Origin of the sequence: Rhodoligotrophos defluvii, assembly GCF_005281615.1 — a bacterium.
Lineage (GTDB): Bacteria > Pseudomonadota > Alphaproteobacteria > Rhizobiales > Im1 > Rhodoligotrophos > Rhodoligotrophos defluvii.
The window spans coordinates 57,210-172,552 of the sequence record NZ_SZZM01000008.1 but is presented as its reverse complement, the minus strand read 5'-3'; the positions used below and the strand labels follow the sequence as shown (position 1 = coordinate 172,552).

Below are 115,343 nucleotides of genomic sequence, written 5' to 3'. Positions count from 1 at the left end.
GAGCGGCTGAAACCCTGGATCGAGTGCGAGAGCCCGACTTTCGATGCCACGTCCGTCAATCGCATGATGGACCTGGCCACGGCGGATCTGCAGGCGTTGGGCGCAGAGGTTGAGCGCATCCCGGGAAAAGCCGGCTTCGGCGATTGCGTGCTGGCCCATCTGCCCCACGGCCGGCGCGGACAAGTGCCCGGCGTGCTCGTCATGGGCCACCTCGACACGGTGCACCCGGTAGGTACCCTGGCCAAGCTGCCGTTCCGCATCGAGGGGCCCCGCTGCTATGGGCCCGGCATTCTCGACATGAAGGGCGGCTGCCGGATCACCCTGGAGGCGATTGCCGCATTGCAGGCGCAGGGCGTGGAGACGCCGCTGCCGGTCTCAATTCTGTTCACCTCCGACGAGGAGGTCGGCAGCCCCAGCACCCGGCCCCTGATCGAGGCCACGGCCCAGCAGTTTCGTTTCGTTCTGGTGCCGGAGCCGGCCATGAAGGACGGCGGCGTGACCAGCGGGCGCTATGCCATCGCCCGCTTCAATCTGCGGGCCCATGGCCGGCCCAGCCATGCGGGCGCCGCCTTGAAGGAAGGGCGCTCGGCGATCCGCCTCATGACCGATCATGTGGCTGTGATCGAGGATATGACGACCGACGACTGCACATTCAGCGTCGGCGTGATTCGGGGCGGACAGTGGGTGAACTGCGTCTCCACGTCGTGCGAGGCAGAAGTGTTGAGCATGGCCAAGCGGCAGGCCGACCTCGACACGGGCATATCGCGCATGCTGGCGCTGAACGGGAACCATGGCGAGGCCCGGTTGGAGGTGGAGCTTGGGGTGGTACGCCCGGTCTGGGAGCCGGATGCCGGCACCATGGCCTTGTACGAGGCGGCACGGGAAATTGCCGAAAGCCTTGGCGTCGCCCTTTCCCACGGCAGCGTGGGCGGTGGGTCGGATGGCAACTTCACCGGGGCGATCGGCATACCGACCTTGGATGGCCTTGGTTTGTGCGGTGCCGGGTACCACACCCTGGAAGAGCATATCGAGATCCCGAGCCTTGCCCTGCGCACCCGGCTGATGGCGGGGCTGCTGCACAGGCTTTCGTGAGCGCCGCCGGCCTGGCTCCGACCGGCACGCCACACGCTAATTTCCCAACGCGCCTCGCGGCTGGAGCGGCTTGATCTTGATGCCGATCCCTTCCTCTTCGTCTGGCGAGTTCACGACCATGTCGATGGGGCGATCTCCCAAATCGAGCTGTTTCGTTGCGTCAGAAAGCGCATGGCTCAGCGTTTCGCCGTCAGCGTCTGACCGAACGTCGAGATACCACGACCAGGCGCAAGTTGCTGGCCAATGAGCAAGCGCCAGCCAGGCCTCGTTGATTCTGGGGTCGTCATCGAGCCAGCGCGCAAGGTGAGCGATCAGCGCCTCCGGCCATTCTCCGGGAATCCCCAGCAGAAACTTGGTCCCCCTTTCGACGACGTGCTGCACCGGACGGCCTAGCACGGCAGCCAGATCTGCCGCCGTCCAATGGACAGTGTGCCTCAGCCCAGGGTTGATCATGACGCCACCGCCGCTCAGCAGGCTCAGCAGGACGTCGCCCTTCATCTTCACGAACCCGGCGCCGCAGCCGAAGACTTCGGCCAAACCCGCTTCTGAAGTGAAAGCGGCCGGAACGGGGCTGCCGCCCGGGCCAGGCACGGTCAGGATCCGGAGTTCCTCTTCACACTGGACAGTGCGCGATCCCGTACGCTTTGGCGCCTCGGGAAGCGCCACGTAAAGGTCGGATTTCGCCAGCTCCCGGCCGAGGCGGCTCTGTTGCGACGGATCCGCGCGCGCTTGCACAAGCAAACGTTCAAGCTCGCTTGGGGCAGCACCATGGGTCAACGTCTTCGGCCTCGTCCTGGAGTGGTAAATTTGTGCGGCCTGCCCGCGCAGCCCGACCGCGGTTGCAAGCAGCCTGAAGCCAACGTGGATAGTCCGCGTGACGGGAATTGGCCGCCTGCATGGAAAATCCGCGGCGACAATGTCTCCGATCACCTGCGCCGAGCCGGCGGCGAGACACCCCGGTTGTCTATGCCTCTCCCGGCCCTTCCACCACCTCGCGCCCGCTGGCATAGACATAGACGCGCCGGCACCAGCGGCAGCCTATGATTTGCGCCAACAGAACTTCGTGGCTGGCAAGCGTGCAGCGGGGATAGCCCTGGCAAAGACACTTGCGGTCCACGAGCGGGCCTGAAGAAGAGTCGTCTCCGGTGTGGTGATGGTCGTGCGAGGCTGACATTGAGAAGCGCTGGGCAATTGGCGATGGTTTGACCGACCGCTGCGCGGCGGATCGGAATGCGCCGGCGTCGGTACGCAGAAATTCTTGCAAAATTCGGGCCGGCCCGAATGCAGCAGGTTGGCTCACACTGAGCAACGCGCCGCCGAAGGTCTCTACGCGGGCGCCCCCAGCGATCGCTCGCCCCGTGTGATGGGCGGTCTTGGAACCAGCAGAGCAGGCCGCAGTTAAAAGGCGCGATGGGATTGCGATCGCGGGCGTCTTGTTTGGACACACCTCCGCCGAGCCGGCTACGCCCCGTTGCATCCCACGCACGGGATGAGCATTCCAACAGGCAGACTTCCTGGCGGGGTACGAATGCTGCGCACGCAATTTCAAGTCGGTCAGATTGTGAGACTGGCCTCCGGAGACCTGGTTCGGCTGAGCGGGCCTAAGGATCGGTTCGAAATCCGGGCGATCATATGTGATCCCGGAAAACCGGGCCATTTCTACCAGCTCAAGAGCCTGAAGGATGGCCATCTCCGGCTTCTCTCGGATGAGGAGATCGAAGCCACCGATTGATGATGGGCGCCCCCTCCCCCTCGATCGGAGAGCCAGCAATCCTCGCCCGCCGGGCGGCTCTTGCCGGCGGATTATGTCCGCCGATTAAGAGACTAAGAAAACTTGCCTCAATTTGAACGCATTGCCCGCAAAAATACCCGGACGCGGGCATGGAAAATCAGTGACTTAGGCGGGGATCTGCAAACCAAATCCTGGGATCACGCGTAAAGCTGCGGGAGCTTGACGAGAGCGTCGGCGCCATTCCAGCTTTGCAGCGGGTCGGTGCATCGGCAAAAATGCCGGTATCGGCCGGAGCTGATCTCATGTATGAATTTTTGCAGTTGCGAAGAGCCGTCTGGGTCTGTCTTGTGTGATGAGGCCAGTGGAGCGCTGATGAACGTCGCAAGCTCTCTCATCGTTCCGGTCGTTCTGGCCGGCGGCACCGGTACCCGCCTGTGGCCCGTTTCCCGCGACAGCCTACCCAAGCAGTTCCAGGCGCTGAGCAGCGAGAGAACGCTCTACCAGGAGACATTGCTGAGGGTCTCCGACCCGCAGCTCTTTACCCGCCCCGTGGTCCTCACCCAGGACGATTTCCGCTTCTTTGCCCGCCGGCAGGCGAATGAGGTAGCCGTCGAGCCAACCGTGGTGCTCGAGCCGGTGCGGCGCGATTCCGCCCCTGCCCTGCTCGCCGCCGCCCTCATTGCCCAACGCCTTCATGGCGAGGACTGCCTCGTCCTCGCCGTTGCCGCCGACCATGTGATGCTGGAGCGCGAAAAGTTCCTGGCCACCTGCCGCATAGCAGGGGCCGCGGCCGCCGAGGGGCGGATCGTGACCTTCGGCATCGAGCCTAAGGGGCCGGAGACGGGCTATGGCTATATCCGCCCCGGCGCGCCACTCGCAACCGACGGGGCCTTCGCTGTCCAGGCCTTTGTGGAAAAGCCGGATGAGGCGACCGCCCGCCGTTATGTGGAGGAAGGCTATTTCTGGAATTCCGGCAACTTTCTGTTCCCTGCAGCGCTGCTGATTGCCGAAGCCCGCCGGTTCGAGCCTGAAATGGTCGAAGCCGTGCAGGCAGCCGTGGAGCTTGCTGCCGATGATCTCGGCTTCATCAGGCTCGATGACAAGGCCTTCCGCGAAGCGAAACCGAAGTCCATCGACTATGCGGTTATGGAGCGTACCGATAAGGCGGCCGTTGTCGCCGGCCGGTTCCAGTGGTCGGACATCGGCGCCTGGGACGCGCTGTACGAGCTTGCGCCCGCCGACGAGGATGGCAATGTCAGCCGTGGGCCGGTCGCCCTGCTCGACAGCCGCAACAGCTTCATCCATTCAGACGGCCCGCTGGTCTCGGCCATTGGCCTGGACGGCTACTCGATCGTCGCCACCGAGGACGCGGTGCTGGTCATGCCCACCGATCGGGCCCAGGACGTCAAGGCGCTGGTCGCCGATCTGAAGGCAAAGCAGCATAACGCCGCCAGCGAGCACATCAAGGCGCACCGCCCGTGGGGAACCTACCAGACCATCTGCCGCGGCGATCGCTTCCATGTTAAGAAGATCGTCGTCGAGCCGGGGGCCCGCCTCTCCCTGCAGAAGCACTTTCATCGCGCCGAGCACTGGGTGGTGGTGAAAGGAACGGCCGAGGTGACCATCGACGACCGCGTCTTCGAGGTGCACGAGAACCAGTCGACCTACATTCCCTTGAGCGGGGTGCATCGCCTGGCCAATCCCGGCAAGATCCCGCTTGAGCTGATCGAGGTGCAGACCGGCTCCTATCTCGGCGAGGATGATATCGTTCGGCTGGAGGATGTATTCGGCCGGATCTAACCTGTAGACAATTCTAGCTAATTAGCTCACCACTATTTTCCCGTTGGACATCGCTCTCATCAGCTCCAGATAGATTTCAGCGGTGCGTACCCAAGTAAATTCGGCTGCACGCTTTGCCGCTGCGCCTTGACGTGAATGTGCTAGCTCAGGATGAGCAGCAATCTGAATGATTGCTTCGGCCCATATATCCGACTCGGTGGGCGGCAGCAACCATGCTGCTTCCCTCCCCAAGACCTCCGGAAGGCTACCAGCCTCTGCTGCTATTACAGGACATCCAAAACGAAAAGCTTCCAATGGAGGAATTCCGAAACCTTCTGTAGTCGAGGGAAACGCAAAACACAGAGCGTGCGAGAATAAAAAGGCTATATCGTTATCAGTCACATATCCCAAGTAACGAATGTTGCTTGGAAGGCCGCCGCGCGTACCTGCAATGGAAAGTAAGTCCCGGTTCCCCCCCGCTACAACGATATCGATCCCGTGCTTCGCCAGCGGGGCCGCTATGTCAAGCAAAAGCGCAACATTCTTATGGCCACCTCGAGTTACCAAGCAGAAAACGTAAGGCTTTCGAAAGTCCGCGGGATTGAGCGAGGATTGGCTTGGACTCCATCGGTTCACATGATCGCTTCCGCAAGGAGCCAAGTGAATTTTGTGCTCGGAAGCCACGCCGAATTCGTTCAGCTGTCGCTTGGAGAACTCCGAAACCGTGGTGATCAAAGCTGCGCGACGCGCCACTAGGTTTCGCACGGGTTCGTACGCTAATCGGAAGCTCAAACTGTAGCCTCCAGGAGCAATTGCAGTATTCATCCCATGAATACAAACTATTTGATCCCGGCGTCTAACTGGCCCCACGTTACACAAGCTGAGAATTGGCCCCTTCGTGCTGGCGGGTAAATTCCACTGCTCCCAAATGTATGTAGGTGGTCCAGGAACCACGCGAGCAGGAATGTTTTCCAACTGCAGAGCAATAGCCGGCTCCGAAGGAAAAACAATCTCGAGCTGCAAACCACTTCTGTCGAGGCCAGTAGCACCAACCAACTGATCCAGGCCGAGGACGACCTCCCGAGCGTATCGCGTGACACCAACGATAGGCTTAACGGCGAACCGTCCATTGATGGTCCACTTCATTATCAAACATCCCTGTAATCATCGCTGCGCTCAATTCTCGCCTGCTGTAAGCTAGCGACCAGCGACAGCCCAGCACACACTTCATAGCCCATAGGCGATACGGTCAAATTGGGGCCCCTCTGGTGTTCTACTCTCTTGAAATTACCGCCCAATCAACCCCGAGTTGATGCGCTTCGCCCGTTGTAAGCCGAAGCCACCCCAGCACGCGCCTGGAACCCTCACCGCGATTTATGCTCCGAATCATCTGCCCCTCAACAAAATATCCTCGTTGAGGCATCTGATTTGCGCCAAGAACAAATCCGCTGTCGTCAAAGCTACTATACGAGAGCTGATCGCCACCTACGATCGGCATCGCCGCAAAGAAATGGCGGCCGCTCAAGAGATTCGGCTGCTCACCCAGGCCCTTGAATCCGTCAGACCAATCATAAATGTACCGCGCATCAACGACCGAAGCGCGCCCACCTGATCGAATTACTGTCTTGCAGTTCTGAAACGAATCCCCTTGCGAGAAAAAGCCGTCAAACCCTCTGATTAGTATAGCAACGCCTTCCTTATCGCCAAGCTCACTCCAGCTTCCATCTTGGACTCGCGATGCCAAAACTCGAAATGGATCAATATTGTAATTATTCCCGCTCGAAAATACCGTTCCACCTAGTCTCCTTGATTGAGGATCGATAACTACTCCGTTCTCGCATTGCACTATACTGTTACCGCAAATCGCGAAGTCCTGCAATCTGGCGGAAGGAGACAGACTCACCCCCTTAGTGAATCCTGTGGCTATATTACTTGACAAATTGACACAGATTGTATCTGCTGTTATGTGTACCCCACTCGTCTCTCCCCCTCGTCTTGGAATGTGCGGATTCACATATCCCTTATTGGTGAAAAGTAAGCCAAATCCGTATTCGGAAAATTGGCCGCCGTCTCCCCAGTTCTGAAGCATTGTGTTTCCAATTATCATAATACCTACACTAGGAGGAACACCTGCCTCAGCCCCAACCCGGTTGATATATTTGAAGAATGAGTCATCCTCATATTCCGAGATCGTATCTTCGCCGCGCCCAAGGCCCTGACTCCCACTAATAAAAATCGCCGCCCCTCTATCAACGTTCCCCACAAGGAGCGAATTTATCCCATCAATTATAGAATTTCCTGATATAGTAACGCCAAATTTGGGTGCCAGGCCTTCTTCAAAATTTGCATCACTCCCGATATGAATCGCATATCCATACCACAACCGCAGGGTATTACCGACTATCGCCGCGTTTCTAGCCCCCAACACCTTAATACCAAAACTTTTTCGAATGTGATTGTTTGCAATGCGAACCTCACTGTCATAGACGCCAATTGTGCCACGAGGGATATGACAGGCGATGGCGTCGTCGCCACATTCCTCAATCACGTTTCCCTCCGCATGAAATCGTGAGCTGCCCGTGAAATTTATGGCATCACGCAAGTTCCGAAAGAACAGACTGTTCGATACGGTCCCATACCTAGCCACGCACGCCAATGCCATGTTTCTTGAAGATGACACCTCGATCCGGTCAAAAATGGCGCTATCGAACGGGCCTACATCTACCAACTTGGTGTCGCCCAACTCGGGGTTGCGGTCCGCATAACCGCTGATGCTGAGATCGCACATAGAAATAGACCCCGTCCGGCGAGATCCGTGCCGACCAAAAAGTCCGGTGTCCGCACCAAGACGAAGTATGCTGACGTTTATGCCTTGGCCTCGAAGGTGAACGTTCGGCGGGTACACTAGCTTCCTGCCGAAGAGGTAGTTCCGCGCTCCTAGATGCAAACACCCTCCTCCTCCTCGAACCAAATATTCAAATGCCGCGGCGAAGGCCGGCGCGTCATCTGAAACTCCATCTCCGATCGCACCGAATTGCTCCGGGGCAACAACGTTGTCGACGAGTTCAAACCAGCGCCCATCGAGAGAAATCGCTCTATATCGCTTTACCTCCCCTCCACTCACCTCAACGTAGACGCCTCCACCCCGCCCTACTACAGACCAACCCGCAGTGCAAACTACTGAATAGTTTGGGGGAATGCGTGTTCCCGCGATCTCACTGAACGTGCTTACCCGGAAACACTGAGTATTCAGACGATTATACTCAGACTGGGACGCTGCCGCTGACGAAGGGCGAGAAAAAAAGCTCGAGGCAAGCCCAATCCCGAAACCGCCAACTATATCTCGCCGCGATCTGATGTCGTCGCTCATGAACGGTTACTCATCTCGATTAGCGCTAGTCTGCTAACCTTCTCTTGCGGGGCTCTATTTAGAATCGAGTCTACTACATCCGACCACCCCGGCACCGAAGACACGTCGATTGCGCCGCGGTCCATCGACAATGCGCGGGAAACCGCTAACGAATACGTACCCAAATCAGAAGGACTGTAACTACAGATATGCTTCTCCTGCCAGCCAATCGTGTCCGGAGCAATTATCGGCAACCTGCAAAATGTGTACTGCTTTATCTTTAGACTCGACTGAACCAAATATTCTTGCCCCTTGCCTATTTTGTAGGGAGCCAATCCTGCGTCCGCAAACTTAAGATAGGGGACGATCTCTTTGAATGAACGCTCGCCATACAGGATTACATTCGGAGGCACCTTTCCCTTCCACGGCGCTCCAAACACGTGAACTGTTGTGTGCGAAGCCGCATTGGCAACGGCACGAACCGCATCACTATCGAAAAGCATACTGCCGATCGAGACGATGTGGGGACCATGTCCCCGATACGGATTTGGGACAGGACGCGCAAAAAGTTCCTTGTCTATGCCGTGTGGCGCGAAAACTAGATTTCCACAAGAAGGGATGGTCGCCGCCATTTGGGCACTTGCCAATCTAACCACATCCGCATTGTCAAAGACCTTTTTCTCCAACCTGAGAAGTGACGGATGCACTCCGACAGCTCCCAACAAGTCGGCCGCATTGTACACGACCAACGCCGCATTGTTCACGCTCCGCACGTAATCAAAAAAGCAAACAGCTGACCCGCTGTCGATCAGCACCACCGTAGCACGAGCGAGGTGCTGATTCACGTCTTCTAGCAAACTTGCTCCAAATCGAACAAAAAGAGGCTCTGTCAGCCAATTAAGGATCCCGCTTCGCATGTTGACTGGCCCAAGGCCAGAATAGTGGAGGTAGCTGTATAAACAATCCGACTGACTCAGCCATTTATTAGACGGCGTACTGCGCAGCGTCTCATAGCGGCCGAAGCGCTTTAACCGAGTAACCCAGCTTGCACCCACAGTCACAAATCGTACCTCAAAGCCACGGCGAAGAAACTCATCAGCTATGAAATGGACGCTCGCCTTCCGACCGGCTGCGGAATAGACGTGATTGGATAGTACCAGCAATGTCGGCCGGCCAATCATTGTGGTTTCGTGCTGCATGCTGTAAGTTCACCGCCCAGCATTCTTTAATACCGCTATTAGAGAAACTACGTCATTGAACGCTTTATCTATGACTCTTCGGCGGTCGAGCGGACTAACTCCTTCATCGACAGCTCCTTTGAGAAGGTTCACCACGTAATCAGGCGACTGTGCGCCACGGGGAACAAGGTACCTCTCGCGGCCAACTAGCGAAAAAAATGATTCCACCTTTTGATCCCAAGCTAATCCTATGCTTGGGACACCATAGGAATAAGCGATGATATTGGCATGCAATCTATGGGAAATCAGCGCCCTCAGACCTGCAATTCTCTGCATAAGCTCAAGTGGCCGCTCGGGTCGCGGTGCCCGATGAACCTGAGAATGGCTAAACAGGCTCGGGTCATGCAATGTTAAGGCATCAAGCTCGCGCTCATCCTCCTCCGCGCCGTTGGTAAAATAGACGATACGAAACCCCACATTTATCAGACCTCTGCCTAGCCTCGAATAGAACAAGGCACCCAAGCTCTTAGCCCACCGAGGGGAATTTGCGTCTAAGACTAACGCCTCCGTGCCTATCACATTGATCCCAACGGGCGCCAGACCACCGCCCCTCGTCTCGACGGGAAAAAATTGGCTGCAAAGAATGCCAGGGTCTAAGGTAATGCGCGGCGTCGCGAGCTTTGTTTGGCCGCTGAATGCCTTTGCGGATACCTCATCTCTAACAGAGATGTGGACAGGCTTTAGGTCTTGGAGCGCTTTGATAAAGAGACATTTACCCATTTTGCTCCACCCCTCCGAAACGCCGACTGAATAGACGGCCACCGGCCTCCTTGCCGGTCTAAGAACCCTCCCGAGTATTGAAATCTTTACTGGAAAATTCAAATTGGCATCAGAGAAAAGATGTCCACCGCCCAGAATCGCGAGATCTCCCTGCACCGCCAGTTGTGATAGATGACGCTCAAGACCTCGGCGCCTTATTAATCCGAATACGATTAGGGGTAGCAACGGCCGAAACTTGCTAGGCAGCTTTGCAAGAGCCGCTCGGGCAAAAGCAATCGACTCACGCTTCTTCGACGGAAACCGTTGTCGCCCACTAATGTCAGCTGGAATGACAACGGCACTGCTGTCTATTTGGGAAATTGCCTTCCGAAGGCATTCAAAAATGACGCCGTCCCCCAAGTTCTCACTGAACGGCACTGCGAAAACAACGTACGTGGTTTTCCCACCAGTCCACACGCGAGGGATCTCTCTAGAGGCGGCAGGCAAAGTCAAAAGTGGGCTCGTGCAACAGAAGTCTCCGCCCCACTCACATCTGGTAGCGACCCTTTGGATCGTCGCAATTTTCCTAACGACGCCCTGATCCAAAACACAGCAACTAGCGATCCGGCAACAATTGGGAAAACCCGAGTTTCACTCCAATACAGCACGCGAAACAGATCGCTTACGCCAGCGAGCCAAGACGGAAACAGGATGACCCCCAGCAAGGTAGCACGCCGAAATCTCTTGAACAGATTGCCCGCTATGACCCCGCATACAATCATGCCTAAACAACCAAAGAACATACCAAAGTCCACGAGCAAAACAAACATCCCACCCGGATTGTTAAATTCGGGATTAGCATACTGCTCAAGAAAGAATTCGATGGGCGCGCCTGTTGGCAGCTTAATACCCAACTGCGACCACAGAGGAAACTTATAGAACCAAGCACCACTGAGAGCGGGATACCCAAGTGGGGCAAAGAATTCCATCATACCGGCGCCATTGTTTATAGACGTCGTGAAGTAGGCCAGAAACCGATATATCATGTAAGCGGCCAGCCCGTAATCGCCTCGATCCTTATAGAATTGCCAGCTCCTGAAATATTCAAAGACTGAAAACATCAGAAACAGGAAAATAAGGCCAATAAACGGCGCCAGCCATCTGAAAACTGACGACTTATGCCTAAACGACACAAACGGTATTGCCAAAGCAAACAGCACTTCGATTAAAGCTAGACGCTCGGAATTCAGAAACGCCCTCAAAAAGACGCACAGAAGCATGAAAATGATCAAAACATGTATCCCTATCGGGATCCGCTTAGTATAAAAGATCATTCTAGCTGCATACAATGCTACACATAGGTTACCAAGGCCAACAAAGGATGTTATACCTGGTAGCTGATTGAAGATATAACGAAATCTTATGGACGACGATCCGCGGAGAAATTCAGCTAATAACTCCATATTCCAAAGTATTGGCGCAAAGAACACCAGGTACGCCGCTATCGTTATTCCGCCAAATCCGACTATTACCTGATCAAGCAAAAAGGCAGGAATACGTTGAAGTCCTACTCCATTGGCCGGCAAGCGCGATCCGCCCCACGCGCCCACCGCGAAACAAAGCAGCGAAAGCCCACCTATGCAGATTATACCTAATGTTATATAGTCTTTTACCCCTTGCAGGAATAACGTCTGCTGTCCAAGCAGGCCACACAACAAATATATTGGAAGGACGAAGAAGAGGACGAGCCTTGAAGGATTTATCCACCAGGGCGTACGCGCAATCGCCGCACTAGACTGATCCGGTGACTGGGTCCATTCCATCACTATCGCGGCTTCATGAAGTGAACCATTGCGGGGGGGCGATTTGAGGTAAGCACCCCCGAACCCCTGCCGTCAAGAACCCATCGGCTTCCGAGCAGAGTTCCGCTCCGCTCTCTGGGTGATTTGCTCATCCGGCGGGATTCCCATAAGTCCGCATCCCTGCGCAATTTGTTGATTAGTCCTGAATCTTTGCCTAGGGTGTGTCATTCAAAAGCGGCAAAAATTCGACCGAGTGCCTATCACAGGCAGCTCCATCCGGGTTAGCCCTCAGGTTCTGTTCATACCTGGGCTGTCGATCAAGGAGAATGCCCTATCGATGCTGGCCTTTATATTTTCCCGAAAGGAGGCACGACTGAAGCGCTCAACGTGCTGCCTGAACTCTTCGGTTGAGGCTGAAACCCCCTTGTGTTCGAATTCTTCGACCGCTCTCCTTATTTCCTCTACGCTCTGATTCGGAAACAGGATGCCTGTTTTTCCAGCCACGACGGTTTCCAAAGCGCCACCCCTCCCGTAAGCGATAACGGGCGTCGCACATGCCTGCGCCTCCAGCGGCATTATTCCGAAATCTTCTTCAGCTGCGAACACAAAAGCCTTCGCTTTTCGCATGAAGTCTCGGAGAACGTCGTCAGGTTGGTAGCCTAGTACGCGAACATTCCCCTGGGACTTGGCCCGAACCGCATCCATATCTGGGCCGTCACCAATGATCACAAGCTGCCGATCCGGCATTGACGAGAATGCCTCTGCAATGAGAGGTATTCTTTTATAGGGAACCAGACGAGAGGCCGCGAGATAGAACTTCTCCTTTTGGCCGAGCGGCGTGAACTTCGCTAGATCAACTGGAGGATGTATAACTTCCGCAGATACACCGTAGGTCTTCTTCAAACGCCGAGCGACAAACTTCGAATTCGCGATGTAATGGTCCACACCATGGGCAGTCCTCACATCCCAAATACGAAATTTGTGCAACATCCAACGGGCAAGGGCGCTCCGAATTCCCCTTTCCAGATTTGCCTCGCGCAAATAACTACTTTGTAGGTCCCATGCATATCGCGCTGAGCTGTGGACATATGAAACATGCAGCTGATTAGGCCCAGTAATTACCCCTTTTGCAACTGCATAGGACGAGCTTATCACGAGATCGTAGCCAGACATGTCTAGCTGTTCGATGGCAATCGGCATTAGCGCAATGTAATTCCTATAGCCCCTCCGCGCATTTGGAAGTCGCTGTATGAATGTTGTTCGCGGGGTGATCCCTTTGAGAAAACCTCGATCTTTCTCATCGAGAAAGAACACTGTGGAGAAAAGGTCTGCGGAGGGGTATATTTCGATGAGCTCTGATAAAACTTTCTCCGCTCCCCCATTTACAACTAGCCAATCATGCACAATAGCGACTTTCATGCGATCTCCCAAACCCAGTGAGTCGAGGCAGCCCACCACCATCTCGCGACATTTTGCTGCACAAGCGAATTCATGGGTAAAAGGCGCACCATATCTAAAGTTGCCCCGACAGCTGGACAAACTTAACGGATAACCGGCCCTCTAGCCGCGAGGCCAATCCCAAGCTTCTCCAAATGTGCCATATAGACACCTCACTGCCGCCCGCGTGTCGTACCAACTGAGGTGAGCTAAGTCCAGATCTCCACTGAGAGCCGAGGCTCGAGACTCAGTCAGTTAAAGGGTAGAATATGGTTCTGGCGGGGACGCAAGTTGTCGGGAAGAAGGTGGACGCACTGGGGTCGCAGCAGGTTGGCAGTCGGCAACATGTTGAACACGACTTGGAGTCTGTGGTCTGCTACAGCTAATTGCCCTCGAATCGGATTGAAGTTTCCGCGCGATTCTTGGCTTGGAGAGAGAGTGGAAGCGATAAAGGCATTGCAGTTCACGGACGCGCAGGAGGCGTTCATCATCAAGCAGGGTGAGGACGGGACCCCGGTGGCGGAGATCTGCCCGAAGGCAGGAATCAGCCAACCAACTTACTTCAATTGGAAGACGTATTCCAGCATTGATGCGTTCGGAGATGAAGCGGCTGCGCCAGCTGGAGCAGGAAGAATGCTCGACTGAAGAAGATCGTGGCGGACCGGACGCTCGACGGGGAGATGCTGTAGGCCGTATTCAAGCGAAAGGTCTGAGGCCTGGCCGGAAGAGAGCGCTGCAACGCGCTGCGCCCGAGTGGGCCATCTCCATCCGCCGTGCCTGTGCGCGATCCGGTTTGACCCGAAGACGTATCGGCACAAGTCGCGCTGGCCCGGTCAGGCCGCTCTGGAACAGGGGATCAAGGAGATTTGCCAGCCGCGCGCGCTTCGGTACTGGCGCGTGCACGTCCTGCTGCAGCGGGAGGGACGGGCGATCAATCAGAAGAAGACCTACAGGATTTACAAGGAATTGGGGATGCAGCTTAGGAACAAGAGGCCGCAGCGGGTGAAGGCGAAGCTGCGCGATAACCGGGCCAAGACTGTCGGTCCGAACGATGTCTGGACCATGGACTTCGTCGACGACCAGCTCGCGTCGGGCCGCAAGATACGGGTCCTGACGGTAGTCGACATGTTCTCGCGCTACGCGACGGCGCTAGACGCCAGGTTCAGCCACCGCGGCTCTTGAGCCTAGCGGACGCGGCCGCGAAAAGTTGGAGGTCTAGCAGAGGCTATAATGAACAACGGCTAACACGGCGCGATCGGGAACCACGTCCCGGCAGCGCTCATGTATTCAGCACACACGGCCAGCTGTGTTGCTGATCGAGGCCGGAAAACTCTAGCGCCAGCCGAGGGCGCATCGGGGAGCGGGCAACCACTGGCCAGGGGCTCTAATCGCCACCGGATGAAACTTCAGGGGCAGGTCAGCCACAAAACTGACGTCAAACCAAATTAATGGGCTCTACGGCTAGCCTGAGGCACAATGCTCATCCACTGGTGTGGCGCTATTCGGTATAACGACATTTCGCCAGATCAACCGGAGTGACTTTCGACCGTGATGTTTCTAAGTAAGCTGACATCACTCACCAAAAAGCCGTTCGTTCGCAATGTCGGCGTGATCGCAACTGGCACGGCCGCAGCACAGCTGATCGCGATTGGCTTCTCGCCAATGATAACCCGTCTATACGGGCCAGAGGCATTCGGCGTTCTCGGTACTTTCACAACCCTTGTTTCCAATCTTTCGAGCCTATCCGCGCTAACTTATCCAATAGCCATTGTCCTAGCTAGCGATAACAATGAAGCAAGACAACTATTTCGCCTTTCCCTGATCACTTCTTTGCTCATAAGCGCGGCTTTTTTTCTACCGGTCTTTTACGCAAAGGCTGAAATATCCTCATACTTTAACATTAATGAAATTGCTGATTTTTTGATCTTACTGCCAGTCACGATATTTTTTTCCGGCTGGCTTCAAGCTTCCACGCAATACTCAATTAGAAGTAAAACATTCAAGTTGAACGCGCATGTCGCGGTTGCCTCTTCCCTTATCATCAATATCACCCGCGCGGGTGTAGGGCTGATTTTTCCTCGCGCGTCCGCTCTTATTGTGATCGCGTCCTTTGGGATCGCCTTTCAAGCTGCACTTTTGACTATCGGACATAAGGCCGGCAGGCGAACGAATGCCTTCGACTCCAGCCCAACATCTTTGAAAGAACTAGCAATCAAATTTCGCGACTTTCCACTCTTTAGAGCTCCACAAGAGTTCATCAACTCCGTCTCCCGAAACCTGCCGATATTAGTCTTGGCGGCTTCATTCGGGACAGCGGCCGCTGGATTTTACACGTTGTGCCGGACTGTTCTCGACGGCCCGACCCAATTGATCACAAAGTCGGTGAGTGATGCCTTCTATCCTCGCTTCCATCAAGGAATGCAGCGGGGCGAAGACGGCTTTAGGCTTGTCGCCCTAGCCACCCTAGCTCTAGCCGTTATTGGACTTGCCCCATTCGGCCTAGTGGCACTATTTGGACCTACCCTATTCTCTCTCGTTTTTGGAGGTGAATGGGCAGAGGCCGGTGAATATGCTCGTTGGATGGCCATTATGGCCTTCTTCTCCTTCGTAAATGGACCAGCCGTAAAGGCCATGCCAGTACTGGGACTTCAGCGCTTTCTGCTTCTGTATGAGATTGGGATTGTCGCCGGGCGGCTCTTTTCGCTTGCACTGGGTGTGTTTGCACTCGGGAGTGATGTATACACAGTAGCTGTATTCAGCATCGTAAGCGCATTAGGCAATTGCGTCCTCATCTCTTCAGTTTTGATAAAAGCGCGCAGGTCGAGACCTATCAGGCACACCTAATCAAGTCTACTGCTGCAATTCGCAGCTCAGTAGCGACAGCTCTCCCCAGCACTTAATAAAACGCGACAGACGACATCCGACCAGATGCGATAACGATTTGCTTTTTTGAAGAATACACGTGTCGCACGTGGAATTTTACGCCCCTTGAGGAAAGATGATCGCACACCCTTCTTGCCAAAATTGCTTCTCCCATCCGTTCGGCATCGTCTATAACAATTGCGAATCCTTCAGAATCCAAGCGATCAATTATTTCCATCGCTCCATGCCTCGAAAACTTCAATTCAGAAGGCCCAGAGATCGGGCCATCAATTAAGAGAAAGTCGATCTGGTCAGGAAAGTCTATTGAAGAAAAATCATATCCTGTGTAGGTGCCGATCTTGTCTGAAAATCTCTTCAAAGGAGCGCAATACACCTTGTGCCTTACGAGAGTTCTCATTTTCTCCGCCCAGCTCCGATCATGCTCTATAGTTATTATGTTGGCCTCGTACAGTGCGTTAGATAAAGCGTCCAGGAGGAGGGTTGACTGACCAGCCCCCAGCTCAACCACTCGCTTGACTGCGTTCTCTCGGTAAATTCTCAATATCAAATACATAAGACTATAATTGGCTGCATACCCCACGGGATAAAATTCATCCCTTATCCCAATATTTTCAAGATCTCTCATAAACAAATTTTGATAAATCACCTCTTGAGCCGGCCTAGTTCCTATGAGCCCAAGCCCCGGGATCGCTCTGACCAGTTGCTTTATGACGTCTGTTGCTTTGAGCATATTATCTCAACCTACGTATCTACATGAGTTGCGATAGCTTAACGCAGTTGCAGTTTGCAGGGAAGATGAAAATCGACGCCCCGCCCCAGAGCACGAAGGAAAGAGGGAGGCCTAACCGAGGCGCCAACTCTAAAGCTCAGCGGGAACTGCTCGACGAGGCGGCACCATTTTACTGTTGGAGAATGTGGCTATGGAGCCACTCCGCTGGGTTTCAGGGTGTGGTCCATGCAAATCTATCGCGCAATCGAGCAGCTAGTTCCCCACCCACCTTCCCGCGCCTATTTCTTCTACTCTCGCTAAAATACACCGGATTCATCCTTTCCGTCGGGCGCAAGAGCACGTTCCTGCGACTACCGACCCTGTTCTGGGTGGCCAGCTTCAATATCGGCTTTCTGCTTTCCGCTTGTGCCTTCGCGCTGCGTACCGTCCACCCCGTTCCGAGAAGCGAGCCATGACAGGCATTGCCGCGGCGCTCGCGGCCGCTCTGTTGGTGGTGCTGATCCTCATCGGGTTTCCGATCGCGTTCTCGTTTGCCGGCGCGAGCATCGCGTTCGCTCTGCTGTCGGGCAGGAACCTGGAGCTGATCCTGCCGACCGCCCTTTGGGAAACCGGCAGCTTTGCGCTGCTCGCGCTGCCGCTGTTCATCATCGCCGGCACCGTCATGCGCTATGCCGGAGATCTCCGACCATCTCGTCGCCTTTGTCGAGCGCGTGGTCGGGCGTGTGCGCGGCAGCCTCGGCGCCGTGGCTGTGGTATCGTGCATGCTGTTTGGAGCGATCTCGGGAAGCGGTGCGGCGGCCATTGCCGCGATCGGCAGCGTGATGATGCCGAGAATGAAGCAGGCTGGCTACGAGCCGGGTTACGTGACGGCGCTGGTCGCCTGCTCGTCCGTGCTCGCCTTGCTCATTCCGCCCAGCATCCCCATGATCGTGTTCGCCCTAAAGGCGGGTCTGCCGGTGCCGACCTGTTTCCTCGCGACCGTGGGTCCCGGTCTGGTCATCGGCCTGATCTATGTCTTAATGAACCATCGCTTCGCGATCCGCCACAAGGTCGATTTGCCAAGGGCAGCGACAACCCAGAGCCGGTCCTTGGGCCACCGTCCTCGTCAGCGGTCCCGCGCTGTTCATGCCGGTTCTCATGCTCGGCGGCATCTATTCCGGCGCTTTTACGCCCACGGAAGCGGCGGCCGTCTGGCTGACCTACGGACTGCTCGTCGGCTTTTTCGTCTATCGCACGCTCACCTTCGCTTGCATGAGCAGGGCCTTCATCGAGGGCGGGGCAATCTGCGCGAGCGTCATCGCCATCCTTATCTTTCTGCTGGCGTTCGGCAAGCTTCTGTCCATGGAAAAGTTCCGGGGACGATTGCCTCCGGTCTGTTGTCCATCTCCGAGAACTATTACGTCCTCCTGTTCATGATCACCATCGTGCTCCTGATCATGGGCATGTTCATCGACGATGTCTCGGGAAGCATCCTGGCGGCGGTCATTCTGCTCACGGTAGCCACGAACATCGGTGTCGATCCGGTCCACTTCGCCGGCATTGTCGACACCAATCTGGCCTTGGCAATGTCATCCCGCCCTGCGCGCCGCTCTTATTCGTGGCCAAACAGGGTGAGCGGCCTGGAGCTCAGGCAGTTCGTCGCCCCTTGCCCTCCGCCTGATGCTGTTGCCGGTGGTGCTGCTGGTGACCTATCTTCACGAGCTGAGCCTCGCCATCCCGCGACTGCTGGCCTAGCACCGCAACTCTCGTCAAGCCATCGGGCTCGACGCGACTGCCGCGGAGGCCCAGCAAGACATCTGGGAAGGGCGAGCGGTCCGTTCGACAGATCGTGTTACGGGGACCTAACAGACCCCCCAATTCGGCGGTGTCCAACATTCGACCTATCACTTACGTCACCGATCCTTCTGGATAGCACCACCAGGCCAAGCGAAAGGTCCAGGTGCACGTCCCACTCACCGCCCAAACCGTTTCCGAGTGTGAACGCGAACGCCTTTGCGCTTTCCCGGACCGCCTCCTCAGGTGTTTGCGCACGAGCAGCTTCTCCCGCACCGATCACATCCCCGGCCAGCGTCAGGCCAAGCGTCCGGCCGAGAAATTCGCGCCGCGTGGCCGCCGGCGCAGATCGAATCTCACGCATTTCGGCTCTCCCACCCCCGACACCCCGTACAACCATTCTGATTCGAGGTGGAAAATGCGGAGGAAACCCGCCTTCGGCCCCTGCCCCGCAGGAGCCCTCTCCGTGTTCTCGACGCGATCATAATCGCACCCCACTTCCCGAACTGTGAGAGATCAAGCACAACCGCTTCTCCTTCAGCTGGACAAAAGAACGGCGAATTCCCGCGGATAGGGTCTGACCAGCCACTCGCCGGCGAGACAGCCTCAAACCTCACCCGCTGGCAAAAGAGATTGACATTGTTATTGCAACCGTAGTGGCAATTGAATTTGTGTCAAGGACATGTCAATCGTAATCACCACTCTAATGGTGATAGAGATGGCACCATCCAAGGAACAGACACAAAGGCGGGTCTACGTGCTGCCGACCGAGCTGGTCGACCGCATCGTCGCTTTCCAAGCCGAAAAAGGCTTTCCGTCAGAGGTGGAGGCGGTCCGCAAGCTGCTGGATGAGGCGCTCAAGAGCCGTGATACAGACAAGACGATCATCAGGCGTTTTCTATACCGCCTGGAAAAATTGCGCCTGCCGACTGAGGTCGCCAAGGATGTTTTGGTTGGCCACCCTCTCGTGACGGATCTGTCCTTCGGGCGAGACCATATCAAATTCACGATTAGCGGCTACGGTGTCTATCGGATCTCAGAGCTAGGTCAGGTGGATTACTATTCTTCATCTCACAAGCGATGGGATCCCTGGACGCCAGATCGCGAAGCGCATTCCGAGGCCTGAAGCTCAAACGCTCGCCGGACTAGAAAGCCTCTGGCCCTTCCCGCCCAGCAGCTGGCCACCAGCCGCTCGGTGCCGCTGCCGGCCATCGCTCGGGCGTTCAAAAAAATAAATCCGCGGAATTTCGCGGCGAAAAATCCGCTGCTGCCCCGCCGGTCCCGGCGCGAAAGGCTCCAGCGATTTGCATGGCCCCTCCCTTGTGCCGGCCATTCTTGTGTTCGCTACCCGGAGCCGCAAGCGTGTTAATAGCTGGCTATCCGGGATGCATGGAGACAACGCTTCGCCGAGCGTGATCCCAGCTGGCTTGCTGGATCCGGATCTCGGTTTGCGCTTGGCTGCAGGGACCGAGGTCGCCCTCAATACGCGATTAACTCATGTGCAGTTGGTCGTCAACGCCCTACGTCAGAGCACTCGCCCGAAATGCCACTCCTATTCACAACCTATTAGTGGTGTCCCACGCTGTCCCACGTCCGTTGCTTGTGTGGGACAGTAATTTTCTTTTAAAATCAAACAGGTGTCCCACATGTCCTACATGTCCCACATGATGTTACGTGTGTATGCGCGCGTGCACGCGCCTGTACGCGATCCCAGTGGGACATCTGGGACAGTGGGACACCGCGTTGATATTGCTGCATCTTTGCTGTCCCACATGCGATTCTTACTGGGACACCATCTGGGACACTTCTCTGCCTCATAACTCCAGCTTCCACAAGATCTTGTGTCCGGCCGCCGCCGAGAAGGCAAACACGCCTCAGACACCCGCGCCACACCAGCGCGCGCCCCGCGTGCCGGCTCGCCGGCATCGTCCACCATCCGCGCTTGCGCACCATCCCCGGCACCAAACGTTTGAGCCGCTTCAGTCTGCCACTTGTCGACATTACCAGCAAGGAGGCGCCTTATGTCTTGGCAAATCCCCTTAGCCGAGTACTCGCCGGGTGAGGCATATGGGGCCATCTCAACGAGGCCCCGGTTGGCATCTCACCCTGAAAACACGAAGCCCCTCGCGGATCTCTCCCGAGGGGCTGTCACGCGCGCATCACGCGCATTCTTCGCAGCAATGTCAAATTTTTTCCGCAGCGTGTCAAGAACAGAGTGTGACCCTCGATCGGCCGCTATGTGTCCAGTCCAATCGCTCGGTCCGAGCAACCCAATCAGGCACAACGAATGCACTTCGGCGTCGCCGGATCGACCGCCAGCCGCCTCATCCCGATGAATTCGCCGCACCCGGTGCAGTAACCGTATTCGCCGTCATCCATTCGGCGCAGAGCCCGCTCCAGCAGAACGAGCCGCGCCCTGCGCCGCTGATCCACGGCGTTCGCCATCGCTTGCACCTGCAGCGCGTCCATGCGCGACAGGCGGCCCACTGACTGCTGGTCGAGCTCTACCGGACGGCGATCCCCGCTGGTGTCTTCCGACCGGCGCGCAAGTTCGAGTTGCTCCTGCTCGATCTGCGGGCGAAACTGGGCTTCCAGCTTTTTCGGTTCCGGTTCCATGAACCTCAGCTACGGCTATAATGCGCCTGGGTAAAGCTTCCGGGCGGCCTGCCGAAAAACAAAACCCCTCGCGGGAAGGACCGGAGGGGCTCGCTGCAGTCGCACTAATCTAAGCATGAATTTCTGACGTATTTGGCCTCCTGCGTCAAGCCCGAAGGGGCCGCGGTCAGCAGCAAGTCCGCGTGGCCCACCATCACCTCGCAGCACTTGCAGACCGATTGCATCCTGGTCACGGGTTATCCTGCACGGCACGGGACGGTCTTCCGTTCGGCTCCCTCACCAGCACCCAGCCAGCTCCTCCGGCCCATGTGCGCGCCATCATGCCTTGCTCCAACTCGCAACCTCTTCCTGGTATCCGGCCCGGTCCACTCTATCCGAGTGCCATCTGGCTATGCGAGGCTTTGCGAGCCTTTGCGAGGGTTTGACCAAACCCTCGCAAAGCAGATTTCTTTTGTATTTCAATATCTTACTCTTCTCTTGCGAGGGTTGCGAGGGTTTAGCCCTATACACGTATGAAAAAATTCAAATGAGCTTACACCGATACGCATATATGCGATTCATATGCGTACGCGCGGGAAAACCCTCGCAACCCTCGCAACGCGCCCGCAACGCGTTGATTTCAAAGTCGGATTAGCCCCGCGAGGGTTTAGTCAAACCCTCGCAAACCCTCGCAACCCTCGCAGATCCCACCCGCCGATGCTCCACCGATCGGGCAACCGCCGGAGGCCACCAGTGCTTGCGATACATCGCGTGCAGCTTCAGCGTCAAGATCTAGCTGGGCCAGCCGCCGCGCGGCTCGAACTCCCCCTTTCGCGACGCCTCACTACTAGCATACTTGTTGGCATTTCCACAACTTTCCTGATACGACCAACGGCATGGGAGTGGTTGGCGAAAACATCAAGCGCTTGCGCAGAGCGGCTAACATGAGCCAGATGGAACTCGCTCAGAAGTCCGGCCTGACGCAGCAGATGATCTCTCATCTGGAAACGGGCAGGAACGAGACCACCAAGGAATTGCCTGCATTGGCGAGCGCCTTGGGAGTACGGGTCCACGAAATCGATCCGAATTACAGCCCGCCCACCCAGCTGCTCGATGAACAGCTTGCTGAGGTTTTCCAGCGCCTCAGCACCGCACCGGAGGAAATCAAGCGCAGGCTCATTAGCTATGCGAATTTTGAGCTATCGCAGATTCGCATGGCGCCTGAGGACGAGACGGAGCCCGGCAGAGAATCAGGATCAAGGGGCTGACGCAGCAACCATTTCAGCTGCACCTACGGCCGAATGTCTCCCGTCCTTCTACCCAGCCATTGTTGCCAGACTGAACGCTGGGACGAGCGCTTGGTCTCGCAAACCGCATCCCCTCACAAGCTTCCTCGTTGACGTGACAACTAGAAAAGTTGTACAACAACACGAGTTCAGGATCTACCTACGACCTTATGGCAGGGACACCCACGCCAATGCTGCGCCGGAACGACGTGCCGCTCATCCATCGCCGTGGGCTCACCCGGGAAGAGGCCGCAGCCTATGTCGGCCTGTCGCCCCAGGGCTTCGACAAGGCCCGCAACCAAGGCCTCTATCCCGAGCCAACCCTGGCCGGCCGCCGCTGGGATCGCCGCCTGCTCGACCGCGCGCTCGACCGGCTCTCGGGCCTGTCCGCCATCACCAGCGATGATCCCTATACCGATTGGAAGAACAGCCACCATGCGTCTCCGTCTTAGCGGCATCAACACCATTCGCCGCAAGCTTGCCGATGGTACCGTCAGGACCTACTACTACCATCGCCTCAGCGGCACCCGCCTCTATGCCAGCCCCGGCAGCCCGGAATTCCTGGCGGAAATCGCCGAGGCGGAGCGCCGGCGCAAGCAGCCGCGCGCCGGCAGCATGAAGGCTCTGCTCGCGGACTACATGGCCAGCAGCAGCTTCACCGAGAAAGCCCCCAAAACCCAGGCCAGCTACCGCCAGATGATTCGGCTCATCGAAGACGAGTTCGGCGACGCTCCCTTGGAGGTGATCAGCGACCACCGCATCCGCGGCGATTTCCTCGCCTGGCGCGACCGCATCGCCCAACGCTCCAAGCGCACGGCCGATTATGCGCTCACCGTGCTCGGCCTCATTCTGCAGTGGGGATACGACCGGGGCCGGATTGCCGCCAATCATGCCCGCAACGGCAAGCGCCTCTACAAGGCCGACCGGTCCGATCGCATCTGGCTGCCCGAACATGTCGCGAGCTTCCTCAAGGTGGCCCCGGCCGAAGTGCAACTCGCCCTGTGGCTTGCCCTCTATACCGGCCAGCGTCAGGGCGATCTCCTGAAGCTCAAGTGGATTGATTATGACGGTTCGCTCATCCGCCTTCGCCAGGGCAAAAGCGGCCGCCGGGTCGAAATCCCGGTCAGCGAGGCGCTCGCCCGCATCCTGAGCACGACGCCACGGCGTGGAGCGCACATCCTCACCACAAAACGCGGCAATCCCTGGAGAGCCGATCACTTCCGCCACAGCTGGCGCGCCGCAAGCCGCCGCGCCGGCATAACCGACCTTCATTTTCACGACCTGCGCGGCACCACCGTCACATTGCTCAGCGAGCAAGGGGCATCCCCGCAGGAGATCGCCACCATCACCGGCCACAGCCTCAACACGGTGCAACATATCCTCGACACCTACTCCGCCCGCACCCGGCCCATTGCCATGGTGGCCGCGGCCAAGCTGGAGAAAGCCCTGGCAGCGAGCTATGAAGCCCCTGCGGCGCCTGAGCTTCCCTGCCAAATGGCAGCGGCCCCAATCTCACCCGGCCAGTAGACCTGGGAAGTCGTTAAGCCTACCCGCGTGACTGGTTTAAACAGACGACCCCGCAACGGATTGGCTTCGCGGGCAGACTTCACAGATCCGTTACTGGTTTTGCTGGAAACCGCAGCGAAGTGCACTGGTTTAATTTGCATGGGCAGTCATCTCTCCACAGGAAATCAGTGAGGAAATTGACGATGAAACGTGCTCTATTGGCTTTGGCGGTCAGCGGATCGCTCATGGCGCTCGGCGGTAGCGCGTCGGCTGCTGCGATCGCGGCCGGCCCGGCAGCCGTCTCCGCTCACCAGCAAGCCCTGGTGCAGCCGGTCGCGCAGAAGAAGGTCGTGGTCAAGAAGCGGTACAAGAACGGCAAGGTGGTCACCAAGCGCAAGGTCGTTTACAGCCGCGAGCGCTTCGGCCCGCGCTATCGCTACAAAAGGCCAGGCTATACCCACTACTATGGCGGCTACTGGTACCGCACCCCGTGGTGGACAATCGGCATTCCCGGCGGGCCGACCATTGCTGTGAGGCCGTACTGACGCGATCAGAATGAGGGCGAGCTGACCAGAGCTCGCCCTTGCACCTCATTCATTGCCGTCTCGTTGAGATCGCAGCGCCGCATCGCGATCCGCCAGGCACCTCAAATCCCGCCGCAAGCGTTCCGCGTGGCGCTCCACCGCTCCTCCCGGCTGAAAAAGGCACGCTTCGTGCATGCGCAAGGACGTCAGCGCATCACCAGGAGGAGACATGCTGTATGACTTTCTCGCATTCTGCTTTGGCATCGCCCTTTATCTCGTCGCGGAGTGGCTCGTGAAACAGGCCCGAAACCGGAAGAACGACGCCCGCTGAGCCGACCATCGGCTCTCGCCTTCTTGTTCGATGGCGGCCCTTTGCGTGCCTCGCACCACTGGCAGCGCACGCCGCCCGCAGCCGGGAACCTGTCACGGGGCGGCGGGGTTATCGTCGTGCGCTCTCGGGCGCACCGGTGCCGCTGGAGCGCGGCCAACGCACCGGCAGGCAGTGGTGAAAGGAGGCGTTAGGACGTGTTGCCGTTTGGGGGCGGTGGCCGCCGAGACAACGAGATGAAGCTCAGTCAACACTTCGCGGCGATCGCCAATACCGTCGCGACGGCAGCGGGAAAGCCGCTCACCTTCATCATCTGCTGCCTCGCCATCATTGCTTGGGCCCTGACGGGGCCGCTCATGGGCTTTTCCGATACCTGGCAGCTCATCATCAACACCAGCACGACCATCGTGACCTTCCTGATGGTCTTCCTCATTCAGAACACGCAGAACCGCGACGGCGCGGCCATTCAGGCCAAGCTGGACGAGATCATTCGCTCAGGCGCGGGCGACAACATGTTCATCGGCATCGAGCATCTGAGCGAGGAGGAGGTGGAGGAATTCCGCAAGCGATGCGAGCGCGCTGCCCAGGCTCATGCGGCCCGAAGGGTCGATGAGGTGCAGCACGTCTGACGCTCACCGGGCGCTGGCCGAAAACCCGCGCCCTTGGGACTTGGCCGCGCCCTCGGGCGCGTTTTCTTCGGCAAGCCGCGCAGCGCGGCGCCACAGGGTGGGGTCGCCTTCCTTCAACACCTCGAGCAAGGCTTGCTTCTCACGGCGATACACCGTCCAGAACCCCGGATCGTGCTTTGCAATGGTGCGGGTATTGTCGATCAGATCCGCAAGCTTGATGGTCTTGGCCTCGGGCGGCGCCTTTGCCGTATGCAGCAGGTCGAGGTGCTTCCTTGTCCTGCGGTTGCCGTGCTGCGGCCGGGAAACGTCGGTCAGCCAGTCCACCAGCGCCGCCACCTCCGGCCCGAAGGCCCGCTCGATCTCCTCGATGGTCACCGGCGTGTCCTCGACCACGTCGTGCAGCAGCGCCGCCGCGATCATCGCTTCCGTGTGCGGCACGCTGCGCACGATCTCCGCCACGGCGATAGGATGCACGATGTAAGGCTCGCCCGTATATTTCCGCGTCTGGTTTATGGAGCCGTGCGCGGCAGCTGCAAACTCTAGAGCGCGCTCTTCCAGGCTGCTCATGGCTCCTCCGTCATTGAAGACTAGCTGACCGCGCGTCCAGCGGCACGTTTCACATCCTCGGTTCTCGGCGCGTTCACTTCGCGATAGCGGGCCTCGATGAAGCTATAGGCGCCGAACGCGACCAAGCCCAAGGCAGCCAAGCCGTATAGCCAGATGCCGAACGGCAGCTGATGCACCCAGTCGAGCGCGTCGGTCACGCCTCCGGCCTGCTCGGCATCCACGGCGAAAGCCGCATACACAAAGAAGCCGCCTGCGACTGCGATCAGGACGCCCCGGGCGGCCAGCCCGAAACTGCAGACCGCGCTCAGCAACGCTTCGTGCTGAGCCGGTAGCCTGACCCGCTTTCGATATTGGCCAGAGATGCCGCGCCAGACCTGGACGATGCCGGCAATGATGATGACGACGCCCACGAGTCCCACGAGCCATGGTCCGAAAGGCTGCTGCATCAGCCAGGCCGCGATGCTGTCCTCGCCTTGTGACCCGCCGCCGCTTCCACCGCCGGCGCCCAGCGCGAGGCGACCTGCGAGAAAGGCGAGGAAAGCGTTGATCACTCCGCCCGCCAGGTTGCCTGCACGCGCGAGATAGCCCTTGGCATCGCCATCGTGGCGGTCGGCATTCAACAGCGCCACAGCCAGACGCCACAGCACATGGCCCACAAGGCCGATAGCGACAGCCGCCAGCAGAATGCGGCCGAATGGCTGTCCGAGCAGCGTGGTAAAGGCACCCTCGGAACTCGGCTTTTGCCCACCACCCCAAAACACCGATGAAAGGGCCAGCGCGCCCAGGAGCAAATAAACGACCCCGCGGGCGGCATAACCCCAACGTGCCAGTGCTTCGAATCTGTTGCTCATATCCAGATCTCCGCTACCGGATGAACAACAACCCGGACAGGCGCGGCGTTCCGGCGATGCATGCAGATCGGCACGGGCTGCGCGCGCCCCGGACCACAGCCGATCCGAATTTTTCACACGCCCGGAATAAACCCGGCTGGGTTGCGTTTGAGGGGCCTCGCGGCTGGGCCGCACCTTTTGGAACAGGAGGATGCCTCGATGAAGACGCTTATTGCTGGATTTGCCGTGCTGTTCGCCGGAACCATGCTGTCGCCCCTGCCGGCGTCTGCCGAAGGGCGCATCTCTGCCCCGTCGCCCTATCTCATCCTCGTCGATGATGACGATGACGACGACGATGGCCGCCGGGCCCGGCGCTATTACAAGCGCCAGTATGGTGACGACGACGACCATCGCGAGCGCGGCCGCTACGGCTATCGCTACGGGGACGATGATGACGATGACCGCAGAAAGCGCAGGTGGTACCGGGTCGGCCGCGACGGCGATGATGACGATGACGATTGATCATGGCCGTTGCACCTCAGCATGATCGCGCGCCAGGCCCTCCCCTTCGGGAGGGCTTTTTCTTCAGCCTCCCGAGGCAGCCGGGCTTATCGGGTCGCCAGTCGTTCCATCGCAAGGGGGTAGCTGCACGAGGCCCCATCCGAAAGTGTCGTCACGTCCTTCGGGCCCCAGGTCGCGAGCGCGCGCGGCAAGGCGCTTCTCGAGCTCTGCCGGCGCCAAGCCTGGATTTCCCCTGCGCTCCAACACCAACGCCGCCGTCACGAACGGCACGGCATAGGACGTGCCGGACCGCAGCCGACCGCCGGAGATGGACGCCGCCGTCCATAGCCTCACGCCAGGCGCGGCGAAGTCCACGTAACTGCCCCTGTTGGCCTGCCGGTAGACGGCGCCGCGCCGATCCACCGCCGTGACCGCGATGGCGTCGTCATAAGCGGCGGGATAGAGCGGCTTGGCGAACCGCCCGCCATTCCCGGCCGCGGCAGCCACCGGGATGCCCCGCTGCACAAGCGCGGCGAGAGCCCGCTCCATTAGCCGGTTTTCGGGGCCGGACAGGCTCATATTCACCACCGCAACCCGTCGCTCGGCCAACAGGTTCATCGCCCGCACCAGATCGAAGGCATCCGCCACGTCTTGGCCTTGGCTGTTGCGATGGAACGCTTCGGCGGCAATCAGGCGTACGCCCGGTAGCAGCCCCGGCGTGCGGCTGTCGGCAGCGCCGGCAAACATGAGCGCAATCGCCGTGCCGTGCATGGCCGATGCCGGCTTCCGGCCCGCGCCGATCACCCCAGCCGTTTCGACCGATCCAGCTGCCAGTGAAGGGTGATCGGGGTTCACCGTGGTGTCGATCATGCCGATGAGCGGCGCTTCCCCAGAGCCGTCGAACGCACATGATTGGCCCTTTGGCCAGCCCGCCATTTCGAATGCGGCGCAGGTGCCTGCCTCGCACAGGAAGTCGTTGGGCCGGTAAAGGCTGTTCAGGTCCAGCAGCGCCTCGGGACTGAGCGCGGCGATCTCGGCCCGCGCCGCCGCGAGGCTGGTCCCAGCCGGCGGCTGCAGCCGTGCCACATCCGCCGCGAGCAGCTCGAGCCGCTCGCTCTGGACCACCGTATAGCCCAAGGCCGCGATTTGCCCGAGAAGCGCAGCATCCGGCACCGCGATCACGAACTCCGGTGCCGGCGTGGGCGCATCGTCGTCATCATCATCGTCATCTGCACCACGACCGATCGCCCGAGGGGAACGCCGGGGCCGGCGCTCGTCGTCATCATCATCATCATCATCCTCGTAGCGATCGTCATCATCGTCGTCGTCATCGTCCGCCAAGGCTTGCGGAAAGCCAAACCCGCCGGGCTCCAGGGATGGCAAGTGGGCCAGGGCGAGGACGGTCACCAGAAACAGAAGCCCGATGCGGCGGTTCATGTGCTGCTCCCATGAATTTCGCCGCCGCAACGGCCGTGGTGCCCCGTTATTCCATCCCCCGGCAAAAAATGTATCGTGCCCGGGAATAAGCCAGAAGCTTTTCCGTTATGGCCCGGGCCGAGCCGGCGGAGAATGAGGGAAAGACGTGGGTGTCGAGGCAAGATACCGGATGGTGGCGCTGCTGCCGCGCCTGCGGGCGTTCGCGCTGGCACTCTCCCGCTCGCGCACTGATGCCGACGATCTCGTTCAGGCGGCGTGCGAGCGCGCGCTTTCCTCCCTGTCCACCTATCGCGAGGGCACCAATTTCGATGCCTGGATGATGCGTATCCTGCGCAATTTGTGGATCGATGGCTATCGCCGGCGCAAGGGCGAAGTGCTGATTGATATCACCGACCCGGTTCATGACCCGGTGGGCCAGGATGGCCGTGTGGCGACCGAGGCGCGCATGGCGCTGAATTCCGTCCGGCAGGCGATCGAGACCCTGCCTGAGGAGCAGCGCGCCGTGCTGGTGCTCGTCTGCGTCGATGGCCTGAGCTATCGCGACGCCGCCCATGTGCTGGATGCGCCGATCGGCACGGTGATGAGCCGGCTCGCCCGCGCCCGCGCATCCCTCGCCAACGCGCTGGAGGGAAATGCCGGCTTGCCCCTAAGGCCAGCCGGGAGGGAGGCTGCCCGATGACCGACAGGAAAGTGACCGACGAGATGCTGATGGCCTTCGTCGATGGCGAGATCGACGCCAGCACCGGGGCCGAGGTGGCAGAGGCCATCCGTAGGGATGCCGAACTCGCCCGCAAGGCCGAAATGTTCGGTCGAACCCGGCAGCTGAGCGCTGGTGCCTATGCCGACGTGCTGTCAGAGCCGGTACCGAACAGGCTTCTCGAGACGGTGCTCGGCGAACAGCCAGCGCCGCAGAACACGCCGAGGTCGCCAGCCCCGCTGCAAGCGGCCCGGTACCAGCGCCGATCCGCACCCGCTTGGAGCCTGCCGCTTGCCGCCTGCATCGCACTCGCCCTCGGGCTGGGCGGCGGCTATGTCCTGCGCGATGACGGTTCGCCAGCATCGCCGCCCGGCTCGACAGCCCTCATCGAGGAGGCGCCCGAGCTTCTCGCAGCCTTGGCAACCCAGCCGAGCGGCGAGGCCCGCCCTATTTCCACGGATGGAGGAGCACAGCGCCTGGTCTCGATCGTCGGCACCTACCGGACCGAAACCGGCCTTTGCCGCTCATTCCTGATCACGACCGGCGGCGGATCGAATGGTGGTGTCCGCGGCCTCGCCTGCAATCGGGGAAGCGGGTATCGCATCGAACTGGCCGTCCGCGCACCGGCCGGGTCTACCGGCACCTTCACACCCGCATCCGACAGCGCCGCAAGCGCCATCGACAGCTATCTCGACGCGCTGCATGCATCCCCCGCTCTCGACCGCCAGCAGGAAGAGGACGCGCTCCAAAATGCAGGCGGCAAATAGCACCGGGCAGGAGAATGTCGGGATTTCTGCTAGCGCCCGGCCGGCTTGAGCCTGCCTCGGCTCGCCTGGCCGCCATCCCGGTTCATCGACCGGTTGCCCATTTCCTCGGATATCCTGCCGGCCGCGTGCAACAGCGCCTCCACCTGCTGCGCAGTCGGCGTCTCCGGGATGAACTGCACGGAATCGGTGAGGGCGATCGAGCCGGCAAAGTTGCCCAGGGCATCGAAGATCGGTGCGGCAAGCGCATTGAGCCCGATCATCGCCTCGTTCGGCGCTGCCGCCCACCGGCGTTTCCGCGTCGCCTCGATTTCCTCCCGCAGCCTGGCCGGGTCGCTGATCGTGTAGGGCGTGATCATGGTCAGGCCCCGCTCGATCACCTGCTCCAGCAGCTGCGGATCGCCGAAGGCCAGGCTCACCTTCCCCTGGGCGCTCGCATGATAGTGCAGCACGGAGCCGGGCTTCACCGCGACTTCGATGTTCGACCGGCTGGGAATGATGAGAATGATCCGGATGCCCTCGCGGTCCGGCTGGCTTATCGCCACTGCATTGCCCAGCTGATCGCGCAGCTCGCGCGCGATCGGCCGGCCCACCGCCGCAAGATCGAAGCTTTCGCTGACCGCCTGCCCCAGGGCGACCAGCCGGGCGCTGACATTGTATCGCTCCGTATCCGGGTCGCGCACGAGATAGCCGGCGCTGACCAGGGTCTGCAGATGGCGGTGGATGCGGCTCTTGGTTGTGCCGAAGGCGCGGGCCAGCTCGGAAACGCCGACGGACGCATGGTGCTGGGCGATATATTCCAGAATGTGGAGCGCAAACTCCACCGCCTGGATGCCGTTGCCCCTCGCTGCTTCCCTGACCGGCCCTGCCATCTGATCCAACCCTGCAGCCTCCGCGTTCTCAGCCGGCAATCATGCTGCATTACGCCGAGCGTATGCCGAGCGCTGCATCACGGCGATGCCTGCATGTCCCATCGGCTATTCGCCCGGCATGGGATACTCATCGCCATTTAACACCCAACCCGATTGCTTGGAGAAGTCCTCGCGCGGCGGCGAGAAAATGTCCACAAGCTGGTTCAGCCCCTGCTCCATGCCGCGCGAGGTATGAATGGCCGGCGGCGGAATGACGATGAGCGACGGCGAGCGCACCAGCGCATGCTGATCCTCGCGCCACGCGTTGAGGTCGGTCGTCCACGGCCAGCGCAGGTGATGGGTGAACGCGCCGTCGAGCGCGAGCGAGCCCTGCTCGAAATCGTCGTGATGGTGGGGCGAGAGCTTGGTGATGTCGCGCGGACCCATCTGAGGGTCGAGCACATTCACCATCAGCGTCGTGCAGCGGAAGATGCGGCCGAACCGGCCGGGCTGGGCCGGCACGTCCAGGCTGTAGCTGCGCACCCGATAACCGCCCTTAGGTTCCGGCCAAGGCTTGAACGGCGGGATGTTGGGATGGGCCTCGGCATAGGATTCCGCATTCGCACAGAGCGCGCACAGGTCGGCCGCTTGCGTCGAGAAGATCCGCACCACCCGGCCGCCCGCGGGGCTCGTCACCCGGCTTGCGCCAGGCGGCACGATGACGAGCGAATACCCCGCGACCTCGTGCCGTTCGCCATTCGCCTCGATGACGCCGCCGCGCTCGCGGTCGGGGAAAATCACCACGTACTCGTCCGGCTGGGCCGTGCGCTCGAGGATGCCGCCGGCCGCGAGCTCCGAATAGGCCACCAGGAAGTTTTGCCCCCGCGTCAGCCAGGTCTTCCCGCTGGCATCCTGCACCTGCGGATCCGTTTCATAGAACAGCCCGAACTCGGCACCGACCAAGCGGGTTGCGGCCGGCGCTTTCGCTGCAGCCGTTAAGGCAGCGCGCGGATCGCTCTTGTCGTACATCGTGCTGTACCTCCCTGGATGTTCTGCAGTGAAGAACGATAACTCTGCATATAGCACGCGCAACTGCCACCTGGTGTCAAGCTGCAATACCGGCAGGTGCGGCCGCCCAATTCGACAGGCAGCTTGACATGCCGCGAATTTCGCGTGAAGCATAAATGATAATATCGTTCTGCACAGAGAAACGAGGGAGGATCTCCATGCCGACACGCCGCCAGGTGCTTGCCTTCTCGGGCGCAGCCGCCGCCGCGACATTCGCCATGCCCCATATCGCTCGCGCCGAACCCATCCGCATGATGCTGTCCCATGCCACGGCGGAGATTCATCCGGGTCACGTGGCCGCGGTCGAGTTCAAGAAAGCCATGGAGCGCCTGCTGCCGGGCGCAACGGAGATCCAGATCTTCCCCAACCGGCAGCTGGGTGACGACAAGCAGAACCTCGAGTCGACCATAGCCGGCACGGTGCAGCTCTCCCTGGCCAGCGGCGTCCTGTTCCCGCTCGTCACCGGCCGCATCGCGCTGGATGCCTACCAGCTGCCCTTCCTCATCCGCGATTACGACCACTTCCAGGAGATGGCGACCAGCGAGGCCGGGCAGGCCCTGCTGGATGACCTCGAGCCCGCCGGGGTCGTCGGCCTGTCCATGGTCGATATCGGCCAGCGCAACTTCCTCAGCCGCACCAAGGTGGTGAAGACGCTGCCGGATTTCGCCGGCCTCAAGACGCGGATCGTGCCGGTGCCGCTGCACCAGCAGATCTGGGAAAAGGTGGGCACGGCCCCGGTCGGCCTCCCCTATGGCGAGGTTTACGGCGCCATGGAAACCGGCGTGCTCGACGCCGTCGAGATCAACATTTCGTCGATCCTGGGCGAGAACCTCTGGGAAATCGGCAAGCACCTCACCCTTACCGGCCACTATCCCTGGCACACCGTTATTTCCGCAAACAAAACCTTCTTCGACGGCCTTCCCCAAGAGGTGCAGCAGGCCATGCGCCAGGCGGGCCGCGAGACCATCGCGCCGACCCTCGCCTATACCAAGAACCAGGATCTCACCGGCCGCGACGATCTCAAGCAGCGCGGAGTCCAGATCTACGAGCTCGAGGACCTCGCAGCCATGCAGGAGCGGGTCGCGCCCATCGTGGACGAATGGAGCGCCAAGTCGCCCCTCATCGCCAATTTCGTGGCGGCTGCCCGCGCCAAGGCTTGAGCGCCGTCTCCATGAACGCAGTTCAAGAGAACGGCACAACAGGCCCGTTCCGCTGGTATATCAGGCTGGTCCGCCTGGTGGCCGGCACCACCATGCTGGCCATCGTCCTCATCGTGCTCGCTCAGGTGGCCGCTCGCTACCTGTTCAATTCCTCCCTCATCTGGGCGGAGGAGTTGTGCCGCTATCTCTTGCTCTGGCAAACCTTTTTCGTAGTTGGCTATGCCTATCAGCGCGGCGAGATGGTCTCGGTGGACTTTCTGCCGAACCTGCTTTCGCCGCGGGGGCGCTTCCTGCTCAGGCTCGTGCTGGCGATTCCGATCCTCATCTTCCTCTGGCTGCTCGCCAGCAGCGGCTATGCCTATTCCCAGCGCTTCACGCACCAGATCATCCCGGCCCTCGATTTCATCTGGAATTCCCTCACCGGCGAGCGCGCCGCCATTCCCATCAGCACGGTCTACATCTCGGTGGCGGTCGGCTGCGTCCTGTTGGGGCTGCACATCATCGCATCGCTCGTCATGGAATATCGCGCCCTCGGGCAGCCCTCTCCCCAGCCGCAGCAACAACAGCATCTGCCCAGGGTCTAGGTTATGGCGAGCTTCTTCGGCATCTTCGCGATCATGCTCGCAACCGGCGTACCCATTGCCCTGGCGCTGGGCGTGGGCGGTGTGGCCTACCTCTATTTCAGCGGCAACGGCATGCTCATGCTCGCCCTGCCGCAAAGGATGATGGCCGGGGTCGACCAGTTCATTCTGCTGACGATACCGCTGTTCATCCTGGCCGGCATGCTGATGAATATCGGCGGCGTCACCGACCGGATCGTGGTCTTTGCCCGCTCGCTGATCGGCCACCGTCCGGGTGGCCTTTCTTCGGTCACGGTTCTGTCGTCCGGATTCTTTGCCGGGATTGCCGGCAGCGCCACCGCCGAGGCTTCGGCCCTGGGCTCGATCCTCATCCCGTCCATGGCCAAGCAGGGCATCCCACCGGCCTATGCGGCAGCCCTGGTGGGGGTAAGCGCCGTCATGGGCGGCATCATTCCACCCAGCATCACCATCATCATCTATGGCGTGCTCTCCGGCACCTCCATCGGCCAGCTGTTCCTGGCCGGCGTCGGCCCCGGTATCCTCATTGCGCTCGGACTGCTGGCTTATGCCTCCTGGCGGGCGCGGCGCGACGGCTTCCCCGTGACCGCGAAGGAAAGCTGGGCGGAACGCGGACGTTCCACCATCCGCACCCTCCCTGCCCTGTTCCTGCCGCTGATCATCCTGGTCGGCATCCGCGCAGGGATCTTCACCGCCACCGAGGCTGCCGGCGTTGCCGTGGCCTATGCCACCATCATCGGCCTGATCTATCGCGACCTCACCTTCGAGCGCATCTGGGGTGCGCTGGTGGCCGCGGCCATCGTCAGCTCGGCCATCCTGTTCATCACCGCCATGGCCAATATCGTCGCCTTCGTCTTCACCCTCGAAGGGGTTCCGGCCGCGATTGCCAAGGGCGTGCTTTCGATCAGCGACAATCCCCTCCTGATCCTCTTGATGCTCAACCTGGTGCTGCTCGTCCTGGGCATGTTCCTGGAGCCGATCTCGATTCTGATCCTCACCATGCCCATTCTGCTGCAATTCCTGAAGCTGATCGGCATGGACCCCGTGCAGTTCGGCATCATGGTCATCCTGAACGCGGTCATCGGCATGGCGACGCCACCGGTCGGCATCCTCCTGTTCATCGTGTGTGCCGTGTCCGGCCAGCCCCTCACCGCCATCATCAAGGAAGCCGTGCCGCTGATCGCCATCTGCATTGTCGTGCTGGCGCTCGTGGCCCTCGTGCCCTCCGCCTCGCTGTTTCTGTCGCACGCGGTTGCGGCTACGGGCTAATGCCCAACTGACAAAGGAGATTTGGAATGAGCTCAGGGTCCGACAGCAAGCCGGGTTTCCGGCAACGGTTCTGCGGGGGAGACCACCTTGTCGGCACCTTCATCAAGACGCCCGCCACCCACCCGGTGGAGATCATCGGCGGGGTGGGCTTCGACTTCGTGATCATCGACGAGGAGCATGCGCCCTGGGACCGCGTCACCATCGATGCGGCGCTGTTGGCGGCGCGTGCCTCCGGCACCGCCGGGCTGGTCCGGGTTGCCGAGCCCACGCCCTCCAAGATCCTGTCCGTGCTGGATGACGGCGCGACCGGCGTCCTGGTGCCGCATGTGAGCTCGCCGGCAAAGGCGCGCGAGGTCGCTGCCGCCTGTCGCTATCGCGGGGGAAAGCGCGGCTTCTCCAACACCACCCGTGCCGGCCGTTTCGGCGCCGTCGGCATGTGGGACCACGTGGCTGCGGCTGATCGGGACGTCACGCTGATCGCCATGATCGAGGACCCGGAGGCGCTGGACGAGATCGATGCCATCGTCGCCACCGAGGGGCTGGACGGCGTCTTCGTCGGCCGCGGCGATCTGAGCGTGGCGCTTCAGGCAAGCGGCATGGATGCGCCCGAGATCGTCGGCGCCTGCGAGAAGATCATCGCCGCCGCCAAGGGCGTGAACAAGCCGGTGGCCATGATGGTGGCCAATGCCGATGAGGCGCGCCGGTTCCGCGCCATGGGCGTCTCCGCCTTCATCGTTTCGTCCGACCAAGGCTTCATGCGTCAGGCCGCCCTCAAGGCCTATTCCGACATCGCCGCCGTCGGCGCGCGCTAGTTCCGCCGCGCCGGCCAGATCTCCCCATTTGGAGTTTAACAGCCATGGCTGACATGACCACACAATATCCCACCATCGTCCCGCTTCCCGAGATGAGCCCGCAGCGCAGGCAGGAGGTGGCCGAGCTGCTGGTCGGCGCGGTCGACCTGCACTGCCACTCGGGACCGGCCGCCATGCCCCGCATCCTCGGGCATCACCAAGCCTTCAAGGAGGCGCTCGAAGCCCGCTTCAAGGCGCTCCTCTACAAGGATCACTATTACCTCGGCACCCCTCATTGCGCGGTTTTGAAAGACATCTACCCCGACGCGGATATCGAGCTCTTCTCAGGGATCGCACTCAACAATGCCTCGGGTGGCGTCAACCCGCACGCGGTGGATCATGCCATCAAGCTCGGCGCCAAGATCGTGTGGATGCCGACCTTCGCGGCCAAGAACCACATCGAGGCCTACCAGGCCAAGAGCTTCCCTAAGACCGCCAAGCCCATGCTGCCACCCATCCCGCTCACGGTGCTTGATGCCAATGGCAGGCTGATCGACGAGGCCAAGCAGGTGCTCGACCTGATCGCGGCCGACGACATCATCCTCGCCGGCGGCCACCTGCATGTGAGCGAGCTGTTCGTGCTGTTCGACGAGGCGGTGAAACGGGGCGTCAAGAAGATGCTGGTCAACCACCCCACCTATATCATCGGCTGCTCCAACGAGGATATCCGCGGCCTCGTCCGCATGGGCGCCTACATGGAGCACTCCATCTGCATGTTCGTGCCGAGCCGCGCCAAGCAGCACGACCCGCAGGATCTGCTGCATCTGATCGAGGTGGCCGGCGCTGACCACACCATCCTCGGGTCGGATCTCGGGCTCACCCAGGCGCCGAAGCCGGTCGACGGCTTCCGCATGATCGTCTCCGACCTGCTCGACCTGCAGGTGCCGCATAGCGTGATCAAGCAGATCACCTCCACCAATGCCGCGCGCCTCCTGGGGCTTCCGGCCTGAGGAGTCCCAGCCATGAATGTTCTCATCGTCTATGCCCATCCGGAACCGAGCTCGTTCTCGGCGGCGCTGCGCGACCGGGCGGCTGAGGCTCTGCGCGCTTCGGGTCACGAGGTCGCCATCTCCGACCTCTATGCGGAAGGGTTCAACCCGGTGGCCGGCCGCCACGACTTCCATTCCGTGGCCGATCCCGATCGCTTCCATTATCAGAGCGAGCAGGCCCATGCGGCGCGTGAGCAGGCCTTCAGCCCCGAACTCGTGCGCGAGCAGCGGCGGGTGGCCGCGGCCGATTTCCTGATCCTGCAATATCCGCTGTGGTGGGGCGCCCCGCCGGCCATCCTCAAGGGCTGGTTCGAGCGCGTCCTCGCCTATGGCTTTGCCTATGTGGACGGGCACCGTTTCGACACCGGCCTGTTCAAAGGCCGCCGTGCGATGCTGTCGGTGACCACCGGCGGTACCACCGAGCGCTTCGGTCCGACCGGCGTCTATGGCGAGATCGACCGGGTGCTATGGCCCGTGCAGCGGCTGACGCTGCAGTATATGGGCTACGAGGTGGAGGAACCGTTCGTCGCCTATGGCACCCCGCGCGTGGGCGACGAGGGCCGCGCCGCCTATCTCGATGCCTTCGCGGCACGCGTGCTGGCTGCCGCGGCCAAGCCCGTGGACCGCTCGCGCAGGGTGGACAATCCCTTGGACCTGGTGCCCGCCGACGCCTGGGCCCAGCAGCGCTAGCATAAGCAGACCATCCCAAGGCAACGCCGCCGTGTCACGGCGGCGGCCACATCGACTTACCCTAGAAAACCTGACGTGAACGTGGCGTCGAGCTCGCGCATGAAACGCTCTGCGCAGTGCATGTGCTCGCCCATGAGGGCGATGACCGCTTCGCGATCGCCTCTCCGGTAGGCGTCCACGAGCGCGCGATGGCTGTTGGCGTTATGCCGGCCGAAGGCGTCGTGGTGCTCGTAACGCGCAGAGCGGAATTCGACCAGGTCGCGCAACAGACCGTTGATGAAGCGGCAAATGAAAACGAGGAGCTGGTTTTCGCAGGCCTCGCAGAGAATGTCATGGAAGTCGAGTTCCGCGCGGCGCGCCTCCACCCGGTCCCCCCGCAGCCGCGCCTGCTCGCAGGCCTCGATATTGGCCTCAAGTCGCGCAAGCTGATCCTCGCTGAGCCGGCCGATCACGCTTTCCGCCAGCGTCACCTCGACGGTACGCCGCACCGCATAGACCTGTTCGAAATTGAGATCGAGGAAATGCAGATAGGTGCGCAGCTGCTGCGTTGCGGCCTCCACTGAGACCGGCTGAATTTCGGCGCCGCCCATCGGGCCCGTCTGCATTTTGACGAGGCCCTGCACCTCGAGCGCCTTCAGCGCCTCGCGCACCGTACCCTTGGCGCATCCGTAGCGGGCGGCGAGGGTCCGCTCGTTCGGCAGCCGGTCGCCAGGCTTCAGCCGCTCGCGCGCGATCCCGCGGCGCAGGTCGTCGGCGATCAGGTTCGACAGCTTCGGCCGCCTGATCAGCACGGCATCGATACCGGCATTCTCCTGGCTCTTCATGCCGTCTGCATAATGGGTTGCCATCGGATTTCTTCGTCCAGTGGGTAAATCGGTCGGCGCAGCCTGCGGAAACGGAAGAGGCTGTAGTCAGAACTGGTCACGCCCATGCTCGCGCACTCGATCACGGCGCGCGACAAAGGTTCAAAGACCGGTCGGCAGTACATCCGCGACTTGAGGATAAGGAAGCTGTGGGCCGAGGGGTCGAGACCAAGGCAAGTGAACACGCCGAGGTCCCAGGGTTCGTGCGTCCGCTCGCAGATCACCACGAGCGCAGCACCTGTATCCAGCACCACGCTCTTCCCCATGTCGCAGCGCATGCCCGTATAGGTGGGGCCGGAGATGACATAGGTTCCCTGGCCGATGGTCCGTACGGTCCCGCTCAGGGTGAGCGGCGGGCGCGGGGCTGCTTCCAAAAGCGGCATCGGCGTGCGGTGGCCGATGCCAAGCGTCACCTGGGCCCCTTCTCCGGCCGCGGCAAGTTCGGCCACCGCCCGCGGGTCGCGGATCGGGCCGACGAGGATATCTTCCAGCCCCTGATTGAGTGCCTCCGCGAGCACATCCATCGTGTCGCAGGTGCCGCCGGACATGCAGTTGTCGCCGTGGTCGAGCAGCAGAACGGGTCCTTTCCCCGGCCGCTCGGCCGCCCGGCGCGCCTCTGCCACTGACTGCCGGAGCGGAACCTCCCGGTAGACGAACTCGTCGCGGCGCGTCCAAATCCTGGCGGCCAGTTCGTCAGCGGTGGCTTCCGCCAGGTCCCGCCCGTCGGCGACCACAACCACCGACAGGCCGGCGTCCCGGATGTCGGCAAGGGAGAAGCCGCCGAAGACGCTCGCCGAAAGGACACCCTCGCGGCCCTCCACGGCGCGCGCCGCATCCACAGCATCACGCATCGCCCCCGCAACGCCCGTATTCATGCACAGCGTATGGGCAAGCAGCGGCAGCTGCCTCCAGGCCATCGCGGGCTTCCGCCCGCCCTCGAGCAGCGGACGGATGAGCACTGCCGTCCGCTCGCCCGTGTCGTACATGTCGACATGCGGATAGGTGCGGAAGCCAACGATGGCGTCCGCCATTTCCACCATCCGTGCCGAAATATTGGCATGCATGTCGAGCGCCACGCCGATCGGCAGGCTGCCCACGACCCGGCGGAGGCGCTCGAGCAACTCCCCTTCCCCGTCCTCATGGGCCTGGGTGACCATGGCGCCGTGCAGGTCGAGCAGCACCGCATCGCACCCCTTCTCAGCAGCCGTCACGATCGCCGCGCTCATGGCTTCGAAAGCGGCGTCGTCCACCGGGCCGCTTGGAAAGGCGGTGGCGAAGACCGGGGTCTCGATCTCTGCCCCGATGGCCGAGGCGAAATCCAGGAATGCGCCCATGGCCGTCTGCGACCCGCGGGCAGCGGCAAGCACATCAGCGCCCCATCGCGGCTCGAAGGACGAAAGCGGCGTCGGCACGGGCGAAAACGTGTTCGTCTCGTGGTTCATGCGCGCAATGACGAGGCGCACGTGCCCTCCTTCCCAGCTCAACGGCCCAGCCCGCCTAAACGAAAAATGCGAAGGAAATCGTCTGGATCGCAATTGACAACTTCATCCGCCGTGGCCTTTAATATATTTATAATAATAAATGGAGCAAGCTCGATGTTCCAAGGCTCGGGAGGCATGCGCACCACCGCCTGCGCAACCGGCACGCGCCCAGATGACGCGACGAACAGTCCTGAGGCGTTCGCAGCAGACCGCTATTCGAAATGGGTCAGGCCGTGACCCAGTTCGTACCGGTCCTTCTCAATGCTCTGACGCTCATCAGCATCCTGATGCTGGTGGCGCTGGGGTTGGCCGTGATCTTCGGCCTGATGAACATCATCAATCTCGCCCACGGCGAGTTCGTCACAATCGGCGCCTATACCCTCGCCCTGACCCAGGCCATGGGGGGCAATTATTGGCTCGCACTGGCTGTTGCGCCTTTCGTCGGCGCGGCGCTGGGCCTGACGGTCGAATGGACCATGGTCCGCCATCTCTATCGCCGACCCCTTGCCGTCATCCTCGCCACCTGGGGCCTCGGCATGGTGCTGCAGCAAGGATTGCAAATCATCTTCGGGGCCGCGCCGCAGCGCGTGGCGGGCCCGTTGAGCGGTGCCGTCGAGATCTTCGGCGCGCCTTATCCCGCCTACCGCTTGCTGTTGATCGGCTTCGCGATCGCAATCGTCTTGGCGTGCTACGCCGGTTTCCGGTGGACCCGTTTTGGCCTCGACCTGCGCGCCGTCATCCAGGACCGTGACATGGCGGCCGCCCTCGGTATCGATACCGGAAGGGTCTATTCGCTCGCCTTCGCGCTGGGAGCCGCCATTGCCGCCGTGGCGGGCGTGCTGATCGCCCCGCTCACCGTGGTCATCGCCCAGATGGGCATCAACTATCTCGCACGCTCCTTCTTCGTCGTGATCGTCGGCGGCGTTGGCGGGATCGGCGGCGTGGCTGCCGGTAGCGCGGTGGTAGGCGGCACCGAGAGCCTGCTCAATTACCAGGTCCCGGTCACCGTCTCGCAGGCGCTCGTGCTTGTGCTCGCAATCGTCATCGTCCGCTTCCGCCCGCGTGGTCTGGTGCCGCTATGACCGATCAGGCACCCGCCCTCCCCGCAACCAAGGCCGTATCCGGCGCAAGGGCTGCCAAGTGGCTGCTCGTCGCTTTGGGCGTGATTTTCCTCGTCGCCTATCCCGCGTGGAACGACGCCTACAGTGTCGCCAGTCTGCGTGATGTGTTGATTTTCGGCCTATTCGCACTGAGCCTCGACTATTTCTGGGGCAAGACGGGGATCCTGAGCTTCGGCCATGCGACTTTCTTCGGCCTCGGCGCCTATGGCATGGGCGTCATCAGCATCAAGCTCGGCCTCGACCCTGCGAATGCGAGCCTCCTCGGTCTGCTGGGGGGCATCCTGCTTGCCATGCTGGTCGCCCTCGTCGTCGGCTATTTCCTTATCTTCGGTGGAGTGCGGGGCGCCTATCTCACCATCGTCACCCTGGCCTTGACGCTCATCGCCCAGCACATCGCGATCGGCTGGTCGGACGTGACCGGTGGAGATTCCGGCCTCATTGGCGTGCCGCCGCTCACCGTGGCCGGCTTCGTCTTCTTCGATCCCGTCCATCAGTACCTTCTCGTGCTCGCGGTGGCGCTCACCATCCTCGGCGGGTTGTGGTGGATCTGCCGTGGGCGCTACGGCCGCATACTTGCCGCCATCGAGGACAACGAGCTCAAGGCGCGCACCTTGGGCCACAACACACCGCTGCATCTTCTCGTGGTCTTCGTCGCCTCGGCCGGCATTGCCGCTCTTGCCGGCGCCCTCTACGTCACCGGCACCGGCTTCGTCGCGCCCGACATGATCGGCCTCATGCTGTCGACCGAGGTCATCATGTGGGTGGCGGTTGGTGGGCGCGGCACCCTGATCGGCCCCTTCATCGGCGCCTTCGTCGTATGGCGCCTGCAGCAGGAGATCAGCAGCCTCGATACGAGGCTTTGGCCGCTGTTCATCGGCTTGTTCTTCATCGCCATGGTGTTCCTGTTCCCGAATGGCGTGCTGTCGCTTGTTGAGCGGGCGAAGGAGCTTAGCCGCAGATGGCGGGGGGCGGCATGAACAGCCTGGCCCGCTCAACGGACACCGCACCATCCCTGCTGTCGGTTCGGGGGCTGACGCGCCACTTCGGCGGCCTCACCGCCGTGGAGGATGTCTCCTTCGAGATCGCCGATGGCGAGATGCGCTGCATCATTGGCCCGAACGGTGCCGGCAAGAGCACCGTGCTCAACATGCTGTGTGGCACGCTCAAGCCCACGGCCGGCTCCATCCTTTTCGAAGGGCGCGACCTCGCCCGCCTCTCGCTGGAGGGCATTGCCCGCGCCGGCATAGCCAGGAAATTTCAGGTACCGAGTGTGTTTGAGACCCTGTCGGTGGCCGACAATCTCGATGTCGCCGAGGCAGGCGCGGGTGGCGCGGGTACCCGCCACAGCGTCGAGGAAGTGCTGGACCTCCTCGATTTGAGGCGCCTCGCCGATATACGCGGTGGAGCGCTCGCCCACGGCCAGAAACAGTGGCTGGAGATCGGCATGGCGCTGGTGACCGGCCCGAAGCTGCTTCTGCTCGACGAGCCGACCGCGGGCATGAGCGTGGAGGAATCGCTGCGCTCGGCGGCCATGTTGCGCCAGCTTGCCGGCAGTGTCGCCATCATCGCCATCGAGCACGACATGCGCTTCGTGCGCGCGCTCGCCTGCCGCACCACGGTTCTGCATCAGGGTCGAGTGATCGCCGAGGGCCCGTTCGCCGAGATCGAGGCCAACACCATGGTCCGCGACGTCTATCTGGGAAGACAGTAGCATGCTGAGGGTGCGCGGTCTTTGTGCGGGATATGGGCAGGTGCCGGTGCTGGACGGCGTCGATCTCGATCTCGACAAAGGCGAGATCCTTTGCTTGCTCGGCCGCAATGGCGCCGGCAAGACCACGCTCATGCGCAGCCTGATGGGGCTGATCCGCCCCACCGCCGGCAGCGTCGTTCTGGGCGAGGAGCGGATCGATACGCTACGCCCGCACCAGATCGCCCGGCGCGGCCTGGCCTATGTGCCCCAAGGGCGCGGCATCTTTCCAAAGCTTACCGTGCGCGAGAACCTCGAGTTGGGCACGCGCGCGCGGACGGACGGCAAGGGCCGCGTCCCGGAGGAGATCTTCGAGCACTTCCCGCGGCTCAAGGAGCGCATCAACCAGCTTGGGGGCACGCTTTCGGGCGGCGAGCAACAAATGCTGGCGCTTGGCCGGGCGCTCGCCAGCACGCCCGACGTCCTGCTCCTGGACGAGCCGTCGGAAGGAATCCAGCCCAGCATCGTGCACGAGATCGGCGAGCTTCTCACGCGGATCGTCGCCACTACCGGCATTTCGGTGCTGCTTGTGGAACAGAATATCGACCTGGCGGTGCAGGCGGCCCGCCGCGGCGTCGTTATGGAAAAAGGCCGCATTGTAAAGCAGGGCACCACGGAGGAGCTCAGCCGCGAGGACGTCATGCGTGAATATCTCGCGATCTGATCCCGGATCGCCCAACGGTGGAGGAGGATATGCAAGGCAGGAGATTTACGCGGCGCACGGCGCTGAAAGGCCTGGGTGTCGCGGGATTGACGACCGCGGTGACCGGCTTTCCGGCTATTCTGCGCGCCCAGGACACCGTCACGATCGGTTTCCTTTCGGCACTGACCGGTCTCGAGACCATCCTCGGCGAGACCCAGCTCAATTGCTTCCAGCTCGCCGTCGAGGAGCTGAACGCCAAGGGCGGGATCGCCGGCCGCGAGATCAAGTACATCGTCGAGGACGATCAGACCACCACCCGCGGCGCTATCGACAAGGCCCGGAAGCTGGTGTTCCAAGACAAGGTCGATGCCATCATTGGCCTCATCGCCAGCCTCGAGCACGTCGCGGCCCGCTCCGTCACCACGCCGGCCAAGAAGCTGCTCATCTACACCACCTATTACGAGGGCGAGGTCTGCGAGCGCTATTTCGCGGCCACTGGCCAAGTGCCGAACCAGCAGATCGATCCGACCACGGACTGGCTGACGCAGAACATCGGCAAGTCCGTCTACATCCTGGGTTCGGATTACATCTGGCCGCGGCGCAGCGCCGAGGCGATCCGCACCGCCTTCGAGCGCAACGGTGGGAAGGTGCTGGGCACCGATTTCTTCCCGTTCGGCACCCAGGACTTCGGCCCCGCCTTCGACAAGGTGCGCGGCGCCAAGCCCGATATCGTGTGGATGATGGTGGCCGGCGCCGATGGCGTGACCGCACTCAAGCAGTACCGCGACTTCGGACTGGAGCCTCAGCTCGTCGGCAACGGCTGGGACGAGATCTATTCCTTCGCCCATCCCGAGCTCGCCAAGGGAGCGATCTCCAACCAGGCCTACTTCATGGGCATCGATTCCGACCGCAACCGCGCCTTCATCAAGGCCTATCAGGACCGGTTCGGCGCGGGCAAGCCGATCAACGCCATCGGCGAGGCGGCCTATGACGCGGTGCATCTCTACGCGCTGGCGGTCGAAAAGGCCGGCACGACCGACGTGGAGAAGGTTATCCCCGCTCTGAGCCAGGTGGAGTTCGAGGCGCCGCAGGGCCATGTCAACATGTCTGCCGCCAACAACCACATGCTGTGCAACAGCATCCTCGCGCGCGCCAACGCTGAAGGAATGTGGGAAACGATCCAGAATTTCGGACAGATCGAACCCATCATCCCGGGCTGCAAGCTGAACTGAGAGCCAGGGAGGCCGGTCGTGCATAGCAACCAGCGAAGGATCAGCGGGAGGGGCAGAACATGGACTGGCACCGGCTCGATCTCCGAACGCTAGCGGCCCGGCTGGCCTCCGGCGAGGTTTCGGCAACAGAACTCGCCCGCCACATGCTTGCGCGGATCGAGACCCTCAATCCGCGCGTCAATGCGTTAAGCGAGGTGATCGCCGACAGGGCGCTCGCCGATGCCGCGCGCATTGACGACATGCGCCGGCAGGGCGTGCCCCTGGGCCCCCTCGCCGGAATACCGGTCATAGCCAAGGACAACATGGACACGGTCCCCGCCGCCTGCCCAGGCGGATTGCCCTTCCTGTCCGGCCACCGCCCCGCCCAGGACGCACCGGCGGTTCAGCGCCTGCGCAGGGCGGGCGCAGTCGTGCTCGGCGTTGCCCATTCGGACCCGGGCACCTTCGGCGTGCGAACCGATGCCGTCCTCCATCCGCATCAGCCGGAGCTGATCGCCGGCGGATCGAGCGGCGGTTCGGCGGCAGCGCTTGCGGCAGGGTTCGCCCCCATCGCCCTCGGCAGCGATACGGGCGGCAGCATACGCATCCCCTCGGCCTGTTGTCTGACGGTCGGCCTCAAGCCCACCTACGGGCGGGTGCCGAAGGAAGGTGTTCTGCCGCTTGCGCCCTCACTCGATCATGTCGGCCCCATGGCGCGCGGCGTGCGCGACCTTGCGATCCTCGCCGCCGTTCTGGACGACATGCCATCGTCGCCGGCGGCGGAGGGTCCGCTGGTGATTGGCGTCGATGCTGCCTACTACGGCGACGCCGACGACCGGGTGAAGCAAGGCATGGAGGTGGCGATGGCCGCCTGCCGCGATCTCGGCTGGTCCATCCGCGAGGTTTCGCTGCCCGCGCCTACCGACTTTATGAGTTGGCACATGCTCACGGTCGGCTGGGAGGCCGCGCATTATTACCGGGCTGCCGGTTACGACCAACGCCCAGATCTGCCGCAGCTTGCCGCCGATCTTTTCGCCGCCATCCGCAGGTACAGCGGCGCGGATTACGCGCAGGCGTTGCGCCGGCGCGGCACGTTCCGCGCCCAGGTGGAGCAGGCCCTGCAGACTGTCGATTTCCTGCTCCTTCCGACCTTGGCCGTGCCCACGCCCCGGCGCGGCGACAGGACCGTGTTCATCGCAGGCGTCGAGCACGAATTCACTGCCGCCCTTGTGCGCTACACGTCACTGTTCAACCACACCGGCCACCCCGCGCTCGCCCTGCCAGCGACGCGGGAGGCGCCGGGCAGGGGTATCGGCGTGCAACTCGTTGGCCGCCATCACGATGACGGCGCCCTCCTCGCGGCCGCCGAGCGACTGGAGGCTGAGCTGGCCTTGCCGGTCGATATGGCCGAGCTATAGGACGCGCGCCAGCTGTGAGGCGCAGCTACGCCTCACAGCTTCGCATGGGTCTGGTGAAGCCCCGGGTTACAGCGATGCGATAGCGCGGCAGACCGCCACCTGCTCGCGGCTGTGATTGCCAGGCGCTGCGAGCACGCTCGGGCAGGTGCGGCGCAGCCGCTCACGCTCGCGGTCCGACAGACTGGCGAGCGCGCTGCTCAGCCCGGCCGGGTTCAAGCCCCGGTCCGGCCGGTCGTCCCGGTTGGCGGTACCGCCGGTTCCGCCGCTGCCAGGCCTGTCGCCGCCTGATACGCCGCCACCGCCATTACCGAGCCCGGCCGTACCGGTCCCGCCAGAGCCCGAGCCAGAACCCGAGCCCGATCCGCCGCTCGAGCCGCCTGGACCGCCGATCGAGACGCCGCCGCCCACGTTGACACCATCGGAACCGCCGACCGACGCGCCGGCTCCTGCGCCAATCCCGCTGGAATCCCCGATCGAGGCGCCTGCTCCGGCCCCGATCCCGTTGGATCCGCCGATCGAAGCACCTGCGCCGGCCCCGATCCCGTTGGATCCGCCGATCGAGGCGCCTGCTCCGGCCCCAATCCCGTTGGCACCACCGATCGAAGCACCTGCGCCGGCCCCGATCCCGTTGGATCCGCCGACCGAGGCGCCTGCTCCGGCCCCGATACCGTCAGAGCCGCCGATGGACACGCCCGCCCCCACGCCGACCCCATTGGAGCCGCCGATCGAGGCTCCCACACCCACGCCGATGCCATTTTGAGCCGAGGCCGGGCCGGGCGCCTGAAGCGCCAGAGCAGCGAAGCACACCGCGCCGAATAGAATGTTGGGATATTTCTCCAGAACCTTGGTCGCTTTCATAAGCTTACCTCCATCAATCAAGCGTCATCGAGAGACTCGATCACTCCCGTCGATGGGAATTGAATATAGATCAGCAACGCCGGTTCCAATTTTGTCAAAAACTACTTTCCATCCACACGCAAGTCCCGCAGTGACTGTGCAATTTTAAGGAAGTTTTCTTAATTAACCATCAGTATTGGCGAGCTGGAACGTCTTCAAGAACGGAAGCCGATAGGTCTCGCGGAACAGCGCCAGTGTGAGCAGGCTTATGGCGGCCACGGCCATGATGATATAGGCAGGTGCCATCTCGCTGCCGGTTCGCTCGACCAGCCAGGTCGCCGCCAGCGGCGCAGCGCCGCCCATGATGCCGAAGGCGATGTTGAAGCCGAGCGCAACCGCAGTGCAACGCACGTCGGCCGGTGCAGCCTCCGCAAGCAGAGCCGGAAGGGCGCCGCCATAAAGCCCAATCGCCAACGCGAAGCCCAGCTGCCCGAGCAGAGCCAGGGCCGGAGAGGGCTCGCCGAGCAGCCAGAACAGCGGGACCGCGCCACCCAACCCGATGAGCAGCGCCGCCAGCATCACCGGCTTGCGGCCGATACGGTCGCTCAACAATCCTCCGGCGATCACCACCGGCAGCATGACCACCATGCTGATGGTGTTGATGTCGAGCGCGCGCGAGGGTGGGAAGCCGTCGGCATTCTGCAGCCAGCTCACCAGATAGACAAAGGCGATGTAGAAGCCGACCGCGTTGAACGCGCATATCCCGGCAAGTGCAAGAACGCGGCGCCAGTGTTCGCGGACCGTTTCCACAATGGGCGCGCGCTGCGGCCGCATCTCCGGCATGACGTCCAGCACGTGCCGGCGCAGCAGGTAGCCGGCCGCGCCGATGGCCAGTCCCATGAGGAACGGTACCCGCCAGCCCCAGGCCTCGAGCGCCTGCTCCGTCATCAGGGCTGCGAGAATGGCACCCGTGGCCGATCCGAGCAGAAGCCCTCCGATCGCGCCGCAGGTCGCAAGTGCTGCCATGACACCGCGGCGGCCTTCCGGCGCGTGTTCCGCCAGGAAGACGATCGAGCAGGTCTGCTCGCCGCCCACCGAAAGGCCCTGGATCATCCGCAATGTCATCAGAAGAAGGGGCGCGGCCAGCCCGAGCGTACCATAGCCCGGCAGCAAGCCCATCAGGAACGTTGGAATGGCCATGGCCGTGACCGAAAAGGTCAGCGCCGCCCGCCGGCCATGGCGATCGCCGATATGGCCGATGATGATGCCGCCGAGCGGCCGCATCAGGTAGCCCAGCGCGAATATGCCGAACGCGGCGATCAGCTGGGCCACCGGATCCTCGTGCGGGAAGAACTGCCGGCCAATCGCAGCCGCGAAATAGCCGTAGATTGCGAAGTCGTACCACTCGAGCACGTTGCCGATCATTCCGGCGGCGATGGGTCGGCGCCGCCTCTCGGCAACGGCTTGTTTTCCGGTCGTCAGGCGCATGTCCCCCCAGCGCAAGGCCCACAGAGTTTATGCCCTGCCACTCAAGTGTAAAGCCCAAGTGGCGGGGAACTTCGCAGCATCGAGCGCGTTCGGCTCTCGGAGGCCCGACGCGGCATTCGCCTGGCACCAGTCCGGCGCAGGAAGGGAAAACGGGATGGATGCATCCTTAGGCCCGCTCGCGAGCCATATGTTACAGCACATCCTGACGATGAACCTCGCTGCGCCGATCATCGTCCTGGCCTTGCGCCGGCACCTGCCAGACGGTCTCTGGCGCGTGTGGCCCTTGGCGACGCTGCTGCAGCTCGGCCTACTCTGGGGCTGGCATGCACCGCGGGTGTTCGATGCGGCCATGGCAGACACCAGCCTCCTCCTCGCCATGCACCTTTCGCTGTTCGCCTCGGCCCTGCTGTTCTGGGGCGCTTTGGCGACCATGCCCGGCGACCAGCAATGGCGGTCGATCTTCGCCCTTCTGATCACCGGCAAGCTCTTCTGCCTGCTCGGTGTGCTCCTCACCTTCTCGCCGCGCGTTTTGTTCGGTCATTCGCACGGGACGGCTCATGGCGCCTCGGCTCTGGCCGACCAGCAGCTCGCGGGGCTGTGGATGCTGATTGCCTGTCCCCTCACCTATGTCGCCGCGGGAATCTTCGTCTCCTGGCGCTGGCTGCGCGATATCGAGAAGCGATGCGAGGACAATGGCCGACCAGCCTGACCGCGTCTACAGACTCACCCGCTGGCAGCGGTTGGGGATTGCTGCCGCCATCCTGCTGGGTCTCGCCCTGGTCGGCGGCTCGCTCTTCATCTGGTCAGGCTTCTACAACGTGGCGGCCAGTCGCGATCATTTCGCCATCACCACCTGGGTGCTCGAGGTCGTGCGCGACCAATCCATCAAAGCCCGTGCCGAGGACATCGAGGCGCCGCCCGACCTTGCCGATCCGAACCTGATCAAGCTGGGCGCTGCCCATTATGCCGGCGCCTGCGCCTTCTGCCACGGCACCCCGGGACAGCCGCGCAATCCTATTGTCGCCAACATGCTGCCCGCCCCGCCGGACCTATCGACATCCTACGAATACGATCCCAAAGAGCTCTACTGGATCATCCTCCACGGCTTGAAGTACACCGGAATGCCCGCCTGGCCGGGGCGGGGCCGGGGCGACGAGGTCTGGCCGCTCGTTGCGCTCGTCGAATATCTCAAGGAAACCCGGCCAGACTTTCCCGAGGAACTCCTCGGCATCCGCCCCGAACCGGGCGTGTCGGGTGCGCAGCTTGCCGAAGGCAGCGACCCGGGCCTGCTCACCAATTGCGTGCGGTGCCACGGCGATGAAAGCCACGGTCCGATCAGCACGCTCATCCCGCTGCTGCACGGCCAGTCCCCCGCTTACCTCGCCCGCGCCCTCGAGGAATACCGCAGCAGCCGGCGCGAAAGCGGCATCATGGAGCCGGTCGCCTTCGCGCTCGAGCCGGACGACATCGAACCGCTGGTCGAGTATTACGCCACCATGGCGCCGCCGCCGAGCCCGACGCCGCAGCAGCCACCGGATTCCGCCGCCATCGCCCGGGGCGCGTTGATTGCCGCGCGCGGCCTTCCGCAATCCCAGGTGCCCGCCTGTCTTTCCTGCCATGGCGCAAATCGCAACGGCACATTCCCCTCCCTTGACGGGCAGCCGGCGGCCTATCTGGTCAGTCAGCTCCAGCTCTGGAAATCCGGCGGCCGCGACGAGACCGGCTACGGCGCCATCATGTCGGTCGTCGCGAACCGCCTGACGACGGAGCAGATCCAGGATATCGCCGCCTATTTCCAGAGCCGGACGCCCTCGCCTGAGGACCGGCCGTCCGTTCAGCCGAGCGGCGCGTCGCCATGAGCAGAAAGCAGCCTCATTGCGCCTTGGTGCTTCTCATCGCCGCCTCGGTTGGCGGATGCGCGGGTGATCAGTCCGCCTTCTCTCCGGCAGGTCCGCACGCCGAATCCATAGACACCCTGTTCTGGATCATGACGGTCGCAGGCCTTCTCATTTTCCTGGCCGTCATGGCCATGGCGGCCGTCGCCATCGGCCGCCGGGGCCGGCTCGGGCAGCTGCTATCGAGCGAGCGGTTCGTGATCGGCGCCGGTATCGTGTTTCCGATTGCGATCTTGACCCTGCTCCTGACCTACGGCCTGTTCGTCATGCGCGCCGGCGCGCCGCTCGCAGCAGGGGAAGATGCCCTGCGCATCAAGGTCAGCGGCGAGCGCTGGTGGTGGCGCATCACCTATGTCAGGCCCGACGGCACGACGTTCGAAAGCGCAAACGAGATCCGCATCCCCGTCGGCCGGCCCGTCGTGCTCGAGCTCACCACCGCCGATGTGATCCATAGTTTCTGGGTGCCCAAGCTCGCCGGCAAGCTGGACATGATTCCCGGCCGCACCAATGAGCTGACCTTGCAGGCGAGCGCGGAAGGGGTGAGCCGAGGCCAGTGCGCCGAATATTGCGGCGGCGCCCATGCCCTGATGTCGCTCTATGTGGTGGCCCTTGCCGAAGACGCGTTCCAGGAATGGTTCGCGCGGGAGGCAGGCCCGGCGCCCCCGCCGGAAACCGATCGCGAGCGCTTGGGCCAGCAGATCTTTCTCCAGAACGGTTGCGGCGGCTGCCACACCATCCGCGGCATAGGGGCGAACGGCGCGATCGGCCCGGATCTCACGCACGTCGGCAGCCGCCTGTCGCTCGCCGCGGCGGCACTGCCCAACGACACCCAGGCCTTTGCCCGATGGATCCGCAACAACCAGCATATCAAGCCGGACAACCTCATGCCCGACTACACCATTCTCGACGAGAGCCAGCTCATCGCGCTCGCGAGTTATCTGGAGGGGCTGAAATAGCGCGGCAGCCATGTTCGATTTCTCGCAACTCAACCTGTTCATCAACTTGGCCATATTCGCGGGCGCCGGGGTCGCGGTGTGGCTGGCGGGCACCCGCATCACCTCCTATGCCAACACGCTGTCGAACAGAACCGGCATCGGCCAGGCGGTGATCGGCATGCTCCTCCTGGGGGGCATCACCTCGCTTCCGGAGATCGGTGCGACCGTGACCTCGGCGGCGATCGGCGCCGCCGACCTCGCCCTGAACAATCTATTCGGCAGCATCGCCTTCCAGGTGGTCATCCTGGTGGTTGTCGATTTCGCCATCGGCCGGCGGGCGCTCACGGCCGTGGTGCCGGACCCGAGCATCTTCCTGCAGGGCGGCCTCAACATCCTGCTTCTGTCGATGATGGCCGCGGCCATCGTGGTGGGCGACGTGGCCATCCTCGGTATCGGCGCCTGGGCCTGGGCCGGGCTGCTCGCCTACATCTTCAGCATCTATATCCTGGCGCGTTCCCAGCACCGCCAGTCATGGCTCGCGGCAGATCGGGGAAAGGTGAACCGCAGCCTGCAGGAGCAACAGGAAGAGGCCCAGCGCAAGGCAAGCCAGGACCATAGCGAGCTCGCCCTCTCACGGCTGCTCCTGTGGATCGTGGGCCTGGGTCTCGTCATCCTGGTCGCGGGCTACCTCCTGTCGCAGACCGGCAACGCCATTGCCGAGCAGAGCGGCCTGGGTGGAAGCTTTATCGGCTATGTGCTGCTGGCCGGCGCGACGTCCCTGCCGGAATTCAGCACGGCGCTCGCGGCCGGGCGCCAGGGGCTCTACACTCTGGCAATTTCCGACATACTCGGCACGAATCTCATCAATGTCGGGCTGGTCTTTCTTGTCGACGCGGTCGCCGGCGGCGACCCCGTCCTCGGCGGCGCTGGGCCCTTTGCCGCCTTTGGCGCGCTGCTCGGCATCGCGGTGACCACCCTGTTCGTGATCGGCCTGGCGGAGCGGGGCGACAAGACCATCGCGCGGATCGGGCTCGACTCGGCGGCGGTGGTCGTCACCTACGTCGCCGGCCTGATCATCCTCTATTTCCTGCGCTAGGGGCGATCCATGGTGGCACTGCCCAACACCGGCCCCCGGCCCGACAGTGAAGTGGAAGATCTCAAGCGCATCTGGGCGACGCCCAAGGGCTGGCGCATCGTCACCGCCGTCAACAACACGGTGATCGGCGTCTTTTACATCGGCGCCGCCTTCGTCTTCTTCGTGCTCGCCGGCATCCTCGCCCTGCTCATGCGGACCCAGCTCGCCGTCGGCGACAACGACTTCCTGAGCCAAGACCTCTACAACCAGATCTTCACCGTGCACGGAACCACCATGATGTTCCTGTTCGCGGTTCCGGCCGTCGAGGCGCTCGGGGTCATGCTCCTGCCGCAGATGCTCGCCGCGCGCGACCTGCCCTTTCCGCGGCTCAGCGCCTACGCGATCTGGGCCTATGTCATCGGCGGCACCGTGTTCTTCTCCACCGTGTTCTACGGGCTGGCCCCGAAAGGCGGCTGGTTCATGTATCCGCCGCTCACCACGCTGAAATACTCGCCCGGCGACAATGCCGACTTCTGGCTGCTCGGCATCGGCTTCATCGAGATTTCCGCCATCGCGGGCGCGATCGAGATCATCGTCGGCACCCTGCGCACCCGGCCCCCCGGCATGACCCTCGCCCGCATGCCGATCTTCGCCTGGGCCATGCTGATTTTCGCGGCGATGATCGTCTTCGCCTTCCCCGCCGTCATCCTCGCCACCATGCTGCTGGAGCTGGAGCGTGCCTTCGGCTGGCCGTTCTTTGCGGCCGAGCAAGGCGGCGATCCGCTGCTATGGCAGCACCTGTTCTGGTTCTTTGGCCACCCGGAGGTTTATATCATCTTCCTGCCGGCGGCGGGGCTCGTGTCCATGATGATCCCGACCATGGCGCAGACGCCGCTCGTCGGCTATCGCCTCATCGTGGTGGCACTCATCGGCACCGGGTTTTTCAGCTTCGGTCTGTGGGTGCACCACATGTTCACCACCGGCATCCCGGCGCTCAGCCTCGCCTTCTTCTCCGCTGCCAGCATGGCGGTCGCGATCCCCTCCGGCATCCAGGTCTTCTCCTGGATCGCCACCATGGCGGCGGGGCGGAAACGCTTCCGCCTCACGGTGCCTTCCCTGTTCATTCTCGGCTTTCTCTTCATCTTCGTGCTGGGCGGGCTCACCGGCGTGATGGTCGCCATGGTGCCCTTCGACTATCAGGCCCATGACACCTATTTCGTCGTCGCCCATTTCCACTACGTGCTGGTCGGCGGCATGGTCTTTCCATTGTTTGCGACCTTCTACTACTGGGCGCCCATGGTAAGCCGCAAACTGCTGTCGGAGCGGCTCGGCCGGTGGGCTTTCTGGCTCATGTTCATAGGCTTCAACGTCGCCTTCCTGCCCATGCACGTCACCGGCCTTGCCGGAATGCCGCGCCGGGTCTGGACCTATCCCGCCGGCATGGGCTGGGACGACCTGAACATGGTCTCCACCGTCGGCGCGTTCATCCTGGCGGCCGGCGTGCTCGTCTTCATCATCGACCTCGCCTTGAATTTCCGGATGGGCGGAGGCGGGCCGGACAATCCCTGGGGCGCTGGCACCCTGGAGTTCCTGCCGAACGACGTCTACTCCACCCGCAGCATCCCTCATGTCACCAGCCGTGACCCGCTCTGGGACAACCCGAACCTGGCGCGCGAGGTGAAGGACGGGCTGCATTATCTGCCCAATGCGCCGACCGGCGGCCGCGAAACCATCGTGACTTCGGTGGTGGATGCCGAGCCGCAATACATCATCCAGATGCCCGGCCCGAGCTGGACCCATCTGAGCGCGGCGGTCTTCACCGCGGCCTTCTTCCTGCTGCTGACGGTGAAGATGGTGACGCTTGCTCTCATCTGCGGCGCGATCGCCATCATCTCCTGCCTGGTCTGGACCTGGCAGCTCGACAAGCCCGACCAGGGCGCCGTCGAGATCGGCTTCGGCAAGAAGGTCCCCACCTACATGACCGGCCCGAGCTCGCACAGCTGGTGGGCGATGATCGTGCTGATGCTGGTGGCGGGTTCGCTCTACCTCGCCTACATCTTTTCCTACTTCTATCTCTGGCTCGTGTCGCCCGAGGTGTGGGCGCCGGCCGGATCGCCCGCACCGCCGCCTCTCGCATACCCGGTCGGCTCCGCCGTGCTGTTCCTCCTCGCCTGCGCGGCTATCGTGGTCGCGGACAAGGCCCTGCCCCATCCCGGCCGGCGCAGCTTTGCCACCATTGCAGGGCTGGTCGTCGCGGCCGCCGCGTTGGGCGCAGCGGTGGCCCTGGATGTGTGGGGCCATTGGCAGACGGGCCTGCGGCCGGACGCCACCGCCTATGGCGCTTTGGTCTATCTGGCCGACGGGCTCACCGGACAGGCCGCCTTCGCCGTCATCATCATGTGCCTTTTCGCCTGCGGCCGCATGGTGGCGGGAAAGCTCGACAATGCCCGCAGGGTCACCTTCGACAACGCCAAGTTGTTCTGCTTCTATACCGCGGCCCAGGGGCTGCTCGGCCTTCTGATGGTCCACGGCTTTCCGCGTCTCGTTGCCGGGGCTGGGTCATGACCGACCAATCGCACCCGCAACGGCCGATGCTCGGGGTTTTCCTCTTCCTGCTCTGGGGCCCGCTGCTCTGGTCGCTGCACCTGCTCGTCGTCTATGTCAGCCATGCCGGCCTCTGCGCGCTCGGCCTGATCGACCAGACCACCACCTTTCCCGTCGCGCTGGCGATCATCGTGCTCGCGACCGTCGGGGCAGCAGCGGCCGTGGCTCTGTTCATGATATGGCCGGACAGGCCCTATCGTCTGCTCGTCGGCATCGCGCCCACAGCAGAGACCGACCGCTTCCTCATCCGCTCCATGCGGGTCCTGGCGCTGCTTTCCGTGGTCGGCATCCTTTGGGCGGGCATCACCGCATTCATCCTGCCAGCTTGCCTGCAGCTGCGCTAGATGAGAAGCATCTGAAACTAGCGCGAAGTGAGCACCCTACTCCGGCTCACGCTGTCCGGGTTGCTCCGGCAGCAGTCGCGGCGGGATGACCGGCGTGGTGCCCACATCCGGCGGCGGCGTCACCAGCTCGGAATCCCCGACCCGTGGTGGCCTGATCACGCCCTCGCATGGGGTGAGCGCTTGGAGGGAAGGCTCCCTCTCCTTCTCGTCGGCAGGCGGGCCTAGCTCCGGGTCGAGCACGCAATCCTGGGGCGGCGCGGCCTCCCCCGGCGCCAGGTCCTGCGCCTGGGCGAACGACGCCGTCGCTAGCACCAGCAAGGCCGAACACGCGAGGGTTCCGAACTTCATCGCTCCTCCCGCGAACGCGAGGGTCCATATACAAAAGCCGTGCGGTCCCCTTCTTGTTCCAGGTCGCGCGAAGGTGCGTGCACTGTCCGCCGGAGCCCTTGCGGCCCTCACTTCTGCGTCGCGGCTTGATCCACTCGACGACCTCCAGCTCGAAATTCCGATTGTGCGCTGGGAATAAAGACAAGCGCGAGGACGTTAATACGAAACCTCAAAGACGGTAGCGGGCTCCTGCGGCGGAGGCTGCCCCCAATACGACGCCGCCGGGGGCTCGTCGTCGTGCGTGGCGGCTTGGCTTAGCTCGCGCCTGGCCAGGCCGCCATTGCCGCGAAACAGCCTCTCCCATCATGCCCAGTGCACGCGGTAGCGGAAGGTGATGCGAATACGGCGCATCGCTGAAACCTCCGCAAAACCGGCGGATAACTTGCGGACGCTTGGCGGCAGGGCGGAGAGAGATCATCCCTGCTGCCTAGAACTTCTCTTGGAAAGCGCCCGCCCCACCACCATTTCCCGTCGAACAGGCGACGAAGTGTGGCACAACAGCGGAATGACCCGTTTTCAACTCGCGAGGGGAGTAGTCATTGGACGTTCTAAGGCGCAACAACGTGAAGGTGCTTGGCTCCGGCGAGAAGGCCATGATCTTCGCGCATGGCTTCGGTTGCGACCAGAATATGTGGCGCTTCATCTGGCCAGCATTCGCCGAGAAATACCGCATCGTCCTTTTCGATCACGTCGGCTGCGGCCGGTCCGACATCAAGGCCTACGACCCGAAGAAATATGGTTCTCTTGAGGGTTATGCGGACGATGTTATTGACATCTGCCGCGAGCTGGGCGTCGAGCGAGGCGTATTCGTCGGCCATTCGGTAAGTGCTATGATCGGCGCCATTGCCTCGCTCAAGGCACCGGAGGTTTTTTCCGACCTCGTCATGATCGGACCATCGCCGTGCTATATCGACGGTCCGGCCTACACCGGCGGTTTCACCGAGGCGCAGGTTCACGAGCTCCTCGATTTCCTCGACGCCAACCACATGGGCTGGTCGCAGGCCATGGCCCCGCTCATAATGGGCAATCCGGACCGGCCGGAGCTTGGCGAGGAGCTCACGAATTCCTTCTGTATGACTGATCCGGAAATCGCCAAGCGCTTCGCCCGCGTCACCTTCCTCTCCGACAACCGAGCGGACCTTCCGCGGGTGACGGCTCGCTCGCTCGTGCTGCAATGCTCCGAGGATGTGATCGCGCCGGAGGTCGTGGGCGAGTATGTCCATCGGCACTTGCCGAACAGCAGCTACATCCTTCTGGAGGCCACCGGCCATTGCCCCAACCTCAGCGCCCCTGAGGAGACGGTTTCTGCCATGAGGACGTTTCTCGAGAGTACCGCTCGTTGAGCGACACTCCGGAGCCCCGACACCCCCCACCTGACGATCTCGAGGACCTCTTCGAGAACGCCCCCTGCGGCTACGTTTCTGCCGGACCGGATGGGCGCATCACCAAGGCCAACCTCACATTCGCCGGATGGCTCGGCCGCGACCGCGGCGAATTCGTCGGCCGCCGATTCCAAGACTTTCTCAACATTGCAGGGAAGATCTATTACGAGACCCACTTCGCGCCCCTGATGCGCATGCAGGGTTTCTTCAACGAGGTAGCCCTCGATCTTGTCCGTGCGGACGGCAGCATGCTCCCGGTGCTCGTGAACGCGGTGGAGCGTCGGGATGATGCAGGTAATCTTCAGTTCGTCCGTATCACCATCTTCAACGCCTCGGACCGCCGCCGCTATGAGCGCGAGCTTCTGGAAGCCCGTCGAGCCGCTGAGCAAGCCAGCGCCGAGCTTCTGCAGCTGAATCGCACCCTTGAGGAGCGCATCGCCGAAGCCGTCGAAGCGCATATGAAGACGGAAGCGGCCCTTCACCAGGCGCAGAAGATGGAGGCTGTCGGCCAGCTTACCGGCGGTATCGCGCACGATTTCAACAATATGCTTGCCGTCATTCTGTCCGCGCTTAGCCTCATGGAGCGACGCCTTGCCAAAGGAGAGGACGCGTCCCGGTACATCGCCGCCGCGAAGGAGAGTGCCACAAGGGCAGCCGCGCTGACCCACCGCTTGCTCGTCTTCTCGCGCCAGCACACGCTCTCGCCCGAGCCGCTGAATGCCAACCAGATGGTGGCGGACATGTCAGAACTGCTGCGTCGCGCGCTCGGTGAAACGGTGCGACTCGAAACCGTGCTCGCGGGCGGCCTCTGGAAAATACATGCCGACAAGAACCTGCTCGAGAGCGCGATCCTCAACCTGGCTATCAATGCGCGCGATGCCATGCCCGAGGGCGGGCGCCTCACCATCGAGACAGCCAACTGCCACCTCGACGAGGCCTATGCGGCGGAGCACGATATCCAGCCGGGCCAGTATGCGATGGTTGCCGTCACTGATACGGGAACGGGCATGACCCCGGAGGTCATGGCCAAGGCGTTCGATCCTTTCTTCACCACGAAGGGGCCGGGCAAGGGCACCGGCCTTGGCCTCAGTCAGGTCTTCGGCTTCGTTAAACAGTCGGGCGGTCACATCAAAATCTACTCCGAGACGGGCCAGGGCACGTCCATCAAGATTTACCTGCCTCGACTTTACGGGGCGGGTGACGGGCCGAAGCGCGCGACAAGCAAGGCGCTCGTCCGCGGATCGGCCTCCGAGGTCGTGCTGGTCGTCGAAGATGACGACCAGGTGCTGACGCTTACGGCGCAGATGCTGCGCGATCTGGGCTACGGCGTCATTGAGGCGATGAGCGCTGCCGAAGCGCTGGCCCTCCTTCGAGATCACCCTGAAATAAGCCTTCTCTTCACCGACGTCGTGATGCCTGACATGAATGGCCTCCGCCTTGTGGAGGAGGCGCGGAAGTGCCGACCCAACCTGAAGGCTCTGTTCACGAGCGGCTACGCGGGCAAGGCGATGCTCCACAATGGCGTGATCCCGCCTGGCGCCAATATTCTCCAGAAGCCCGCATCGCTGGAGCAACTGGCCGCGAAAATTAGAGCAGTGTTGGACGGCTAGATTGGACCCAGCTCAGTGCATGCTTGGTGATCGTGAACGTCGCGAAGCCTGACACCGAGCTCGTGATCCGAAATCAGGTTGGCTGGGCCGAAGCCCCATCGCGGAGAGACTTCTCGAAGTAGACGCGGCTGAAGCCATCCTCGATGCGCCGCCCCACCTCGGCGTATCCCAACCTCGGATAGATCGAAAGATTTTCGGTCATTTTCTCGTTCGTATAGAGGCGTACGGTGCCGAAGCCGCGCCGCCGGGCCTCCGTCTCGCAGAAGCCGATCAGCGCCTTCCCGATACCCTTGCCGGCTGCGCGAGGCAGAACCGCCACGTTTTCCAGAAGGATATGCCCGTTCTCCGGGTAAAACACGATGAATCCCTGAAAAACATCGCGTGCGTCCGTAGCGACATAGACGTGACCGGCGGCGATCTGCTCGGCGTAATTGGCAAGCATCGGCGCCGGCTTGCGGCCGATCAGAGGAATATAGCGCGCGTAAGCCTGTTCCGCACAATCTCTGATTTCTGCTTCATCCCTTGCTTCGGCCTGACGGATCACGTCTCGTCCTCCTGAAGTGAATCGGACCAATCTGCGAGCACAGCCCGCCTCCACACGACCAGTAGCACTGGCACGATCAAAGGGGGGCGGGGAAGCAAATTATCGTTGCGGGACATCCGCTTCTTACCTCGGCCGAGGCGGAAAGGCAGCAGGGGCGCGCAACCCGAAGAAGCGATCCACGAACCTCGCCGCAGATCGGTTTTGGCCGAACCCCGGTCGAGGGAAAGCCAGAATCATCGGCGAGAGATGCGGCTGACTTCTCATGACTCTGAGGAGAAGATGCGGCGACAGAGTTTCTTTATACTGTTCGTGATTGCGCTGGCCATCATCGGGGCAACCCTGAAGTCATACTGGATCGAGGCGATCGTCGATCAGGGCCAGCCCGTGCAATCGAGCGCACTGTGGAACGGCCTCACCTGGCTGGGCGAGCTGGTGCCCAAGGCGCATGCCTATGACGCCTACGCCAAGACCGCCCGCGACTTCCGCATTCTCGATGCCCTGCGGGTGTGTATTGGGCTGGATCTGGCGTCAATTGCCCTGTGCCTACTCGTGCTTCCCTACGTGCTCTGCTTTAGACTAACTAAGGGACATCTCAGACGAATTGCAAGCTCAAACAAAAAATTTTTGAAAAACATTTGGAAATACACGATATATTCATCGATATTTGCACCAGCAGCAATTGGATTTCCGCTCTATATACTGACATGCGGGGGCGAGATAAGCTTTACAGTACATGCTGGTGGAAGGAGAGAATTAGCCAACTACCCTATCCTCATTGATCCACACTCAGTTTCCCGAGATACATATATCTTTATGCTGTTCACAATAGCACTTTGGATTTTTATATCATCATGCATAGGCGCAAGCATCAGAATTAGAATGTCAAAAAGAGAAAAGATGAGCATTTATGCGGTCGAGGAAGTGAATTGATAGGATTTTCATCTGATATTCAACCCCCACAATCATGCTCATGTATTCGGTTCACCCAATGCGAAACATGCAAATATCAAGGCATAGCTCACTGCGCTTCATAATCTAGAAATTCAGGAGCAGGTCAAGGCATGCGAACACCACAGACTAACGGAAGCACCTGGACGAGGCGACACAGCTTCTTTTTCTTGTTCGCGATTGCGTTGGCGATCATCGGAGCGACCCTGAAGTCATACTGGATCGAGGCGATCGTCGACCAGGGGCAACCTGTGCAGTCGAGCGTGATATGGAGCACCCTAGCCTGGCTGGGCGAGCAGGCCCCCAAAGCGCACGCCTATGATGCTTATGCCAAGACCGCCCGCGACTTTCGCATTCTCGATGCCTTACGGGTGAGCATCGGGGTTGATCTCCTGTCGATCGCCGTATGCTTGGCACTGTTGCCACCCGTGGTCTGCTACCGACTGCCTCGCGCACATCTGAGGCAGATAATCCATACGAACGAAGCGTTCGAAAGAAAGAAATGGCGTTACCCAATTTATTTGACAGTTATCGTCTTTGCAACAGGATTTGTCCTCTGGGCACTTTTGTTTGGAGACGAGCTAAGCAATAAAATAAAGCCAGTCAGCACAAAGTATAGCTTTCTTACGAACTACCCCTTGTTTTTAAATCCTGATTGCGTGTTAATAGATTCGTTTCTCTTCTGTTGCTTTGTTATATCTTGCTGGACGGTAATCTTAGCAGCAAGGATCATATATACGCGACACAAAACAATTCACAAATGTTTCAGCAGAGAGAATTGTTAATAACTCAAAGTCTATACACCAATATAGATCTCAACAGAATAGCTGGTAGAAATATGGATCTAAGAAATGCCAAACGAAGGAAGCAGACTTGACGGCCGTAATGAGCGCTACGAGGAGGACGCTCGCGGGTTCTGGCACGTCGTCCGGCCCCAGGAAGACTACCAGCACTGGCACGATCAAGGGTGGCGGGGAAGCGAACTGTCGCTGCGGGACATCCGCTTCCCGCCTCAATCGAGGCGAAGAGGCAGCAGGCCCGCGACCGAGCCCTCGAGCGAGAGTGCTGCTGAAAGCAGAAAAGCTGGCGTGCTCAGCAATAGGCACTCCTTCGGACTGAACACGCTCACTGGCGCGGTTGAGGAAAGTGTCGAACGGCTGGTCAAATCGGCGCAGCAGAGCATGGGTGCAGCATTGTCGAGGGCCGTGCCGGGCGCCGTGGGGCGGCTGGCTGGCGCGCCGGGCATGGCCATTTCGGCTTTTAGCACATTGCGCGAGGAGCACGACGATTTGCGGGCTGGCGCACGAATCGGTGGGAGTCTCGTCGGTGCGGTCGCCCTAGTTTGGATGGTCGGAGCGGTGTTCGCTGCACTTAATCCAGTCACATTAATCTTCGGTATTGCTGTTGCGGGAGCCACCGGGGCTTTGGCCGGCGATAAGCTCGCGGCATGGGCCTACGACGAACTCACGAAAGCAGATGATGGCGACCCGAAGGGCGAGGCCGATGATCCCTCCGCCGAAGATGACGCCGCATCACGATCCGCGCCGCAGGAGGCGTCCGAACCTGCCGCTGCGCCGGAAGCCACTAATGGCACGGAGGACGCGCCAAGCGGCAACCAGGATGCAAGCCAGGCGGCGCCGGTTACCGAGGCTGTCGGCACGCCCAAGCCCGAAGCTTCGCCCGAGGCTCAGCCTGAGCGTTCAATGGAAGCTCAGCCGGAGCAAGGAGAAGAGGCAAAACCCGAAACGGCACAAGAAGTCGAACCCGAGCCCGCCCAGGAGGTTGCACCGGAAGTGGTTCAGCCAGTCGAGCCCGAGCCGGCGCAAGAGGTTCAGCCGAAGCCCGCCCAGGAGGTTGCACCGGAAGTGGTTCAACCGATCGAGCCGGAGCCGCCTATAGAAGGCGCGCCAAGACAACGTCAACCCGTCGCCCCTGGCTCGGAACGGCAAGCCCATCCGGAAAGCGCGCGCGAGGCCGAGCCGGAGCCGCCCCAAGCGGCGCCGCAACCAGCGCCCCAACCCGCCCCCGAACGTCTCCCGGAGCCGGCCGCCGAAGCGTGGGAGCCCGGCGTCCCAGACGAGCCGATGCCGAAGTACTACTTCTATCCCCCGCCGCCCAAGCTGCCCAAGATGCGCAGCCCGTTCTGCACGAAGCATCCTTTCCATTTCGAATGCCAGAGCAATCCCTCAATAAGGAAGCCCAACTACCCGCCATACGAACCGAAGTTCCAGCTGCCGCAGATCAAACCCGGAATAGACCTATCGGGCTCGCCGCGCATGCGGCCCCACCACATTGCCCCGCCAATCCGACCGCTGCCCTATTATCCGTCTGGCGGCGGTGGGTTCGGAGGCTCCAGCATCAAGGGGAGCGGTGGCTCGAGCTACATTCCGATCCCCAGGCCCAAGCCGTCCTTCGGCACGGGGAGCGGTAGTTCTAGCTTTGTTCCGATCCCCCGGCCCAAGCCGATGCCCCCAATCAAGCCTGCGGGCATCGGTATCGCCTCGGGTGGCGGGTTCGGTGGCGGCTTTGGCCGCGGCTTCGGCGGTGGGTTCGGCCGCAGGGGGCTGGCCCCCATTGTCCTCGACCTTGATGGCGATGGGCTCGAGCTGATTGCCGCCGAGCAGTCGCATGTATTCGCCGATCTCGATGAGGATGGCGTCGGCGAGCCGCTGGGCTGGGTGGCGGGCGATGACGGCTTCCTGGCGGTCGATGCCGACCAGTCCGGCGCCATCGATGCGCTCGAGGAATTCGCCTTTGCGCAAGGCGAGGACGGAGCCACCGACCTTGAGGCCTTCGCCGCCCGCTATGACGGCGACGCCAACGGCGTGTTCGATGCGGACGACGACGCATGGGCACAGGCCGGCGTCTGGCGCGACGCCAACGAGAACGGCTTGTGTGAGGAGGGGGAATTCGAGACCCTGGCCGAGCTCGGCATTTCCGAGATCTCCCTTGAGAGCGAGCAGGTGGAGGAGATGGTTGAAGGCAACATCCTCCTCGGCCGTGGCCGCTATGTGGATGCAGAGGGCGAAGAGCGGCTGCTGGGTGACGTGGTCCTCGTCAGCCGCGCGGATGGAACTGATGCCATGGCCGATCCGCGTGAGCCGCAAGCGCCCGCACGGCACAATCTCGAGCCGGATAGCCTGGGCGATCAGGGGGACATGGCGCTGCTGCTTGCCAGCCTTGCCGCGCTCGACGCGACGCTTCAGCTCGCCGCTTGACCAGACCCGCTCGAGGCGCCTTCAGCGCGACGTTGCCGATCGGCAGCAGGTCGGCAACCCCCGTGGCATGCCGACCGATCAGGTCAGCCGGAAACTGATCCGGACACGACGCATCAGTGAAATCCAGCAAAAAATCTGCAAAACGCGGCCGGCTTTTCGAGGAAAGCGCTTCGCGACCGGGCGAAAACTCTAACCTTTATAGTAGGTTAGGTGGTGGGCGCACATGGACTCGAACCATGGACCCGCTGATTAAGAGTCAGCTGCTCTACCAACTGAGCTATGCGCCCGCCAGATCGCCGTGAAGCTTGGCTGTCTAACAAATGCGCCCTGCCCTGTCCAGTTCAAGATAGCGGATTTGCTGATCCGCGCTCGGGGGGCCACGAAACGCACCGCCCGCACGACGATTGCTGTTGCATGTGGGAAGCAGGATCTTTCAAGCTTACAACAATCTCTCTCGCGTCATCTTCTATAAACGAATTGTCTTTTACGGTCGTAATTGATGCGTTGTGGCGTGGGGAGGTCGCATTGGCACTTCGGTCAACTGTCGCGGTTTTGATGGTGGCACTCGCCACCGCAAACCTGTCGCTGCGCACGGCAGCGGCCCAGCAACCCGCATCGCCACCGCCCAGCGTTCAGGTCGCCGCGGTCAAAGCCGAGGATGTGACGAGAACCGCCGAGTTCGTCGGCCGTGTCGAGGCGATCCAGCAGGTCGACATTCACCCCCGTGTCGAAGGCTTCATCAAGGCCGTTCAATTCACCGAAGGCAGCATGGTCAAGAAGGACCAGCCGCTCTTCCTCATCGACCCCAGCACCTACGAGGCGGCGCTGGAGACCGCAACCGCCGCAGTCCAGCAGGCTCAGGCCCAGCTTGCCGCCGCTCAGGCCAAGGCGACGGAGGCCACGCTGCAGTACCAGCGCATGGCTCAGCTGCGCAAATCCGGCACGATTGCGCAGGCGCGGCTGGATGAGGCCACGGCCCAGAAGAACGAGGCGGACGCCGGCGTCCAGCAGGCGGAAGCCGCAATCGCCCAGGCCAAAGCCCAGCAGCTCTCCGCTCGGCTCAATCTCGGCTTCACCAAGATCGCCTCGCCGATCAACGGCCAGATCGGCAAGGCGAACCAGACGGTCGGCAATCTGGTCGCCCCCTCTTCCAGCACCCTGGCCACCGTCGTCCAGACAGACCCGATCAGGGTCGCCTTCGCGGTCTCCGACGTCGATTACCTCAGGGTGGTGGAGCAGATGTCCAAAGGCGCCGTCTCCACCGGCGAGTTCGTGCCCTATATCAAGCTCGCCGACGGCGCGACCTATGCCCACCCCGGCAAGATCACCTTCGCCAACAACACGATCGATCCGAATACCGGCACCATCGTCGTCCGCGCCGACTTCAAGAATCCCGATCGGTTTCTGGTCCCGGGCCAGTTCGTGAACGTCACCGTCCAGGTGGGCGAGAAGCAGAGCCTGCCTGTCGTGCCCGGCGAGGCGGTCATGCAGGACGTGAACGGTCCTTATGTCTTCGTGCTCGGCCAGAACAACCGCGCCGAGGAACGCCGCATCACCACCGCCCAGCGCACGGGCAGCGGCTGGGCCGTGAGCAAGGGCCTCACCTCCGGCGAGGTGATCATCGTGGGCGGCCTGCAGAAGATCAGCGCCGGCACGGTGGTGAACCCGATCAATTCTGTGTCCGGAAGCTGATCGATGATTTCCGGCATCTTCATCGACCGGCCGAAGCTGGCCATGGTCATCGCCATCGTGATGACCCTGGCCGGCCTGCTCGCGCTGCTCAACATACCGGTCTCGCAATATCCGAACATCACCCCGCCGGTCGTGCAGGTCAGCGCCACCTACCCCGGCGCAGATGCCGAAACCTTGGCCGAAACCGTGGCCGCACCCATCGAGGAGCAGGTGAACGGCGTCGAGAACATGATCTACATGTCCTCGGTGAGCACCTCGAGCGGCGTCTACACCCTGAGCGTCAGCTTCGAGATCGGCACCGATCCCGACATTGCCCAGGTCAATGTGCAGAACCGACTGGCGCTCGCCCAGCCCAACCTGCCGGCCATCGTCAACACCCTGGGCGTGAGCGTGAACACGCAGCAGCCCGGCTTCCTGCAGGTGGTGGCGATCTATTCGCCCTCCGGCGCCTATGACGAGCTGTTCCTGTCGAACTTCACCTCGATCAATGTTCGCGACCCCCTCTCCCGCGTGAACGGCGTCGGCAGCGCGTCTCTCTTCGGGGAGATGGACTATTCCATGCGCGTCTGGCTCGACCCGGTGAAGATGGCCTCGCTCGCCATCTCGCCCAACGATGTGGACCGGGCCATCAAATCGCAGAACGTGCAGGCCGCGGCCGGCCTGATCGGCGCGCCGCCCATCGCCGACCAGCAGGCGCTGCAGTACAACGTCACCGCCCTCGGCCGCCTGTCCACGGCCGAGGAATTCGGCAATATCATCCTGCGCACCGCCGCTGACGGCGCCGTGGTGCGTATCCGCGACATCGCCCGCGTGGAGCTCGGCTCGGCGAGCTATTCCTCCACCAGTGCGTTCAATGGCCGGCCAGCCGCGGTGCTCGCCATCTACCAGGCGCCGGATGCCAATGCGCTGTCGGTCGCGCAAGGGGTACGTGCCGAGCTCGACCGCCTCAAGAGCCGCTTCCCCGGCGATCTCACCTATGAGGTCGTCTACGACTCCACCGCCTTCGTCTCCGCCACCATTCACGAGATCATCGAGACCCTGGTGATCACCGCCATCATCGTGCTGGTGGTGGTTTTCGTCTTCCTTCAGGATCTGCGCGCAACCCTTATCCCTGCCTTCACCATTCCGGTTTCGCTGATCACCACCTTCGCGGTGCTGCTGGCGCTCGGCTACTCCGCCAACACGGTAACCCTGTTCGCCCTGATCCTGGCGATCGGCCTCGTGGTCGACGACGCCATCGTCGTGGTCGAAAACGTCCAGCGCTTGATGGAAGAGAACCCCAACCTCGACCGCAAGCAAGCAACCCGCGAGGCCATGCGCCAGGTCACCGGCCCCATCATCTCCACCACCCTGGTGCTCATCGCGGTCTTCGCACCGGTCGCCTTCCTGCCCGGCGTCACCGGCCAACTCTATCGCCAGTTTGCGGTAACCATCACCACCGCCGTGACCCTGTCGGCCATCAACGCGCTAACGCTCAGCCCCGCCTTGTGCGCAACCGTTCTGCGTCCGCCGCGCGAGGCCAGAGGCGGCCCGTTCAAGTGGTTCAACGCAGGGCTCGACCGCACCCGCAACGGCTATGTCCGCCTGGTCGGAGCCCTGGGTCGACGCGCGGTCATTGCCGGCGTCATCGTTCTTGCGGCGGGCGCTGCGGCCGCCTGGCTGTTCGAAAGGACGCCCACCGCCTTCATTCCGACCGAGGACCAGGGCGCCCTGTTCGTCAACGTCCAGCTGCCGGACGCTGCATCCCTCCCCCGCACCACGGCCGTGCTGCAGCGGGTCCAGGAGATCGCGAAGGAAACGCCGGGCGTAGCAAACGTGATCACCGTGTCGGGCTACAGCATGCTGGCCAGCGCCCTCTCGACCAATGCCGGCCTGGCGGTCGTGGTCTTCAAGCCTTGGGATGAGCGCGACACGCCGGCGCTCCGCCTCGGCGGCATCTATCAGCATCTCAAGGGCGCCTTTGAGCAGATCGTCGAAGCTTCGGTGCTCGCCTTCCCGCCGCCGGCCATTCCTGGCGTCGGCTCGACCGGCGGCTTCGATTTCCGTCTCGAGGCATTGTCCGGTCAGTCGCCCGACGAATTGGCCTCAGTCATGCGTTCCTTCATCGTTGCCGCCAATGGCGATCCGCGCATCGGCTCGGCCTACTCCACCTTTTCCGCCTCCGTCCCCCAGCTCTACCTCGATGTGGATCGAGTGAAGACAGAGAGCATGAAGGTGCCGATCTCCGACCTGTTCTCCACGTTGCAGGCCCAGCTCGGCTCTCTGTTCGTCAACAATTTCAACCTGTACGGGCGTACCTACCAGGTCAATATCGAGGCCGACCAGCAATTCCGCACCGTCCCGGACGACGTCCTCAACCTCTATGTGCGCAACACCGATGGCGACATGGTGCCCGTGCGCACATTGGCCAGCATCGACACGACGTTCGGGCCGAGCCTGCTCAGCCGCTACAACCTGTTCACCGCCGCGACCATCAATGGCGATGCGGCACCGGGACATTCGTCCGGCGAAGCCATGGCAGCCCTTGAAGAGATCGCAGCCAAGACGCTCCCCCAGGGCTACTCCTATGAATGGTCGAGCATGTCCTACCAGGAGGCGACCGCCTCGGGTCAGGTGATCGTAATCTTCGCCCTGGCCCTCGTGTTCGGCTATCTCTTCCTGGTTGGCCAGTACGAAAGCTGGACCATCCCCCTGGCGGTGATCACGTCCGTCGTCGTGGCGGTGCTCGGCGCCGTGGCCTCCATCCATTTCGTCGGCCTCGCCAACAACATCTACTGCCAGATCGGCCTGGTGCTGCTCATCGGCCTTGCCGCCAAGAACGCGATCCTCATCGTGGAATTCGCCAAGGAGCAGCGCGAAGCTGGCCTGTCCAGGCTGGAAGCGGCCATGGCTGGAGCGCATATGCGCTTCCGCGCCGTGCTGATGACCGCCATCGCCTTCATCCTCGGCGTCGTGCCCATGGTGCTGGCCACGGGGGCAGGAGCGGCCAGCCGCGTCTCCATGGGCGTGACCGTGCTCGGCGGCATGACAGCCGCCACCCTGTTCGGCATCATTTTGATCCCGGCGCTCTACGTCCTGTTCCAATGGGCCGGCGACAAGCTGAGCGGTGTGCAGGACGAGCCGCACACGACGCCTCCCGCAGGATCGGCATCGCCGCCGCAGGGCGCCAAAGCCGGCTAAAACCGCATGCGGGCCGCCTTTTCGGGCGGCAGGATCCGACCGATGACCTCGAACAGCTCGCGGCGGCGGAACGGTTTCGGCAAGACCGCATGCGCCCCAAGCGCTGCCGCATAGCGCAGGAGGTCCCCCTCCTGCTTCAACGCGCCGCCGGAGATGGCGAGGATGACGACATCCGGATGGCGCTCGCGCAGGCTCAGGATCAGCTCTATCCCTTCCACCTCGGGCATGACGATATCGGATATGACGAGGTCGGGCCGCTCCACCTCGAGCAATGCCAGAGCTTCACGGCCATCGGCCGCGCTCTCCACCGCAAAGCCCGCCGCCTCCATGATCGACACCAAGGTCTCCCGCACCACCCGGTCGTCATCCACCACCAGACAGCGCAGCGGCACGTCTTCGGAACGAGCCGTCATGGCAAGACGTCCTCCAGCTGGCCAGCAACGGCTACGCCGTTTCGAGGCAGGATGACTTCGAAGGTCGTGCCTTGCCCGGGCTGGCTCGTGACGGCGATTGACCCCTCATGGGCGGTGACGATGCCGTGCACCACCGAGAGCCCGAGACCGGTGCCTTTGCCGATTGGCTTGGTGGTGAAGAAGGGGTCGAATATCCGGCCCATCTCCTCCGGCCCGATGCCGCAGCCCGTGTCCCTCACCCGTAGGCGCAGCTTGTCGCCGCCATCGCCGCCCACTTCGTCGAGGCCAATGAACAGCCGGCCGGTTCCCGCCATAGCATCGGCTGCGTTGCTGGCAAGATTGAGCAGCACCCGCGACAGCAGCGCTCCACTCATGTCGACCAGGCCGAGGTCCCGCTTGATCCGTGTCCTCAGGTCGATGCCGGGCGGCAAGACGGCGCGGATCATCGGCAGGGTCGACGCAATGACCTGTGCCGGGTCGCAGCACTCGCGCGATCCCGCCTTTTCCCGGGTAAAATCGAGAAGGTCGCGCAGCAGCGCTGCGCCCCGCTCGGCGCCCTCGAGAATGGTCTGAGCGTCCTTGCGGTCGGCCCCCGGCGGCAATGTCTCTGCAAGGCGCTCGGCCAGCACGATGACCGGCAAGAGAATATTGTTCAGGTCATGGGCGATGCCGCTGGCCAGCCTGCTGACGGCCTCGAGCTTCTGCGCGGTGCGCAGCCGCTCTTCCTTTTGTCGAAGCTCCGCGAACAGAACCCGCTCCGCGACGATCTGCTTTTCGAGCTGCTCCTTCGCTGCGCTCAGCTCCGCCTGCAGCCGATAATCCTCGGTGATGTCCTGGACTGTACCGATCGCCACGTCGGGCCGGCCGCCGCGGCCCGCCACCCGCTCGCCGATCTCCCGGCAGATCCGCACGATGCCATCGCGGGCGAGCACCCGATAGACAACCTCATAGCGCTCCCCACCATCGTTGAAAGCCTGCTCGATGCGGGTGTATTCGGCAAGGTCGTCGGGGTGGATGAAGGCCTTGCCGCTCCTGTTGCTCTCCATGAATTCATCGAGCGTGACGCCGCAGATGCGGGCCAGGGTCTCCGAACATTCCAAGAAGCAGTCGCGCTGAAGATCCCAAACCCAGTAGCCGAGGCCCGCAAGCTCCGCCGAATGGGTGAGATGCCGGTTTGTGTGGCGGAGCTCGATCTCCGAGCGGGCCAGCGCCGAGACGTCGCTGGCAATTCCGCGATAACCGCCAGGTCGGCCGTGATCGTCGCAGAGTGGCAAGCCCGAGAGGCAGATCCACGTCTCGCCGTCGAGCGCATCCATGTAGCGATAGATGATGTCGGAGAAGGGCGCGCGGCGCTGCAGCGCCACGTCTATGGTGAGTTCCTGCAGCGGTTCAGCCGCGATCGCCTGCAAGATTTCCCCCAAGGTCGCGCCCAGGAGATAGTCCGCCAGGTCCACCGCCTCGACGCGCGGACTGTGCCCTTCCTGCCAGACAAGTCGGCCGGCCGCGTCGGTCTCCCACATCCAATGCGCCGAGAGCCGCGCGAGATCTCGGAAGCGGCTGGACAAGTCCGGCAATGTCGCAACTTTGCGGGACCGCATTGGCCGCATCTCCCTCGCTGGCGATACGGAGCGGCCAATCGCGCTCCAGCCGGATCTTCAGGAACAGGTCTTAACCAATCGTGAAATCCTGGGACAGGCGACGGATGGAACCGCAGGCAGCCGCCAGCTCACCCGCAAATTGCAGCCTCTTCGGCCGGCGCGCCGGCCGTTGCCAGGAACCGCCGCTGGCTGCCTTCGAGCACCAGGCTGGTCAGGCGTCCCGTCTTGAAGGCGCCGGTGTCGATTCCGATGCGGGCCGGCCGGACGACCGGCTCTGGCACGCGCGTGTGCCCGTGCACGACCACATAGGGGAGCGCGCCGTCATAAGAGAGAAACGGCTCACGGATGCTGATCAGGTCAACGGGGCTCTGACGGCCAAGCGGCAGGCCGGGCCGTATGCCCGCATGCACGAACAGGTAGTCGCCGATCACGGAATAAAGGGCGAGGCGTTTCAGGAATTCCAGATGGTCAGCCGGCAGCGCCTTCAAGAAATCCCGATGAAGCTCACGGTCGGGGCGCACCCGTCCCGCTGGGTCGGCGACCTGGACACCGTAGGAAGCCAGGGTGGCGCTGCCGCCGTAGCGCAGAAAAGTCGGCAACAAGCCCGGATCATCGAGATAGTTCAGCAGCAGCGCATCGTGATTGCCGCGCAAGAAAACGTGCCGGGCACCAAGCAGGGGCTGTGCTGCCAACCTCCCGATGACCTCGCGCGTTCCCGGCCCGCGATTGAGATAATCGCCCAGGAAAACAACGGTGCAATCCTCTCCGCCGAAGCTGTCCATGTCGGCCGCGATGAGCGCGAGCAGATCCTCCAGCAGGTCCGCACGCCCGTGAATATCGCCCACCGCATAGACGCGGGTCCCGTCCGGCACGCGGGCCGTCCCCTGCTCCGGCACGTCCGACGGATCCGTCGGTGACGAGGCTTGCGATGCGTTTTTGCAATTCAATGGAGCAGTACGGATCATTAAGTCGGTTGATGATAGTAGGACTGATCTAGACAATTCTTGAAAACCCTGGAAAATGAAGGCCTACGCCTTATGTTCACATGAAAACGCGCCAGCGTTAAAATCGTCGCAAAATTGCCTTTTCGAAGCCGGAACTCGGCCATTTCCCTAAGCTGCAATGGCGGCAACTCTGAACCGGCCCGCTGCAAAAATGGATCACTACCAGCTAACCGACTGAGTAACAAAGAGATTTTCGAATCGAGACACGCGACTACTAGCCTTGTATGCCAGTCTCAGAACAACATCTTTATAAGACTTCCGCATCATCCTGTGGCATGCTCCTAATGTGCAGGAAATCTGGAAGTCGACCAGAGCCTGTGGTTTTGAAAAGCGCAGACGACGAGCATTCATGAGCCAGACACTGCAAAGACTCCTCATTGTAGACCCAGACCACGAGGCTGGGAAGCAGCTGGTTTCGCTCGCGGGCCGCTATGATATTGAAGCGCGCGCTTTGACCACCGCTGCCGAATTCATCGAGCATTACTCCGGCTGGCAGCCGACGCTGATTTGCCTGAGCCTCAACCTCGTCGACATGGACGGAATCGAGCTGCTGCGCTGGCTGTCCAACAGCAACGACGAAGCAAGGGTCATCATAACCGGCGATGTAGACAAGAAGGTGCTGAACACCGCAGCGAGCCTGGCCGCCGCGCGCAATCTCGACGTGGTCGGCACGCTTCGCAAGCCCTTTGCCACTGACGACGTGTCCGCGCTGTTCGAGGCAACCCAGATGAAGCAGGAAGCGGTGACACTCCGCGAGATCGAGCAAGCCTTTGGACGGGGTGAGATCGTTCTGCGCTACCAGCCGAAGGTCAGCCTCGGCGATGAACGGGATCTGCCACTGCGAGGGGTGGAGGCGCTGGTTCGCTGGCATCACCCGGTCAGGGGCATTCTTTCTCCCGACCGCTTCCTCGGCGCCATCGCCGAGTTCGGATTGATGGGCCGCCTGACGGACCGGGTGATCGAGATCGCCTTTTCCGATCTCGCCCGTTGGACCTATCTCCCGGCCGACTTCACGATGGCGATCAACGTTCCGGGCGACCTGCTCAGCGATCTGGAGCTCCCGGACAAGATCGAGCAGCGTGCCCGAATGGCGGGCATCGATCCTCGGCGCGTGGTCATCGAGATTACGGAAAGCGTGGCGCTGGACGATCAGCCCACTACGCTCGACGTCCTGACCCGCATGCGCCTCAAAGGCTTTGCACTCGCCCTGGACGATTTCGGCACGGGCTATTCGTCCCTGGTCGAGCTTTATCGAATGCCGTTCAGCGAGATAAAGATCGACCGCTCCTTTGTGAGCCAGGTCGAACGAGACCAGGATGCACGCACGATTGTGCGGTCGATCGTCGGCCTCGGCCACAACTTGGGTCTGCGCGTCGTGGCCGAGGGTGTCGAAACATCCCGCATCCTCTCCTTCCTGAAGGAGATCGGCTGCGAAGAAGCCCAGGGCTACTTCATCACCGTACCCCTGTCGGCGGAAGGCTTCGAGAACTTCACGAGGCGATGGGCCAAGCGCAAGCCACCTCTGCGCGTCATCAGCGAGAACCCTGCTCGCCGGTCCAAGAACGCCGCTTACGCCTAGAACAAACAGATGGAAAAGGGACGCGTGGTCGCCCACGCATCCCTTGTTGCCGACGGCCGGAGAGAAGCCGGTCCACCGCCAGCCTTTGAGGCCGCGGTGCAACTGCGCGTCCCCTCGGACCGGCCGCTCAGCTGTACGGGCTATAGCACCGGTGCCTGCGACCGTCATAGCCCATATAGCTGTCGGTCGACGGATCATAGGACCGATAGCGGTCCTGACACCAGGCCACATGCGCACTCGAGCCGGCCGCGCGACCCGCCGCCCCGGCGATCGCACCGGCTATGCCGAGCCCCACGGCGGGGCCCACCCACCAGGGCGTGCGATAGTAATAGCCGCGGTGATAGTAGCCATAGCCCGGCCGCCTATGGCGATAGCGCGGTCCATGGTAGCGACGGTGATAGTCGCGATACCTGCGGCGGGACTGCACATGCTCAACCATGCCGTTGAACTCGCCAACGGTTGAAGCCTGGTTCAGCACTGCCCCTATGGGAGCAGCCGAAGCCTGCGGAGGCGTTCCGCCGAGAGCGGTAACGCCAGCCAGCAGCAGGCCTGCGGCGATCGTCATCGTTTTTCTAGCCATCCTCGGCTCCCTTGAGTAGGTTGCGTGATGCCCAGGGAAAGAGCGGAGGAATGGATTGGTTCCGCTTCTCGCCCATGCTGCCCACGTTCCTGAGAGCCAGCCTTAAAAAGCGATGACGCCGTCCGCCGCGTGTTCAGCGGATGGCCAGCAGCCACACCAGCATGAGCGCGCCAAGCGCGATGCGGTAATAGGCGAAAGGCGTGAAGCCGTAGCGTGAGATGAAATCCAGCACCGTACGCACCACCAGCAGCGCCGCGATGAACGCGGCGATGAAGCCGATGGCGATCACGCCCATGCCGTCGAGCGTCAGCACGTCCCGGTTCTTGAACAGGTCATAGGCGGTCGCGCCCAGCATGGTCGGAATGGCCACGAAGAAGCTGAATTCGGCCGCCGTTCTGCGCTCCACGCCCATCAGCAGCGATCCCAAGATCGTGGCGCCCGAGCGCGACACGCCCGGCACCAGCGCCAGGCATTGGAACAGGCCTATCCTCAGCGACAGCGATGCCGGAAAGTCCTCGACCCGCCGCCATTTCGGGATGTGCACCAGCCGCTCGACCGCCAGTATGGCAAAGCCCCCGAGAATGAGCGCGACGCACACCACCACCGGGTCGAACAGCACCGACTTGATGAAGCCGTGAATGGCCGCCCCAAGGATGGCCGACGGCAAGAAACCGAGGAAGATGGCGATGGCGAAGCGGCGTGCCGCAGCTTCATAGGGCAGGTCCACCAGCACGGCCCACAGCTTGTGGAAATAGACGCAGACCACCGCCAGAATGGCACCGAGCTGGATCGCCACCTCGAACACCCGGCCCGGCGGGCCCTGAAACCCCATCAGATCGCCCACCAGGATGAGGTGCCCGGTCGATGAGACGGGCAGAAACTCGGTAAGCCCTTCCACGACGCCGAGCAGAAGCGCTTCCAGCATGAGACTGATATTCACGGCACCCCCGAATCTACCCGGCCCCGAGCCAGCGCTGAATAGCCCGAGCATTCCCGTTAAACAACGCGTAAGATCGCCCCACGGGCCGCGGCGCCCGCAGGATAGAATGCCTGTTTACCGGGAACGAATGATTGCTCCGCTACGTTCTCTTCTGTCACCCAGGGAGATGGCCTGTGGCACCACGCGCAAACTGGAAGGGCTATTTGCAGATCGGCGAAGTGGTCTGCCCGGTGGCGCTGTATACGGCCGCCTCCACCTCGGAGCGTGTCTCCTTCCATACCATCAACCGCAAGACGGGTAACCGCGTGCGCCGGCAATATATTGACGAGAGCACGGGCAAGCCGGTCGAAACCGAGGACCAGGTCCGCGGCTATGAAGTGAGCAAGAACGATTACATCGTGCTCACGCCGGACGAGATCGCCAGCGCCGTCCCTGAAAGCAACAAGACGCTCGCCGTGGAGGCCTTCGTGCCGTGCAGCGAGGTGGACGAGGTCTATTTCGACCGCCCCTATTACCTGGCGCCCACCGGCCGCGCGGCGGAGGAAGCCTTTGCCGTGATCGTGGCGGGCCTCGAGGCCAAGAAAGTGGCGGCGCTCGCCCGCACCGTGCTGTTCCGGCGCCTCAGAACGGTGCTGATCCGCGCTCACGGCCCCGGTCTCATCGCCAATACGCTCAACTTCGATTACGAGGTCCGCTCTGCCGAGAACGCCTTCTCCGAGATTCCCGACGTCAAGATCACCAAGGATATGCTCGAGCTTGCCCGGCACATCATCGACACCAAGTCGGGCCACTTCGATCCCAAGACCTTCGATGATCGCTACGATGCCGCGCTCGCCGAGCTGGTGAAGGCGAAGATCGAAGGCAAGCCCCTGCCGAAGGCGAAGCCTCGCGAGGCCGCCAAGGTGGTGGATCTCATGGAGGCATTGCGGCAGAGCGCTGGACTGGCGGGCGGGAAGGCCCAAGCCGCAGGCAGCAAGCCCCGGAGCCGAGCCGGGAAGACGAGGGCCGCGGAGAAGCCCGCGGCGCGGCGGAAGGCAAGCTAAATGGCGCTCGAGACCTATCGGCGCAAGCGCGACTTCAGCGCCACGCCGGAACCCAAGGGCCGCAAAGCCAAGGCCGGCGGCAACAGCTTCGTGATCCAGAAACATGCGGCCAGGCGTCTTCACTATGACCTGAGGCTCGAGCTGGACGGGGTCCTGAAAAGCTGGGCGGTCACCCGTGGCCCCAGCCTGGTGCCGGGCGACAAGCGCCTGGCCGTGCAGGTGGAGGACCACCCGCTCGACTACGGCGATTTCGAGGGCACCATCCCCGCGGGCGAATATGGCGGCGGCACTGTTCTCGTATGGGACCGCGGCACCTGGACCCCTCTGTTCGATCCCCATGAGGGTCTGAAGAAAGGCCATCTTGAATTCGAGCTCAAAGGCGAGAAGCTCCACGGCCGCTGGCATCTCGTGCGCATGCACCGGCGCCCCGGCGAGAAGCGCGACAACTGGCTCTTGATCAAAGGCGAGGATGAGGCGGCACGCGAGGAGAACGATCCGGATATCCTCGAAGAGCAGCCGCAATCCGTGCTCACCGGCCGCTCCATTGACGAGATCAGCACCGAGCCGCCGGGCTGGTCCTCCAAGACCGGCCGCATCCGCCGTCACACCGGCAACGGAGCCGCCGAGGCTGAGAAGACGCCCCGCAAAAAGCGGGCGGCAGCCCAAGCAAAAGCGGCCAAGCCCGTCAAAAAGGCCGCCAAGGCCCGGAAAGCCGAGATGCCGGATTTCATCGACCCGGTGCTGGCCACCCTCGCCCCGCGCCCGCCCGGCGGCGATCGCTGGGTGCACGAGGTGAAGTTCGACGGGTACCGGCTGCAGGCCCGCATCGACGGGGAAGAGGTGAAGCTGCTCACCCGCCGCGGGCTCGACTGGACCGAGCGCTTCGGCGATGACCTTGCACAGGCTTTCCTCGATCTTCCGACCGAACAGGCTATTGTCGACGGCGAGCTCGTGGCCGAAGGCGCCGCCCGTGGCGCCGATTTCGCGACCCTGCAGGGCGATCTGAGCGAGGGACGCACGGACCGCTTCGCCTACTACGCCTTCGATCTGCTCTATCTCGATGGGCAGGACCTCCGCGACCGGCCGCTCATCGAGCGGAAGCAGACCTTGGCCGAGCTGCTGGCCAACGCGCCCCCAATCATTCGCTATAGCGACCATTTCGAAGAGAGTGGCGAGACGGTGTTGCGCCATGCCTGCCGCATGAGCCTCGAGGGCATCGTGTCGAAGCTGCGCGACGCGCCCTACCGCTCGGGCCGCTCCCGCATCTGGATCAAGGCCAAGTGCTCGGCACGGCAGGAATTCGTGATTGGCGGCTATGTGCTCTCGACCACCTCCCGCCGGGCGATCGGTTCGCTCGCCCTCGGCGTCTACGAGAATGGCGAGCTGCGTCACGTCGGCCGGGTCGGCACCGGCTTCACCGGCGAGCGCGCGGCCGAACTGTTCAAGCGCCTGCAGCCCTTGCGCATAAACAAGCCCGCCTTCGCCGGCAAGCTGGCGGCGGAGGAAGCCCGGGGCCTCATTCCCGTGCGTCCGGAACTGGTGTGCGAGATCGAATTCCGCGGCTGGACGGGCGATGGCCATTTGCGCCATGCCGCGTTCCAGGGCTTGCGCGACGACAAGGCGCCGGAGGAGGTGGTGCGGGAGGATGGCGCGGCACCCGCCCCGGACCTGCCGCACAGCACGGTATCGCTGACCCACCCGGACCGGCTTTACTGGCCGGACATGGGCGTGACCAAGCAGGGTCTTGCCGACTACTACGCGCAAGTCTGGACCTTTATGGAGCCCTTCGTCGTCGGCCGGCCGCTGGCGCTGCTGCGCTGCCCCGGGGGCATCCGCGAGGAGTGCTTCTTCCAGAAGCATGCCTGGAAGGGTCTGAACCCCAACATCGTTCTGTTCGATGACCCCGAGGACAAGAGCGACGAGCCGCTGATCAGCATCGACAGCTTCGACGGGTTGGTGGGCCTGGTGCAGGGGGGCGTGCTCGAAATCCATCCCTGGGGATCGACCGTGAAGGACCTTGAGCGGCCGGACACGATCATCCTCGATCTCGATCCGGGTCCGGGCGTGCCTTGGAGCGAGGTGATCGCTGCGGCCGAGGAGGTGCGCCAGAGGCTGATCGATGCCGGCCTCGCGCCTTTCGTCAAGACCACCGGCGGGAAGGGTCTGCATGTCACCGCGCCGCTGAAGCCCAAGGCCGATTGGACCGCGGTGAAGGCCTTCACCAAGTCCATCGCCGATGCCATGGTCGCCGATGCGCCCGAGCGCTTTGTGGCAACGATCACCAAATCCAAGCGCCGCGGAAAGATCCTGGTGGACTATTTGCGCAATGGCCGCGGGGCCACGGCGGTTGCGGCCTATTCCACCCGCGCCCGGCCGGGGGCCGCCGTGTCCATGCCGCTCGACTGGAGCGAGCTCACCCCCGCCATCGGGCCCGCCCATTTCACCGTGGCCAACACCCCTGCCCGCGTGAGCGCATTCGCCCCTGACCCCTGGGCCGATTTCCGCAAGGCCGCCGTGCCGCTGGACGTGAAGCGCAAGAAGCGGAACTGAGTCGAGTTGCGCGCGTCAGCGCTTGCTTTTCTTGCCCTCGGTTTCCAGGCTGCGCCGCAGGGCATCCACGATGCTCACCACATTGTCGGGCGCGGGCGCTTCCGGCTCGGCCTTGGCCTTGCGCCGCGGCTTGGCGGCCTGCTTCCGGCTGCGCTTCTTCTCCTCGATCATATCGAGCAGCCGATCCTGCACGGGGTCGCTCATCAGCTTCGCATCCCACGCCGTGGTGCGCTCTTCGATCAGCTTCTGCACCAGCCCCATGGCTGTCTTGTCCACGCGCGGCTTCTCGAGCTCCCCGAAATAATTGGCGGGATCGCGCACTTCGTCCCCATAGCGCAGGGTCCACAGCTCGATGCCCCGCTCGCGCGGCTTGAGCATCACCGCCCGCTCCCGCCGATAGAGCACGAGCCGGGCTATTCCCACTTTGTCGGTTGCCGCCATGGCATCGCGGATAACGGCGAAAGCCTCCGCGCTCACCTCGTCGTCGGGCCGCAGATAATGGGGCTTGTCGTACCAGATCCAGGGAATGTCCGAGGACGGTACGAACATGTCGATGTCGATCGTGCGCGTGCTCTCGAGCGCAACGGACTCGATCTCCTCGTCCTCCAGCAGCACATACTCGTCTTCGCCGCGCGGATAGCCCTTGACCGTATCCTCGTCCCCCACTGGTTTTCCGCTCTCCGAATCCACATATTGGCTGACGAGACGGTGTCCCGTCTTGGCATTGATCATGTGGAACCGCACCCGCTCGCTCTCGCTGGTCGCGGGCACCATCGCCACCCGGCACGTCACCAGGGAAAGCTTGAGATAGCCGGTCCAGAACGAGCGTGGCGCCATGATGGGCTCCGGATGGACGAGATTGCGTGCCAGCGAAATGCGACGGCACCGCGACGGGTTCCGCCGATCGGGCATGGGCGAGCGGACGCCCGGATCCGGGCGATTGTGGCTTGAATTGCTTTTCGTGTCGTTATCTTTCTTGTGTGGAGCCAGTCCCCTATTGACCCTCCGCGCCTGATCTCCTACCACTCACCCCGCTGGAGACGTGGCCGAGAGGCTGAAGGCGGCGGTTTGCTAAACCGTTATACGGTCAAAAGCCGTATCGAGGGTTCGAATCCCTCCGTCTCCGCCATTCCGGCTTCCATTGCGGCGAATTCCCTACGGTTTCGTAGTTTCTCCTCTGGAACTGGTACAAAGCAGCCATAAATTTGCCCCGCAAAACACCGCCCTACCTCTATTGCCGTAGCGTAGACGTTGCCCTAGGAGTATAGCCCGCACCTGGTGACAACGTATCCGCAACCCTATAAAGTACCAATATGCGCCAATTGCTAAGGCTTCATCCGGATTCATACTGTTCTGCGGCAACACGCATCGAAGTAGAGATTACGCGTCCGCATCCGACTATTCTGACCCTGTCCTATTTTGTCACCGGAAAAATGAGCGATATCCGTGTTTTCCCTGTTATTGAAAGCGCGCGCTGCGATGAGCTTTGGCGGCACACTTGCTTCGAGGCATTTGTCCGCGCTTGGTCGGGCAGCGAGTACTACGAATTCAACTTTGCACCTTCGACACAATGGGCGGCCTATCGGTTCAGCGACTACCGAAGCGGGATGGTTGTGGCGGACGAGATCAGCGCGCCTACGGTCAAGGTGCAATCTGCGCCGGACTGCCACACATTGCAGGTCTCGCTAGAATTGGATCGCTTGGGCTTGCCGCGTGAGAACCCATGGCGACTCGGTCTGTCGGCGCTGATCGAAGACATGAGTGGCCTCAAGTCATACTGGGCGCTGGCGCACCCACCCGGAAAGCCTGACTTTCATCACAAGGACTCCTTTGCGCATGAATTTTCTCCAGTGATGCAGCAACCATGAAATTCGGCATCGATCGCCTCATCGCAGAACCCGCTTTGCGCGCAACGCTCGCCGGCAGGCGCGTGGCGCTGGTCGCGCATCCCGCTTCCGTCACTGACGACCTGACGCACGCGCTGGATGCACTGGCAGCATGCGGCGACATCGAGCTCACCGCGGCCTTCGGTCCGCAGCACGGTCTGCGCGGCGACAAGCAAGACAACATGATCGAGTCGTCGGATTATAACGATCCGGTGCACGGCATTCCGATCTTTAGCCTTTATGGCGAGGTGCGAAAGCCGACGGATGCGATGATTGATGGATTAGATGTGATCCTGGTCGATCTGCAGGATCTGGGTTGTCGCATCTACACGTTCATCACGACGCTGCGCTATGTGCTCGAAGCGGCAGCGCAACATGGCAAGGCTATTTGGGTGCTGGACCGGCCTAACCCGGCGGGCCGGCCTGTTGAGGGCCTAACGCTGCGCCCCGGCTGGGAAAGCTTTGTCGGCGCCGGGCCGTTGCCGATGCGTCATGGGCTTACGCTCGGCGAGCTGGGTCTGTGGTTCATCAAGACGCTCAAGCTTGATGTCGAGTATCGGATTATCGATATGCAGGATTGGCAGCCCGACGCCGCGCCGGGTTTCGGATGGCCGTTGGGCGAGCGCGCCTGGATCAACCCCAGTCCCAACGCGCCGAACTTGTGGATGGCGCGCGCCTATGCGGGGACGGTGATGCTGGAGGGCACGACGCTCTCGGAGGGGCGCGGCACCACCCGGCCTTTAGAACTGTTCGGCGCGCCCGATATCGATGCGCGCGCAGTTATGAAGGAAATGGACTCCCTGGCTCCGCAGTGGCTCGGTGGTTGCCGCCTCCGTGAATGCTGGTTCGAACCCACGTTTCACAAACATGCGGGCCAGCTTTGCCACGGCGTGCAGATCCACACGGAAGCTCCTCATTACAATCATCAGACGTTCAAGCCCTGGCGCCTCCAGGCGCTCGCCTTTAAGGCGGTCCGCCGATTGTACCCGGACTACGCTCTGTGGCGCGATTTCCCCTACGAATACGAGCACGGCAAGCTCCCCATCGATGTCATCAACGGCGGCCCGTTATTGCGGGAATGGGTTGACGACGCGTTGGCGACGCCGCACGACCTCGACGTACTGGCGCAATCGGATGAGCAGGCGTGGGTCGCCCAGCGGCAGGAATACCTGCGCTACTAAAGCATTTTCAAGCGAAGTGGACACCGGTTCGCGTGAAGAAAATGCGACCAAGCAAGGACTTAGAGCGGTTCCGCGATTCGAAGAAAAGCGGAAACGCTCTAAAGGCCCGCGGACTTAATCGGTGCTGCCGCCGAGCCAGGTCGCAATCACTGTGAATTCCTCAGTGAGAGCAACGAGATCGGCCCGCGCGCCCGAAACAATCGCTCCGCGCTCGTTGTCCAGGCCAAGGAATTGCGCGGGTGTCAGCGAAGCGGCCCGCAGCGCGTCCTCTACGGGGACTTGGGCCAGCTTGACCGCGTTGCGCACCGCCGAGGCCATATCCAGGTGTGCGCCCGCCAGAGTGCCTTCTTCCGTGGTCAGCCGTCCGTCGGTCCGTTTGATGGTTCGGCCAGCCAGTTCGAAATGGTCCAACGACGTGCCGACCGTGGGCATCGCATCGGTGACCAGCACGATCCGCTCGGAACCCATCGCCATAAATGCGGCCTGGACCGAAACGGGATCAACATGGGTTCCGTCGACGATCAGACTCGCCGTCAGCCGGGGTTCCGCCAGCGCTGCGCCGATAATCCCCGGGGCGCGCGCGCTCAATGGTGGCATGGCATTGAACAAATGAGTGACGCCGGTTGCGCCGTCCGCGACGGCTTGCATGACAACGTCAGCGCTCGCCTCGCTGTGCCCGATCGAAATTCGCACACCAGAGGAGGCCAGCCTCCGGACAAAACCCGCCGGGACGCATTCGGGCGCCAAAGTCACCAATGACCTGCCGACGTCGGCGAGTTCGCACAATTGGTCCAGGTCGCCCGCAGCAGGTTGCGTGATCCGATCTGACGGGTGGGCGCCCGGACGCAGCGGACTGATGAAGGGCCCTTCCAGGTGCAGGCCGAGGATCCCTTCCCGGCCGACCGTCGCGCTAACCGCCGCGACGGCAGCCTTCATCTTCTCGCGCGTATCGGTGATCAGGGTCGGGAGGCACGCCGTCGTGCCATAGAGACGGTGCGCCCGGGCAATGGCGCGCACACCCTCGACGGTCGGCTGATCATTGAGGAGAACGCCGCCACCCCCGTTCACCTGCAAATCTATGAAACCAGGGGCAAGGAAGGCGCCGGCCGGGAGGCGCGTCTGCGGCCAATCGGAAGGAACCTCGCCCGGCGCCCCGAGCCCAACGATGCGGCCTGCCCGGATCAGCACCGCGGCGTCGGTGTGCCAGCCATAACCGTCAAAAACACGGTCGGCCAGGATGGCATGGCCGTCGGTGATTAAAGGATTGTTTCGATCTCGGCTCATATATTGTCCAGACGGGTGGATTGGTGCGCATCGAATCCATCTAGGATAAAGGATGCTCGTCGAAATACCCAGGGCCGGCACCATGTGCTGATAGGATACGAGCCGCGGTGCGATCAGACGCAAAGGCGGTTGCCAAGCTTCTGATTGTTAAGGCGACGAAGAAAACAGCATGGATCGATTGGTCATTCGCGGCGGCAAACGCATTGAAGGCTCGGTCCAGATCTGCGGAGCGAAGAACGCCGCTCTGCCGCAGATTGCCGCTTCGCTGCTCAGCTCCGAACCGCTGGAGTTGAGGAATGTTCCCGAGGTGACCGATGTCAACACCATGCTCTCGCTGATGCGGGAGTTTGGCGTGGTGGCAACCCATGGCGCTGGGCGGAATCTGGTGCTGGATGCCGGGGGTGCCCGCAACGCGCAGGCGCCCTACGAGCTGGTCCGGCGCATGCGCGCCAGCATTCTCGTGCTGGCGCCGATGCTGGCGCGTTTCGGTTCTGCGCGCGTGTCACTCCCCGGAGGCTGCGCAATCGGCGCGCGGCCGATCGACCAGCATCTCAAAGCGCTGGAGACGCTCGGAGCCAATGTCGAAATGGCAGGCGGTTACATTCACGCGCGGACCAATGGCAACGGGCTGCGCGGCAACCGCATCGTGCTCTCTTCGCCATCTGTGGGCGCGACCGAGACGGCGCTGATGGCGGCGGTCCTCGCACGCGGTGAAAGCGAGATCCTCAACGGGGCGCGCGATCCCGAAATCTCTGACCTCGCACTTTGCCTGGTTGCGATGGGGGCGCTCATCCAAGGGGTCGGGACGCATCGGATTTTGGTGCAGGGTGTGGATGCGCTCCATGGCGCCCGCCACGAACTGATCACCGATCGCATCGAGGCTGGGACTTACGCAGTCGCTGCGGCGATAACCGGCGGCCATCTTGAAATCCTCGGCGCCCATCTCGAGCACCTTGGCTCGGTCGTTGCGGTGCTGGAAAGCGCCGGCGCTCAAATCTGGCCGACCGATCGCGGCTTGATGGTCGTGCGCTCCGGCGCGCTAAAGGCCGTGGACGTGTCGACAGAGCCCTACCCGGGCTTTCCCACGGACCTGCAGGCGCAGTTCATGGCCTTGATGGCCATCGCATCGGGCGCATCGGTCATTCGCGAGACGGTGTTCGAGAGCCGGTTCATGCACGTGCCCGAGCTAGGGCGGCTCGGCGCCAACATCTCGCTGCAAGGCTCGACGGCGCTGGTCCGTGGGGTCGAGAGACTGCACGGCGCGGAAGTGATGGCAACCGACTTGCGCGCATCGGTGAGCCTGGTCCTCGCCGGCCTGGTCGCCGAAGGCGAAACGACCGTCAACCGTGTCTATCACCTCGATCGCGGCTATGAATCCCTCGACCGCAAGCTGGTGCAATGCGGTGCGGATATCCGGCGGGTCGCGGGATGACGGCGGCTTCGCAATCTCCACTGTTCATCGGCGTCGACGGTGGCGGCACGGGATGCCGTGCGCGCATTCAGAACGCGGAGGGACTCGTACTTGGGACCGGCATTGCCGGCCCGGCAACGTTGCGCGTCGGGATCGACCGCTCTCTTGCCGAAGTGGAAAAGGCTTGCCGCGCTGCGCTCCAAGAGGCCGGGCTCGGCTCCGACGCACTGAACTGGTTGCATGCTGGCGTCGGGCTTGCGGGCGTTGGCCGCAAAGGTGCGCTCGAAGAGCTCATGCATCGGCCGCATCCCTTCCGGTCCGTCGTTTATGTCAATGATGCGACGATCGCCTGCATTGGAGCCCATGGAGCCCGGGATGGCGGCATTGTCATCGTGGGAACGGGCAGCGTCGGCTTTGCTGTTGTAGGAGGACGCGAATTCCGGGTCGGCGGCTATGGCTTTCCCATTTCCGATGAGGGTAGCGGCGCCGACATCGGACTGCACGCAATCCGCTTGGCGTTGCGCGCCTATGACGAGCGTGCAATCGACAGCAGTCTCACGCGCGACGTCATGATGCGCTTCAATAATGATCCGTTCGAAGCCGTTGCCTGGATGGATCCGGCGACGGCCACGGACTATGCGACCTTCGCACCTCTCGTGATGCGACACGCGGATGGGGGAGACCCGGTCGCGCGACGGATTGTGCGGTACGCCGCGGAGCAGATCGACGAACTGGTGCGTCGGTTGTCAGAATGCGGTGCGTCCCGCATCGCCTTGCTGGGCGGACTCGCATCTCCGATGCAGCCGTGGCTGGCGCCAGATGTACAGCGCCGGCTGGTTCCCATCGAGGGCGATGCAGTGGATGGCGCCCTCGAGCTCGCCCGGCGGACCGCCATGGAGGCTTTGTGTCCCCGAACCGTTGGATAGGAATGATGCCGGCTGCGTTTACAACATAACCGGACAGGGTAATGCACACCGAGCAAATCAGTTCACGCTACGTTGACCTCGATTCTTGGTCTACAGCCGAGATAATCACCGCCATGTATGAAGGGCAGCTTTCTGCGGCGGCTGCGGTTCGCGGCGCCCTTGGCGCAATCGGCGCAGCCGTGGAGGACGCGGTCCCCGCACTGCAGCGAGGCGGCAGGATTGTTTACGCCGGAGCCGGCACGTCTGGACGGATCGGCGTGCAGGACGGAAGCGAGCTGCCGCCAACTTATGACTGGCCTCCCGAGCGTCTCGTGTTCGCCATGGCGGGGGGGCTTGATGCGCTCGTCCGAAGCGCCGAGGGAGCGGAAGACAACGAGGCCGCCGGCGCGCAAGCCATGACGGAAGCGAGAATTGTCGCTAACGACGTCGTCATCGGCGTCGCGGCGAGTGGCACAACGCCCTTTACGATCGGCGTCTTACGGGCGTCCAGCGCCGCGGGCGCCGTGACGATCGCGGTTGCGAATAACCCGGCCGCTCCTCTGTTCGAGGTTGCGCGCCATCGCATCCTCGCCGACACCGGAAGCGAAGTGATCGCCGGCTCGACCCGGATGAAGGCAGGCACCGCCCAAAAGATCGTGCTGAACCTATTCTCAACCGCCGTGATGGTGAAGATGGGCCGCGTCTATCGCGGGCTGATGGTGGACATGCGGGCCCGGAATGCCAAGCTGAGCCGGCGCGCAGAAGCCATTGTCGGCGAAATCGTCGGCTGCGGGAAAGGCGACGCCGCGCGCTATCTTGAACAAGCTGACCGAGACGTGAAGACGGCCATCCTTATCGGCTTCGGGATCGGCCGCAGCGAAGCCTCGCAGTTGCTCCAACGCCACGGGGGCAATCTGCGCTCCGCGATCAAAGAATGCACGGGGCAAGGATGACTGATCCGCAGATCGCGAGCGCGATGGCACGCGAAACCGCCGAAATCCCCGCGGTGGCCGAACGTCTTTTGGCCCGTACCGATCTGTTCAACGCGTTCGCAAGACGGATCAAGGACGCCAAGCCGCGCATTGTCGTTTTCTGTGGGCGCGGCAGCTCGGGTCATGTCGGTGTTTACCTGCGCTACCTGTTCGAAGCGCGCCTTGGCCTGCTCGCATCTGCCGCGGCCCCCTCTGTCGTGACCGCCTACCAGCGGTCGCCGGACATGAGTGGCGCCCTGTTCGTGGTTGTGTCGCAGTCCGGGCGCAGTCCCGATATTGTCACGGCCACCGAAATGGCACGCAAGTTTGGCGCGCTTACGCTTGCCATCGTCAACGACGAAAATTCTCCCGCAGCCGCTGCGTCAGAGTTGATCCTGCCGATCGGCGCGGGAGCGGAGCACTCCGTCGCGGCGACGAAGTCGGTCGTGCTGTCGATGATCGCGGGGGCGCGGTTGGTGGCGGCTCTAGCGCGCGACGACGATCTTACGGATTGCCTCCGTCATTTTCCGGGCCGCCTCTCCGCCGCGCTCGCGTGCGACTGGTCGCCATGGGCCGATTCTGTCGCTGGCGCGCCGGCGGCCTTTGTTGCTGGCCGGGGTTACGGTCTCGGTTGCGCTCGCGAGATCGCGCTCAAGGTGGCCGAACTCTTGCGGGTACCGGCTCTGGGCTATAGCGCGGCCGAGCTTCGACACGGGCCGCGCGCATCGATCACGCCATCGACCCCTGTCCTGATACTACGACAGAACGACCAGGCCGCTACCGCCGTCGATGACCTCGTCCGTGACCTGACCGACGCGGGCGAGAAGGCATTTATTGCCGGAGGAACGGAGGGGACGCTGCCCTGGATAGGCGACGGTCATCCGGTGGGAGATCCCGTCCTGATGCTGGTCCCAGCTTATCGCGCCATCGAGGCGGCGGCGCGACGGCGAGGCCTCGATCCCGACAATCCGCCCCACCTGAACAAGGTGACACGGACATTCTGAGGAGCGCCTAGCGCATCGACAACGCTAAAGTTTGGGCGAGCTTGCAATTAGCGCTCTGACCACGCGAGCCGACGAACAAAAATCAGCCACAAGTCGGTGATGGTGCATATCAGGTCTTCGTCACCCTGACCCCGCCGCGGACCTCGTGTCGGGTTCTCATCAGCGAACATTCGATCCGAGAGGGATGGAGTCATCAATAAAGTGCCGGATGCCCCGCGTCGTAGACTGAGTAGCACTTTAAAAAGCTGGTATATAGGGCATGTACTATGTCAAAAAGCTATCTGTGTTAACAAGTACTTAGGTTGGCTAGGTTGGCAGGTCGAATCCCTCCGTCTCCGCCACAACCTGTTTGAGCCCATCCTCGACCCTATATCCCGTCGCTTCGGCATTTCGCATAGGCCGCAAGTCGGTGTTTACCGCCTTGCGGGTAGCCTCGGCTGCTGCCGTTCTGGTGACCCGGCCAGCGAGCGGCGAGACAAGGGGGTCGTGAAATGCCGAAGCGCCAACGGCTTGGCGTCGCGATTGGTGGATTTGCCCTGGCGCTGCTGACCGCGAGCGCCATGGTGTCCGAGCCGGCTGCTCAGCCATCTGCGAAAGCGTCCTGCACGACGGGGTTTGTGGCGATCACCCCCGCTGCCCCGGCCTGCGGGGTCGCCTTGAGCAAATCAGGCAGGTTGACGGACCGTGGACGGGTCCTCGCCGACCCGCTCGCCGCATCCTTTGTGGAGGACGCAAGCGGCACACGGCCGGTCGCCGCTCGCAAGGTCGTGCTGTTTCCACCCTCCCCGTCCGGCCGCTTTCGGGTGATCCAGGCTTGCGATGGCGAGGGGTCCGATGCCCTATGCTGGTCGGTATTCGCCATGGATGCGAAACGCGCTCGGCTGCACAAGATCCAGGCCGGACATTATGGCCCGCTGCCTTGGCAAAGCTGGAGCCCGACCGAGCAGCATGTGGTGCTCGCCAGCAGCGAGGAGGGCGCGTGGTGGCTCCATGTGGTCGAGCCGGCGAGCGGCCGGTCGCGGAGCTTCCCCGACGAGGCAGCCCAGGTGGACTGGACAGTCGAGCCAAAGACGCTCGCCTGGACGGGGCCCCGCAGCTTTACCGTGGTCGCAAGGACATGCGGGCGCTGCCCACCGGTGCGGCAGGAGATCCGCTTCTAGAGCATTTTCGAGCGAAGAGGAAACTGGTACGCGAAGAAAATGCGACCCGCAAAACTTGAGACGCGGATCCGCGCTTCGAAGAAGAGCGGAAAACGCTCTAAGCCGGCTCAGGCTGGCGGGCGAGCGATGAGGCCATCAGCCACAGGTCGTGCCCGCCACGCCCCGGAGGGTGTCGTCCATCCGTTCGATCACCGCGTCATAGGCGCGCTTCTGGTCGCGCGGATAGCGCAGATGGAACTGATGCGCCATCGGAACGCCGCACACCTGCTTGAGCAAAACCTTGTAGTAGACGATCTGGCCGTCCCAATGCCCGGAGAACACGAACCAGCTCTTGCCACCCGCAATGTAGGTGATGCGTGTCCCTCGCGCCCTGGCGCCATCCGTCAGTTGCCGGCGGAACGCAGCAAAGCTCATGGAAGGCAGCGGCACGCTGTAAACAGCAATCTCGCCTGAACCATCGGCAGAGACCAGGCGGAGACCATCATTCCCCGCCTCGGGATCGGCACGAACGAAGCCGCGGGCGGGCACATCCACGCTCAGCCCCAGGCGGCCGTCGACATGCCGGCGCCACTCCGCCTGCGCCGCGGCGGGGACCACCGTGCCAAGGCACAGCACGGCAGCGAACAGCCAAGCACTCCAACCCGCGCAGGAATTGCGCGCCAACGGCACGGCCATCGTTTCCTCCCTACCAGAATGTCGCATGCAGCCAACGAGCAGCCCTCGCCCGCGGTTCCCGGCCCGGCAGTCGCTAGTGCGTGACCCAACCGAAGGTCCGCGACATTGAAACCAGGAGCCCGTTTTCGGAGACGCCTTCGATGCACCGAACATGCGTCGATATTCCGCCACATTCTCCTCTATAGAACGCACCTGTTTTGAACGTAGAGATTGAAAATGAAAAGCATTAATAAGACAGATTTAGATACACAAGCCGATAGCGAAAGTGAATACACGCCTGAAAAAGCCATTCAGATCGCAAAGGATTTTTGCAAATATTTCAAGACCAATCCAAAATATTCCGAAGCATGCGGCCACCTCCTCAAGCTGCCGTCTGCTTCTCAAGAGGCTGGTGCCGAGCCCAAGGGTGCAGAATCGGGCACTGATGCAACCGACTCATCCTGGATGAGCTAGCCTAGAACCTCTTGATCTCCGGGCCTGCGAGCCTGGATGTGTCCAGCGCACGCAGCCGAGCCCGGCCATGCAGCCGGGCTCTTCGGGCCCGCGGTCCATCCGGCGCGTCGCTTGCGCCGCTGCTGCGCAATCCCGTCACCTCGCGTATGGTGAACCTGCTGCTGGCCGCGGCGCTCGTGGCCGCAATCGTCGGCGGGTTCATGGGGTGACCCGGTGACCTTCCAGCAGCACCGCCTGGAGCCGATCATGAGACTTGTCCCTATCACCCTGAGCGAGATCGACCGCATCGAGCCCCTATGGCTCATGCTGCATGCGCATCACCAGACCGTCGCGCCCGAGCTTGCCCCCTATGTCAGCGCCGCGGATTCATGGGCGCAGAGGCGGTCGCAATACGAGGTGGCGCTGTCCAATGGCGGCATCTGCTTTCTGGTCGAGCGCGCCGGCGAGGATATCGCCTATGCCATGGCCGCGCTGCGTCCGGAGTACCGGCCGGCCACTTTCGCCACGGACGGCCAGATTGGCGAATTGCTCACCCTCATGGTGCGGCCCGGCCATCGTGGTCAGCGCATCGGCGAAATGCTGTATGGTGCCATTGCGGAGGCACTACGCGCTGCAGGCGCCCGCCATCAGCTCGTAGGGGCCATACCCGCCAATCAGGGGGCAGTGCGCTTCTACATCCGGCAGGGCTTCGCGCAGGCCTGGCTGACATTGACGCGCTTCGGCCGAATGCCCGGCGGCCCGGCGGCCGGGCTCGGCACGATGGCGAAGCCGGTCAAGCCTGCCGAGGTCGATCAGCTCGAGCCGCTCTGGCTCACCCTGCATCACCACCACCAGAGCGTCGCACCGGCGCTCGGCCCCTTCGTCCGGGACGCGGCATCATGGGCGGTCATCCGCAAGCTGTTCCTTGAGGCAAGCGAGCGCGAACTTCTCCTGCGGATCGACGAGGCTCGCCAGCTGGTCGCCTTAGCCTGCACAGTCGTGTCCGAGGACAGGGAGGACCTGGCCGACACCTGGCAGACGGGCCGGCAGGTGGCCGAAATCAAGATCCTGGTGACAGCCGCCCATATGCGCGGACGAGGGCTCGGGTCGGAGCTTCTGCACGATGTGCAGCGGCGCCTTTCCGCCAGGGGAATCCACGACCTGATGATCGGGGCGATCCATGCGAACCACCGCGCCGTCCAGCTGTATCAGCGCCATGGCTTTCGCCCGGCCTGGACCGAGATGATCCGGTTCCCGCGTTAGCCTCGCGGCCGGGCCGGCAGCAGAGCTTCGGCCAGGCTTACCCAATAGGAGGCACCCACGCTGAGCACCTCGTCGTTGAAGTCGTATCGGGACGTATGCAGCATCGGCTCGTTCGGCCCCCTGCCCTGGCCGAGCCAGATATAGTTGCCCGGGCGCTGGAGCAGCATGTCACCGAAATCCTCCGCGCCCATGGAGGGCGGCACGTCGGTCCTCACCGCATCGGCCCCGACCACGTCCGCCGCCGCCGCCCTGGCCCATTCCGTCTCTTGCGGGCTGTTGATGGTGGCCGACATCTGCCTGACATAGCTCAAGGCTGCAGTCGTGCCGTGAGCCTCGGCCATGCTTGCGACGATCTCGCGGATCCTGCGCTCGATGAAGTCCCGCGTATCCGGGCGGAACGAGCGCGCGGTGCCGCCGAACGTGGCCTCTGCCGGAATGATGTTGTGGGTGGTGCCGCTGTGGATCTGGGTGACGCTGACCACCGCGGTGTCCACCGGGTCGACATTGCGGCTGACGATCGACTGCAGCGCGCTCACCATGTTCACCGCCGCCAGCAGCGGATCGACGGCCAGATGCGGCATGGCCCCGTGCGCGCCCCGGCCCCGCACAGTCACATCGAACCGGTCGGCGGCGGCCATCACCGGGCCGGACCTCACCGCAAAGACGCCGGCAGGCAATTGCGGCCAGTTGTGCAGGCCATAGACGCCATCGCACGGAAACCGCTCGAATAGCCCGTCGTCCAGCATGCGCTGCGCCCCGCCCAGGCCCTCCTCCGCCGGCTGGAAGATGAAATAGACCGTGCCGCGGAACTTGCGCTGACCCGCCAGGTATTTCGCCGCGCCCAGCAGCATGGTGGTATGGCCGTCATGGCCGCAGGCATGCATCTTGCCGGGCACCGTCGACCGGTAGGCAAGTTCGTTCTCCTCCTCGATCGGCAGCGCATCCATATCGGCCCTGAAGCCGATCCGCGGCCCGCTATTGTCCGCCGGCCCGCCCAGCCCGTGGAGCACGCCGACCACGCCGGTGCCGCCCACACCCTCGACCACCTCGTCCAGGCCGAACGCCTTGAGCTGCTTCGCCACGAAAGCGCTGGTCCTGGCCTCCTCGAAGCCCAGCTCGGGATGCGCATGCAGATCCCGGCGCCACGCGCGCATCTCCGCATCGAACTCGGCAATTTCGGGCTTTATCGGCATGGGCTATTCTCACGATGAGGACCAGCGCTACGGTTCCACCATTTCCCGCCGCCGTCAAAGCCTAAACCCGTCATTCGACCAGCAGCATCGTCATCCCCGCCCCGTTCAACGCGACCGGTTCGATTGGCACCTGGTCGACGGTCATCGGTGGCCCGTCGATATCGTCTGGTTCCGGTCGTGGCGCGTCGCTCCGGGCCGCGGACGGGAAGACCTTGGGTGTTTGCATCGGCACGCCGCAGGCCTCGTCCGGGTCGTGCACTCTATCCTCGTGACCATACTGCTGATCGCCATCACCGGCGGCGGCGCCCTCCTCATAGGCGGCCTCCGGGTCGTTGACAGCCGCCGCCCGGCGAGACCGCCCGGAAGGTCTGCTGGCATCATCTTGTGTTGCATCATCGATCTCTGCCCCAATGTCGCGGGCCGGCTCGTCACGATGGGCGCTGCTCTGCCGTTGGCCACCAGGGCCCGAGCGTCCCTCTTCCGATGCAGGCACATGTCCGCGCGTGCTCGCCTCCGAGGCCTCCGTGGCGGCCACGCCCTCGGCAGCACCGGCTTCCGGTGCGCTGGGCCCTGTATAGGGTGGCGGTGGCGGGGGCGCACCAGGATATTCGGGCACCGGAACCTGAACACCCGCCACATGATGTCGATCCATCTCCACGGCCACGCTCTCCAGCGAATGCCGGGCGACAAGGTCGCGGTCTACGGCGGGAATGAAGACCGCCGCCGTCTGGACAGGCGTTTCGACATACTCGACCCGAGCCACACCGCTTCCATTCGATCCGAAGGTGAGCTTGTGTGCCTTGGCGAACACGACACGGGCGCCTGTGCTGGCGTCCCTGTCGAAGGCAGCATTCCAGTTCGCCGCTTCCCGCTGTGCGGAGAGCGTGCTGGATACGCCCGAGCCGTCAGGAAACCTCAGGAAGCCGTGCCGGAACCGGAAGACATTCTCGTGACCGGGAACAGGCGCGCATACGCGCTCGATTTCCTCGCGGGAAAGCGTGCCGAACGAATGATCGAAGACATCGAACTCCGTCGTGAGGTCATCCGCCCTGAGGTCGTAGGCCGGCACGCGCTCTCCTCTAGGGGGTGCAACATAGAAAACCGACGCTTCCTGCCCATTTCGGGTGATGGCTTCCGCCCGCTCCTGGTTGTTGGCACCGGAGGGTCCAGCCCTCTCGCCCGCGCCTGCGCTAGCCCCAGATCCCCGCTCATCGGGGGCTGGCGCGCCTTCTCCCCGCAGGTCTGAGCCGCATGGCGCTCCGCCCTTCAGCCCCGGGCAGCGGCGCATGACATCGATGCCCTGCTTCTCGTCGCGAAGTTTCAGATAGACCTCGCCGTCCAGCGGCCTGTCGGCCACGAGATCGAAAGCCCGGAACCGGTCAGGCGAGCCGGGCAGGCTGACCCAAGCCTTCTCCTGCGGGGTTCCTGCGCCGGTCTTCAGCACGAGGCCAAACCGCGGGTGGTGGACCTTCTCATCAATCCTGAGCACCTCGGAAGGTGCCGGCACCGGCGAGCTCGGCTTGATGGCGAGCTCGGCCGCACTTGCATCGGTCCGCAGCGCCGTGCCCGATTGAGCGAGCAGTGCATCCGCCTCGGTCGTCTCCAGCGAACGGGCGAGGCCCTTTTCGGTGACCTCGGTCACCGTTGACCGTGTGAGGGTCGTTAGCCCGGCTTTCCCGATCTTTGCGGCCCACCCGATCCCGACGCAGTCAAGGACGAGAAACAGGGCGCCGGTCCAGATTTGGCCTGCGTTGTCGCTGCGGCCACCCTCGTATATCGTCTTGATCGGGCCGACGATGGGAATGAGAGACACGGGATCGTTCTTGATCGTATGGATGGCAGAGTTCACCATCATGGTGGTTTGGGCTGTGATCGGGCTTTCGTTCCTGTCGAGAACCACGCTTCTGTTCCTCCAGTCATGATGGACGTGCATCAGCGGGCCACGCGCCGATGTCGAGGCGGGCCGATGGCGTTCTGTTGACTTGATTGAGGTAGAGGTTATTGCCGTCTCACGGTTGGGCGCGATGGGTCATGCGCCGCGACACCTTATTGCGCGCCCTTGTAGTGCCTGATGATTTCCGATGGCTGAAGGCGGCTGGTCGACTTCGCCCCCAGGAAGTAGACGCCGCTCGCCCCATCGACTGCGAATTCCGCCGGAATGATGCGATCGAGATATTGGGTCCAGAACAACAGGAGCTTGGCCGCCTTGCCCGCTTTGGCCGACCGGAATACACCGCGCGCGAGATAATCGGCCGACCACATGAACTGCAGGCCGGGGCCCCCGCTGGCGCCGGACGAGATCAGCTCGAAATCGCGAAAGAGGTAGCGGTGCCCGCTTTCGGTGAACCGGGTGAAGTCATAGGCGCCCTCGTGCACCTGCTGCATGAACGGCGTTTCCGCATAGACCAGGCCAGACGGCTTGAGCACGCGCCAGATTTCATTCACCACCTGTTGCGGCTGCAGCACATGCTCCAGCACCGCCTGCACGACCACCGCATCGAAGCTGTCGGACGCGAGTGGCATCTGATGAGCATCCGCAATGAAATGGGTAAGCTCGGAGCGATAGATGTCGAAGCTGAACAGCTTGATGGACGGATGCTCGTAAAGCGGCGCCATGCCCTGGCCGACGCTCCCGCCGCCCACCACCAGCACCCGTGACGAGCCCAGGCGCGCCAGATGCGAAACGAGCTGCTGAACGTTCCTGCGGGTCGAAGCCTTCTGCGGGGAAACCAGGCGCTTGACCCGCGCCGCGGCGCCGCTATAGCGCGGCCGCTCGATGGCGCTGGTGCCGGCACGCGCCAGCACCTCCTCTTCGGTCAGCACCGAATTGGCGAAATCGATCAGGACGGGGATCCCATCGATGACGGGATAGTCCGGCGGCGGCTTGGGACCGTCGGCTTGCGCGACGAGCTTGTCGCCCACCCTGATGAGGGCGCTGCCGGTTCGCGGACACCTGAGCAACTCAAGACATTCGGACTGGCTTGCCAGCACCGGCGCTGCTCCCTGTACAAACGCAACCGGCAGGGCTGCGCATGTTCACCGAACGTGACGAACGACCATTCTTGTACAGGGGCCTTGTGGAGTTGGAGGATTAAGATCCTGACGCTCGCAGCGGGAAAACCTGACGAAATCGACTTGCGCGCAGTAGAGCATTTTCGAGCGAAGTGGATGCCGGTTCGCGTGAAGAAAACGCGAGAAGGCAAGAACTTGCGAGGCGGTTCCGCGATCCCAAGAAAAGGGGCAGTGCTCCGGCAGCGCTCACTCCCGAAATTCCGCCACGTCCGGCACATCCGCCCGCGGTGCCTTGAAGCTGTTCGCCGGGTGGGAGAGATCCGGATAGCCGAAGGAAATTCCGCAGATCAGCACCCGGTCGTCGCCGATGCCGAGCCGCTTGCGCACGAAGCTGCCGTAGGAGGCGATCGCCGCCTGCGCAATGGAGGCGACACCGCGGGACAGCGCCGCCAGCATGAAGCTCTGGATGAAGCCGCCGCAGTCGAGAATGCCATAGACCCCGAGCGCGCGGTCGGTGGTCAGCAGCGCCACATGCGGCGCGCCGAAGAACCGGAAGTTCTCCAGCGCCTGGAGTCGAGAGCCCTCTCGGTCGCCCTTCTTCACCCCAACGGCGTCGTAAAGCATCCACCCCACCTCGCGCCGGCGATCGAGATAAACGCCCTGATAGCTGGGCCACGGGATGTCCGGATCCGGCTCGGGGTCGGACGCCGCATAGGCGTAAAGCTCCTGCCGAAAGCGCGAGGTCTCCTCGCTCGACATGACGGTGAGCCGCCAGGGCTGGGTGTTGCACCACGAGGCCGTATGCTGCGCGGCGGCGATAATTGATGCGATCGTGTCGCGCGGTACGGGGTCGGGCCGAAACGCGCGGCAGCTCCACCGCTCGCGCATCAGCCGATCGAAGGCCTCCGCGGCGGCCTCGTTCGCGACATCCAACCTGTCCAAGTCTGCCCTCCTGGGTAGGCGCAAAATCTCCCCCTGAGTAACCGGTAAACACGCGTGGAGGCAAGGCGCTCGCTCGCGCGCTCGGAACGGTTCAGGCAATCCGGCTGCTACATGCTGTGGGCGGAGAGCTTTGCCGCGGCCTCGCGCACCAGCCGCTCCACGTCGGCAACCTCATCGCCATGTGCGAGGCTATAGGCCTGCCTGCCGGCGCGGTTCTCTTCGAGGATCCTCTCGATGCCGGCCACGCTCAGCGGCCGGCCGAAGCCGGGCAGCGGCTGCACTGCGCCACCGGTCGCGCCGAGCATGCTCGCGATCATCACCTCGCCGGTTGCCGGGGTGTAGCGGGCCGAATTCCAGTACCACATCATATCCTGGCGTTTATCGCCCCAGTCCGGCACCTCTTCCGTGGTGACAGAATTATAGCCGCTGAAATCCCAGATCTCCGCCTGCGCATTCGCATCGGCTACGGCCGCAAGGTCCCGCAGCCAGGTCTCGTAAACCGGGTAGATGCCCTTGGCCACGATCGCCTCCAGCTGGCGCGCATGGATTGGTGACACGAACACCCGCACCTGCGTATCTGTCTGCCCGAAGCGCTGCAGCAGGTCCGCCAGCAGCCGCACCCGGCCCGGGTCATAGTCGAAATCCGCATAATGCCAGTCGCGCACCAGGAATTCCCGCGCCAAGATCTCCGTGAAAGCTTCGCGGTAGTCGAAATCGGGCGTCTTGTTCATCCCCTGAAAGCCGTCGTCCCGCGTGCGTTCGGGCACGCCGCGCATGTTGTGATAGACCGTCTGCAGCGCGTCGATCAGCGCCTGCGGCGAGCCCAGCGCGCGGGCATAGACGGCCGGCATCCAGTCACCATCGAAGCCCGACTGCTCGAAGTCCTTGGCTATGGTCCGGTCGGCTTCGAACATCGAGAATTCGAGGCCAATGACAAGCACCTTGGGCCGCCCGTGGTTCAGCAGGAACTGCCCCACCGCATGGATCTCCGCCATGGTCGCACCCGGAATGGCGGCATTATAGGCGTTGAGACCCGCAAAGGCCGGACTGTCCGGATTGATGCCCATCAGAGCCGAGGTGCTGCCCAGGATGACCGCGTCGTGGTCCTCGCGCCAGAGCGCCAGCGACTTCTCGACCCGCCCACCCCCTTCCAGGCGCTGGGTCTTCTGCGCATTGATGCCCGGTATGGAGACGATTTCCGTGACCCCATAGGGGTCGACCACGGCCACGAAGGCGAGCACCAGCGCATAGGCTGCCGCAACCGATCCTGCGAGCCAGCCGACCCGCTGGCCAAGCCCGGCATGCGTGGCACGAATGGCGGCCCGTGTCGGTAAAGACACGGCGTCGGGGCGCCTCTCCCACGTGCCGGCCAAGTCCTTGCGCACAAACACCTCATCATAGTGGGAGGCGACGGTTGGCTTGGACGAGGCGGCAAGACCGAGCGCCGCCAGCTCGGCATAGAGGGCTTCCGGCGTCGATCCATACCGCCCGAGCGAGCCTGCATCGACCTCGATGATCGCTGAGACCACCTGCAGTTGCTGGATCAGCTGCCGGATTCCCTGCACCACCTGAAGCTCGAAACCCTCCACATCGATCTTGATCATGGTCTTGCGCCGGCCGCAAAAGGCGGCCGCCGCAGTAAAATCCTCCGCCACCCTGACGCCGAACACCGGAAACGAACCTTCTTCGCCGCGGGCACGGATATGATGCCTTCCGCTGTGTGCCGTTGCGTGCGCCGAGAAGGCCACCCGTTCCGTTCGGTCAGTCACTGCCAGCTGCAGCGGCAGCACGTTGTGCACGCCATTGGCTCTGATATTCCGCACGAGATAACCATATTGCTCGGGCGATGGCTCGAAGGCGATCACCACGCCGTCCGGCCCGACCCGCTCGGCTGCCATCAGCGTGAACAGCCCCGCATTGGCCCCGATGTCGATAAAGCACATGCCGGGACTGAGCTTGTCGATCTCGCGTGCGACATTGTCATAGGTGCCGAGAATGCAGAACTGGTTGGTCCTGTCCTTGCGGTTGACATGCATGCGCACGCCATAGCGCGTCCGCACCACATGGCCATCGCAGAACAGCGCAATGAGGCGGAAGATCTTGCCCCGGCGCGCGAAGCCGGGCGCATAGGCAGCGAACAAGCTGAGCACATAGGCCGCCAAGGCAGAGATTATGGGCAGGCGCGACAACATGCGGACCCCGAAGCCTCGAGCCCCCGACGGCAGGACTGGCTGCCGTTACGGCGCGTCCTCAGCATAGTCCAGAAACTTCGCCATGACGAATACTGCATCCACAAAGGTAGCGCTCCGGATCCAGCCGTCCTCCACCCACCGCCCTTGCCCATCGAGCGTTGCAACCAGCGCGCGCGTCCTCTCCTCCACCTCGGACGGCGTCATCCGGTCGGCGACCGATGGCCACGGCGGCCGCTTGCGCACCGGCTTGCCGGCGTCGATCTCTTTCACCAGCGCAAGGGCTTGCGGTACGCTCTGGCGTCCTTTCATCCCGTAGTGGCTGAGAAGGTCCTGAGCCTCATAGGTGAGCTGCTCGTCGTTGCTCATATAGAGCGCTCTGTTGGTGCCGAGCTCGTAGAACCGCGCCCAGTCCCCGTCCGGCAGTTGAACCGAACGCAGCCAGTCGGCCGCTTCCTTGGCGCTGTCCAGCAGCCGCGCATCGCCGGTCCGTCCGTAAAGCTCGATCAGACAGGCGATGGCGCCGGCCGTCTCGCGGGATGCCACCGCCGGCGGCTCGAACTTCCGCCCCCACACCGGCTGCATCTTTTCATCATAGGTCTGCGCCCAACCCCGTTGCGGCTTGGGCAGCTGTGCCTTGAGCAAGAACTCGCCGGCGCGCGTTGCGCTCCGCAGAAAGGCCGGATTGTCGAAATGGCGCTCCGCCTGAAGGAACAGGTAAACCGTATCCCGCACCAGATTGTCGTTGAGAATGTAGTAAGGCCCGCCCTCCGGCTTCACCCATGTGCGCGGCCAGGTGTCCGGCAGGCTGGCGGCTGGCGCAGGCGGCACGTCCTTCATCTTCGGCCGCTCGTCGAACATCACCGGCCAGGCACCGCTCGGATACTGGGCCTGCGCGATCTTCTCGAGACCATAGAGCAGCGCGTCGTGAACGGCGCGATCCTTGCCGCCCAGCGCGCGGTCGAGCTCTATCAGGAAGAGCAGCGCACTCTGGCTGTTGTTGTCGTCGAGCACGGTTCGGTTGCGCACGCGGTTTTCGCCCATGGCCTCGCAGGCCTCGGGCGTGATCTGCCGCGCCCGGTAGCACCATGCCGACTGCAGGGTGCGGTTCGTCTCGATGGAATAGTACCAGCCGCCGGATATCAGCTGCGTCTCGACCAGAGCCTCGCCCGCCTTGCGCGCAGCATCCAGCCATCGCGCATCGCCGGTGACCTCGAAAACCCGCAGGAATGCCGCGCCGACGGCAGGCGTCCCGGGCGGCTGCACCCATCCGGTGGTGGGGCTTGCCTTTCCCTCGCCCTTTCTCACGCTGAGATCCGCGGCATAGTCCCAGACGTAAGAACCGCGCACGGACAGCCCGGAATAGAACGTCGCGGCGCGGACCAGCGCGTCGCGCGCCTTGGCCGCCAGCCGCGCATCCGCAGCGCCGGCGGGCACGGCCGTCGTGAAAAGGCCGGCAGCTAATACGGCGGCCCCGAGCCGGACCGTCCTCGCCCAGTGCTTTGCCGGAACCACTCCCATCAGTGCAGCACGTGCTCCGCCTGCCGCCGGCTGCGCTGCGGCGCGCGGTCGGTGAGTTCCTCCCGGAACCGAGGCAATATCCGGCGAATGGCACGGAACAGGCCGTCGCAATCGCCCATCGTCGCGCAGGACTGAAGCAGCGCGAAAGCCTCATGCAGCACCGGCAGCGGCACCGGGGCCGGCACTGCGCCCAGCACGCCGGGCACCGGCGGCGAGACACGCCTTTCCGACGTATCGAACAGCTCCTCGAACAGCTTCTCGCCCGGCCGGCAGCCGACGATCTCGATCTTGATGTCCCGATCGGGCGTGTAGCCGGCCAGCCGGATCATCCGTCGGGCAATGTCGATGATCTTGATGGGCTTGCCCATGTCGAGAACGAAGATCTCGCCCTGCCCCAGGCGCTTTTCGAGGCCGTAGGCCGAAGCCTGCAGGGTCAGCTCCACCGCTTCCCGGATGGTCAGGAAAAACCGCTCCATATCGGGATGGGTGACCGTCAGCGGGCCGCCACGGGCGAGTTGCGCCTTGAACAGCGGGATGAGCGAGCCGCTCGAGCCCAGCACATTGCCGAAGCGCACGGTCATGAATCGCGGCGATCGCGGATCCGACAGGCCCTCGATGTCCAGCGCCTGGCAATAGAGCTCGGCAAGCCGCTTGGTCGCCCCCATCACGCTGGTGGAATTGACGACCTTGTCGGTGGAGATCTGCACCATGGCCGCGGCGCGCCAGCGCTTGGCCGCTTCCGCCACGTTCACCGTGCCGCACACATTGGTCAGCGCGCCCTCGCAGGGGTTCAGCTCGACCATGGGCACATGCTTCAGGGCGGCGGCGTGAAACACGAGCTCCGGTCGCGACCGGGCGAAGATCTCGTTGACCCGGCGCAGGTCGCGCACATCGCACAGATGGGCCGAGCGCGGCACCGCCGGGAACCGGTCGTTGAGATCGAGATCGATTGAGTAGAGATTGAATTCGCAGTTGTCGAGCAGGGTCAGGTTGGCTGGCCCCAGCGCGGCGATCTGGCGGGTGAGCTCGCTGCCGATCGAGCCGCCCGCACCGGTCACCAGCACCCGCCGGCCGGAGATGAACCGCTGCAGAGCGGGCATGTCCAGGGCCGTCTGCGGCCGCTCCAACAGATCGGTCAGCTCGATCGGGCGCAGTTCGAACTCACGGCTGAGCTTCGGTGTCTTGAGTTCTGTGGCCGAGCTCAGGCGGGATGCCACCAGGCCGCGCCGGTCCGCCGCCTGGATCAGCCGCTCGGCCGCACCGCCCTCGAAAGATGACAACGGCATGGTGAAGATCAGGTGGCGCGGTCTGCGGCCCTGGTAATCGAGCTCCACGAACACCGCGTCGAAATCGTCCGTAGTGCCTAGAATGGGCACGCCGCGCAAGGTCGTGCCGACTCCGCTGGCCGAATTGTCGAGAAAGCCGACCGGCCAATAGGTTGCGTTCCGGTCGCGCTGAAGCGCCCGCAGATAGATATCCGCCTCGTGACCCACGCCCACCAGCAGCACCGGCACGAGCTGCTCGTGACGGGCTACCGTCCTTTGCTGAGCCGCGTTGAAGATCTTGAGGTCGTCCTGCCGGAAACCGAGCCGGGTCGCCGCAAGCGCCGCGACCAGCAGAGTGATCTCGATGGCAATGGTCGAGCGCGGCACGAACGCCAGCCGCGAATAGAAGAACATGCCGGTGATCAGCACCAAGGAGGCGATGAGAACGGCCCGGACCAGGCTTAGATAATCGAGGATGGAGGCATATTTCCATTGCCGGTTATAGAGGCCCAGAAGCGGAAAAGTCACGCCGCAGATCGCCGTGAAAGCGCAGGTCATGGCGGCCAGGGCGCGGGTCCGCTCCTCGGCCGCCAACAGCTCCTGCGGACCGATGCGCAAGACGGTCGCCAGCACCAGCGCTCCGGCGCTCAGCGCCAGGTCCAAGGCATAGAGCTCCCGATTGCGCACCGTGGCGCTGACGATCGCACGCAGCCGCGTCCGCGCGATCAGCGTGCGCAGGGCCGCCGGTGCCTTCTTCAGCCGGCCCGCTCCCGCGGACAGGACGGTCTGGCCGCGTCCGTTGGCCAGCAGTAAATTTAGCTTGGATGCATTTGCGAGAGTTTTGGAAGGATTTTGACTTGCGGTTATGTTGTCATCCAGCATAGCAAGCCGCCCCGTTTTTATATCAAACGGTTTTCCAAGAAAACCATCCGGTGAATTTTGAAAAACAGCCAGCAATGGGCACGATCATTGCGAACGAGCCCGCCATAGCGCCTCGCTATTTTCCAGAGCGTCGGAACAGGACGTTTAGTTTGCTAAAATGCGGGGTGAATGAAAGGGAGCGAAACCGCAAGGAGCGTCAGTAAAACCCGTAGATTGCACTGCTGATAGACATCGCCATTTAGGGAAAAGCCTGCCCGCCTGAACGGGAACCTTTTGCGCTGTTGAGCCACTGCGACAAGTCGCGCCCCACGAGGCGGCCGAGGCGTTCCACATCAGCTGCGTAGTGTTCCTCCAGCCGGCGACGCAGACTGTCCGACAACGGGCTGTAGCGGATCTCGGAGGCCAGCACCCGATGCACGCCGCGGAACAGGGCGGTCTGTCGCATGGGCGCGACCACAGGCTTCACCGGCGCGAGCCAGCGCCGCAGCGCCGGCGCCAGCATCGGCGCGGTCTTGTCTTTCACCTTCGCATCCACCCCACCCAACGAGACCTCTTCGTTGAGCGACAGGAAACGCCGTACTGCCGCGAGGTGCCCCGCCGGATCACTCGCCACCGTCTCATAGAAAGTCACGTGAATGCGATCCGCCGGGAAGTGATCGTAGAACGCCTTCAGCTGCTCGAAATAGTACCCGGCGCGGAGCAGGCGCGTGTCCTGCGGATTGCGTGGATCGAGATAGGCGCCGATATTGCGCCCCACCTCGCCGCGTCGATACATCATGCAATAGTCGGAATAGGCCCGGTCGACCGGGTTGCGCAGCTGCGCGATCAGGCGGACATTCGGCAGGGCCCGCGCGATCCGGCGGGCGGCGTCGGCGCTCTCGAGATAGGAGTTCGACTTCTCCCCCAGCAGCCGCGTTTCCAGCCCCTTATGGAACTGCGCGAGATACCAGTCATGCCCGCGCTCATGGAACCGGCTGAAATAGTGCAGCTCCGGGTCCGGCATCGATACGGCCGGGTCGCGCTGCAGAGCGCGTTGCAGCCAGGTCGTGGCGCTCTTCGTCGCGCCGATGATGAGGAAGCCGATATCATCGAGTGTCATGCTGGGCACCCCAGGCGGGCGTCAAGGCGTTCTCGTCCCGGCCGGGCCTGAGCGCCTGGTATATGGCCGTGAGCTTGTCCACATGCGCCTTCACGCTATAGCTGGCATAGGCTCGTGCCCTCGCTTCCTCCGTGATCCGCTGACGGTGAGCCTCATCCGCGAGCAGGCGATGGATCGGCGCGACGAAGGCTTCCGGCTGGTCGGGCGGAACCAGAATGCCGGTCTTGCCGTGCTCGATCGCCTCGGAATTGCCGCCGTCATTGGTCGCCACGACCGGCGTTCCGATGAACATCGCTTCGATGAGCGTGCGGCCGAACGGCTCGCGCACCGCCGGAACCAGCAGCACGTCCATTGCCGTCATCCACGGATCGACCGGCTCGCGAAATCCCATGAGCCTGATCCTGCTGCTGATCCCCAGGGCCTGCGCGCGCTCGAGCACCAGCCGGTCGTAATGAGGGCTTTCGCTGCCCGGCACGCCGAACAGCAGGCCCATCACCGGAATGTCGGGATGGCGCCTGCAGAAGGCCGCCACCACCTCCACGAAGGCCAGGGGCCGCTTGCGCTCGATCAGCAGGCCGAAATAGCCGAGGAAGCGGGTATTGTGCTCGCAGCGGAGCACATGCATCACCATGGCCCGCGCCGTCGGACGGCTGAGGGTGGCTGCCGGCGGCTCGAACGGGCTGTGCACCACCGAGAGCTTGCGCTGCAGGCTCATGATCGGCCGCCGCGGGCGCGCGAAACGCGAAACCGTGACCATGTGATCGGCAACCAGGGGCGCCAACAGATTGGCGCCGCGGGCATCCGGGTCGCCGCGATGGTGCCACACATGGGCCGCTCCGGCCAGCCGCGCCGGCATGGCCCATTGCGCATGGATCCGCCCGTCATTGGTGTGGACGATATCGACCTCATGATCCCGTAGAAAGGTTGCCAGCGGCACGGCTTGCCGCAGGCAGTCGAAACCTGCCTTCATCCGGCCCAGCAGGGTGTCCGTTTTCAGCAGATGGGGATGCGGCACGAAGGTATAGGGCAGCCGCCGTGCCGCCAGATACCGCGCGAGCGGCCCGTCCCGTCTCTGAAGGGCAATGATCGGCCTTACCTTCTCCGGCGGAAGCGCCTCCACCAGCTTCAGGGCCGAGATGTGGCTTCCACCAATCTCGTCGCCAATGAACGGGAAGCAGACCGTAATGGGCTGTTGGCGCATCGTTTCTTCCCTGCTGCAGCACCTCCTATTGGCAATGCGGCGCGCCCGCTCGGGAAGTCAGGAAAATCGGAGCTTTCGCGCGACCGCATCCCTGGAGCATTTTCGAGCGAAGTGGACGCCGGTTCGCGTCAGGAAATGCGACAAGCAAGAACTCAGAGCGGTTTCGCGATTCCAGGAAAAGCGAAAACGCTCGGGTCTGCTGGCGAGCATTCCGCCATCATAGGCAACAACGGATCCATCATGAGCCTTGGCCTGACCAGCGTGCCTTCCCTGCGCGGCGAGGGTGTGCTGGCGGCGTCCGCCAGGCGCGCCCCGCGCATTGCGCTGGTATTGCCAGCCCTGGGCGCTGGCGGCAGCGAGGGCGTGGTGAGCTTTCTTGCCAACCAATGGGCATTGCGCGGTTGGCAGGTGGCGATCGTCACCCCGGAGGCGGATGGGACGGCTCCCTACTATGCCCTTTCCCCAAGCGTGGAGCTGCGCCGGCTGAACGTGCCGGTGCGGCGTTATGGTCCCATGCTGGGCGCCGCGATGACGGCGCGCCGCCTGCACCTCCTCCGCCGCACCTTCCTGGAGCTGAGACCGGACCTGGTGGTGAGCTTCCTCACCCGCACCAATGTCTTGTCGGTGCTGGCGGCCAGAGGCACCGGCATCCCCGTGATCGTGTCCGAGCGCAACAACCCGGAGATGCAGAGTTTCGGCCCCGTCTGGAGCCGTCTGCGCAGCTGGAGCTACCCCAAGGCTTATGGGCTGATCACCATGACCCAGGGGGCCATGGACTGCTTCCCACGCGAGCAGCGCCGCCGCAGCTGGGTCATCCCCAACCAGGTTCATTTGCCCCCTGATATCGTTCCGCGCCGCAACGGCAACACGGTGGCGGCCGTCGGCAGGCTGGTGCCCCAGAAGGGCTTTGACCTGCTGCTTGAAGCCTTCGCGCAGATTGCCGATCTCCACCCGGACTGGAAGCTGGTGATCTGGGGCGAGGGTCCGGAACGCGAGCGGCTCACCGCCCAGCGCGACGCCTTGGGGCTGGCCGGCCGGGTCCACCTCCCCGGGGTGAGCGAGCGGCCCGGTGCCTGGATCGAGACGACCGACGTGTTCGTCCTCTCCTCCCGCTACGAGGGCTGGGGCATCGTTCTCATGGAAGCCATGGCGGCGGGCCTGCCCGTCGTCGCCTTCGATTGTCGGTTCGGGCCGCGCGAGATGATCACCCACGGTGAGGACGGGCTGCTCGTGCCCGACGGCAATATCGGCGCGCTCGCCGCTTCCCTGTCATTGCTTTTGCGGGACCACTCGCTTCGCCGCAGTCTCGCCGCCCATGCGCGCCTGTCCGCCAGGCGGTTCTCCAGCGAGAACGTGATGGCCGCCTGGGATGACGTGGTGGACGCCGCCCTAAACGCGCGCCGGCTGTGAGGGCAGCGCGGTGCGATAGATCATCGACAGGCCGACGAGCCACACCAGCGCCATCACCACATGGGCGATATTGCCGCCCATCGCCCCGATGAACGGAATGGTGCTGAACGCGGTCAAGTGAAAGGCCACCGTGGCGATGCTCACCACCCGCAAGACCGAGGGTTGCCGGCCCATGGCCAGCAGCGCGGTGCGCACCGCGCTGCCGCTGAGAGTCATGGTCACGGCCAGCATCTGCACGACCGCCAGGCTCGCCGCATCCGCAAAGCTCGGCCCCGCCGTCCACGCGAGCACCGGCTGGGCGACAAGGGCAGTGGCAATAACGAGCGCGACGCCGATGCCCGCCAGCATCACCTCGATCTGCAAGACGGCGCGGCGGAATTCGTTCACTGCGTTATCCGCCCATAACCGGGCCACGTCCGGGTAGAGCACCGCCTGCACCTGCACGCCCAATTGCAGCACAAGGCGCCCCAAGCGTTTGGCAATATGGTAGAGGCCGGCCGCCGCAGGCCCGGCCAGCATGCCCACCAGCAAGGTATCGAACTCGTTGGCGCTCGACCGTAGCGTGAGCTCGACATTGCTGCCCACCGTGAAGCTCAACAGCCCCTTGAACCGGCGGGTCACGCCCGTGAGAGGCGCCCACAGCAAGCGGCGCACGCCCTGCCGCCGGATCTCCCAGAAGGCAAGCCCAAGCAGGGTCAACGCACCGATGATCTGCGTGACGGTCCAGACGATCACGAAATAGCGCAGGCCCTGGCCTGTGATGAGCCCGACGGCGCAGAAGCCCAGCCGCAGCACGCTGCTGATCAACGCCCCATAGGCGGTCAGCTTGAACCGCCCGGCCAGCCGCATCACCGCGGTTGGAAATCCGCTGATCTGGAACAGCAGCACCGTTGCATAGATCAGCACCTGGTCGACGTTTTGCGCGCTTATGCCCACCAGCGGCCCGAACAGCAGCGCAAGGCCGATGGCGGTCAGATACGCGGTTGCCGCCGCCCCGATATCCACCAGCAGCCCGAATTTCAGCAACGCCCGGTAGTCGTTGAGGTGCTCGCGGCCGCGCACCTCCGCGCCATACTTGATCAGCGGCTGCCAGGATTGAAAGGCGATCAGCCGCTCCACCGCCCGCACATAGGCCAGCGTGAGCGCGAGAATGCCATAGTCGGTCGGCCCCAGCGCCCGCGCAGTCAACACGAAGGCGACCAGGCCGATGGCCGACCCGAAGACATTGCCCGTGAGCAGATGGCCCGTGTTGACGAGGCGCCTGCGCAGGGCCGCCTCTTCGCGCCAGAAGCGCCGCGCCTGGCGGCCGAAGCTTCGCACAGCGGCCGGAGAGATCACGTAAGGCTCCACCTTCTCGGCCTGTTAGAGCAGGCCTCGATACTCTCACCAGATCCATCGGCCGCCAAAGGACGCAATGCACGACGGCCTGTCAGGAAAATCCTTGCCGCCCGGGCGGAGGCCAGCTCGTGCAGGCAATCCTGCAGCTCGTCGAGCGAGCGGATCCGCATATGAGCCTCGTGGTCGGCACCCGGCGCGGCGTGGTCGTGCACCCGCTCCGGCCGCGCGATTTCCACCGTCATCCACCCCCGTGCCTTGGGCGTGACGAAATCCTTGCGCGGATTGTCGGCCACATAGACCAGCGGCGCCTTGAAGGGAGCCGCCCAGGCCTCCAGACACCTGAACGGCCTCGAATGCGGCTTGCCGAACCCCTCGCCCAGCGCTGCCGTGCACAGCACGAACCCGAGCGCTTGGTCGAGGCCCAGCGCCCTCACCTTCGCCTGCTGGGTGAGAAGCAATCCGTCGGTGATCAGCCCATGCCGCGCAGGATTGGTGGCAAGGAACCGCTTGGCATCATCGGTCAGGGCAATGGCTGGGTCGTGGCTTCGGTAGACACGGATCAGCTGCGCAAGCAGCGCCTGGTCGCCACCAAGCCCGAGCGCGTCGAGAGCGCGGTCGAAGGTTAGTGTCCGCTGCCCCGCCTCGAACAGGGCAAGGCAGACCTGCTCCAGCCCCTCAACGCCCTTATTCCGGCGCAGCCATGTGTCCGCCGCCTTGAAGCCGCTGCGCACGAAGTCGCGCTCGAGATAGAGCGTGTCGTCCAGGTCGAACACGATGGTGAAAGGCAAGCTCACGCGGGCCGTCTCCTCACCCCTCGAAGAACGCGGCGTCGTAGCGGAGCATCAGCACTCCGTCGCGCCAATCATCATGCGGCCGCGCGGGCAGGCCCGCCACCTCCTCCAAGAGCCAGCGTGCATATTCCGCGCCCGCGTGGTGAGCGAGCGGATAGCCGCCGCCGAAGCGTGCGTTCACCTCGAACACCCGCGGCCCCAGCCGCTCGTCCAGGATGGCCTGGAAACACATGACGCCCCGGGCTTCCGGTAAGGCCCGCGCCACGAGAGTAGCGAGGTCATAGAATAGCGGGTTGCGCTCGGTTCGCCCCTTCTCCACCTCGCCCGCGCGCACCTGCAGCCGCCGATGGGCAATCGCGCTGCACATATGGCCCCTCTGATCGATGAACATGTTCACCGTGTATTCCGGGCCGCGCAGCAACTCTTGCAGCACCATCGGCTCCTCCGGGTTCGCCGGCAGCTCGTCCGGATCGTGAATGATGCGGATGCCGCGGCTGGCGCTGCCGCCCGCAGGCTTCAGGAACATCGGCCAGGTGAGGCTCCGGCGGCATGGCCCGAGCTGGTCGAGCGCGATGGTCACCGGCACCGGCACACCTGCCGCGCCCAGAACCTCCACCGTGCGCAGCTTGTCGCGCACCACCTCGATCACCGGTGGCGGGCTCACATGCACCCGCGCCCCAACCTGCGCGAAGCGCTCCGCGGCGACAGCCAGCGGCGCAAGCTCCGGATCGATGGTGGGCACCACCAGCCGCACGCCGAACGCCCGGACGATCTCCAACATCGCGTCGGAAAATTCCGGGTGGGTGCAGGCGGGCACCGGAAAGCACTGGTCGGCAGCCCAGCAGGCGGCGCTCATGGCGGGGTTCTGGTCGCAGGCCAGCACGGTAGGGCTCAGTCCGGCGCGCCGTGCGGCATGGCGGAAGCACTCGATGAGCCCGACACGCCGCCCCGCCGAAGAGATGAGCACCGTCAGATCCATCGCGCCGAGCCTTCAGGCCACATAGCGCGAACGGGTCCGCGCCGAGGCCCCGCCACCCGCAGCCTCGGCCATGACCTCCCTTACCACCGCAGCCACCCGGCGCATGTCCGCCTCGCTCTGGCAGGGATCCACAAGGAAGGCCAAGCTCGTCTCACCAAGGCTGGCCGCAACCGGCAGCGGCGCCCTCGGACCGAAGCCGGCCCGCGTGAAGGCGAGCTCCCGGTAGATCTCCGAACAGCTGCCGGTGAAGCACGCAACCCCGCGGCTCGTTATGGTCTCTAGGATCCGGTCCCGGTTCCATCCCGGCCTCAGCCGGTCCGGCTCGACGAAGGTGTAGAACCGATACCACGCGTGGCGCACATGCGGCGGCGGCACCGGCGTGCGCAAGCCCGGCAGCGACCGGAACGCTTGCATCAGAATGGCTGCATTGGCCGCCCGCTGCTCATGCCAGCGCTCCAGCCGCTCGAGCTGGCAAAGGCCGAGGGCAGCTTGCATCTCGGTCATCCGGTAATTCGAGCCGAAGCTTTCATGCAGCCAGCGGAAGCCCGGCTTGTGCGTGCGCCTGAACACGGCGTCATAGCTCTTCCCATGGTCCTTGAGGCTCCATGCCCGCTGCCACAGACGGTCGTCGTCCATGGCCAGCAGCCCCCCTTCACCCCCAGTGGTGATGATCTTGTCCTGACAGAACGAGAAAGCGGCGATGTCGCCGAAGCTGCCCACGGGACGGCCGTGCAGCATGGCCCCATGGGCCTGGGCGCAGTCCTCGATCACCAGCACGCCATGCTCTCTGGCCAGCGCCATGATCGCGTCCATCTCCGCCGGCCAGCCGGCCAGATGCACGATGATGATGGCCCGGGTGCGCTCGGTGAGCGCCGCCGCGATGGTGGACGCGGTCATCGCCTGGCTGTCCCTGTCCACATCGGCAAAGACCGGCACGCCCCCGGCCATGGGCACGCAGGCGGCCGAGGCCACGAAGCTGCGCGGGGTGACGATAACCTCGTCCCCCGGCGCGAGGCCGATGGCCTGCAGCGCCACGTCCAGGGCCACGGTACCGTTCCCCAAGGCGATGGCATGGCGCCGGCCCAGAAGCGCCGCATAGGCTTCCTCGAACGCGGCGATGCGGGTGCCGGTCCAGGCATTCACCCTGCCCGACCTGAGCACATCAGCCACTTCCGCGATCTGCGCCTCGTCATAGTGCGGCCAGCGGTTCATGTTCAGCCTCCCTTGATCCGGTCCGACTCTTCGCCTGGCGCGCGCACCACGTGCCGCACCAGCACGAAAGCCTCAGCGGCATGGCAATGGACGGCAGCCCCGCGCAGCATGGCCAAGGCCTTGAGCGCCTCCGCCGAGCGCTCATGCGGAAAATCCCGCAGCTGCGACGCGAACATTTCCATGGCATCGAGCTTCAGCTGCAGCGTGTTTGAGATGTCGATGAACACGTTGGGCTGGAAGCCGGGGCTCAGATACGGAGCATTCCAGTTGGTCTCCGACAGGGTCTCGTAAGCCAGGATGGTCGCGGGAAACTTCGCTTGATGTGGCCGCGCCGCCACCAGCGCCGACAGGAAGGTGAGCTGGTGGTCGCGGTGGATGTCGCCCACGAATGGCACCAGCAGGGTGGCGGGGTCGAGATCGGCGATGACGCCCCGAATGGCGGCATTGAGGGCCGCGTGGGGCGTCTCCGACAGCTCCGCCGCCGGCTGGCCCAGCCAAAGGGTCTCGCGCACGCCGAGCGCGCGGTGCGCCTGCTCGGCCTCGTGCCGCACCCGGGCAACCTGGGCCGCGGAATAGGCTGGTGGACGGCCGCTGGTGACCACCGCCACGGTCACCTCCATGCCGGCGCGCGCGAGCCGCGCAATCGTGCCGCCTGCCCCCAGGATCTCGTCATCCGGATGGGGGGCGATCACCAGCGTCCGCCCGAAGCTGTCGAGCCCGAAAGTCATGGGGTGATGTCTCCCAGCTTGGCATGGAGCTTCGGCCGCTCGGCGCTTCCCTCACACCGCCAGCCGGTAACGTGGATTGAGGCCCCATCGCCGCAGCGCACCGCGAAGCCGTCGGCCGTATGGCACTGCACTTGGCCGGGAAGCCCGATATAGCGGTGCCCGTCCGGCAGAAGCACGGCCTCATCGACGAACAGCTTGCTCCCGTCATAGGTGGAGAACGCGCCGGGATAGGGGTCCCCCACCGCACGAATGAGCCGCAGCACATGCTCCGCCGGCTCGCGCCAGTCGATGCGGCCGTCCTCCGCCGTGCGCTTGGCGCAATAGGTGGCGGCGGCGTGATCCTGTGGAATGCGCGGGGCCGCGCCGTTCCGCACCAGCGCCACCGCCTCCGGCAACAGGCGGGCGAGCGCTTGGGTCTGCTTGGCATAGAGGCTGCGCGCCGTCTCGTCGGGTGCGATCTCCATCTGCTCCTGCCGCAGGATCGGCCCGGAATCGACCCCGTCGTCCAGCCAGAACAAGGTGGCCGCCGTGGTCGTCTCGCCCAGAAGGATCGTCCAGGGGATCACGGCACGCCCGCGCATCCGCGGCAGCGGCGCCGGGTGAAAGCCGATAGTGCCCATGCGCGCGACAGAGCGGAAATCCGCCCCGCAGATCTCCGACCAGCCGATCACCAACGTCAGGTCGATCTCGCCCGCACGCATGGCTTCAATCACCTCCGGCCGGTTCACATGCCTCGCATGGAGCAGCGCGCTTCCGCCAGCCTGGGCCAAGGGCGCCAGGTCGACGTAGTCCGAGTGGCGGTGGCGGGCTTCCGGCGGCAGGGTGATCACCAGGGCCGGCGCCATCCCCGCTTCGACCAATGCTCTAAGCGCGATCGCCGAGCCCTCCACCGCGCCAACAAAGGCCATCCTCATGGGCCAGCTCCACCGGATCCGCCCGCGAACCGCGCGGCAAGATGGGCCTGCGCCGCCGCAACCGCCTCGGCGCGCACGCGCTCCCCGCGAAGAAGGGTGGCGATGGTCATCAGCAGGATCTTGAGGTCCAGACGCAGGGTGCGGTGGTCGATGTACCAGATGTCCAGCGCCAGCTTGTCCGCATCGGTCAGCCGCACATTGCCGTTTACCTGCGCCCAGCCGGTGAGGCCCGGCCGCACCCGGCCCCGCGCGATACCCAGCGCGCGGAAACTGGCGATCGTCTCCGGCCGCAGCGGCCGTGGGCCAACAAAGCTCATGTCTCCCGCAACGATCGCCCACAGCTGCGGGATCTCGTCAAGCCGCCAGCGCCGGATCCAGCGGGTCAGGCCCGTTTCACGCAAGTGGTCGGGCAGGAGCGCGCCTGCTGCATCACGATGCTCGTGCATGGTGCGGAACTTCACGATGGTGAAGCAGCGGCCGCCCAGCCCGCTGCGCACCTGTCGGAACAGCACCGGGCGGCCGAGCGTCAGCCAAACGGCCAGGGCAACCGCCGCGGCCGGCAGCGCAGCGGCGAGCAGCGCGGCCCCGGCCGCGGCCCGCTGCAGCGCCATCCCGTGCTCCCGCACCGGCGTGGACCGTACCGCATTGTCGATCTCCGCCAGCACAGCGCGCTTCCTCCTATTGCACCGGCTGGTCGACCCTGTGCAGGGCCGCAATCGGGGCGGCCCCGGTGGCGGGCTCGATCTTCACCACCAGCACGTCGCCGGGAAACAACAGCGTGGACGGTTTGGCCGGCACATCGCTCACCACCTCGTCGATCTCGCGCCGGATGGTGAAGCTCAGCACCATCTCGCGCTGCGCCGCCACGTCTTCCGCCGTCATGCTGGCCAGGAGCATGAGCTGTTCCTCGCCCGCGCGGCGCGATGCGATCGCTTTCGCGAGGTCCGCCTGATGGGTCTGCAGATCCGTAAGCGCCTCCAGATGACGCTTGTGTTCGAGATCGGCCAGCTGGCTCCTCAACAGCCCGATGCCCCGCCGGTCATCGGACAGATTGGCCAGCACCTGGAGCTGACGGGCCTCGTCGGTCGCCAGCTGCCGCTCCAGGCTGAACACCTCGTTCATGGTCTTGATGCCCTGCTTCTGCAGCTTTCGCGCCCGCTCCAGTTCCGACTGGGTGAACGCAACGCTGTCGGCCGACCTCTCGGCCAGTTTCTGCAGCAGCACCAGCCCGCGCTCCGCTTCCGCAATGCCTTCGGTCAGGATCTGCTTGCGCTCGGTAAAGCCGTCGCGCTCTCTGGCCAGGATCTGCTGCTCCACCTGCCGCAGGGTCTCTGCCACCGGCCCGTCCACATAGGCTCGCGCCTCGGCCGGCACGTCCTCATCGAGAATGTCGGGCTGACCGGCCAGCTGCGCCCTGAGCCGCGCGATCGCCAGCGCCTCGCGAATGAGGCCGGCTTCGATCTCCTCCAGTTGGCCACGCAGGCGCGCTCGCGCCATGATCGGATCCTCACCGCCCGCGGCGGTGATCTGGCCGCCCGCAAGACCCAGCGCCTTTTCCGCGGTCAGTTTCGGCTGGAACGGGTAAGCACCGGGCTGGCGCACGTCACCCATCACGAAAACCGGCCGGTAGGTTGCCACCGACAGCGCGATCTTGGGCACGATGAAGATCCGCCGGGCGGCATAGGCCTCGGTCACCTGCCGCAACGCCTCCGCAATTGGCAGCCCCGCCACGTGGACCGGCCCCAGATAGGGTGCCTGGATGGTTCCGTCCCCGGCGATCAGCAGGTCCACCGGGTCCTTGTCGTCATCGAGGATGTCGAGCTTGAGCGTGTCGCCGGGAGCCAGCTGGAAACCGTTGCTTTCACCTGCGCTTGCCCTCGTCCAACAGATCGCGACGAGCAGCAGCACAATAACGGCCCCCATACAGGATTTTATTGTCATTTTTGAAACGTAATCCATGACCTATCCCCGAGATTTCTTTTCGAAATCTCTAACTCGTGCCAACTTATATATTCTCACAATATAGTTTTACTGTCCAATCTTTATCATGATAATAGAAGAAAACGCGAGTTTGTTCGGCTTACTTCGGGAGGAGCGCCCATGATCCGGCACGTCGACAGCCAGAGCATCCAGGCGGTCGCCACACCCGTCCGCACCGTGGCTGTGATTTGCAGCTACACGGCCTCGCTGGTGAACTTCCGCTATCGCCTGCTTGCCGCCATGACGGCGGGGGGCCACAGGGTGATTGCTTTCGGGCCAGAACATGACCCCGCAAGCGTTGCGGCGCTCAGCGCGATCGAGGTGGAGTTTCACCGGGTTCCCATGGCCCGCGCCGGCCTCAACCCGTTCGCAGACCTGCGCACCCTCGCCCATCTCTGGCGCGTGCTCCGCGCTCACGACCCGGACGTGGTGCTTTGCTACACCATGAAGCCTATCATCTACGGCCTGATCGCCGCGCGCTTGGCCGGCATCAGGCGCCGCTATGCCCTGGTCACCGGGCTCGGCTACGTGTTTAGCGACAGCGCGGCGAGCCTCCGCCTGCGCCTCATCCGCCGGCTGGCCACCCGGCTCTACCGGATCGCCCTGCGCGGCTGCCGCCGGGTCTTCGTCTACAACGACGCGGACGCGCACGACATCCGCGCCGGTCGCATGGTCAGTGGTGACACCCCGATCATCATGGTGGCGGGCTCGGGCGTCGATCTCGAGCGCTTCCAGCCGGCTCCCCTGCCGGCCGGGGCACCGGCCTTCCTGCTCATCGCCCGCCTCTTGCGCGAGAAAGGCATCGCCGAATTCGCCAAGGCAGCGCTCGACCTCCACCAGCGCCACCCGCAGGCCCGCTTCCGCATTCTCGGTCCGCTCGATCCAAGCCCGCTTGCCATCTCCCGTGCCGAAATCGACGCTTGGACCGCTTCGGGCGCCGTCGAGTATCTGGGCGAGACCAGGGACGTGCGGCCCTTCCTGCGCGATGCGAGCGTGTTCGTGCTGCCGTCCTATTACCGCGAGGGCGTGCCCCGCAGCATCCTCGAAGCCATGGCCATGGGCCGCCCCATCATCACAGCCGACAGCCCCGGCTGCCGCGAAACTGTCATTAACGGCGAGAACGGCTTCATCGTGCCGCCGAGAGATCCCACTGCGCTGGCTGCTGCCATGGAACGGTTCATCCGCGATCCGATGCTTGCCCGGGCCATGGGCAAGCGCGCTTTGGAGGTCGCGCGCACCCGCTTCGATGTCGAGGCGGTGAACCGTCACCTGCTCACCGAAATGGACTTGCTCGGCACGGCCGACGGCCGGTGATGCCCGCTTCCCGTCCATGGTCATCTCAATACCTCAGATAGGCCCTCGCCTGGCGCGGATAATTCGCCACGTTCAGCGGATGCCGTCCGGGCTGTCCCTGCGGCTCCACCCCGGTCAGCACGGTGCCGATCAGCGGCGCATGGTTGATGCGGAGCCGGGCCGTCGCGCTGGCCAGCTCCTGCTCTCTGGTGCGGGCGAACTCGGTGACCAGCAGCACACCGTCCACATGCGGGGCGAGGCTGTTGGCATCCTCGAGGATGAGAACCGGCGCGCAGCAGATAACCACGATCTCGTGCGAAGCCCGCAGTTCCTCCATCAGCCAGCGCAGCACCTTGGAGTGCAGGGAGGTCATGCCATCGGGGGCGGCCCGATCGTGGATCTTGAGCACGTCGAGCCCCGGAATGTTCGGAAGTGAATACAGGCAGTCCGCAAGCGAACGCTCACCGGACAGCACTGCACCCAAGCCCGGTATGTCATCGCGCTCCGCCAACGGTAGCGCCGAGCGAGGATCGAAATCCACCAGCACCGCCTTGACGCCATCCTGCACCGCCATGCAGGCGAAGCCCAGGGCGATCTCGGCCGCGCCCTCGCGGGACAAAGGCGCGGTGAACACGACCGCCGGCTTCGCCATGGGAAGCCGGATGCGGCAGGCGAGATAGAGTGACCTCAGCGCCTCCGTATAGCTCGAGCGCTTGAGCTCTGCCAGATGGCCCAGGGACGCCCGCACCCTTCGGCCGAGCCGCCGCGGCAATCTCGGGATATTGGCGAGGTTCGGCAGCTGCGCGACGTTGAAGATCCTCTCGCCCGAGCGGATCTTCGTATCCAGCGTCTCGATCGCGACCGCGAACAATATGGCCAGCAGCGCAGAGCCCACGAGGCCGCCGGCGAAGATCCGGCTCTTCTGCGGAAAGGCCGGACGGGTGGGTACCGCCGCGACCGACACCACCCTGGCGCTGGGCTGGGCGATCTCCGCATAGGGATCGAGCCCGCCAAGCCGCGCCACGACGACGTCGTGCAGCTTCTGATCCGCCAGCAGGTCCCGCTCCAGCTCGCGCTTTCTGATTTCCGCCAGCGCCTTTTCCCTCAGGCGCGTCTGCAGGTCGGCGATGTCATTCTCCAGCTGCCGCACGCGCTCGGCGGCGATCCGCTCTTCCCCTGCCAGATCCTCGATAATGTGGTTGATCTCGCCTTTGATCATCTCGGCAACGCTTGCAAG

General features: G+C 63.1%; 98 protein-coding genes, 2 tRNA genes and 3 pseudogenes (2 of these 103 cut by a window edge). 55 read left to right on the top strand and 48 right to left on the bottom strand.

Going from position 1 to position 115,343, the window contains the following annotated elements:
- Nucleotides 1-1,092 carry the 3' portion of a M20/M25/M40 family metallo-hydrolase gene (locus tag E4P09_RS24480; RefSeq protein WP_137392277.1) on the top strand. The gene continues 42 nt to the left of window position 1, outside the view, so only the last 1,092 of its 1,134 coding nucleotides appear in the window; its start codon lies beyond the left edge, outside the window; it ends in the stop codon at nt 1,090-1,092.
- A gap of 36 nt (nt 1,093-1,128) precedes the next feature.
- Here the strand turns inward: E4P09_RS24480 and E4P09_RS24475 are convergent, their stop codons facing one another.
- Both E4P09_RS24475 and E4P09_RS24470 read right to left on the bottom strand, forming a co-directional pair.
- Complete coding sequence (locus tag E4P09_RS24475) at nt 1,129-2,022, bottom strand: enhanced serine sensitivity protein SseB C-terminal domain-containing protein (protein ID WP_205042293.1); 894 nt, start codon at nt 2,020-2,022, stop codon at nt 1,129-1,131.
- A gap of 34 nt (nt 2,023-2,056) precedes the next feature.
- Entirely contained in the window at nt 2,057-2,782 is a 726-nt protein-coding gene (locus E4P09_RS24470; protein ID WP_137392275.1) for a hypothetical protein, read from the bottom strand.
- Between the two features lie 414 nt (nt 2,783-3,196).
- On the opposite strand from E4P09_RS24470, the gene E4P09_RS24465 reads away from it, so the two are divergent.
- On the top strand, nt 3,197-4,624 hold the full coding sequence (locus E4P09_RS24465; RefSeq protein WP_137392274.1) for a mannose-1-phosphate guanylyltransferase/mannose-6-phosphate isomerase: 1,428 nt from the start codon (nt 3,197-3,199) through the stop codon (nt 4,622-4,624).
- Between the two features lie 21 nt (nt 4,625-4,645).
- Here E4P09_RS24465 and E4P09_RS24460 read toward each other — a convergent pair whose 3' ends face one another.
- From E4P09_RS24460 to E4P09_RS24435, 6 genes are all read right to left on the bottom strand, one after another.
- Nucleotides 4,646-5,749, bottom strand: coding sequence for a glycosyltransferase family 4 protein (locus E4P09_RS24460; RefSeq protein ID WP_137392273.1), 1,104 nt, complete (start codon nt 5,747-5,749; stop codon nt 4,646-4,648).
- Between the two features lie 127 nt (nt 5,750-5,876).
- Nucleotides 5,877-7,391 (bottom strand): right-handed parallel beta-helix repeat-containing protein, encoded by a 1,515-nt coding sequence (locus tag E4P09_RS24455; RefSeq protein WP_137392272.1) that lies wholly within the window; start codon nt 7,389-7,391, stop codon nt 5,877-5,879.
- Nucleotides 7,392-7,969: 578 nt separating this feature from the next.
- Complete coding sequence (locus E4P09_RS24450) at nt 7,970-9,151, bottom strand: GumK N-terminal domain-containing glycosyltransferase (protein WP_137392271.1); 1,182 nt, start codon at nt 9,149-9,151, stop codon at nt 7,970-7,972.
- Between the two features lie 9 nt (nt 9,152-9,160).
- Nucleotides 9,161-10,402, bottom strand: a complete 1,242-nt coding sequence (locus E4P09_RS24445; RefSeq protein WP_170984625.1) for a polysaccharide pyruvyl transferase family protein — start codon at nt 10,400-10,402, stop codon at nt 9,161-9,163.
- Entirely contained in the window at nt 10,399-11,715 is a 1,317-nt protein-coding gene (locus E4P09_RS24440; RefSeq protein WP_205042290.1) for an O-antigen polymerase, read from the bottom strand. The genes E4P09_RS24445 and E4P09_RS24440 overlap by 4 nt, the downstream gene beginning before the upstream one ends.
- 264 nt (nt 11,716-11,979) lie before the next feature.
- Nucleotides 11,980-13,110: a glycosyltransferase family 4 protein gene (locus E4P09_RS24435; protein WP_137392268.1), complete on the bottom strand. Its 1,131-nt coding sequence runs from the start codon at nt 13,108-13,110 to the stop codon at nt 11,980-11,982.
- A gap of 465 nt (nt 13,111-13,575) precedes the next feature.
- On the opposite strand from E4P09_RS24435, the pseudogene E4P09_RS24430 reads away from it, so the two are divergent.
- Together E4P09_RS24430 and E4P09_RS24425 are read left to right on the top strand one after the other, a co-directional pair.
- A pseudogene (locus E4P09_RS24430) lies at nt 13,576-14,304 on the top strand (transposase); the annotation flags it as partial.
- A 375-nt stretch (nt 14,305-14,679) separates the two neighbouring features.
- On the top strand, nt 14,680-15,972 hold the full coding sequence (locus tag E4P09_RS24425) for a lipopolysaccharide biosynthesis protein (RefSeq protein ID WP_239025362.1): 1,293 nt from the start codon (nt 14,680-14,682) through the stop codon (nt 15,970-15,972).
- 52 nt (nt 15,973-16,024) lie between these two features.
- Here the strand turns inward: E4P09_RS24425 and E4P09_RS24420 are convergent, their stop codons facing one another.
- Nucleotides 16,025-16,741, bottom strand: coding sequence for an O-methyltransferase (locus E4P09_RS24420; RefSeq protein ID WP_137392266.1), 717 nt, complete (start codon nt 16,739-16,741; stop codon nt 16,025-16,027).
- A gap of 451 nt (nt 16,742-17,192) precedes the next feature.
- On the opposite strand from E4P09_RS24420, the pseudogene E4P09_RS26745 reads away from it, so the two are divergent.
- From E4P09_RS26745 to E4P09_RS24410, 3 genes and pseudogenes are all read left to right on the top strand, one after another.
- Nucleotides 17,193-17,357 (top strand): annotated as a pseudogene (locus E4P09_RS26745) (hypothetical protein); the annotation flags it as partial.
- 52 nt (nt 17,358-17,409) lie between these two features.
- Nucleotides 17,410-19,026: pseudogene (locus tag E4P09_RS26930) on the top strand (TRAP transporter large permease).
- Between the two features lie 206 nt (nt 19,027-19,232).
- Complete coding sequence (locus E4P09_RS24410; RefSeq protein ID WP_137392265.1) at nt 19,233-19,640, top strand: hypothetical protein; 408 nt, start codon at nt 19,233-19,235, stop codon at nt 19,638-19,640.
- A gap of 1,148 nt (nt 19,641-20,788) precedes the next feature.
- Here E4P09_RS24410 and E4P09_RS24405 read toward each other — a convergent pair.
- The gene (locus tag E4P09_RS24405; protein ID WP_137392264.1) at nt 20,789-21,130 is read right to left on the bottom strand and encodes a TraR/DksA family transcriptional regulator; all 342 of its coding nucleotides are present in this window, start codon (nt 21,128-21,130) and stop codon (nt 20,789-20,791) included.
- An 875-nt stretch (nt 21,131-22,005) separates the two neighbouring features.
- On the opposite strand from E4P09_RS24405, the gene E4P09_RS24400 reads away from it, so the two are divergent.
- The 5 genes from E4P09_RS24400 to E4P09_RS24380 all read left to right on the top strand — a co-directional run bounded on the left by E4P09_RS24400 (nt 22,006) and on the right by E4P09_RS24380 (nt 25,382).
- Nucleotides 22,006-22,377, top strand: coding sequence for a helix-turn-helix domain-containing protein (locus E4P09_RS24400; protein ID WP_137392263.1), 372 nt, complete (start codon nt 22,006-22,008; stop codon nt 22,375-22,377).
- 209 nt (nt 22,378-22,586) lie between these two features.
- Complete coding sequence (locus E4P09_RS24395; protein ID WP_137392262.1) at nt 22,587-22,847, top strand: hypothetical protein; 261 nt, start codon at nt 22,587-22,589, stop codon at nt 22,845-22,847.
- On the top strand, nt 22,831-23,922 hold the full coding sequence (locus E4P09_RS24390) for a tyrosine-type recombinase/integrase (protein WP_170984623.1): 1,092 nt from the start codon (nt 22,831-22,833) through the stop codon (nt 23,920-23,922). The genes E4P09_RS24395 and E4P09_RS24390 overlap by 17 nt, the downstream gene beginning before the upstream one ends.
- A gap of 182 nt (nt 23,923-24,104) precedes the next feature.
- Entirely contained in the window at nt 24,105-24,446 is a 342-nt protein-coding gene (locus E4P09_RS24385) for a hypothetical protein (protein WP_137392260.1), read from the top strand.
- 543 nt (nt 24,447-24,989) lie between these two features.
- Nucleotides 24,990-25,382, top strand: a complete 393-nt coding sequence (locus E4P09_RS24380) for a low affinity iron permease family protein (RefSeq protein ID WP_137392259.1) — start codon at nt 24,990-24,992, stop codon at nt 25,380-25,382.
- 3 nt (nt 25,383-25,385) lie between these two features.
- Here E4P09_RS24380 and E4P09_RS24375 read toward each other — a convergent pair whose 3' ends face one another.
- Both E4P09_RS24375 and E4P09_RS24370 read right to left on the bottom strand, forming a co-directional pair.
- The gene (locus E4P09_RS24375) at nt 25,386-25,949 is read right to left on the bottom strand and encodes an HD domain-containing protein (RefSeq protein ID WP_137392258.1); all 564 of its coding nucleotides are present in this window, start codon (nt 25,947-25,949) and stop codon (nt 25,386-25,388) included.
- Nucleotides 25,950-25,969: 20 nt separating this feature from the next.
- Nucleotides 25,970-26,800: a DUF1206 domain-containing protein gene (locus E4P09_RS24370; protein WP_239025355.1), complete on the bottom strand. Its 831-nt coding sequence runs from the start codon at nt 26,798-26,800 to the stop codon at nt 25,970-25,972.
- A gap of 198 nt (nt 26,801-26,998) precedes the next feature.
- On the opposite strand from E4P09_RS24370, the gene E4P09_RS24365 reads away from it, so the two are divergent.
- A complete protein-coding gene (locus tag E4P09_RS24365) occupies nt 26,999-27,301 on the top strand; it encodes a hypothetical protein (RefSeq protein ID WP_137392257.1) in 303 nt (100 codons plus the stop codon).
- 63 nt (nt 27,302-27,364) lie between these two features.
- On the opposite strand, the gene E4P09_RS24360 is transcribed toward E4P09_RS24365, so the two are convergent.
- Entirely contained in the window at nt 27,365-28,717 is a 1,353-nt protein-coding gene (locus E4P09_RS24360) for a S8 family serine peptidase (protein ID WP_137392256.1), read from the bottom strand.
- Between the two features lie 169 nt (nt 28,718-28,886).
- Here E4P09_RS24360 and E4P09_RS24355 point away from each other — a divergent pair, with 169 nt between their 5' ends.
- Together E4P09_RS24355 and E4P09_RS24350 are read left to right on the top strand one after the other, a co-directional pair.
- On the top strand, nt 28,887-29,396 hold the full coding sequence (locus tag E4P09_RS24355) for a sigma-70 family RNA polymerase sigma factor (protein WP_137392345.1): 510 nt from the start codon (nt 28,887-28,889) through the stop codon (nt 29,394-29,396).
- A complete protein-coding gene (locus E4P09_RS24350; protein WP_137392255.1) occupies nt 29,393-30,181 on the top strand; it encodes an anti-sigma factor family protein in 789 nt (262 codons plus the stop codon). The genes E4P09_RS24355 and E4P09_RS24350 overlap by 4 nt, the downstream gene beginning before the upstream one ends.
- A gap of 29 nt (nt 30,182-30,210) precedes the next feature.
- On the opposite strand, the gene E4P09_RS24345 is transcribed toward E4P09_RS24350, so the two are convergent.
- Both E4P09_RS24345 and E4P09_RS24340 read right to left on the bottom strand, forming a co-directional pair.
- Nucleotides 30,211-31,050, bottom strand: a complete 840-nt coding sequence (locus tag E4P09_RS24345; RefSeq protein WP_239025359.1) for an IclR family transcriptional regulator — start codon at nt 31,048-31,050, stop codon at nt 30,211-30,213.
- A 105-nt stretch (nt 31,051-31,155) separates the two neighbouring features.
- A complete protein-coding gene (locus E4P09_RS24340) occupies nt 31,156-32,058 on the bottom strand; it encodes a cupin domain-containing protein (protein ID WP_137392253.1) in 903 nt (300 codons plus the stop codon).
- A gap of 197 nt (nt 32,059-32,255) precedes the next feature.
- Here E4P09_RS24340 and E4P09_RS24335 point away from each other — a divergent pair, with 197 nt between their 5' ends.
- The 6 genes from E4P09_RS24335 to E4P09_RS24310 are packed head-to-tail and all read left to right on the top strand — an operon-like array spanning nt 32,256 to nt 37,655.
- On the top strand, nt 32,256-33,257 hold the full coding sequence (locus E4P09_RS24335) for a TRAP transporter substrate-binding protein (RefSeq protein WP_170984622.1): 1,002 nt from the start codon (nt 32,256-32,258) through the stop codon (nt 33,255-33,257).
- Between the two features lie 11 nt (nt 33,258-33,268).
- Entirely contained in the window at nt 33,269-33,841 is a 573-nt protein-coding gene (locus tag E4P09_RS24330; protein ID WP_170984621.1) for a TRAP transporter small permease, read from the top strand.
- A 3-nt stretch (nt 33,842-33,844) separates the two neighbouring features.
- Nucleotides 33,845-35,125: a TRAP transporter large permease gene (locus E4P09_RS24325; protein ID WP_137392250.1), complete on the top strand. Its 1,281-nt coding sequence runs from the start codon at nt 33,845-33,847 to the stop codon at nt 35,123-35,125.
- A 26-nt stretch (nt 35,126-35,151) separates the two neighbouring features.
- A complete protein-coding gene (locus E4P09_RS24320) occupies nt 35,152-35,937 on the top strand; it encodes an HpcH/HpaI aldolase family protein (protein WP_137392249.1) in 786 nt (261 codons plus the stop codon).
- Nucleotides 35,938-35,981: 44 nt separating this feature from the next.
- Nucleotides 35,982-36,926 (top strand): DUF6282 family protein, encoded by a 945-nt coding sequence (locus E4P09_RS24315; RefSeq protein WP_239025354.1) that lies wholly within the window; start codon nt 35,982-35,984, stop codon nt 36,924-36,926.
- 12 nt (nt 36,927-36,938) lie between these two features.
- Nucleotides 36,939-37,655: an NAD(P)H-dependent oxidoreductase gene (locus E4P09_RS24310; RefSeq protein WP_137392248.1), complete on the top strand. Its 717-nt coding sequence runs from the start codon at nt 36,939-36,941 to the stop codon at nt 37,653-37,655.
- A 56-nt stretch (nt 37,656-37,711) separates the two neighbouring features.
- On the opposite strand, the gene E4P09_RS24305 is transcribed toward E4P09_RS24310, so the two are convergent.
- Together E4P09_RS24305 and E4P09_RS24300 are read right to left on the bottom strand one after the other, a co-directional pair.
- On the bottom strand, nt 37,712-38,503 hold the full coding sequence (locus tag E4P09_RS24305) for a FadR/GntR family transcriptional regulator (protein ID WP_239025353.1): 792 nt from the start codon (nt 38,501-38,503) through the stop codon (nt 37,712-37,714).
- A complete protein-coding gene (locus E4P09_RS24300; protein WP_137392247.1) occupies nt 38,476-39,981 on the bottom strand; it encodes a M81 family metallopeptidase in 1,506 nt (501 codons plus the stop codon). The genes E4P09_RS24305 and E4P09_RS24300 overlap by 28 nt, the downstream gene beginning before the upstream one ends.
- Nucleotides 39,982-40,232: 251 nt before the next feature.
- Between E4P09_RS24300 and urtB the strand changes: the two genes are divergently transcribed.
- The 6 genes from urtB to E4P09_RS24270 are packed head-to-tail and all read left to right on the top strand — an operon-like array spanning nt 40,233 to nt 46,139.
- A complete protein-coding gene (gene urtB, locus E4P09_RS24295) occupies nt 40,233-41,081 on the top strand; it encodes an urea ABC transporter permease subunit UrtB (protein WP_239025352.1) in 849 nt (282 codons plus the stop codon).
- Nucleotides 41,078-42,097: a branched-chain amino acid ABC transporter permease gene (locus E4P09_RS24290; protein ID WP_137392245.1), complete on the top strand. Its 1,020-nt coding sequence runs from the start codon at nt 41,078-41,080 to the stop codon at nt 42,095-42,097. The genes urtB and E4P09_RS24290 overlap by 4 nt, the downstream gene beginning before the upstream one ends.
- On the top strand, nt 42,079-42,831 hold the full coding sequence (locus tag E4P09_RS24285; protein ID WP_239025351.1) for an ATP-binding cassette domain-containing protein: 753 nt from the start codon (nt 42,079-42,081) through the stop codon (nt 42,829-42,831). Before E4P09_RS24290 ends, E4P09_RS24285 begins: the two co-directional genes overlap by 19 nt.
- Before the next feature lies 1 nt (nt 42,832).
- Nucleotides 42,833-43,531: an ABC transporter ATP-binding protein gene (locus E4P09_RS24280; protein WP_137392244.1), complete on the top strand. Its 699-nt coding sequence runs from the start codon at nt 42,833-42,835 to the stop codon at nt 43,529-43,531.
- Between the two features lie 29 nt (nt 43,532-43,560).
- On the top strand, nt 43,561-44,742 hold the full coding sequence (locus E4P09_RS24275) for a substrate-binding protein (protein WP_137392243.1): 1,182 nt from the start codon (nt 43,561-43,563) through the stop codon (nt 44,740-44,742).
- Nucleotides 44,743-44,801: 59 nt separating this feature from the next.
- Nucleotides 44,802-46,139 (top strand): amidase, encoded by a 1,338-nt coding sequence (locus E4P09_RS24270; RefSeq protein WP_137392242.1) that lies wholly within the window; start codon nt 44,802-44,804, stop codon nt 46,137-46,139.
- 66 nt (nt 46,140-46,205) lie between these two features.
- Here the strand turns inward: E4P09_RS24270 and E4P09_RS26305 are convergent, their stop codons facing one another.
- Together E4P09_RS26305 and E4P09_RS24260 are read right to left on the bottom strand one after the other, a co-directional pair.
- On the bottom strand, nt 46,206-46,997 hold the full coding sequence (locus tag E4P09_RS26305) for a hypothetical protein (RefSeq protein WP_205042285.1): 792 nt from the start codon (nt 46,995-46,997) through the stop codon (nt 46,206-46,208).
- A 162-nt stretch (nt 46,998-47,159) separates the two neighbouring features.
- Nucleotides 47,160-48,464: an MFS transporter gene (locus tag E4P09_RS24260; protein ID WP_137392241.1), complete on the bottom strand. Its 1,305-nt coding sequence runs from the start codon at nt 48,462-48,464 to the stop codon at nt 47,160-47,162.
- Between the two features lie 154 nt (nt 48,465-48,618).
- Here E4P09_RS24260 and E4P09_RS24255 point away from each other — a divergent pair, with 154 nt between their 5' ends.
- From E4P09_RS24255 to E4P09_RS24230, 6 genes are read left to right on the top strand one after another with little or no spacing between them, the layout of a single operon-like run.
- The gene (locus E4P09_RS24255) at nt 48,619-49,173 is read left to right on the top strand and encodes a cytochrome c oxidase assembly protein (protein ID WP_137392240.1); all 555 of its coding nucleotides are present in this window, start codon (nt 48,619-48,621) and stop codon (nt 49,171-49,173) included.
- A complete protein-coding gene (locus E4P09_RS24250) occupies nt 49,157-50,323 on the top strand; it encodes a c-type cytochrome (protein WP_137392239.1) in 1,167 nt (388 codons plus the stop codon). The genes E4P09_RS24255 and E4P09_RS24250 overlap by 17 nt, the downstream gene beginning before the upstream one ends.
- Entirely contained in the window at nt 50,320-51,315 is a 996-nt protein-coding gene (gene coxB, locus E4P09_RS24245) for a cytochrome c oxidase subunit II (protein ID WP_137392238.1), read from the top strand. Before E4P09_RS24250 ends, coxB begins: the two co-directional genes overlap by 4 nt.
- Nucleotides 51,316-51,325: 10 nt before the next feature.
- Nucleotides 51,326-52,390: a sodium:calcium antiporter gene (locus E4P09_RS24240; RefSeq protein ID WP_137392237.1), complete on the top strand. Its 1,065-nt coding sequence runs from the start codon at nt 51,326-51,328 to the stop codon at nt 52,388-52,390.
- Nucleotides 52,391-52,402: 12 nt separating this feature from the next.
- Nucleotides 52,403-54,934 carry a cytochrome c oxidase subunit I gene (gene ctaD, locus E4P09_RS24235; protein WP_170984637.1) on the top strand — a complete coding sequence of 844 codons (2,532 nt, stop codon included), beginning with the start codon at nt 52,403-52,405 and terminating at the stop codon, nt 54,932-54,934.
- The gene (locus tag E4P09_RS24230; RefSeq protein WP_137392235.1) at nt 54,931-55,317 is read left to right on the top strand and encodes a hypothetical protein; all 387 of its coding nucleotides are present in this window, start codon (nt 54,931-54,933) and stop codon (nt 55,315-55,317) included. Before ctaD ends, E4P09_RS24230 begins: the two co-directional genes overlap by 4 nt.
- 36 nt (nt 55,318-55,353) lie before the next feature.
- Here the strand turns inward: E4P09_RS24230 and E4P09_RS24225 are convergent, their stop codons facing one another.
- Nucleotides 55,354-55,665, bottom strand: a complete 312-nt coding sequence (locus E4P09_RS24225) for a hypothetical protein (protein ID WP_137392234.1) — start codon at nt 55,663-55,665, stop codon at nt 55,354-55,356.
- A 578-nt stretch (nt 55,666-56,243) separates the two neighbouring features.
- Here E4P09_RS24225 and E4P09_RS24220 point away from each other — a divergent pair.
- Nucleotides 56,244-57,047, top strand: coding sequence for an alpha/beta fold hydrolase (locus E4P09_RS24220; RefSeq protein WP_137392233.1), 804 nt, complete (start codon nt 56,244-56,246; stop codon nt 57,045-57,047).
- Nucleotides 57,044-58,696 carry a PAS domain-containing hybrid sensor histidine kinase/response regulator gene (locus E4P09_RS24215; protein ID WP_137392232.1) on the top strand — a complete coding sequence of 551 codons (1,653 nt, stop codon included), beginning with the start codon at nt 57,044-57,046 and terminating at the stop codon, nt 58,694-58,696. The genes E4P09_RS24220 and E4P09_RS24215 overlap by 4 nt, the downstream gene beginning before the upstream one ends.
- A 73-nt stretch (nt 58,697-58,769) precedes the next feature.
- On the opposite strand, the gene E4P09_RS24210 is transcribed toward E4P09_RS24215, so the two are convergent.
- A complete protein-coding gene (locus tag E4P09_RS24210) occupies nt 58,770-59,240 on the bottom strand; it encodes a GNAT family N-acetyltransferase (RefSeq protein ID WP_137392231.1) in 471 nt (156 codons plus the stop codon).
- A gap of 279 nt (nt 59,241-59,519) precedes the next feature.
- Here E4P09_RS24210 and E4P09_RS24205 point away from each other — a divergent pair, with 279 nt between their 5' ends.
- Nucleotides 59,520-60,170, top strand: coding sequence for a hypothetical protein (locus E4P09_RS24205; RefSeq protein ID WP_137392230.1), 651 nt, complete (start codon nt 59,520-59,522; stop codon nt 60,168-60,170).
- A 1,106-nt stretch (nt 60,171-61,276) separates the two neighbouring features.
- Complete coding sequence (locus E4P09_RS24200) at nt 61,277-63,406, top strand: hypothetical protein (RefSeq protein ID WP_137392229.1); 2,130 nt, start codon at nt 61,277-61,279, stop codon at nt 63,404-63,406.
- 211 nt (nt 63,407-63,617) lie between these two features.
- Here the strand turns inward: E4P09_RS24200 and E4P09_RS24195 are convergent.
- Nucleotides 63,618-63,693 (bottom strand) — tRNA-Lys (locus E4P09_RS24195).
- Between the two features lie 238 nt (nt 63,694-63,931).
- Between E4P09_RS24195 and E4P09_RS24190 the strand changes: the two genes are divergently transcribed.
- On the top strand, nt 63,932-65,098 hold the full coding sequence (locus tag E4P09_RS24190; RefSeq protein WP_170984620.1) for an efflux RND transporter periplasmic adaptor subunit: 1,167 nt from the start codon (nt 63,932-63,934) through the stop codon (nt 65,096-65,098).
- A 3-nt stretch (nt 65,099-65,101) separates the two neighbouring features.
- Nucleotides 65,102-68,278, top strand: coding sequence for an efflux RND transporter permease subunit (locus E4P09_RS24185; RefSeq protein ID WP_137392227.1), 3,177 nt, complete (start codon nt 65,102-65,104; stop codon nt 68,276-68,278).
- On the opposite strand, the gene E4P09_RS24180 is transcribed toward E4P09_RS24185, so the two are convergent.
- From E4P09_RS24180 to E4P09_RS24170, 3 genes are all read right to left on the bottom strand, one after another.
- Complete coding sequence (locus E4P09_RS24180; RefSeq protein WP_137392226.1) at nt 68,275-68,691, bottom strand: response regulator; 417 nt, start codon at nt 68,689-68,691, stop codon at nt 68,275-68,277. The genes E4P09_RS24185 and E4P09_RS24180 overlap by 4 nt on opposite strands.
- On the bottom strand, nt 68,688-70,289 hold the full coding sequence (locus tag E4P09_RS24175) for a PAS domain-containing sensor histidine kinase (RefSeq protein WP_170984619.1): 1,602 nt from the start codon (nt 70,287-70,289) through the stop codon (nt 68,688-68,690). The genes E4P09_RS24180 and E4P09_RS24175 overlap by 4 nt, the downstream gene beginning before the upstream one ends.
- Before the next feature lie 128 nt (nt 70,290-70,417).
- Nucleotides 70,418-71,161: a metallophosphoesterase gene (locus E4P09_RS24170; RefSeq protein ID WP_137392224.1), complete on the bottom strand. Its 744-nt coding sequence runs from the start codon at nt 71,159-71,161 to the stop codon at nt 70,418-70,420.
- Between the two features lie 481 nt (nt 71,162-71,642).
- On the opposite strand from E4P09_RS24170, the gene E4P09_RS24165 reads away from it, so the two are divergent.
- Nucleotides 71,643-72,872, top strand: a complete 1,230-nt coding sequence (locus tag E4P09_RS24165; RefSeq protein ID WP_137392223.1) for an EAL domain-containing response regulator — start codon at nt 71,643-71,645, stop codon at nt 72,870-72,872.
- Nucleotides 72,873-72,999: 127 nt separating this feature from the next.
- On the opposite strand, the gene E4P09_RS24160 is transcribed toward E4P09_RS24165, so the two are convergent.
- Nucleotides 73,000-73,452, bottom strand: a complete 453-nt coding sequence (locus tag E4P09_RS24160) for a BA14K family protein (protein WP_239025350.1) — start codon at nt 73,450-73,452, stop codon at nt 73,000-73,002.
- Between the two features lie 133 nt (nt 73,453-73,585).
- Nucleotides 73,586-74,377 (bottom strand): undecaprenyl-diphosphate phosphatase, encoded by a 792-nt coding sequence (locus E4P09_RS24155; protein WP_137392340.1) that lies wholly within the window; start codon nt 74,375-74,377, stop codon nt 73,586-73,588.
- A 188-nt stretch (nt 74,378-74,565) separates the two neighbouring features.
- Between E4P09_RS24155 and ku (E4P09_RS24150) the strand changes: the two genes are divergently transcribed.
- Together ku (E4P09_RS24150) and ligD are read left to right on the top strand one after the other, a co-directional pair.
- Nucleotides 74,566-75,435, top strand: a complete 870-nt coding sequence (gene ku / locus E4P09_RS24150; RefSeq protein WP_137392222.1) for a non-homologous end joining protein Ku — start codon at nt 74,566-74,568, stop codon at nt 75,433-75,435.
- A complete protein-coding gene (gene ligD / locus E4P09_RS24145; RefSeq protein ID WP_137392221.1) occupies nt 75,436-77,985 on the top strand; it encodes a DNA ligase D in 2,550 nt (849 codons plus the stop codon).
- Nucleotides 77,986-78,000: 15 nt separating this feature from the next.
- On the opposite strand, the gene ku (E4P09_RS24140) is transcribed toward ligD, so the two are convergent.
- Nucleotides 78,001-78,822 carry a non-homologous end joining protein Ku gene (gene ku / locus E4P09_RS24140; protein WP_137392220.1) on the bottom strand — a complete coding sequence of 274 codons (822 nt, stop codon included), beginning with the start codon at nt 78,820-78,822 and terminating at the stop codon, nt 78,001-78,003.
- 199 nt (nt 78,823-79,021) lie between these two features.
- On the opposite strand from ku (E4P09_RS24140), the gene E4P09_RS24135 reads away from it, so the two are divergent.
- The 3 genes from E4P09_RS24135 to E4P09_RS24125 all read left to right on the top strand — a co-directional run bounded on the left by E4P09_RS24135 (nt 79,022) and on the right by E4P09_RS24125 (nt 81,052).
- Nucleotides 79,022-79,114: transfer RNA gene (locus E4P09_RS24135), tRNA-Ser, on the top strand.
- 184 nt (nt 79,115-79,298) lie between these two features.
- Nucleotides 79,299-79,853: a DOMON-like domain-containing protein gene (locus E4P09_RS24130; protein WP_137392219.1), complete on the top strand. Its 555-nt coding sequence runs from the start codon at nt 79,299-79,301 to the stop codon at nt 79,851-79,853.
- The gene (locus tag E4P09_RS24125; RefSeq protein ID WP_137392218.1) at nt 79,850-81,052 is read left to right on the top strand and encodes an exo-beta-N-acetylmuramidase NamZ family protein; all 1,203 of its coding nucleotides are present in this window, start codon (nt 79,850-79,852) and stop codon (nt 81,050-81,052) included. Before E4P09_RS24130 ends, E4P09_RS24125 begins: the two co-directional genes overlap by 4 nt.
- A gap of 114 nt (nt 81,053-81,166) precedes the next feature.
- On the opposite strand, the gene nagA is transcribed toward E4P09_RS24125, so the two are convergent.
- Complete coding sequence (gene nagA, locus E4P09_RS24120) at nt 81,167-82,336, bottom strand: N-acetylglucosamine-6-phosphate deacetylase (RefSeq protein ID WP_137392217.1); 1,170 nt, start codon at nt 82,334-82,336, stop codon at nt 81,167-81,169.
- A gap of 169 nt (nt 82,337-82,505) precedes the next feature.
- Between nagA and murA the strand changes: the two genes are divergently transcribed.
- From murA to E4P09_RS24095, 5 genes are all read left to right on the top strand, one after another.
- Complete coding sequence (gene murA / locus E4P09_RS24115) at nt 82,506-83,768, top strand: UDP-N-acetylglucosamine 1-carboxyvinyltransferase (RefSeq protein WP_137392216.1); 1,263 nt, start codon at nt 82,506-82,508, stop codon at nt 83,766-83,768.
- Nucleotides 83,765-84,673 (top strand): glucosamine kinase nucleotide-binding domain-containing protein, encoded by a 909-nt coding sequence (locus tag E4P09_RS24110; protein WP_137392215.1) that lies wholly within the window; start codon nt 83,765-83,767, stop codon nt 84,671-84,673. Before murA ends, E4P09_RS24110 begins: the two co-directional genes overlap by 4 nt.
- A gap of 41 nt (nt 84,674-84,714) precedes the next feature.
- Nucleotides 84,715-85,605 (top strand): N-acetylmuramic acid 6-phosphate etherase, encoded by an 891-nt coding sequence (locus E4P09_RS24105; RefSeq protein WP_137392214.1) that lies wholly within the window; start codon nt 84,715-84,717, stop codon nt 85,603-85,605.
- Nucleotides 85,602-86,627 (top strand): SIS domain-containing protein, encoded by a 1,026-nt coding sequence (locus tag E4P09_RS24100; protein ID WP_137392213.1) that lies wholly within the window; start codon nt 85,602-85,604, stop codon nt 86,625-86,627. The genes E4P09_RS24105 and E4P09_RS24100 overlap by 4 nt, the downstream gene beginning before the upstream one ends.
- 491 nt (nt 86,628-87,118) lie before the next feature.
- The gene (locus E4P09_RS24095; protein WP_137392212.1) at nt 87,119-87,787 is read left to right on the top strand and encodes a hypothetical protein; all 669 of its coding nucleotides are present in this window, start codon (nt 87,119-87,121) and stop codon (nt 87,785-87,787) included.
- Between the two features lie 135 nt (nt 87,788-87,922).
- Here E4P09_RS24095 and E4P09_RS24090 read toward each other — a convergent pair whose 3' ends face one another.
- Nucleotides 87,923-88,462 (bottom strand): hypothetical protein, encoded by a 540-nt coding sequence (locus E4P09_RS24090; RefSeq protein WP_137392211.1) that lies wholly within the window; start codon nt 88,460-88,462, stop codon nt 87,923-87,925.
- A gap of 216 nt (nt 88,463-88,678) precedes the next feature.
- On the opposite strand from E4P09_RS24090, the gene E4P09_RS24085 reads away from it, so the two are divergent.
- Genes E4P09_RS24085 through E4P09_RS24080 form a run of 3 tightly spaced genes read left to right on the top strand, consistent with a single transcriptional unit; the run spans nt 88,679 to nt 90,157 of the window.
- Nucleotides 88,679-88,915, top strand: a complete 237-nt coding sequence (locus E4P09_RS24085) for a hypothetical protein (protein WP_137392210.1) — start codon at nt 88,679-88,681, stop codon at nt 88,913-88,915.
- 38 nt (nt 88,916-88,953) lie between these two features.
- Nucleotides 88,954-89,124: a hypothetical protein gene (locus E4P09_RS26130; protein ID WP_170984618.1), complete on the top strand. Its 171-nt coding sequence runs from the start codon at nt 88,954-88,956 to the stop codon at nt 89,122-89,124.
- Between the two features lie 37 nt (nt 89,125-89,161).
- Nucleotides 89,162-90,157 (top strand): GNAT family N-acetyltransferase, encoded by a 996-nt coding sequence (locus E4P09_RS24080; protein ID WP_137392209.1) that lies wholly within the window; start codon nt 89,162-89,164, stop codon nt 90,155-90,157.
- Here E4P09_RS24080 and E4P09_RS24075 read toward each other — a convergent pair.
- From E4P09_RS24075 to E4P09_RS24035, 9 genes are all read right to left on the bottom strand, one after another.
- The gene (locus E4P09_RS24075; protein WP_137392208.1) at nt 90,154-91,350 is read right to left on the bottom strand and encodes a M20 aminoacylase family protein; all 1,197 of its coding nucleotides are present in this window, start codon (nt 91,348-91,350) and stop codon (nt 90,154-90,156) included. The genes E4P09_RS24080 and E4P09_RS24075 overlap by 4 nt on opposite strands.
- 70 nt (nt 91,351-91,420) lie before the next feature.
- The gene (locus tag E4P09_RS24070; RefSeq protein WP_137392207.1) at nt 91,421-93,250 is read right to left on the bottom strand and encodes a hypothetical protein; all 1,830 of its coding nucleotides are present in this window, start codon (nt 93,248-93,250) and stop codon (nt 91,421-91,423) included.
- Nucleotides 93,251-93,396: 146 nt separating this feature from the next.
- The gene (locus E4P09_RS24065; protein ID WP_137392206.1) at nt 93,397-94,341 is read right to left on the bottom strand and encodes a methyltransferase domain-containing protein; all 945 of its coding nucleotides are present in this window, start codon (nt 94,339-94,341) and stop codon (nt 93,397-93,399) included.
- 267 nt (nt 94,342-94,608) lie between these two features.
- The gene (locus E4P09_RS24060) at nt 94,609-95,304 is read right to left on the bottom strand and encodes a nitroreductase (RefSeq protein WP_338049027.1); all 696 of its coding nucleotides are present in this window, start codon (nt 95,302-95,304) and stop codon (nt 94,609-94,611) included.
- 107 nt (nt 95,305-95,411) lie between these two features.
- Nucleotides 95,412-97,496 (bottom strand): FkbM family methyltransferase, encoded by a 2,085-nt coding sequence (locus tag E4P09_RS24055; RefSeq protein WP_137392205.1) that lies wholly within the window; start codon nt 97,494-97,496, stop codon nt 95,412-95,414.
- Nucleotides 97,497-97,541: 45 nt separating this feature from the next.
- Entirely contained in the window at nt 97,542-99,014 is a 1,473-nt protein-coding gene (locus E4P09_RS24050; RefSeq protein ID WP_137392204.1) for a hypothetical protein, read from the bottom strand.
- Complete coding sequence (locus tag E4P09_RS24045; protein ID WP_137392203.1) at nt 99,014-101,161, bottom strand: polysaccharide biosynthesis protein; 2,148 nt, start codon at nt 101,159-101,161, stop codon at nt 99,014-99,016. Before E4P09_RS24045 ends, E4P09_RS24050 begins: the two co-directional genes overlap by 1 nt.
- A 238-nt stretch (nt 101,162-101,399) precedes the next feature.
- Nucleotides 101,400-102,260, bottom strand: a complete 861-nt coding sequence (locus E4P09_RS24040; protein WP_137392202.1) for a sulfotransferase family protein — start codon at nt 102,258-102,260, stop codon at nt 101,400-101,402.
- Nucleotides 102,247-103,461: a glycosyltransferase family 4 protein gene (locus E4P09_RS24035; RefSeq protein ID WP_137392201.1), complete on the bottom strand. Its 1,215-nt coding sequence runs from the start codon at nt 103,459-103,461 to the stop codon at nt 102,247-102,249. Before E4P09_RS24035 ends, E4P09_RS24040 begins: the two co-directional genes overlap by 14 nt.
- A gap of 240 nt (nt 103,462-103,701) precedes the next feature.
- Here E4P09_RS24035 and E4P09_RS24030 point away from each other — a divergent pair, with 240 nt between their 5' ends.
- Entirely contained in the window at nt 103,702-104,871 is a 1,170-nt protein-coding gene (locus E4P09_RS24030) for a glycosyltransferase family 4 protein (protein WP_137392200.1), read from the top strand.
- Here E4P09_RS24030 and E4P09_RS24025 read toward each other — a convergent pair.
- Genes E4P09_RS24025 through E4P09_RS23990 form a run of 8 tightly spaced genes read right to left on the bottom strand, consistent with a single transcriptional unit; the run spans nt 104,851 to nt 112,756 of the window.
- Nucleotides 104,851-106,209 carry a lipopolysaccharide biosynthesis protein gene (locus E4P09_RS24025; protein ID WP_239025349.1) on the bottom strand — a complete coding sequence of 453 codons (1,359 nt, stop codon included), beginning with the start codon at nt 106,207-106,209 and terminating at the stop codon, nt 104,851-104,853. The genes E4P09_RS24030 and E4P09_RS24025 overlap by 21 nt on opposite strands.
- Nucleotides 106,206-107,003 carry an HAD family hydrolase gene (locus E4P09_RS24020; RefSeq protein ID WP_137392199.1) on the bottom strand — a complete coding sequence of 266 codons (798 nt, stop codon included), beginning with the start codon at nt 107,001-107,003 and terminating at the stop codon, nt 106,206-106,208. The genes E4P09_RS24025 and E4P09_RS24020 overlap by 4 nt, the downstream gene beginning before the upstream one ends.
- A gap of 13 nt (nt 107,004-107,016) precedes the next feature.
- Nucleotides 107,017-107,979 carry an ATP-grasp domain-containing protein gene (locus E4P09_RS24015; RefSeq protein ID WP_137392198.1) on the bottom strand — a complete coding sequence of 321 codons (963 nt, stop codon included), beginning with the start codon at nt 107,977-107,979 and terminating at the stop codon, nt 107,017-107,019.
- A 12-nt stretch (nt 107,980-107,991) separates the two neighbouring features.
- Nucleotides 107,992-109,191 carry a DegT/DnrJ/EryC1/StrS family aminotransferase gene (locus E4P09_RS24010; protein WP_137392197.1) on the bottom strand — a complete coding sequence of 400 codons (1,200 nt, stop codon included), beginning with the start codon at nt 109,189-109,191 and terminating at the stop codon, nt 107,992-107,994.
- A 2-nt stretch (nt 109,192-109,193) separates the two neighbouring features.
- Entirely contained in the window at nt 109,194-109,919 is a 726-nt protein-coding gene (locus E4P09_RS24005) for a PIG-L deacetylase family protein (RefSeq protein WP_137392196.1), read from the bottom strand.
- A complete protein-coding gene (locus E4P09_RS24000) occupies nt 109,916-110,833 on the bottom strand; it encodes a methionyl-tRNA formyltransferase (RefSeq protein ID WP_137392195.1) in 918 nt (305 codons plus the stop codon). Before E4P09_RS24000 ends, E4P09_RS24005 begins: the two co-directional genes overlap by 4 nt.
- Nucleotides 110,830-111,498 (bottom strand): sugar transferase, encoded by a 669-nt coding sequence (locus E4P09_RS23995; protein WP_239025348.1) that lies wholly within the window; start codon nt 111,496-111,498, stop codon nt 110,830-110,832. Before E4P09_RS23995 ends, E4P09_RS24000 begins: the two co-directional genes overlap by 4 nt.
- A 13-nt stretch (nt 111,499-111,511) precedes the next feature.
- Nucleotides 111,512-112,756 (bottom strand): polysaccharide biosynthesis/export family protein, encoded by a 1,245-nt coding sequence (locus tag E4P09_RS23990; protein WP_170984617.1) that lies wholly within the window; start codon nt 112,754-112,756, stop codon nt 111,512-111,514.
- A gap of 177 nt (nt 112,757-112,933) precedes the next feature.
- Between E4P09_RS23990 and E4P09_RS23985 the strand changes: the two genes are divergently transcribed.
- Nucleotides 112,934-114,127 carry a glycosyltransferase family 4 protein gene (locus E4P09_RS23985; RefSeq protein ID WP_137392193.1) on the top strand — a complete coding sequence of 398 codons (1,194 nt, stop codon included), beginning with the start codon at nt 112,934-112,936 and terminating at the stop codon, nt 114,125-114,127.
- 25 nt (nt 114,128-114,152) lie between these two features.
- Here E4P09_RS23985 and E4P09_RS23980 read toward each other — a convergent pair whose 3' ends face one another.
- On the bottom strand, nt 114,153-115,343 hold the 3' portion of the coding sequence (locus E4P09_RS23980; RefSeq protein WP_137392192.1) for a GumC family protein. The gene runs 1,068 nt beyond the window's last position; 1,191 of the gene's 2,259 nt are visible here — the last part of the coding sequence; its start codon lies off the right edge, out of view; it ends in the stop codon at nt 114,153-114,155.

Excerpts from the sequence above, each read along its gene's own strand:
- E4P09_RS24155 (WP_137392340.1), bottom strand. The coding sequence starts at position 74,377 with ATGCTGGAAGCGCTTCTGCTCGGCGTCGTGGAAGGGCTTACCGAGTTT.
- murA (WP_137392216.1), top strand. The coding sequence starts at position 82,506 with ATGGATCGATTGGTCATTCGCGGCGGCAAACGCATTGAAGGCTCGGTC.
- E4P09_RS24370 (WP_239025355.1), bottom strand. The coding sequence starts at position 26,800 with ATGAGCAACAGATTCGAAGCACTGGCACGTTGGGGTTATGCCGCCCGC.
- E4P09_RS23990 (WP_170984617.1), bottom strand. The coding sequence starts at position 112,756 with ATGGGGGCCGTTATTGTGCTGCTGCTCGTCGCGATCTGTTGGACGAGG.
- E4P09_RS24375 (WP_137392258.1), bottom strand. The coding sequence starts at position 25,949 with ATGAGCAGCCTGGAAGAGCGCGCTCTAGAGTTTGCAGCTGCCGCGCAC.
- E4P09_RS24015 (WP_137392198.1), bottom strand. The coding sequence starts at position 107,979 with ATGGATCTGACGGTGCTCATCTCTTCGGCGGGGCGGCGTGTCGGGCTC.
- E4P09_RS24160 (WP_239025350.1), bottom strand. The coding sequence starts at position 73,452 with ATGGCTAGAAAAACGATGACGATCGCCGCAGGCCTGCTGCTGGCTGGC.
- E4P09_RS24130 (WP_137392219.1), top strand. The coding sequence starts at position 79,299 with ATGCGCCAATTGCTAAGGCTTCATCCGGATTCATACTGTTCTGCGGCA.
- E4P09_RS24320 (WP_137392249.1), top strand. The coding sequence starts at position 35,152 with ATGAGCTCAGGGTCCGACAGCAAGCCGGGTTTCCGGCAACGGTTCTGC.
- E4P09_RS24280 (WP_137392244.1), top strand. The coding sequence starts at position 42,833 with ATGCTGAGGGTGCGCGGTCTTTGTGCGGGATATGGGCAGGTGCCGGTG.
- E4P09_RS24380 (WP_137392259.1), top strand. The coding sequence starts at position 24,990 with ATGAAGCTCAGTCAACACTTCGCGGCGATCGCCAATACCGTCGCGACG.
- coxB (WP_137392238.1), top strand. The coding sequence starts at position 50,320 with ATGAGCAGAAAGCAGCCTCATTGCGCCTTGGTGCTTCTCATCGCCGCC.
- E4P09_RS26305 (WP_205042285.1), bottom strand. The coding sequence starts at position 46,997 with ATGAAAGCGACCAAGGTTCTGGAGAAATATCCCAACATTCTATTCGGC.
- E4P09_RS24055 (WP_137392205.1), bottom strand. The coding sequence starts at position 97,496 with ATGTTGTCGCGCCTGCCCATAATCTCTGCCTTGGCGGCCTATGTGCTC.
- nagA (WP_137392217.1), bottom strand. The coding sequence starts at position 82,336 with ATGAGCCGAGATCGAAACAATCCTTTAATCACCGACGGCCATGCCATC.
- E4P09_RS24330 (WP_170984621.1), top strand. The coding sequence starts at position 33,269 with ATGAACGCAGTTCAAGAGAACGGCACAACAGGCCCGTTCCGCTGGTAT.
- E4P09_RS24035 (WP_137392201.1), bottom strand. The coding sequence starts at position 103,461 with ATGCGCCAACAGCCCATTACGGTCTGCTTCCCGTTCATTGGCGACGAG.
- E4P09_RS24285 (WP_239025351.1), top strand. The coding sequence starts at position 42,079 with ATGGCGGGGGGCGGCATGAACAGCCTGGCCCGCTCAACGGACACCGCA.
- E4P09_RS24110 (WP_137392215.1), top strand. The coding sequence starts at position 83,765 with ATGACGGCGGCTTCGCAATCTCCACTGTTCATCGGCGTCGACGGTGGC.
- E4P09_RS24360 (WP_137392256.1), bottom strand. The coding sequence starts at position 28,717 with ATGAACCGCCGCATCGGGCTTCTGTTTCTGGTGACCGTCCTCGCCCTG.
- E4P09_RS24030 (WP_137392200.1), top strand. The coding sequence starts at position 103,702 with ATGAGCCTTGGCCTGACCAGCGTGCCTTCCCTGCGCGGCGAGGGTGTG.
- E4P09_RS24400 (WP_137392263.1), top strand. The coding sequence starts at position 22,006 with ATGGGAGTGGTTGGCGAAAACATCAAGCGCTTGCGCAGAGCGGCTAAC.
- E4P09_RS24470 (WP_137392275.1), bottom strand. The coding sequence starts at position 2,782 with ATGGCCATCCTTCAGGCTCTTGAGCTGGTAGAAATGGCCCGGTTTTCC.
- E4P09_RS24390 (WP_170984623.1), top strand. The coding sequence starts at position 22,831 with ATGCGTCTCCGTCTTAGCGGCATCAACACCATTCGCCGCAAGCTTGCC.
- E4P09_RS24040 (WP_137392202.1), bottom strand. The coding sequence starts at position 102,260 with ATGACACTCGATGATATCGGCTTCCTCATCATCGGCGCGACGAAGAGC.
- E4P09_RS24450 (WP_137392271.1), bottom strand. The coding sequence starts at position 9,151 with ATGCAGCACGAAACCACAATGATTGGCCGGCCGACATTGCTGGTACTA.
- E4P09_RS24250 (WP_137392239.1), top strand. The coding sequence starts at position 49,157 with ATGGCCGACCAGCCTGACCGCGTCTACAGACTCACCCGCTGGCAGCGG.
- E4P09_RS24175 (WP_170984619.1), bottom strand. The coding sequence starts at position 70,289 with ATGCGGTCCCGCAAAGTTGCGACATTGCCGGACTTGTCCAGCCGCTTC.
- E4P09_RS24315 (WP_239025354.1), top strand. The coding sequence starts at position 35,982 with ATGGCTGACATGACCACACAATATCCCACCATCGTCCCGCTTCCCGAG.
- E4P09_RS24180 (WP_137392226.1), bottom strand. The coding sequence starts at position 68,691 with ATGACGGCTCGTTCCGAAGACGTGCCGCTGCGCTGTCTGGTGGTGGAT.
- E4P09_RS24105 (WP_137392214.1), top strand. The coding sequence starts at position 84,715 with ATGCACACCGAGCAAATCAGTTCACGCTACGTTGACCTCGATTCTTGG.
- E4P09_RS24260 (WP_137392241.1), bottom strand. The coding sequence starts at position 48,464 with ATGCGCCTGACGACCGGAAAACAAGCCGTTGCCGAGAGGCGGCGCCGA.
- E4P09_RS24075 (WP_137392208.1), bottom strand. The coding sequence starts at position 91,350 with ATGCCGATAAAGCCCGAAATTGCCGAGTTCGATGCGGAGATGCGCGCG.
- E4P09_RS24225 (WP_137392234.1), bottom strand. The coding sequence starts at position 55,665 with ATGAAGTTCGGAACCCTCGCGTGTTCGGCCTTGCTGGTGCTAGCGACG.
- E4P09_RS24230 (WP_137392235.1), top strand. The coding sequence starts at position 54,931 with ATGACCGACCAATCGCACCCGCAACGGCCGATGCTCGGGGTTTTCCTC.
- E4P09_RS24270 (WP_137392242.1), top strand. The coding sequence starts at position 44,802 with ATGGACTGGCACCGGCTCGATCTCCGAACGCTAGCGGCCCGGCTGGCC.
- E4P09_RS24005 (WP_137392196.1), bottom strand. The coding sequence starts at position 109,919 with ATGACTTTCGGGCTCGACAGCTTCGGGCGGACGCTGGTGATCGCCCCC.
- E4P09_RS24340 (WP_137392253.1), bottom strand. The coding sequence starts at position 32,058 with ATGTACGACAAGAGCGATCCGCGCGCTGCCTTAACGGCTGCAGCGAAA.
- E4P09_RS24240 (WP_137392237.1), top strand. The coding sequence starts at position 51,326 with ATGTTCGATTTCTCGCAACTCAACCTGTTCATCAACTTGGCCATATTC.
- E4P09_RS24410 (WP_137392265.1), top strand. The coding sequence starts at position 19,233 with ATGGCACCATCCAAGGAACAGACACAAAGGCGGGTCTACGTGCTGCCG.
- E4P09_RS24045 (WP_137392203.1), bottom strand. The coding sequence starts at position 101,161 with ATGCTGGATGACAACATAACCGCAAGTCAAAATCCTTCCAAAACTCTC.
- E4P09_RS24460 (WP_137392273.1), bottom strand. The coding sequence starts at position 5,749 with ATGAAGTGGACCATCAATGGACGGTTCGCCGTTAAGCCTATCGTTGGT.
- E4P09_RS24435 (WP_137392268.1), bottom strand. The coding sequence starts at position 13,110 with ATGAAAGTCGCTATTGTGCATGATTGGCTAGTTGTAAATGGGGGAGCG.
- E4P09_RS24350 (WP_137392255.1), top strand. The coding sequence starts at position 29,393 with ATGACCGACAGGAAAGTGACCGACGAGATGCTGATGGCCTTCGTCGAT.
- E4P09_RS24255 (WP_137392240.1), top strand. The coding sequence starts at position 48,619 with ATGGATGCATCCTTAGGCCCGCTCGCGAGCCATATGTTACAGCACATC.
- E4P09_RS24420 (WP_137392266.1), bottom strand. The coding sequence starts at position 16,741 with ATGCTCAAAGCAACAGACGTCATAAAGCAACTGGTCAGAGCGATCCCG.
- E4P09_RS24050 (WP_137392204.1), bottom strand. The coding sequence starts at position 99,014 with ATGGGAGTGGTTCCGGCAAAGCACTGGGCGAGGACGGTCCGGCTCGGG.
- E4P09_RS24455 (WP_137392272.1), bottom strand. The coding sequence starts at position 7,391 with ATGTGCGATCTCAGCATCAGCGGTTATGCGGACCGCAACCCCGAGTTG.
- E4P09_RS24465 (WP_137392274.1), top strand. The coding sequence starts at position 3,197 with ATGAACGTCGCAAGCTCTCTCATCGTTCCGGTCGTTCTGGCCGGCGGC.
- E4P09_RS24335 (WP_170984622.1), top strand. The coding sequence starts at position 32,256 with ATGCCGACACGCCGCCAGGTGCTTGCCTTCTCGGGCGCAGCCGCCGCC.
- E4P09_RS24325 (WP_137392250.1), top strand. The coding sequence starts at position 33,845 with ATGGCGAGCTTCTTCGGCATCTTCGCGATCATGCTCGCAACCGGCGTA.
- E4P09_RS24395 (WP_137392262.1), top strand. The coding sequence starts at position 22,587 with ATGCTGCGCCGGAACGACGTGCCGCTCATCCATCGCCGTGGGCTCACC.
- E4P09_RS24080 (WP_137392209.1), top strand. The coding sequence starts at position 89,162 with ATGAGACTTGTCCCTATCACCCTGAGCGAGATCGACCGCATCGAGCCC.
- E4P09_RS24000 (WP_137392195.1), bottom strand. The coding sequence starts at position 110,833 with ATGAGGATGGCCTTTGTTGGCGCGGTGGAGGGCTCGGCGATCGCGCTT.
- E4P09_RS24090 (WP_137392211.1), bottom strand. The coding sequence starts at position 88,462 with ATGGCCGTGCCGTTGGCGCGCAATTCCTGCGCGGGTTGGAGTGCTTGG.
- E4P09_RS23985 (WP_137392193.1), top strand. The coding sequence starts at position 112,934 with ATGATCCGGCACGTCGACAGCCAGAGCATCCAGGCGGTCGCCACACCC.
- E4P09_RS24095 (WP_137392212.1), top strand. The coding sequence starts at position 87,119 with ATGCCGAAGCGCCAACGGCTTGGCGTCGCGATTGGTGGATTTGCCCTG.
- E4P09_RS24125 (WP_137392218.1), top strand. The coding sequence starts at position 79,850 with ATGAAATTCGGCATCGATCGCCTCATCGCAGAACCCGCTTTGCGCGCA.
- E4P09_RS24010 (WP_137392197.1), bottom strand. The coding sequence starts at position 109,191 with ATGAACCGCTGGCCGCACTATGACGAGGCGCAGATCGCGGAAGTGGCT.
- E4P09_RS24385 (WP_137392260.1), top strand. The coding sequence starts at position 24,105 with ATGAAACGTGCTCTATTGGCTTTGGCGGTCAGCGGATCGCTCATGGCG.
- E4P09_RS24205 (WP_137392230.1), top strand. The coding sequence starts at position 59,520 with ATGCGGCGACAGAGTTTCTTTATACTGTTCGTGATTGCGCTGGCCATC.
- E4P09_RS24305 (WP_239025353.1), bottom strand. The coding sequence starts at position 38,503 with ATGGCAACCCATTATGCAGACGGCATGAAGAGCCAGGAGAATGCCGGT.
- E4P09_RS24085 (WP_137392210.1), top strand. The coding sequence starts at position 88,679 with ATGAAAAGCATTAATAAGACAGATTTAGATACACAAGCCGATAGCGAA.
- E4P09_RS24425 (WP_239025362.1), top strand. The coding sequence starts at position 14,680 with ATGTTTCTAAGTAAGCTGACATCACTCACCAAAAAGCCGTTCGTTCGC.
- E4P09_RS24345 (WP_239025359.1), bottom strand. The coding sequence starts at position 31,050 with ATGGCAGGGCCGGTCAGGGAAGCAGCGAGGGGCAACGGCATCCAGGCG.
- E4P09_RS24185 (WP_137392227.1), top strand. The coding sequence starts at position 65,102 with ATGATTTCCGGCATCTTCATCGACCGGCCGAAGCTGGCCATGGTCATC.
- E4P09_RS24310 (WP_137392248.1), top strand. The coding sequence starts at position 36,939 with ATGAATGTTCTCATCGTCTATGCCCATCCGGAACCGAGCTCGTTCTCG.
- ligD (WP_137392221.1), top strand. The coding sequence starts at position 75,436 with ATGGCGCTCGAGACCTATCGGCGCAAGCGCGACTTCAGCGCCACGCCG.
- E4P09_RS24355 (WP_137392345.1), top strand. The coding sequence starts at position 28,887 with ATGGTGGCGCTGCTGCCGCGCCTGCGGGCGTTCGCGCTGGCACTCTCC.
- E4P09_RS24405 (WP_137392264.1), bottom strand. The coding sequence starts at position 21,130 with ATGGAACCGGAACCGAAAAAGCTGGAAGCCCAGTTTCGCCCGCAGATC.
- E4P09_RS24290 (WP_137392245.1), top strand. The coding sequence starts at position 41,078 with ATGACCGATCAGGCACCCGCCCTCCCCGCAACCAAGGCCGTATCCGGC.
- E4P09_RS24165 (WP_137392223.1), top strand. The coding sequence starts at position 71,643 with ATGAGCCAGACACTGCAAAGACTCCTCATTGTAGACCCAGACCACGAG.
- E4P09_RS24100 (WP_137392213.1), top strand. The coding sequence starts at position 85,602 with ATGACTGATCCGCAGATCGCGAGCGCGATGGCACGCGAAACCGCCGAA.
- E4P09_RS24275 (WP_137392243.1), top strand. The coding sequence starts at position 43,561 with ATGCAAGGCAGGAGATTTACGCGGCGCACGGCGCTGAAAGGCCTGGGT.
- E4P09_RS24365 (WP_137392257.1), top strand. The coding sequence starts at position 26,999 with ATGAAGACGCTTATTGCTGGATTTGCCGTGCTGTTCGCCGGAACCATG.
- ku (WP_137392220.1), bottom strand. The coding sequence starts at position 78,822 with ATGGCGCCACGCTCGTTCTGGACCGGCTATCTCAAGCTTTCCCTGGTG.